This window comes from Pseudomonas siliginis (genome assembly GCF_024072275.1).
In the GTDB taxonomy this organism is placed as follows: domain Bacteria; phylum Pseudomonadota; class Gammaproteobacteria; order Pseudomonadales; family Pseudomonadaceae; genus Aquipseudomonas; species Aquipseudomonas siliginis.
In genome coordinates this window covers 1605981-1721323 of record NZ_CP099598.1, presented here as the reverse complement: position 1 = coordinate 1721323, position 115343 = coordinate 1605981, and the positions used below count along the sequence as shown (strand labels likewise).

At 60.5% G+C, this 115343-nt stretch carries 101 protein-coding genes (2 of these 101 cut by a window edge); 30 read left to right on the top strand and 71 right to left on the bottom strand.

The features are described from left to right. Positions 1 to 1029, bottom strand: the beginning of a protein-coding gene (flhA, locus tag NF676_RS08150) for a flagellar biosynthesis protein FlhA (protein WP_016771062.1). The gene continues 1101 nt to the left of window position 1, outside the view; 1029 of the gene's 2130 nt are visible here — the first part of the coding sequence; its start codon is at positions 1027 to 1029; the stop codon falls past the left edge of the window. A 620-nt stretch (positions 1030 to 1649) separates the two neighbouring features. On the opposite strand from flhA, the gene NF676_RS08145 reads away from it, so the two are divergent. Together NF676_RS08145 and NF676_RS08140 are read left to right on the top strand one after the other, a co-directional pair. Beyond that, positions 1650 to 2009, top strand: coding sequence for a DUF6124 family protein (locus tag NF676_RS08145; RefSeq protein WP_095180723.1), 360 nt, complete (start codon positions 1650 to 1652; stop codon positions 2007 to 2009). Positions 2010 to 2298: 289 nt separating this feature from the next. Next, positions 2299 to 4608 (top strand): immunoglobulin-like domain-containing protein, encoded by a 2310-nt coding sequence (locus NF676_RS08140; protein WP_252887509.1) that lies wholly within the window; start codon positions 2299 to 2301, stop codon positions 4606 to 4608. A 294-nt stretch (positions 4609 to 4902) separates the two neighbouring features. Here NF676_RS08140 and NF676_RS08135 read toward each other — a convergent pair whose 3' ends face one another. The 52 genes from NF676_RS08135 to NF676_RS07880 form a co-directional block, all read right to left on the bottom strand. After that, positions 4903 to 5139 carry a hypothetical protein gene (locus NF676_RS08135; protein ID WP_252887508.1) on the bottom strand — a complete coding sequence of 79 codons (237 nt, stop codon included), beginning with the start codon at positions 5137 to 5139 and terminating at the stop codon, positions 4903 to 4905. Positions 5140 to 5282: 143 nt separating this feature from the next. Then, the gene (gene flhB / locus NF676_RS08130; protein ID WP_016771065.1) at positions 5283 to 6422 is read right to left on the bottom strand and encodes a flagellar biosynthesis protein FlhB; all 1140 of its coding nucleotides are present in this window, start codon (positions 6420 to 6422) and stop codon (positions 5283 to 5285) included. 3 nt (positions 6423 to 6425) lie between these two features. Further along, a complete protein-coding gene (gene fliR / locus NF676_RS08125; protein ID WP_073472764.1) occupies positions 6426 to 7211 on the bottom strand; it encodes a flagellar biosynthetic protein FliR in 786 nt (261 codons plus the stop codon). Positions 7212 to 7214: 3 nt separating this feature from the next. Then, entirely contained in the window at positions 7215 to 7484 is a 270-nt protein-coding gene (fliQ, locus tag NF676_RS08120; RefSeq protein WP_016771067.1) for a flagellar biosynthesis protein FliQ, read from the bottom strand. Further along, positions 7481 to 8239: a flagellar type III secretion system pore protein FliP gene (gene fliP / locus NF676_RS08115; protein WP_016771068.1), complete on the bottom strand. Its 759-nt coding sequence runs from the start codon at positions 8237 to 8239 to the stop codon at positions 7481 to 7483. The genes fliQ and fliP overlap by 4 nt, the downstream gene beginning before the upstream one ends. Beyond that, positions 8239 to 8691 carry a flagellar biosynthetic protein FliO gene (fliO, locus tag NF676_RS08110; RefSeq protein WP_016771069.1) on the bottom strand — a complete coding sequence of 151 codons (453 nt, stop codon included), beginning with the start codon at positions 8689 to 8691 and terminating at the stop codon, positions 8239 to 8241. Before fliO ends, fliP begins: the two co-directional genes overlap by 1 nt. Further along, positions 8692 to 9150, bottom strand: a complete 459-nt coding sequence (fliN, locus tag NF676_RS08105) for a flagellar motor switch protein FliN (RefSeq protein WP_016771070.1) — start codon at positions 9148 to 9150, stop codon at positions 8692 to 8694. A 55-nt stretch (positions 9151 to 9205) separates the two neighbouring features. Further along, a complete protein-coding gene (fliM, locus tag NF676_RS08100) occupies positions 9206 to 10174 on the bottom strand; it encodes a flagellar motor switch protein FliM (protein ID WP_003222890.1) in 969 nt (322 codons plus the stop codon). A gap of 9 nt (positions 10175 to 10183) precedes the next feature. Continuing rightward, positions 10184 to 10687 (bottom strand): flagellar basal body-associated protein FliL, encoded by a 504-nt coding sequence (gene fliL / locus NF676_RS08095; protein WP_016771071.1) that lies wholly within the window; start codon positions 10685 to 10687, stop codon positions 10184 to 10186. A 338-nt stretch (positions 10688 to 11025) separates the two neighbouring features. After that, a complete protein-coding gene (locus tag NF676_RS08090) occupies positions 11026 to 12393 on the bottom strand; it encodes a flagellar hook-length control protein FliK (protein ID WP_252887507.1) in 1368 nt (455 codons plus the stop codon). Positions 12394 to 12498: 105 nt separating this feature from the next. Then, positions 12499 to 12846: an Hpt domain-containing protein gene (locus NF676_RS08085; RefSeq protein ID WP_056783810.1), complete on the bottom strand. Its 348-nt coding sequence runs from the start codon at positions 12844 to 12846 to the stop codon at positions 12499 to 12501. Positions 12847 to 12876: 30 nt separating this feature from the next. Then, positions 12877 to 14580, bottom strand: a complete 1704-nt coding sequence (locus NF676_RS08080) for an ATP-binding SpoIIE family protein phosphatase (RefSeq protein ID WP_252887506.1) — start codon at positions 14578 to 14580, stop codon at positions 12877 to 12879. Between the two features lie 5 nt (positions 14581 to 14585). After that, positions 14586 to 14891 carry an STAS domain-containing protein gene (locus NF676_RS08075; RefSeq protein WP_056783805.1) on the bottom strand — a complete coding sequence of 102 codons (306 nt, stop codon included), beginning with the start codon at positions 14889 to 14891 and terminating at the stop codon, positions 14586 to 14588. A gap of 190 nt (positions 14892 to 15081) precedes the next feature. Further along, positions 15082 to 15531, bottom strand: a complete 450-nt coding sequence (gene fliJ, locus NF676_RS08070; RefSeq protein ID WP_016771076.1) for a flagellar export protein FliJ — start codon at positions 15529 to 15531, stop codon at positions 15082 to 15084. 6 nt (positions 15532 to 15537) lie between these two features. Further along, positions 15538 to 16896 (bottom strand): flagellar protein export ATPase FliI, encoded by a 1359-nt coding sequence (gene fliI, locus NF676_RS08065; RefSeq protein ID WP_016771077.1) that lies wholly within the window; start codon positions 16894 to 16896, stop codon positions 15538 to 15540. Continuing rightward, positions 16886 to 17692 (bottom strand): flagellar assembly protein FliH, encoded by an 807-nt coding sequence (gene fliH, locus NF676_RS08060; RefSeq protein ID WP_041479018.1) that lies wholly within the window; start codon positions 17690 to 17692, stop codon positions 16886 to 16888. The genes fliI and fliH overlap by 11 nt, the downstream gene beginning before the upstream one ends. Positions 17693 to 17696: 4 nt before the next feature. Next, a complete protein-coding gene (fliG, locus tag NF676_RS08055) occupies positions 17697 to 18716 on the bottom strand; it encodes a flagellar motor switch protein FliG (protein WP_016771079.1) in 1020 nt (339 codons plus the stop codon). Further along, on the bottom strand, positions 18709 to 20496 hold the full coding sequence (fliF, locus tag NF676_RS08050; protein WP_041479017.1) for a flagellar basal-body MS-ring/collar protein FliF: 1788 nt from the start codon (positions 20494 to 20496) through the stop codon (positions 18709 to 18711). Before fliF ends, fliG begins: the two co-directional genes overlap by 8 nt. A 14-nt stretch (positions 20497 to 20510) precedes the next feature. Beyond that, a complete protein-coding gene (gene fliE / locus NF676_RS08045; RefSeq protein WP_016771081.1) occupies positions 20511 to 20840 on the bottom strand; it encodes a flagellar hook-basal body complex protein FliE in 330 nt (109 codons plus the stop codon). A 128-nt stretch (positions 20841 to 20968) separates the two neighbouring features. Continuing rightward, positions 20969 to 22351 (bottom strand): sigma-54-dependent transcriptional regulator, encoded by a 1383-nt coding sequence (locus tag NF676_RS08040; RefSeq protein ID WP_252887505.1) that lies wholly within the window; start codon positions 22349 to 22351, stop codon positions 20969 to 20971. Between the two features lie 5 nt (positions 22352 to 22356). Further along, the gene (locus NF676_RS08035) at positions 22357 to 23568 is read right to left on the bottom strand and encodes a sensor histidine kinase (protein WP_252887504.1); all 1212 of its coding nucleotides are present in this window, start codon (positions 23566 to 23568) and stop codon (positions 22357 to 22359) included. A 110-nt stretch (positions 23569 to 23678) separates the two neighbouring features. Beyond that, on the bottom strand, positions 23679 to 25154 hold the full coding sequence (locus NF676_RS08030; RefSeq protein ID WP_041479014.1) for a sigma-54 dependent transcriptional regulator: 1476 nt from the start codon (positions 25152 to 25154) through the stop codon (positions 23679 to 23681). 172 nt (positions 25155 to 25326) lie between these two features. Next, positions 25327 to 25623, bottom strand: coding sequence for a flagellar protein FliT (fliT, locus tag NF676_RS08025; protein ID WP_016771085.1), 297 nt, complete (start codon positions 25621 to 25623; stop codon positions 25327 to 25329). Between the two features lie 11 nt (positions 25624 to 25634). Further along, complete coding sequence (fliS, locus tag NF676_RS08020) at positions 25635 to 26033, bottom strand: flagellar export chaperone FliS (RefSeq protein WP_041479013.1); 399 nt, start codon at positions 26031 to 26033, stop codon at positions 25635 to 25637. Positions 26034 to 26162: 129 nt separating this feature from the next. Beyond that, on the bottom strand, positions 26163 to 27611 hold the full coding sequence (gene fliD, locus NF676_RS08015) for a flagellar filament capping protein FliD (protein ID WP_095180716.1): 1449 nt from the start codon (positions 27609 to 27611) through the stop codon (positions 26163 to 26165). An 82-nt stretch (positions 27612 to 27693) separates the two neighbouring features. After that, a complete protein-coding gene (locus NF676_RS08010; RefSeq protein WP_041479011.1) occupies positions 27694 to 28050 on the bottom strand; it encodes a flagellar protein FlaG in 357 nt (118 codons plus the stop codon). Positions 28051 to 28122: 72 nt separating this feature from the next. Further along, positions 28123 to 28983 carry a flagellin domain-containing protein gene (locus NF676_RS08005; RefSeq protein ID WP_016771090.1) on the bottom strand — a complete coding sequence of 287 codons (861 nt, stop codon included), beginning with the start codon at positions 28981 to 28983 and terminating at the stop codon, positions 28123 to 28125. A gap of 242 nt (positions 28984 to 29225) precedes the next feature. After that, on the bottom strand, positions 29226 to 29492 hold the full coding sequence (locus tag NF676_RS08000) for a hypothetical protein (RefSeq protein WP_056783793.1): 267 nt from the start codon (positions 29490 to 29492) through the stop codon (positions 29226 to 29228). Next, complete coding sequence (locus tag NF676_RS07995; protein ID WP_252887503.1) at positions 29489 to 30778, bottom strand: motility associated factor glycosyltransferase family protein; 1290 nt, start codon at positions 30776 to 30778, stop codon at positions 29489 to 29491. The genes NF676_RS08000 and NF676_RS07995 overlap by 4 nt, the downstream gene beginning before the upstream one ends. Positions 30779 to 30865: 87 nt before the next feature. Beyond that, a complete protein-coding gene (locus NF676_RS07990; RefSeq protein WP_016771093.1) occupies positions 30866 to 31792 on the bottom strand; it encodes a ketoacyl-ACP synthase III in 927 nt (308 codons plus the stop codon). Positions 31793 to 32019: 227 nt separating this feature from the next. Then, a complete protein-coding gene (pseI, locus tag NF676_RS07985; protein ID WP_252887502.1) occupies positions 32020 to 33072 on the bottom strand; it encodes a pseudaminic acid synthase in 1053 nt (350 codons plus the stop codon). Beyond that, positions 33065 to 34570, bottom strand: a complete 1506-nt coding sequence (gene pseG, locus NF676_RS07980; RefSeq protein ID WP_252887501.1) for a UDP-2,4-diacetamido-2,4,6-trideoxy-beta-L-altropyranose hydrolase — start codon at positions 34568 to 34570, stop codon at positions 33065 to 33067. The genes pseI and pseG overlap by 8 nt, the downstream gene beginning before the upstream one ends. Next, the gene (gene pseF, locus NF676_RS07975) at positions 34567 to 35262 is read right to left on the bottom strand and encodes a pseudaminic acid cytidylyltransferase (RefSeq protein ID WP_095180711.1); all 696 of its coding nucleotides are present in this window, start codon (positions 35260 to 35262) and stop codon (positions 34567 to 34569) included. The genes pseG and pseF overlap by 4 nt, the downstream gene beginning before the upstream one ends. 6 nt (positions 35263 to 35268) lie before the next feature. Continuing rightward, positions 35269 to 36432, bottom strand: coding sequence for a UDP-4-amino-4,6-dideoxy-N-acetyl-beta-L-altrosamine transaminase (gene pseC / locus NF676_RS07970; protein WP_252887500.1), 1164 nt, complete (start codon positions 36430 to 36432; stop codon positions 35269 to 35271). After that, entirely contained in the window at positions 36429 to 37430 is a 1002-nt protein-coding gene (gene pseB, locus NF676_RS07965; RefSeq protein ID WP_041479004.1) for a UDP-N-acetylglucosamine 4,6-dehydratase (inverting), read from the bottom strand. The genes pseC and pseB overlap by 4 nt, the downstream gene beginning before the upstream one ends. Positions 37431 to 37458: 28 nt before the next feature. Beyond that, positions 37459 to 40371 carry a glycosyltransferase family 2 protein gene (locus NF676_RS07960; protein WP_252887499.1) on the bottom strand — a complete coding sequence of 971 codons (2913 nt, stop codon included), beginning with the start codon at positions 40369 to 40371 and terminating at the stop codon, positions 37459 to 37461. 55 nt (positions 40372 to 40426) lie between these two features. After that, positions 40427 to 41164 (bottom strand): cephalosporin hydroxylase family protein, encoded by a 738-nt coding sequence (locus NF676_RS07955; protein WP_038860482.1) that lies wholly within the window; start codon positions 41162 to 41164, stop codon positions 40427 to 40429. Positions 41165 to 41181: 17 nt separating this feature from the next. Next, positions 41182 to 42252 (bottom strand): class I SAM-dependent methyltransferase, encoded by a 1071-nt coding sequence (locus NF676_RS07950; protein ID WP_252887498.1) that lies wholly within the window; start codon positions 42250 to 42252, stop codon positions 41182 to 41184. Beyond that, positions 42249 to 43100, bottom strand: a complete 852-nt coding sequence (locus NF676_RS07945; protein ID WP_252887497.1) for an NAD-dependent epimerase/dehydratase family protein — start codon at positions 43098 to 43100, stop codon at positions 42249 to 42251. Before NF676_RS07945 ends, NF676_RS07950 begins: the two co-directional genes overlap by 4 nt. After that, positions 43097 to 44323, bottom strand: a complete 1227-nt coding sequence (locus NF676_RS07940) for a class I SAM-dependent methyltransferase (protein WP_252887496.1) — start codon at positions 44321 to 44323, stop codon at positions 43097 to 43099. The genes NF676_RS07945 and NF676_RS07940 overlap by 4 nt, the downstream gene beginning before the upstream one ends. Then, positions 44320 to 44880, bottom strand: coding sequence for a dTDP-4-dehydrorhamnose 3,5-epimerase family protein (locus NF676_RS07935; protein ID WP_252887495.1), 561 nt, complete (start codon positions 44878 to 44880; stop codon positions 44320 to 44322). Before NF676_RS07935 ends, NF676_RS07940 begins: the two co-directional genes overlap by 4 nt. After that, positions 44877 to 45959: a CDP-glucose 4,6-dehydratase gene (gene rfbG / locus NF676_RS07930; RefSeq protein WP_150742453.1), complete on the bottom strand. Its 1083-nt coding sequence runs from the start codon at positions 45957 to 45959 to the stop codon at positions 44877 to 44879. The genes NF676_RS07935 and rfbG overlap by 4 nt, the downstream gene beginning before the upstream one ends. Continuing rightward, a complete protein-coding gene (gene rfbF / locus NF676_RS07925) occupies positions 45941 to 46714 on the bottom strand; it encodes a glucose-1-phosphate cytidylyltransferase (protein ID WP_041478997.1) in 774 nt (257 codons plus the stop codon). Before rfbF ends, rfbG begins: the two co-directional genes overlap by 19 nt. Before the next feature lie 888 nt (positions 46715 to 47602). Beyond that, a complete protein-coding gene (locus NF676_RS07920; protein WP_252887494.1) occupies positions 47603 to 51196 on the bottom strand; it encodes a glycosyltransferase in 3594 nt (1197 codons plus the stop codon). 109 nt (positions 51197 to 51305) lie between these two features. Continuing rightward, positions 51306 to 52874, bottom strand: a complete 1569-nt coding sequence (locus NF676_RS07915; RefSeq protein ID WP_056783756.1) for a flagellar hook-associated protein 3 — start codon at positions 52872 to 52874, stop codon at positions 51306 to 51308. Positions 52875 to 52887: 13 nt separating this feature from the next. Further along, entirely contained in the window at positions 52888 to 54933 is a 2046-nt protein-coding gene (gene flgK, locus NF676_RS07910) for a flagellar hook-associated protein FlgK (RefSeq protein WP_041478993.1), read from the bottom strand. 25 nt (positions 54934 to 54958) lie between these two features. Beyond that, positions 54959 to 56275, bottom strand: coding sequence for a flagellar assembly peptidoglycan hydrolase FlgJ (gene flgJ / locus NF676_RS07905; RefSeq protein WP_024012084.1), 1317 nt, complete (start codon positions 56273 to 56275; stop codon positions 54959 to 54961). Between the two features lie 11 nt (positions 56276 to 56286). Beyond that, positions 56287 to 57375 (bottom strand): flagellar basal body P-ring protein FlgI, encoded by a 1089-nt coding sequence (locus NF676_RS07900; RefSeq protein WP_024012083.1) that lies wholly within the window; start codon positions 57373 to 57375, stop codon positions 56287 to 56289. Positions 57376 to 57402: 27 nt separating this feature from the next. Continuing rightward, positions 57403 to 58098 (bottom strand): flagellar basal body L-ring protein FlgH, encoded by a 696-nt coding sequence (gene flgH / locus NF676_RS07895; RefSeq protein WP_016771110.1) that lies wholly within the window; start codon positions 58096 to 58098, stop codon positions 57403 to 57405. Positions 58099 to 58149: 51 nt separating this feature from the next. After that, positions 58150 to 58935, bottom strand: coding sequence for a flagellar basal-body rod protein FlgG (gene flgG / locus NF676_RS07890; protein WP_016771111.1), 786 nt, complete (start codon positions 58933 to 58935; stop codon positions 58150 to 58152). Positions 58936 to 58980: 45 nt separating this feature from the next. Then, positions 58981 to 59721, bottom strand: a complete 741-nt coding sequence (locus tag NF676_RS07885; protein WP_016771112.1) for a flagellar basal body rod protein FlgF — start codon at positions 59719 to 59721, stop codon at positions 58981 to 58983. A 344-nt stretch (positions 59722 to 60065) separates the two neighbouring features. Then, complete coding sequence (locus tag NF676_RS07880) at positions 60066 to 61628, bottom strand: sigma-54-dependent phenylalanine hydroxylase transcriptional regulator PhhR (protein ID WP_016771113.1); 1563 nt, start codon at positions 61626 to 61628, stop codon at positions 60066 to 60068. A gap of 393 nt (positions 61629 to 62021) precedes the next feature. Here NF676_RS07880 and phhA point away from each other — a divergent pair, with 393 nt between their 5' ends. The 6 genes from phhA to NF676_RS07855 all read left to right on the top strand — a co-directional run bounded on the left by phhA (position 62022) and on the right by NF676_RS07855 (position 66496). Further along, positions 62022 to 62813 (top strand): phenylalanine 4-monooxygenase, encoded by a 792-nt coding sequence (phhA, locus tag NF676_RS07875; protein ID WP_252887493.1) that lies wholly within the window; start codon positions 62022 to 62024, stop codon positions 62811 to 62813. Between the two features lie 115 nt (positions 62814 to 62928). Next, entirely contained in the window at positions 62929 to 63285 is a 357-nt protein-coding gene (locus NF676_RS07870) for a 4a-hydroxytetrahydrobiopterin dehydratase (protein WP_016771115.1), read from the top strand. Beyond that, on the top strand, positions 63285 to 64478 hold the full coding sequence (locus NF676_RS07865; protein WP_252887492.1) for an amino acid aminotransferase: 1194 nt from the start codon (positions 63285 to 63287) through the stop codon (positions 64476 to 64478). The genes NF676_RS07870 and NF676_RS07865 overlap by 1 nt, the downstream gene beginning before the upstream one ends. Positions 64479 to 64811: 333 nt before the next feature. Then, positions 64812 to 64943, top strand: a complete 132-nt coding sequence (locus tag NF676_RS27575; protein ID WP_016771117.1) for a hypothetical protein — start codon at positions 64812 to 64814, stop codon at positions 64941 to 64943. 70 nt (positions 64944 to 65013) lie between these two features. Further along, entirely contained in the window at positions 65014 to 65196 is a 183-nt protein-coding gene (locus tag NF676_RS07860) for a hypothetical protein (protein WP_039761215.1), read from the top strand. 112 nt (positions 65197 to 65308) lie between these two features. Further along, positions 65309 to 66496 (top strand): MFS transporter, encoded by a 1188-nt coding sequence (locus NF676_RS07855; RefSeq protein ID WP_252887951.1) that lies wholly within the window; start codon positions 65309 to 65311, stop codon positions 66494 to 66496. On the opposite strand, the gene arfB is transcribed toward NF676_RS07855, so the two are convergent. Beyond that, complete coding sequence (gene arfB / locus NF676_RS07850; protein WP_016771119.1) at positions 66493 to 66906, bottom strand: alternative ribosome rescue aminoacyl-tRNA hydrolase ArfB; 414 nt, start codon at positions 66904 to 66906, stop codon at positions 66493 to 66495. The two genes, NF676_RS07855 and arfB, sit on opposite strands and share 4 nt — an antisense overlap. A 222-nt stretch (positions 66907 to 67128) precedes the next feature. After that, positions 67129 to 68541 (bottom strand): amino acid permease, encoded by a 1413-nt coding sequence (locus NF676_RS07845; RefSeq protein WP_122505909.1) that lies wholly within the window; start codon positions 68539 to 68541, stop codon positions 67129 to 67131. A 364-nt stretch (positions 68542 to 68905) separates the two neighbouring features. On the opposite strand from NF676_RS07845, the gene NF676_RS07840 reads away from it, so the two are divergent. From NF676_RS07840 to NF676_RS07830, 3 genes are all read left to right on the top strand, one after another. Continuing rightward, entirely contained in the window at positions 68906 to 69178 is a 273-nt protein-coding gene (locus tag NF676_RS07840) for a hypothetical protein (protein WP_252887491.1), read from the top strand. 254 nt (positions 69179 to 69432) lie between these two features. Beyond that, complete coding sequence (locus NF676_RS07835; protein ID WP_003222780.1) at positions 69433 to 69570, top strand: hypothetical protein; 138 nt, start codon at positions 69433 to 69435, stop codon at positions 69568 to 69570. Positions 69571 to 69641: 71 nt separating this feature from the next. Beyond that, positions 69642 to 70607: a M29 family metallopeptidase gene (locus tag NF676_RS07830; protein ID WP_252868991.1), complete on the top strand. Its 966-nt coding sequence runs from the start codon at positions 69642 to 69644 to the stop codon at positions 70605 to 70607. 196 nt (positions 70608 to 70803) lie between these two features. Here NF676_RS07830 and rluB read toward each other — a convergent pair whose 3' ends face one another. From rluB to NF676_RS07800, 6 genes are all read right to left on the bottom strand, one after another. Continuing rightward, positions 70804 to 72024 (bottom strand): 23S rRNA pseudouridine(2605) synthase RluB, encoded by a 1221-nt coding sequence (gene rluB, locus NF676_RS07825; protein ID WP_252887490.1) that lies wholly within the window; start codon positions 72022 to 72024, stop codon positions 70804 to 70806. Between the two features lie 142 nt (positions 72025 to 72166). Beyond that, a complete protein-coding gene (locus tag NF676_RS07820) occupies positions 72167 to 72358 on the bottom strand; it encodes a DUF1289 domain-containing protein (protein ID WP_016771121.1) in 192 nt (63 codons plus the stop codon). A 126-nt stretch (positions 72359 to 72484) separates the two neighbouring features. Continuing rightward, positions 72485 to 73450, bottom strand: a complete 966-nt coding sequence (scpB, locus tag NF676_RS07815; protein ID WP_252887489.1) for an SMC-Scp complex subunit ScpB — start codon at positions 73448 to 73450, stop codon at positions 72485 to 72487. Between the two features lie 11 nt (positions 73451 to 73461). Next, complete coding sequence (locus NF676_RS07810; RefSeq protein WP_024012074.1) at positions 73462 to 74283, bottom strand: segregation and condensation protein A; 822 nt, start codon at positions 74281 to 74283, stop codon at positions 73462 to 73464. Beyond that, the gene (locus NF676_RS07805; protein WP_041478985.1) at positions 74284 to 74913 is read right to left on the bottom strand and encodes an L-threonylcarbamoyladenylate synthase; all 630 of its coding nucleotides are present in this window, start codon (positions 74911 to 74913) and stop codon (positions 74284 to 74286) included. A gap of 13 nt (positions 74914 to 74926) precedes the next feature. After that, positions 74927 to 75790: a PHP domain-containing protein gene (locus NF676_RS07800; protein WP_039761090.1), complete on the bottom strand. Its 864-nt coding sequence runs from the start codon at positions 75788 to 75790 to the stop codon at positions 74927 to 74929. Between the two features lie 87 nt (positions 75791 to 75877). On the opposite strand from NF676_RS07800, the gene NF676_RS07795 reads away from it, so the two are divergent. The 6 genes from NF676_RS07795 to NF676_RS07770 all read left to right on the top strand — a co-directional run bounded on the left by NF676_RS07795 (position 75878) and on the right by NF676_RS07770 (position 80208). Next, entirely contained in the window at positions 75878 to 76474 is a 597-nt protein-coding gene (locus NF676_RS07795; RefSeq protein ID WP_024012071.1) for a septation protein A, read from the top strand. Position 76475: 1 nt separating this feature from the next. Beyond that, a complete protein-coding gene (locus tag NF676_RS07790; RefSeq protein ID WP_016771127.1) occupies positions 76476 to 76775 on the top strand; it encodes a YciI family protein in 300 nt (99 codons plus the stop codon). A gap of 108 nt (positions 76776 to 76883) precedes the next feature. Then, positions 76884 to 77294 carry an SH3 domain-containing protein gene (locus tag NF676_RS07785; RefSeq protein WP_016771128.1) on the top strand — a complete coding sequence of 137 codons (411 nt, stop codon included), beginning with the start codon at positions 76884 to 76886 and terminating at the stop codon, positions 77292 to 77294. 7 nt (positions 77295 to 77301) lie between these two features. After that, positions 77302 to 77979, top strand: coding sequence for a response regulator transcription factor (locus tag NF676_RS07780; RefSeq protein ID WP_016771129.1), 678 nt, complete (start codon positions 77302 to 77304; stop codon positions 77977 to 77979). Positions 77980 to 78238: 259 nt separating this feature from the next. Beyond that, the gene (locus NF676_RS07775; RefSeq protein WP_042607494.1) at positions 78239 to 78691 is read left to right on the top strand and encodes a Spy/CpxP family protein refolding chaperone; all 453 of its coding nucleotides are present in this window, start codon (positions 78239 to 78241) and stop codon (positions 78689 to 78691) included. 176 nt (positions 78692 to 78867) lie between these two features. Beyond that, a complete protein-coding gene (locus NF676_RS07770) occupies positions 78868 to 80208 on the top strand; it encodes a sensor histidine kinase (protein ID WP_252887488.1) in 1341 nt (446 codons plus the stop codon). A gap of 214 nt (positions 80209 to 80422) precedes the next feature. On the opposite strand, the gene NF676_RS07765 is transcribed toward NF676_RS07770, so the two are convergent. Next, complete coding sequence (locus NF676_RS07765) at positions 80423 to 80989, bottom strand: nitroreductase family protein (RefSeq protein ID WP_056783730.1); 567 nt, start codon at positions 80987 to 80989, stop codon at positions 80423 to 80425. Positions 80990 to 81110: 121 nt separating this feature from the next. Between NF676_RS07765 and NF676_RS07760 the strand changes: the two genes are divergently transcribed. After that, positions 81111 to 82565, top strand: coding sequence for a TrkH family potassium uptake protein (locus NF676_RS07760; RefSeq protein WP_024012066.1), 1455 nt, complete (start codon positions 81111 to 81113; stop codon positions 82563 to 82565). On the opposite strand, the gene NF676_RS07755 is transcribed toward NF676_RS07760, so the two are convergent. Beyond that, positions 82522 to 83583: an AraC family transcriptional regulator gene (locus NF676_RS07755; RefSeq protein ID WP_202947690.1), complete on the bottom strand. Its 1062-nt coding sequence runs from the start codon at positions 83581 to 83583 to the stop codon at positions 82522 to 82524. The two genes, NF676_RS07760 and NF676_RS07755, sit on opposite strands and share 44 nt — an antisense overlap. Positions 83584 to 83748: 165 nt before the next feature. Between NF676_RS07755 and NF676_RS07750 the strand changes: the two genes are divergently transcribed. Both NF676_RS07750 and NF676_RS07745 read left to right on the top strand, forming a co-directional pair. Continuing rightward, entirely contained in the window at positions 83749 to 84060 is a 312-nt protein-coding gene (locus NF676_RS07750) for an Mpo1-like protein (protein ID WP_042607489.1), read from the top strand. 14 nt (positions 84061 to 84074) lie between these two features. After that, positions 84075 to 84665 (top strand): HD domain-containing protein, encoded by a 591-nt coding sequence (locus NF676_RS07745; RefSeq protein ID WP_252887487.1) that lies wholly within the window; start codon positions 84075 to 84077, stop codon positions 84663 to 84665. Between the two features lie 110 nt (positions 84666 to 84775). Here NF676_RS07745 and NF676_RS07740 read toward each other — a convergent pair whose 3' ends face one another. Beyond that, positions 84776 to 85591 (bottom strand): UDP-2,3-diacylglucosamine diphosphatase, encoded by an 816-nt coding sequence (locus tag NF676_RS07740; protein ID WP_252887486.1) that lies wholly within the window; start codon positions 85589 to 85591, stop codon positions 84776 to 84778. Between the two features lie 135 nt (positions 85592 to 85726). Between NF676_RS07740 and NF676_RS07735 the strand changes: the two genes are divergently transcribed. Further along, positions 85727 to 86491, top strand: coding sequence for an AraC family transcriptional regulator (locus NF676_RS07735; protein WP_095180690.1), 765 nt, complete (start codon positions 85727 to 85729; stop codon positions 86489 to 86491). 72 nt (positions 86492 to 86563) lie between these two features. Further along, entirely contained in the window at positions 86564 to 87457 is an 894-nt protein-coding gene (locus tag NF676_RS07730) for a DMT family transporter (RefSeq protein ID WP_252887485.1), read from the top strand. Here NF676_RS07730 and NF676_RS07725 read toward each other — a convergent pair. Continuing rightward, positions 87451 to 87738: an Rdx family protein gene (locus tag NF676_RS07725; RefSeq protein ID WP_076566525.1), complete on the bottom strand. Its 288-nt coding sequence runs from the start codon at positions 87736 to 87738 to the stop codon at positions 87451 to 87453. The two genes, NF676_RS07730 and NF676_RS07725, sit on opposite strands and share 7 nt — an antisense overlap. A 71-nt stretch (positions 87739 to 87809) precedes the next feature. On the opposite strand from NF676_RS07725, the gene NF676_RS07720 reads away from it, so the two are divergent. After that, positions 87810 to 89999: a patatin-like phospholipase family protein gene (locus tag NF676_RS07720; RefSeq protein ID WP_041478976.1), complete on the top strand. Its 2190-nt coding sequence runs from the start codon at positions 87810 to 87812 to the stop codon at positions 89997 to 89999. 128 nt (positions 90000 to 90127) lie between these two features. On the opposite strand, the gene NF676_RS07715 is transcribed toward NF676_RS07720, so the two are convergent. The 3 genes from NF676_RS07715 to recQ all read right to left on the bottom strand — a co-directional run bounded on the left by NF676_RS07715 (position 90128) and on the right by recQ (position 94929). Next, positions 90128 to 91930 carry a motility hub landmark protein FimV gene (locus NF676_RS07715; protein ID WP_252887484.1) on the bottom strand — a complete coding sequence of 601 codons (1803 nt, stop codon included), beginning with the start codon at positions 91928 to 91930 and terminating at the stop codon, positions 90128 to 90130. 127 nt (positions 91931 to 92057) lie between these two features. Next, complete coding sequence (locus tag NF676_RS07710) at positions 92058 to 92492, bottom strand: MarR family transcriptional regulator (RefSeq protein WP_016771142.1); 435 nt, start codon at positions 92490 to 92492, stop codon at positions 92058 to 92060. A gap of 307 nt (positions 92493 to 92799) precedes the next feature. Then, complete coding sequence (recQ, locus tag NF676_RS07705) at positions 92800 to 94929, bottom strand: DNA helicase RecQ (protein ID WP_252887483.1); 2130 nt, start codon at positions 94927 to 94929, stop codon at positions 92800 to 92802. Positions 94930 to 95334: 405 nt separating this feature from the next. On the opposite strand from recQ, the gene NF676_RS07700 reads away from it, so the two are divergent. From NF676_RS07700 to NF676_RS07690, 3 genes are all read left to right on the top strand, one after another. Beyond that, positions 95335 to 95922, top strand: coding sequence for a UPF0149 family protein (locus NF676_RS07700; protein WP_101158594.1), 588 nt, complete (start codon positions 95335 to 95337; stop codon positions 95920 to 95922). 10 nt (positions 95923 to 95932) lie between these two features. Beyond that, entirely contained in the window at positions 95933 to 96328 is a 396-nt protein-coding gene (locus NF676_RS07695; protein ID WP_056783699.1) for a YbaN family protein, read from the top strand. Between the two features lie 149 nt (positions 96329 to 96477). Further along, positions 96478 to 99498, top strand: a complete 3021-nt coding sequence (locus NF676_RS07690) for an Ig-like domain-containing protein (RefSeq protein ID WP_252887482.1) — start codon at positions 96478 to 96480, stop codon at positions 99496 to 99498. Between the two features lie 167 nt (positions 99499 to 99665). On the opposite strand, the gene NF676_RS07685 is transcribed toward NF676_RS07690, so the two are convergent. After that, a complete protein-coding gene (locus NF676_RS07685; protein WP_252887481.1) occupies positions 99666 to 107513 on the bottom strand; it encodes a retention module-containing protein in 7848 nt (2615 codons plus the stop codon). A 532-nt stretch (positions 107514 to 108045) separates the two neighbouring features. On the opposite strand from NF676_RS07685, the gene NF676_RS07680 reads away from it, so the two are divergent. From NF676_RS07680 to NF676_RS07670, 3 genes are all read left to right on the top strand, one after another. Then, positions 108046 to 109404 carry a TolC family outer membrane protein gene (locus NF676_RS07680; protein ID WP_016771146.1) on the top strand — a complete coding sequence of 453 codons (1359 nt, stop codon included), beginning with the start codon at positions 108046 to 108048 and terminating at the stop codon, positions 109402 to 109404. A gap of 169 nt (positions 109405 to 109573) precedes the next feature. After that, positions 109574 to 111733 carry a type I secretion system permease/ATPase gene (locus NF676_RS07675; protein WP_252868979.1) on the top strand — a complete coding sequence of 720 codons (2160 nt, stop codon included), beginning with the start codon at positions 109574 to 109576 and terminating at the stop codon, positions 111731 to 111733. Positions 111734 to 111743: 10 nt separating this feature from the next. After that, positions 111744 to 113105 (top strand): HlyD family type I secretion periplasmic adaptor subunit, encoded by a 1362-nt coding sequence (locus tag NF676_RS07670; protein ID WP_039761043.1) that lies wholly within the window; start codon positions 111744 to 111746, stop codon positions 113103 to 113105. Positions 113106 to 113223: 118 nt separating this feature from the next. Here NF676_RS07670 and NF676_RS07665 read toward each other — a convergent pair whose 3' ends face one another. Both NF676_RS07665 and NF676_RS07660 read right to left on the bottom strand, forming a co-directional pair. After that, on the bottom strand, positions 113224 to 113820 hold the full coding sequence (locus NF676_RS07665) for a tRNA-uridine aminocarboxypropyltransferase (RefSeq protein ID WP_252887480.1): 597 nt from the start codon (positions 113818 to 113820) through the stop codon (positions 113224 to 113226). A gap of 6 nt (positions 113821 to 113826) precedes the next feature. Further along, positions 113827 to 114720 carry a LysR family transcriptional regulator gene (locus tag NF676_RS07660; protein WP_095180681.1) on the bottom strand — a complete coding sequence of 298 codons (894 nt, stop codon included), beginning with the start codon at positions 114718 to 114720 and terminating at the stop codon, positions 113827 to 113829. Between the two features lie 396 nt (positions 114721 to 115116). Here NF676_RS07660 and speB point away from each other — a divergent pair, with 396 nt between their 5' ends. Beyond that, positions 115117 to 115343: the beginning of an agmatinase gene (speB, locus tag NF676_RS07655; RefSeq protein WP_003222717.1), read on the top strand. The gene runs 724 nt beyond the window's last position; the window shows 227 of its 951 coding nt (coding positions 1–227); the start codon lies at positions 115117 to 115119; the stop codon falls past the right edge of the window.

Here is a 115343-nt window from a genome sequence, read left to right as displayed (position 1 = left end):
CTTGACCTCTTCCAGCGCCACGACCTTGGCAACGTTCTGCTTCTTCCAGAACAGGTAAGCGCCGCCCGCAGCCAGCGCCGCCATACTCAGGAAGGAGAAGTGCGGCATGCCCGGCACAAGGCCCATCACCGCCATCAAACCAGCGGCCACGGCCAGTGCTTTCGGCGAGGCGAACATCTGGCGATTGATCTGCTTGCCCATGTCTTCCGAGCCGGAAGCGCGGGTCACCATGATCGCCGCTGCTGTAGATAACAACAGTGATGGCAATTGCGCCACTAAACCGTCACCGATGGTCAGCAAGGCGTAAACCTTGCCCGCATCGCCGAAGCTCATGCCGTGCTGGAAGATACCCACGGCCATGCCGCCGATGAGGTTGATGAACAGAATCAGCAGGCCGGCGATGGCGTCACCACGGACAAACTTGCTGGCACCGTCCATCGAACCGTAGAACTCCGCCTCCTGGGCGACTTCCTGACGGCGCGATTTGGCCTGGTTCTGGTCAATCAAACCGGCGTTGAGGTCGGCGTCGATCGCCATTTGTTTGCCGGGCATCGCATCGAGGGTGAAGCGCGCGCTCACCTCGGAAATCCGCCCGGCACCCTTGGTCACCACGACGAAGTTGATGATCATGAGGATCGCGAAGACCACGATACCGACCACGTAGTTACCGCCGATCACCACCTCACCGAACGCCTGAATCACCTTACCAGCCGCGGCATGGCCGTCCTGACCGTGGAGCATTACCACCCGCGTCGAGGCCACGTTCAGCGCCAGTCGCAGCAACGTCGCCACCAGCAGAATCGTCGGGAACACGGCGAAATCCAGCGGCCGCAGCGCATACACGCAGACCAGCAGGACGACGATGGACAGGGCAATGTTGAAGGTAAAGAAGACGTCGAGCAGGAACGGCGGTACTGGCAACATCATCATCGCCAGCATGACCAGCAGCAACAACGGCACGCCCAGATTGCCTCGACTGAGGTCGGCAACGTTGGTGCGTGCTGTATTGAATAACTGAGTGCGATCCACCGGTTTTCCCCGTTCCTTTAAAGCAAACTTTTGACGCCCCGAACGGGCGCAGGGCGGCTATTGCAAGAAGCTTTCCAACTTTTGCCGGGGAATGAAATAGAGCGGTTTTACTTGGGATTTATCGGCTGATTGGGCTGGCCCCTTCGCGAGCAGGCTCGCTCCCACAGTTTGACATGCATTCCCAATCGGACATTTGGAATACGGCCCCTGTGGGAGCGAGCCTGCTCGCGAAGAGGCCTTCGAATGCGGCGCATTTTTTTCGATTTAAACGAAGCTGTTTACAAGACACCAGCAGACACGGTCTCAAGGCTACAAATCCTTGCGCCATTGCCTACAGCCAAGCCAGAATCCGCCGGCTTGTGCACCTGGGGGTCGGATTCTATTGTGGTCCGGTCGCTGACGAATCAGCGATCGGGTTTAGCGACCCGGATCTTGAATAGGTGCATCAGCGTTCCATGCTTTGTCGCGGGTTCAGTATCTGCGACTGCGCCATGGTGGCTGTATGTGGGAGACCTTCGGGTCTGCCGGGTGCCTATAACCGGTTCGCTAACCTGCGTACAGCCGCCACCTTACTGTTTAGCGACAGTGCCTGACGGCTCCACTTATATAGGAGCTTCACCATGATCAAACCCACACCCAACCCGCCCGAATCCGCCCCCACCTCCCCCTACGAATCCCTCGATTCAAAAAAACTCCACCAAGCCGCCGACCGCGCCCTCGACCACTACCTCTGCCCACCCGGCTCGACCCCACCACCGTTCAGCCCCCGCGCCATGTACGCCGTCACCGCCGACACCAAAAACGAAGACCTCCTGGCCAACGCCTGCGAAACCCTCGCCTCGGCCAAAACCATCGCCCAGGAATTCGCCGGGCTGGTCAAACCATCGCAGCGCCGAACGCTGATGGGGATTGCGCAGCTGATCATGCTCGGGGAACTGGCGGTAAATCGGGTGCTGGATAATCTGGAGTTGCCTGGATGATGCGGTTCGGCTGAGTGATTCGAGTGAGAGAGCCGGCCTTTTGGCGAGCAAGCTCGCTCCCACATTTTGATCTTCTTGGATGCAAATCTTGCAGCGGCTGAAGATCCTGTCGAGTGCAGCTTGCGCGAGCTAGGCCTCTCGGCGGCGCATGAGCGCCCACCCCTTCAGCGATACCATTGGTCGGAAAACCGTCCCCACCTGTCAGATCTGACAGGTGACGGACGCCTCGTTCTGCGTTGTGATGAACCTTGCCTGCCATTGTTCATCACCAGTGTTCGAGGAGAACGGAATGAGCGTTCAAGTCTATTCAACCGAAGCCAACGCAGCCCTGGCCTTGTATCCCGTGTACCCCCCGCAATGGATAACACCGGTGCTGCCTCCAGGTACTGCTGATGGTGGCCTTCCTCTCTCGGCATTCACTCCATCTGGGGTAGAACTTGTCATCGACCCCTTAACCGGCTTGCGGAATTGGGTCATGGCGGCTTATGACGTCGTGACTATTTTTGTCAACGGAGTCAACACCGGCATCAGCAAAACCATCTATCCCGGTGAAGAGCAGGAACGCATTCTTTTGCGCGTGCCGGCGAGTTGGTTCACAAACGGTGTCAACGATGTCCACTACAGAGTGACCCGATCCAGCGGTAACGACGCCGACTCACCCACACTCAAGCTGCTCTACAACAACCCGGCGCCTACCGTCACCGTCAGCCATCCACCCAGCGTCGTACCGGGGCAGACGGCGGTCATCACGATCACCGTCGGTTACCCACGGCCTCACGACACGGTGACGCTCACCATAGGCACTTGGAGCATCACATTTGCCAACCCCACAAGCCCGATCAACCACACCCTGACGGCTGCAGAATTGCAGTTGATAGGCGACGGCACCCATTCGGTCTTCGCCAGGGTGCGCGATCAATTGACCAACAACAATGAGTCGGCGACGACCCCGATCACTATCACCGCCAATCAGAAGGTGTACAACTCGCCGATAATCGCTGAGGCCGTGGACGGCATGCTCGACGTGGCCGCACTGAGGGGCCAGGACGCTACGCTACGAGCACGCAACTGGACGGGAATCCAGGTCGGTCAGCAGGTGTGGCTGAAGGTCACTGGCCAGAAACCCGACGGCTCGGCGCACGTCCTGCAATTCTGGAATGGTGACACCCACAAGGTGAATGCGACCTGGGTCAGTCAGGGGTTCTGGGATAAACCGCTGCTCATAGCTTTTCTGAAAGAATTGAAAGAAGGATCGCTGTTGAAACTGGAATTCTGGGTATCGGAGGACAAGAGCAATGACTTCGCCAGCGCCACGCGGTTTCCGGATCAGGTGTATACCGTCATTGGCCTGCAACTTGACCTGCCACCCCCGACCTTGAACCCGCCCACAGTGCCGATTGACGTTTTGGCTAATCCGGATGGAGTGAAGCTTCAGATAACAGCTTTCGCAGCAGAGAAAGACGATAAGGCTCAATTCGTCCAGGTGAACGCGCCGGCCGGTGCGCCGCCGTTTCCGGTGGTGGATTTTGTTGGTGGGATTGCAGAGATTTCATTGAGCGCTGCGTTTCTGGCGGCTTGGCATGGCAAGGCGATTGAGTTCCGGTGGGATTTGATTCGTACCGGAGTTCCGGCTGGAGAATCACCAACAGTCAGGTTTGATGTCATGACAATCGCTGATGGAGACCCGCGTTTGCCGACACCCGTAATTCTCCAAGCAATTGGGCCGGACGGAGGAAAAGTACTTGATTTATCGACTTTTGATGGCGATGCGACTGTGACAGTCGATACCTGGACAGCCATGGCAAAGGGACAAAAGTTCTGGCTGCTTTGCGTAGGAAAAAAAGATGATGGATCGGACTACGAAATTTCGTTGGCTAATGGAATTGAAATTGAAATACCAGGTAAATTGAGCAGAACGCTTTTGCGTTCAGAACTAGACCGCCTTGTTGATGGATCTCTTCGCGTGGACATTAGTGTTGGATTCAGCACCAACGGGGACAAAAACGACGCTACTCTGTTCCCTAGTCTAAATGTAGGCCTCAAGGTACGTGCAAAACTCATCATAGATGATTCACCTTTAGAGTTGTCAGGCAGGACAGTGTCAATCGTGAATACCAGTGGTCAGTACATCGATAGATGGCGCCTTACGGGTGCTCATCCGTCTGGAGCCTCAGCAAATCGTCAAGCGTCAGGAGGAGTGGGCCAAATTACTTATCAATCGGATAATCCAAAAATCGCAAACGTCAATGACGTCGGGTTAATCTGGAGTGAAGGTAATGGCAGCACCACCATCAATGTAAGAGATAGCTCAGGCCAACATGCCTCAATTTCTGTTTCTGTAAGCAACGTCGAACAATGCATTGTCTCACCATCACTTATAGCTGATTCAAAGATTGATCAGTGGGTCAATGCGAATGGCCGTGCTGTAAAAACGTCAGACCTGGTTTTGTTCCGGACTAAATTTTTTGTGACTCAGTTCGCTGGCTATGGAATTCGCTCAGACGTTAGTTTGTATTGGGGGTTGTACAACGAAGGACAAGGGTGGAGAGAGCATGCTTATCATTCTAGCCCTGGACACACTGTCTTGTGTTTGCGGTAGTGAGTCGACGCTTCGCCTCATCAGAATTGAGAGAAAAGGGGACAGGAGTAAAGGGAACGGATTTATTTAACCAGTGATCTAGAACAGCGGGGCTTGAACTTGGTTGTTTTCCTGACCGGGATGACCCCTTAGCAAGCAGGCTCACTTTCGACGGTTGATCGCATTACAAGTGGAATCAAGTTTGCTCGCGAAGGCTGACTGGCAGGCAATAATCGCCCAAAAAAACCGCCGCTGCGCATCAATCGGGACGGCGGTTTTCTTTTCAGGTGTTTGGCGATGAGGGCAAACTGCCGGTCAATACCGAAGGATTTTCACTTTCCCATTTTTGGTCCTGGGCAATTCGAACTCGACTTCGCCGCCCACTTTGATCTTCGCCTGCAAGGCCTCAGCCAATGGAACGCTGAATCGGTACTCTTTGGCAGTCAGAAAAAAACCCGTGGCTTCGGCAAAGGACAGGCATCGTCCCGAGGGCTTCGGCGTGATGGTGCCTTTGCCGGTTTTTTCATCGTAGCTGCTGAAAATACCTTTCATTGCCTTGCTCCCTTGCACTCGCCCGCCCGCCCGGCCGCGCGAGCGCGCGGCAGCATCTTGCATCAAACTGCAAAATCACGGCGACTGCACCTGTCAGAGTTGACAGTAAAGGGGAATCTCAGACAAAAGGCTGCGCAGCAACGTCAGGAATCCCGACGCAAGTCCGGCGGAATCGGCAGATCATCCTTGAGCGGGTCCGGCCGCTTGCCCTTGCCCGCCTGGTGTTGGCGAATCTGATAGACGTAGGCCAACACCTGCGCCACTGCCAAATACAGCCCGCCAGGAATCTCCTGCTCAAGCTCAGTTGAGTAATAGATCGAGCGCGCCAGCGCAGGCGACTCGAGCAGCATGACGTTGTTGGCCACTGCGATTTCGCGGATTTTCAGGGCGATGAAGTCGCTGCCCTTGGCCAGCAGCACCGGTGCGCCGCCCTTCTCCGAGTCGTACTTGAGCGCGACCGCGTAGTGGGTCGGGTTGGTGATGACCACGTCGGCTTCGGGAATCGCCGCCATCATCCGTCGCTGGGACATTTCGCGCTGGGTCTGGCGAATGCGTTGCTTGACCTCGGGGCGGCCTTCCTGGTCCTTGTGTTCGTCGCGCACTTCCTGCTTGGTCATCTTGAGCTTCTTCATGCTCTCCCAGATCTGCACCGGCACGTCGACGGCGGCGATGATGATCAGACCGCAGGCCAGCCACAGCGTGCTCCAGCCCACCAGCAAGACGCTGTGAATGATCGCCATATCCAGTGGTTCGTGGGCGATGCGCAGCAAGTCGTCGACGTCGGCGGACAACACCAACAGCGCCACCCCCAAGGTAATCAGAAACTTGGCCAGGGCCTTGAGCAGTTCAACCACAGCCTTGAACGAGAACATCCGTTTGAGGCCGGCGGCCGGGTTCATCCGGCTGAATTTGGGTGCCAGCGAACTTGCCGCGAACAGCCAGCCACCCAGGGAGATTGGCCCGATGATGGCGGCGAGCAACAGGGTTATCATCACCGGCTGAATCGCCAGCAAGGCGATCAACCCTGACTCCAACAGAAAACGGCCCATGGCGCCCTGATCCATGACCACTTCGCGGGACAGGGTGAAGTTCAGGCGCATCACGTCCATCATTTCTTGCGCGAGCATGCCGCCGAAAATCAGCAGCGCAGAGGCGCCGGCCATCATCACGGCCAGGGTGTTGAGCTCTTTGGAACGGGCGATTTCACCCTTCTCACGGGAGTCCTTTTTGCGTTTCTCCGTGGGGTCTTCCGTTTTGTCCTGACCGCTCTCGCTCTCTGCCATGACTCAGCGCGCCCGTGCCAGTTCGCGTAGCAACTGCAAGGCCTCGCTGGCCAGCGGTTGATACTGGTTGAGAATGTCCGCAAGCCCCACCCAGACGATGAACAGGCCGAGCACCAGGGTCAGCGGAAAACCGATCGAGAAGATGTTCAGTTGCGGCGCGGCGCGGGTCATCACGCCGAAGGCGATGTTGACCACCAACAGTGCGGTGACGGCCGGCAACACCAGCAGCAATGCGGCGCCGAGGACCCAGCCGAGTTTGCCGGCCAGTTCCCAGTAATGCGCGACCATCAAACCGCCGCCGACCGGCAGCGTGGTGAAGCTTTCAGTGAGGACTTCGAATACCACCAGATGGCCGTTCATTGACAGGAACAGCAGCGTCACCAGCATGGTGAAAAACTGCCCGATCACCGCCACCGAAACGCCGTTGGTAGGGTCGATCATCGAGGCGAAGCCCATGCCCATCTGCACCGCGACAATCTGCCCGGCGACGGCGAAGGCTTGGAAGAACAATTGCAGGGAAAAGCCGAGCACGGCGCCGACCAGAATCTGCTCGCCGATCAGCAGCAGGCCGCTGAGATCCAGCGGGCTGACGGCGGGCATCGGCGGCAGCGCCGGGGTGATGACCACGGTGATCGCCACGGCGAAATACAGGCGCACGCGGCGCGGAATCAGGGTGGTGCCGAACACCGGCATGACCATCAGCATCGACGCCACGCGAAACAGCGGCAACATGAACGACGCCACCCAGGTGCTGATCTGGGTGTCGGTCAGCTGAAGCAGCGATTGCATGGCTTAGCCGATGACCATCGGAATGTTTTTGTACAGCTGGATGATGTATTCCATGAACGTCTGCACGATCCACGGACCGCCGATGATCAGGGTCACCAGCATCACCAGCAGACGCGGCAGGAAGCTCAGGGTCTGTTCGTTGATCTGCGTGGCGGCCTGGAACATGGACACCAGCAGGCCGACCAAAAGGCTCGGCACCACCAGGATGGCGACCATCATGGTGGTCAGCCACAGGGCTTCACGAAAGATATCGACCGCGACTTCCGGCGTCATGGCGAAACACCTCCAAAACTGCTGGCCAGAGTACCGATGATCAGCGCCCAGCCATCGACCAGCACGAACAGCATGATCTTGAACGGCAGCGAGATGATCAGCGGCGAGAGCATCATCATACCCATGGCCATCAGCACGCTCGCCACGACGAGGTCGATGATCAGGAACGGAATGAAGATCATGAAGCCGATCTGGAAGGCGGTTTTAAGCTCGGAAGTCACGAACGCCGGCACCAGAATGGTCAACGGCGCCTGATCCGGGCTGGCAATGTCGGTGCGCTTGGACAGGCGCATGAACAGCTCCAGATCGCTGGTGCGGGTCTGCGCGAGCATGAAGTCCTTGATCGGCACCTGAGCCTTTTCCACCGCTTGCTGGGCGGTGAGGGTTTCCGCCAGATACGGTTGCAGCGCGTCGTTGTTCACCCGGTCGAACACCGGCGCCATGATGAACAGCGTCAGGAACAGCGCCATGCCGGTGAGGATCTGGTTCGACGGCGTCTGTTGCAGGCCGAGGGCCTGACGCAGGATCGAGAAGACGATGATGATCCGCGTGAAGCTGGTCATCAGGATGACCGCCGCTGGAATAAAGCTCAGCGCGGTCATGATCAGCAGGATCTGCAGACTGACCGAATATTCCTGCGCGCCGTCGGCATTAGTGCCCAGCGTGATCGCCGGGATAGACAACGGATCGGCGGCGAACGCCAGCGGCGCGGCCAGCAACAAGACCAGCGTCAAGACGATGCGGAGCGCACCCATTACTTCGTATCCTTTTGATCCTTGCCAAGAATCTTCAGCAGATGCTGAGCAAATTCCGGCGTCGCTTTTTCACTGGCGGTGGGGACTTCGACCGGCTCTTTGAGCACGTGCAGCGCGGTGATGGTGCCGGGGCTGAGGCCGAGCAGAATCTGCTCGTTGCCGACCTGCACCAGCATCAAGCGGTCACGCGGACCGAGCGCGCGTGAGCCGATCAGCTCGATCACCTGGCCCTTGCCGGCCGGCCCCGCCTGCTGCACGCGGCGCAGCAGCCAGGCGAGGAAGAAAATCAAACCCAGCACCAGCAGCAAACCGAACACCAGTTGTGTCAACTGACCGGCCACGCCGCTATTGACCATTGGCGCGGTGGCGGCAGGCGCGGCAGTGGTTGCGCCCGGCTCGGCAGCCAGCACGCTCAACGGCCATGCCAGCAGCACCCAGAGAAACCTTTTCACTCAGCGCAGCTTCTTGATGCGTTCGCTTGGGCTGATCACGTCGGTCAGGCGGATGCCGAACTTCTCGTTGACCACCACTACTTCGCCGTGGGCGATCAAGGTGCCGTTGACCAGCACGTCGAGCGGCTCACCGGCCAGACGATCAAGCTCGATCACCGAACCCTGGTTGAGTTGCAGCAGGTTGCGGATGTTGATGTCGGTACTGCCGACTTCCATCGAGATCGACACCGGGATGTCGAGGATCACGTCCAGGTTCGGACCGTCGAGGGTCACCGGATCATTGTTCTTCGGCACGCTGCCGAACTCTTCCATCGGCAGACGGTTGGAGCTGGAAGTGCCGGCGTCGGCGGCCAGCAGTGCATCGATGTCAGCCTGGCCGGCGTCACCGGTTTCTTCCAGGGCCGCAGCCCATTCATCGGCCAGTGCCTGGTCGTCCTGCGCGTTCATATCGTCGTTCATCATGTGTCCTCGGCGGGCAACAATTCGGTTAAATACGGGGGTGAAAAGCGCCGCCTCAGCGACGCTCGATCGGCTCGATCACCTGCAACGCGAGGTTGCCTTTGTGCGAGCCCATCTTGACCTTGAAGGCCGGCACGCCGTTGGCGCGCATGATCATGTCTTCCGGCATCTCGACCGGGATCACATCCCCCGGTTGCATGTGCAGGATGTCGCGCAGCTTCAACTGGCGGCGGGCCACGGTGGCGCCGATCGGCACGTCGACATCGAGCACGTCCTGGCGCAGGGCGTTGACCCAGCGCTCGTCCTGATCGTCGAGGTCGGACTGGAAACCGGCGTCGAGCATCTCGCGCACTGGCTCGATCATCGAGTACGGCATGGTCACGTGCAGATCGCCGCCACCGCCATCGAGTTCGATGTGGAAGGTGGAGACCACAATTGCTTCGCTCGGGCCGACGATGTTGGCCATGGCCGGGTTCACTTCCGAGTTGATGTACTCGAAATTGACTTCCATGATCGCCTGCCAGGCTTCTTTCAGATCGACGAAAGCCTGCTCGAGCACCATGCGCACTACGCGCAACTCGGTCGGGGTGAACTCACGCCCTTCGATCTTGGCGTGACGGCCGTCACCACCGAAGAAGTTGTCCACCAGCTTGAACACCAGTTTGGCGTCGAGGATGAACAGCGCGGTGCCGCGCAGCGGTTTGATCTTGACCAGGTTGAGGCTGGTCGGCACGTACAGCGAGTGCACGTATTCGCCGAACTTCATCACCTGCACGCCACCGACAGCCACGTCCGCCGAGCGGCGCAGCATGTTGAACATGCTGATGCGGGTGTAGCGGGCAAAGCGCTCGTTGATCATTTCCAGCGTCGGCATGCGTCCACGGACGATGCGATCCTGGCTGGTCAGGTCGTAGCTTTTGACACTGCCGGGTTCGGCAGCATTATCGGTCTGTACCAGACCATCATCGACGCCATGCAGCAGCGCATCGATTTCATCCTGGGACAGCAGATCCTGCACGGCCATGTCGTGTTCCTACTGCAGTACGAAATTAGTGAAAAGCAACTGTTCGATGACCACTTTGCCCAGTTCTTTCTGCGCCACTTCCTGGACGCTGGCGGTGGCCTTCTGGCGCAACATCTCCTGGCCGACCGGGGTCGCCAGTGTGGCGAAATCCTGACCGGAGAAGAGCATTACCAGGTTGTTGCGGATAACCGGCATGTGCACTTTGAGCGCGTCCAGATCGGCCTGATTCCGCGCCAGCATGGTGATGCTCACCTGCATGTAGCGCTGACGGCCGTTCTGGTTGTAGTTGGCCACGAAGGCCGGCGCCATCGGCTCGAAAATCGCCGCCTGCTTGCCGACCGGCGCTGCTTCAGCGGCCTCGGCAGGCTTGCTTTGCGCGCCGTGCATGAAGAACCAGGTCGCCCCGACGGATGCACCAATGGCCACCAGCAACGCCAGCACGATCACGATGATCAGCTTGAGTTTGCCTTTGGTTGCGGGGTCTTTTACTGCTGCAGCTTCGCTCTTCGCCATGCCAATAATCCGTCACTAATCGGGGGTTTCACAGTCGCACGGCAAGGCAAGAGCAAGTGTTATGCCAGAAGTGTCGGAGGTCGAGAACGACGCTAAAGTCAAAAGCACCCTCACCCCAGCCCTCTCCCGGAGGGAGAGGGGGCCGACCGAGATGTAATGGGGCTGGACATCGACCTGCACAACCGAGGTGATTGCAAGTTCAGGGCGGGAATCAACAGGTCGCCGAATGTCGAACGGATTCAGCGATGCTCGTTCAGGTCGGCGTAGTTCTTCAAGATTCCCCAATCGGTCCCCTCTCCCTCTGGGAGAGGGCTAGGGTGAGGGGGCTCTTGATTTGCTCAGGCGTAATAGTCGACCGCGCTGCTGCCAATTACGCTGGTAGTCTGCGCCGCCACTTCAGCGACAGTAGCCGGTGCCAATTCCTCATCCGCCGAATCCAAGCGGCCACCCGCAGCGCTGGTCCGGCCACTCTGCCCCTGCGGCGCCTGTTCCTGACCTTGCTGACCCTGCCAGCCACGGTTCTGGTCGGCGACATTGACATCCACCTGGCCCATGCCCTGCTGGTTGAACATGTCGCGCAGGCGGTGCATCTGGCTGTCGAGCGCTTCACGCACGCTCGGGTGCGCGCTCATGAAGGTGACCTGGGTCTGCTGATCGGGAACCATGTTCACGCGGATATCCAGACGCCCCAGCTCCGCCGGTTGCAACTGAATGTCGGCGGCCTTCAGGTTGACGCTGGACAGGTACATGACGCGGTTGACCACTTCTTCGGTCCAGCCGCTCTGGTGCATGGCGATCGGCTGATTCACCGGCAGCGCATTGGCGGTTTTCGGCGTAGCGGCCTGGGTCAGTGCCGCCAGACGGTTGGCGAAGTCATCGACGCGGGTGTCGCTGGTAGCCGATTTCAGATCCTTCAGACCATCGTCGATCAGCCCGCTGAAAGCTTGTTCGCCGCCCTGACTGGTGCTGTCCTTGTCGGCCTGCACGTCGAGCATGCTGGCCATGCCGGCGGCAAAGTTCTGCGCGGCGGTCAATTCACCGTCAGCCTGAGCTTGAGCAGGCGTGGCTTTCGGTTGCGCCTGACTGGCGGCGGAAATATGCCCGCCCTGCTCCATCGCCATGCGCACGGCCGGCATCGAGTCGAGCGGGTCGGCCGATGGATCGAAATCGCTGTCGGTTGCCGCCGGATCTTTGACCATGCCCGACACGACCGCCAATGCAGGCGTCTCGGTTTCCGGCTGGGCTGGCGTGGCGACTGTTGGCGTTTGCACCACAGGCGCTGCCACCAACGGCTGAACGACTTGCGCCAAGGCCGGATCAAGGGCCGGGTCTACAGGCGCGGCATCGGCCACAGGGGTTTGTATGGTTTCAGCGGTGTCATCGGCAGTGGCAGTCGCGTCGTCGCTCGCCGCCGCTTTGTCGGCAGGCAACGCTTTGCCGCTATCGGCAACTGCTGGCTGGGGCGCGGCAGACTGCTCTTTGCCGATATCCTTTTTGCCGCTGCTGTCCGCGACCTTATCGCGTGCCGGCTTGACTGAATTGTCAGCGCTCACGGCGGGCTTGACCGGCGCCTGATCGGCGAACACTTTGGCGAAGCTGGAGGCCTTGTCCCCGGCGTCTGCGGCCATTGCCGACGATTTGGCAGAGGCGGCTTGGGCCTTGGCCTGAGCGGCGGTCTGAAGAAGAATGTTGGGGGTCGCAGGCATGACACGGTCTCCGCTGCACTGGGATCGTAGGTACAGTTGAGCAAGTTGACTGCAAGTGCCGGGCCAGTTTGGCCAGACACTTGCGAAAAGCGCCGGACGGCAGCTTCAGTGGATGTGGGCGTGGTGCTTTTCGCTTTCGTACACCGGACGTACTTCGGCGAATTCAGAATGGATATCGGCGACTAGCTGAGCGAGCGCTTCCGGGCTTTTGTCCTTCGCATTCGACTCCAGGTCCTGGCACAACTCGGCCAGTCGAACCGCGCCCATGTTGCTGGCGCTGCCCTTGAAGCTATGCGCTACATCGGAAAGCGCTTTGGCGCTGGTGCTGTCCTGCAACTCGTGCAGGCGGCTTTGCGAATCTGCCAGAAAAGTCTCCAGCAATTCCGTATAGCCGTCCTCCATCACCTCGCGCAAAGTATCGAGGACTTCGCGATTTACATGTGCGTCTGTCACTTGCTCACTCCTTGATCAAGAATGGGCGGATTATGCCTCAATCTCCCAGAAAAACTCCACGCTGGCACTACGACCTTGGTCCGACCAACTGGCGTTGCGCCCCAGTTGCCGGACCAGACCGATGCCGCGTCCCGACAAGCGGACGTTATCCACGGGCCTTTCCATGACCCGCGCCACATCAAACCCCTTGCCACTGTCATCGACACGAATGACCAGCCGCCCACCCTCGCCTTGCGGTTGCACCTGCAGATGCACGCGCACGAAACCGTCTTGCAGCGCCTCCAACCGCGCCGCGCGCATTTCATAGTAGCGGGCGAAACCTGCCGCATCGCGTTTGAGGCTCGAGTCCAGCCCGAGCACGCCATGCTCCAGCCCATTGGAATACAACTCGGCGAGCACGCTGTACAGCGCCCCGCTTTGCGCGCGCAGGCCATGCACCTCAAGCAGCAACTGCAAGAGGAACGGCAATGGATTGAAGCGCCTGAGTGTGGCGCCGCGAAACTCGAAACTGGCCGACCAGTCCAGCGGGCACGACTGGCCGCTGTCGGAATACACCGGCGCTGCGCCGTGGGCCTGCGCCGACTCGAGCAGACTGACTTCGACCATGCTCACATCATCACGGGCCTGCCCACGAAAATCGCGCAACGCTTGCTCGATATCCTCGAATAACCGATCCGGCTCACGGTTCGCCGCAAACACCTGCTGCAAGCGTTCGACGCCGAACAACTGGTCATTGGCATCGCAGGTATCGATCACGCCGTCCGATAACAGAAACACTCGATCATCGACGGCCATCGGATACACATCCGTACGGTCATCGAAGGCTTGCGCGCTGAGAATCCCAAGGGGCAAATGCCGCGCCGGCAAGGGCACACGCTCGCCGCTGGCCATGCGGTGCAGGTAACCGTCGGGCATGCCACCATTCCACACCTCCACCGAACGGCTCTGGAAACTCAGACTGAGCAAGGTGGCACAGCAGAACATGTCCACCGGCAGGATGCGCTTGAGCTTGGCGTTCATCTCGCGCAGGGTTTCGGCCAGGCCATAGCCCTTGGCGGTCATCCCATAAAACACTTCGGCCAGCGGCATCGCCCCCACCGCTGCCGGCAAGCCATGCCCGGTGAAATCGCCGAGCATGACGTGCATGTCACCGGCAGGCGTGTACGCCGCCAGCAACAAGTCACCGTTGAACAGCGCATACGGCGATTGCAGGTAACGGATGTTCGGCGCACTCAGGCAACCGGAATGTGCGACCTTGTCGAACACCGCTTTGGCCACGCGTTGTTCGTTGAGTAGATAGTCATGATGTTTTGCGATCAGATCACGCTGCTGCAGGACCGTTGCCTGAAGGCGCCGCAAGCGATCCATCGCCTTGATTTTGGCGGCAAGGATCACCTGGTTGTACGGCTTCGCCAGAAAATCGTCGCCGCCAGCCTCCAGACACCGAGCCAGCGCTTCACTCTCGGTCAGCGACGTGAGGAAAATGATCGGCACCAACGCTTCACCCGCCAGCGCCTTGATCTGCCGCGCCGCTTCGAAGCCGTCCATCACCGGCATCAGCGCGTCCATCAACACCAGATCGGGTTGTTGCTGCTGGAAGCATTCGACCGCCTCCGCACCATTGACCGCTGTCAGCACCTGATGACCTTGACGGCGGACAATGGTCGACAGCAGCAGCCGGTCGGCGGCGCTGTCTTCGGCGATAAGAATGGTCAGCGGCTCTTGCGCCTGCATGGGCGTCAACTGATGTCGAAGAGTTTGTCGAAGTTGGAAATCGCGAGGATTTTCTTCACATCGGAGCTGCTGTTGACGACGCGGATATCCGAATTGTCGCCACCGGCGTGATCACGCAGCAGAAGCAGCATGCCCAGCGCAGAGCTGTCGAGGTAAGTGGCCTCTTTGAGATCGACCACGATGGATTCGGGTTTGTGTGGGAGCCGTTCATACGACTCGCGAAATTCCTGATGGCGACCGAAATCGAACCGGCCTTTGACGGCGATCGTGAGCTTTTTCTGGTCTGGAGAGACTTCTGTAACGACTGACATTGACTGGCTTCCTTGTCATTGACGAACCTGTACAAGGTTTAGCACCTGGATAGGCTTGGGGCAAGGCGCAACAGTGGAACAAGTGTGGGAGCGAGCCTGCTCGCGAAGGCATTCTGTCAGTTGACTACAGGATTGACTGACACGGCGCTTTCGCGAGCAGGCTCGCTCCCACAGGGTTTGGCGGTGAGGTTTAGAAGGCATCACGCCTTGGCAACCGCTGCGACAGTTCATCGAGCAGCTTCTGCTCCCGCTTGTCTTCCAAGCGTTGCGCTTCATCACGATAGCGCTGCACCAGTTTGCGCAAGCCCTCGACGCGGGCGAATGCCTGTTGCCACTCTTCACGCGCCTTGTCGAGCTTGTTCTGGTGCCAGACCAGGCTCTGCCGTTGCTGGTCGACGGCGGTGTCGAGTTGCGCCAGGAAACCCTGAAAACCCAGCAGCCATTGCCCGGTCACGCCGGTGCTGCCGCGCACGATCCATTGCTGCGAGTAATCCAGACGAAAGGCATTGAGGTCGGCCAGTTTGCTTTCGGCAACTTTGACCTGGCCCTGAAAGTAGGCGAGGCGCTGCACGGCGGCTTTCTCGGCCTTCTCGGCCATGTCCACCACCGGTGCCAGGCGCGCAGCGCGGCTGACGGCCATGGCCGGTTACCCGCCCGCCGCAGGGGCGAACAGGGTTTCCAGATAGGCCTGGCTTTCACCCAGATTGATTTTGTCGTTGAGGCCCTGGCGCTGATACCTGACCAACTGCGGTTGCAGGGAAATCGCCAGATCGGTCTCGCGATCGCCACCGGCCACATAGGCACCGACGCTGATCAGATCGCGGCTCTGCTGATAGCGTGACCAGAGCTGTTTGAAATACTGCGCGCGCTGCATGTGATCCGGCGAAACCACCGCCGGCATCACCCGGCTGATCGACGCTTCGATGTCGATCGCCGGATAGTGGCCTTCCTCGGCGAGGCGCCGCGACAGGACGATGTGGCCGTCGAGCACGCCCCGCGCCGAGTCGGCAATCGGGTCCTGCTGGTCATCGCCTTCGGACAGTACGGTGTAGAACGCCGTGATCGAGCCACCGCCCTTCTCCGCGTTACCGGCGCGCTCCACCAGTTTCGGCAGCTTGGCGAACACCGAAGGCGGATAGCCCTTGGTTGCTGGCGGTTCGCCGATGGCCAGAGCGATTTCGCGCTGGGCCTGGGCGAAACGGGTCAGCGAGTCCATCAGCAGCAGAACGTTCTTGCCCTTGTCGCGGAAATACTCGGCGATGCGCGTGCAATACATCGCGGCACGCATACGCATCAGCGGTGCATCGTCCGCTGGCGAGGCAACCACCACAGAACGCTTGAGGCCTTCTTCACCGAGAATGTGTTCGATGAATTCCTTAACTTCGCGACCACGCTCACCGATCAGGCCGACGACGATGATGTCGGCCTCGGTGAAGCGGGTCATCATGCCCAACAGCACCGATTTACCGACACCGGTACCGGCGAACAGACCCAGACGCTGGCCACGGCCGACCGTCAGCAAACCGTTGATGCAACGGATGCCGACGTCCAGCGGTACGCTGATCGGGTCACGGTTGAGCGGGTTGATGGTCGGGCCGTCCATCGGCACCCAATCTTCGGCCTTCATCCCACCCTTGCCGTCCAGCGCGCGGCCGGCACCGTCAAGAACACGGCCGAGCATGCTCATGCCCATCGGCAAACGACCGGTGTCGGCCAGCGGCACCACGCGCGCGCCCGGGGCAATCCCGGCGACGCTGCCGACCGGCATCAGAAAGACTTTGCTGCCGGAAAAACCCATGACTTCCGCTTCCACCTGAGACGGATGGTAGCTGTCGTCATTGATCACCATGCAGCGGGTGCCCATGGCGGCGCGCAGGCCTTCGGCTTCGAGGGTCAGGCCAACCATGCGCAGCAGCCGACCTTCAAGGATCGGCGCGCCGGCAATCTCGGTGGCCTCGGCGTAGGTGCTCAGGCGCTTGGCGAAACTGGTGCGTTCAAGGCGCATCGCTGGCGTCCGCGCGCGGCTCGTCAGAGTCGACAGCCGCTGGGGTGTCTTCGGGAATGTCCAGACTCAAGTCAGGCGCTGCCGGATGCAGAGCCTGCTCGTGCAACTGGTCGAACAGCTTGGCCATGACCTGGGTCACCCGCGATTCGACGCTGGCGTCGATGCGGCTGTGCTCGGTTTCAACCCGGCAGCCGCCCGGCAACAGCGACTCGTCTTCGACGATGCGCCAGGTTTCTTCGTGGCGTTCGCGCAGGGCTTTGACCTGGGCGAAATCCTGCGGATTAACGTACAGGCGCACGTTTTCCACGCCCAGCGGCAACAGCTTGAGGGCATCGCGCATGACGTGTTCGATCTGTGTCGAGTCGATGGCCAGTTCGCGCTTGATCACCTGCTTGGTGATGTGTTGCACGAGGTCAACCAGCGACTTTTCAATCTGGGTGTCTTGCTCGGCGATCGGTTCGAACAGGTTGGCCATCAGCAGCTCAAGGCTGGCGATTTTCGCCGCCAGCGCCGTTTCTGCTTCCTGACGCACCTTCAGCGTGGTGCTGTGAAAACCTTCCTTTTCACCAATGGCGAAGCCCTCGTTGTAAGCCTCCTGACGGATGCTTTCGAGTTCTTCCAGGGTCAGTGGCTGGACTTCTTCCAGCGGCACTTCTTCCATTTCCGGCGGTTCGGGTTCCGGCTCCGGCTCGGGTTCCGGTTTCGGCGGGTCGAAGCTGGGCAGCGCCCAGGATTCGAAACCACGAACATCACGGGCGCGGATCAGATCCGTCACAGACTCGTCAGGCTTATCCATGGGCTTAGATCATTTCCTCGCCGCCCTTGCCACCGAGCACGATCTCGCCGGCTTCGGCCATACGACGGGCAATAGTGAGGATCTCCTTCTGCGCGGTTTCGACGTCGCTGACGCGCACCGGGCCTTTCGCCTCGAGGTCGTCGCGCAACAGTTCGGCGGCACGCTTGGACATGTTCTTGAAGATCTTTTCCTTGACGCCCTCGTCCGAGCCTTTGAGGGCCAGCACCAGCACATCGGAAGAGACTTCGCGCAACAGCGCCTGAATGCCACGGTCGTCGACGTCGGCAAGGTTGTTGAACACGAACATGAGGTCTTCGATCTGACCGGACAGGTCTTCGTCGACTTCGCGGATCGAGTCCATGAGCTGGCCTTCGATCGAGCTGTCGAGGAAGTTCATGATGTCGGCCGCACGCTTGATGCCACCCAGGGTGGTGCGCGAGGCGTTCGAGTTGCCGGAGAACTGTTTCTCGAGAATCTGGTTGAGTTCTTTCAAGGCGGCCGGTTGCACGGTGTTCAACGACGAGACGCGCAGGATGATGTCCAGACGCACTTTGTGGTCGAAGTTGCCGAGCACTTCACCGGCCTGATCCGGGTCGAGGTACGCGACCACGATCGCCTGAATCTGCGGGTGTTCGTAACGGATGACGTCGGCGACTGCGCGCGGCTCCATCCATTTCAGGCTGTCGAGGCCACTGGTGTTGCCACCGAGCAGGATGCGGTCGATCAGGCCGTTGGCCTTGTCTTCGCCCAGGGCCTGGGTAAGCATCTTGCGTACGTAGTCGTCGGATCCGACGCCGAGACTGGTCTGATCGCCGACGATGTCGACGAACTCGCTCATCACCTGCTCGACCTGTTCGCGATGGACGTTGCCCATCTGCGCCATGGCCACGCCGACGCGCTGAACCTCTTTGGGCCCCATGTGGCGCAGCACTTGCGCAGCATCGGTCGAACCCAGGGACAGCAGCAGAATCGCGGCTTTGTCGACCTTGGTCAGTTTGACGGTGGCGGCTCGGTTATCACTCATCTGCGTTAATCCACTCTTTCACGACCTGGGCCACGCGACCCGGGTCTTCAGCTACCAGACTCTTGATTGCATTCAGCTGCGCGTCATAACCCTCGCTCGGGCTCGGCAACAGAATGCTCTGCGGACCACCGAGGCTCACGCGGTCGTTGGCCAGTTCGCCGTCCAGGCCGCCCATGCCACCGAGTTCCACGTCGCTGCCCAGACCGGCCAGCTCCTTGCCTTTGCCACCGCCGGTGATGTTGTTGAGCACCGGACGCAGCACACCAAACACCAGTACGAGGATGAACAGCACACCCAGCACTTGTTTGACGATGTCCCAGAACCATGGCTGGGAGTAGAACGGAATATCGGCAATCACTTCGCCGCGCTCGGCGGAGAACGGCATGTTGATCACGCTGACGCTGTCGCCACGGCTGGCGTCGAAACCGACCGCGTCCTGCACCAGACGGGTGAAGCGCGCCAATTCGTCGGCGCTCCACGGCGCACGGCTGGTTTCGCCGTTGGCCGGGTTGATCTTGACCTGATCGTCGACCACCACCGACACCGACAGGCGATTGAGACGGCCCTGCTGCTGCTTGGTGTGGCTGATCGAACGGTCGAGTTCGAAGTTCTTGGTCGATTGTTGACGCTTGTCGGCCGGGTACGGCGCGAGCATCGGCTGGCCGGTGGCCGGGTCCATGATCTGCTGGCCGTTGGCATCAACCAAAGGCTGACCTGGCTGAATCATTCCGGCCGGTGCGGCGGTGCCACCGGTGGTCTGCGGCGCCGAGGCAGGCGACGGCGGCTGGTTGCTCAGGGCACCCGGCACACCTTGCGGGCCATTGCTGGCGGTGCGTTGTTCGTTGACCGACTGCTCGCTGCGCAACGCCGGTTGGTCCGGGTTGAACTGCTCGGCGGTCGATTCGACGGCACTGAAATCGACGTCGGCGGAGACTTCAGCCTTGTAACGATCGTTGCCCAGTACCGGTTGCAGAATGTTGTGCACGCGCTGGGTGAGCATGCTTTCCATGCGGCGGCTGTAATCGAACTGCTTGCCGGCCATGGTCATTTCCGAGTTCTCCGCCTGATCGGAGAGCAGGTTGCCCTTTTGATCGACGACGGTGATCTGCGATTTGCTCAACTCGGGCACGGAAGTCGCGACCAGGTTGATGATCGCCACCACCTGACCCGGCTCCAGCGAACGCCCGCTGTACAGCTCGACCAGTACCGAAGCGCTCGGCTTGCGCTCGTCACGGACGAACACCGAACTCTTCGGAATGGCCAGATGCACGCGGGCACCCTTGACGTTGTTCAGGCTGGAGATGGTCCGCGCCAGTTCGCCTTCGAGGCCGCGACGATAACGGGTCGCTTCCATGAACTGGCTGGTGCCCAGACCCTGTTCCTTGTCGAGGATTTCGAAACCGATGTTGCCGTCGCTGGGAGTGACACCAGCGGCAGCGAGTTTCATCCGCGCACGGGACAGGTCGTCGGCCTTGACCAGCAAGGCGCCGGAATTGGGTTCTACGTTATAGGGAATGTCAGCGGCGGCCAGGGTTTCCATGACCTGCTTGGCGTCCATGCCGGCAAGGCTGCCGTACAGTGGACGGTAATCCGGCTGCTGCGACCACAGCACCACGGCAAAGCCAATCGCCACGCTCGCCGCCAGACCGACCAACAGGCCGACCTGACGCAGCACGGTCATCTGGGAAAGGTTTTCCAGAAAGGACAGGCCGAACAGCGGCGGTTTGCCGTCGATCGGGGTGGCCTTGGCCGGAACGTTATCAGCGACTGCTTCTGCCATGACTTATTTCGCCCTTAAACCGGCATCTGCATGATGTCTTGGTAAGCCTGGACCAGCTTGTTGCGCACCTGGGTCAGAGCCTGGAACGACACGCTGGCTTTTTGCGACGCAATCATGACGTCAGTCAGGTCGACACCGCTCTTGCCGATCTCGAACGCGTTGGCCAGTTGAGTCGACGCCTGCTGGGTATCGCTGACTTTATTGATCGCCTGACCGAGCATGTCGGAAAAGCTGCTGCCCGCGATTTCAGGGACAGCGGCAGTCGATTTACGCGCAGACATGGCATCCACTTTCATGGCCTGCATGTCCATCATCAACCGATTAAATTCAATACCTTGGCTCATGGTCTACTCTCTTGGGCGGCCCGCAATTTTTTGACACTCACTCGGCGGGTACACAGGTATTAGCAACAAGGGTGCCAGCTAGTGGGCACCCTTCTGAGAAAAGCATCTGGAATGTTTTGCAGCATCGATCAGGTGGCGAACAGATAACCTTCGACATCCATCCCGGCATCGCGCATTTGCGCCAGTTTGTAGCGCAGGGTGCGCGGGCTGATGCCGAGCTTTTCGGCAGCTTCCTTGCGTCGGCCACGCTCGGCGCGCAGGGTGTCGATGATCATCTGAAACTCCCGGCGGCGCAGGTCATCGCCCAGCGCGCCGGAAGAATCCGCCTCGATTTCCACCTCGCGGATCACCGGTGCCGTGATCGGCAACGGCGCAAATGTCACCGCACCGCTCAGGCAGAAATCCTGCGGCTGAATCAAACCGCCCTGCTGCAGAATCAACGCGCGCTGAATGGCGTTGTCCAGTTCACGTACATTGCCTGGCCACGGATACGCGGTCAGGCAAGCTTGAGCTTCGGCGGACAGCTTCGCTGCTGCGTGCTTCATTTTATTGACGTGTTTGGCCAGCAACTTTTCCGCCAGCGGCAGGATATCGGCAGTGCGTTCGCGAAGTGGACGCCAAGCCAGAGGGAAAACCGACAAGCGGTAAAACAGGTCTTCGCGAAAACGCCCCGCCGCCACTTCACCGGCCAGATCGCGGTTGGTCGTGGCGACCACGCGAATATCCAGACTGATCGGCTTGCGCGCGCCCACTCGCTCCACTTCACGCTCTTGCAGAACGCGCAGCAACTTGGCTTGCAGGGCCAGGGGCATTTCGGAAATTTCGTCGAGCAGAATGGTGCCGCCGTCCGCCTGCTCGAACTTGCCGGCCTGCGAAGCGATGGCGCCGGTGAACGAGCCCTTCTCATGGCCGAACAGTGTTGCTTCGAGCATGTTGTCGGGAATCGCCGCGCAGTTGATCGCAATAAACGGCTGGCTCGCCCGTCGCGATTGCTGGTGAATGTAGCGCGCCAGCACTTCTTTACCGGTGCCGGACTCGCCGGAGATCAACACAGTCGAGTCACTGCGCGCGACCCGTGCCGCCAGCTCAAGCAACTGCGCACTGGCCGGTTCAACGGCGACGGGGCCTTCCGCTTCGCCAGCATCAATGCAGCCCAGCGCATGCCGCGCCACCAGATCGAGCAATGCCTTGGGCTCAAACGGCTTGACCAGATAATCCGCCGCGCCTTGGCGCATCGCATCGACCGCACGCTCGACGGCGCCGTGGGCGGTCATCAATAGCACCGGCAATTGCGGCTGGCGTGCGCGCAGCAACGCAAGCAATTGATGACCGTCCATGCCCGGCATGTTGACGTCGCTGACCACCAGGCTGAAAGCTTGCTGCGCGACGGCCGTCAGCGCTTCTTCGGCGCTGCCGACGGCGTGATAGTCGTGGCCGGCGAGCAGCAGCGTATCGGCCAGCGCCTCGCGCAACGAACGGTCATCCTCGACCAGCAACACCTTGATGCCCATGACGTTTATTCAACTCCTTGTGCAGCGGAAAACAGCGGCAGACTGACCTGCGCGCAAGTGCCGCGCCCGACTCGCGAACGCAGGGTCAATTCTCCCTGATGCGCACGGGCCACCGCTTTGACCACGGTCAGGCCGAGGCCGGTGCCGGTGACCTTGGTAGTAAAAAAAGGCTCGCCGAGGCGCGCCAAAACTGTCGGCTCAATGCCGCTGCCGCTGTCGCTGACACACAGACGCAGGGTGTTGCCTCTGGTGTAGCAATGCACTTTCAGGCGCGCTTCGCCAGCGCTGGCCTGAATGGCGTTTTCAATCAGATTCAGTAATGCGCCGACCAGTGTGTCGCGGTTGCACAGCAACTCACCGGCATGGCTGTCGCACTGCCAGCGGATCGGCAGGTCCTGCACATGGGTCAGCGCCGCAGCCTGCAGCGACTGCATCAAGGCACCGGGCGTGAGGCGGTCGGTCAGCGGCAATTCACCGCGAGCGAACACCAGCATGTCGCGCACTTGATGTTCGAGCTCGTGCAGACGCTCTTTCAGGCGGCCGGCAAAGCGTTGTTGGGTTTCCACTGGCAGTTGCTGTTCAGTCAAATGACTGGCGTAGAGCAAAGCGGCGGACAGCGGTGTGCGAATCTGGTGGGCCAAGGACGCGACCATCCGACCCAGCGAGGACAAACGCTCGTGCCGTGCCAGTTGATCCTGCAAGTGCCGGGTTTCTGTCAAGTCGTTGAGCAGCACCAACTGCCCCGGCTCGGCATCCAGCGAGCGGGTGGAAATCGACAGGCGTCGACCGTTTTTCAAGGAGATTTCATGACCGTCGTCTTCACGGGGAGCGAAGCAGCGCGCGATCACATGGCGCCAGAGTTCGCCCTCGAGTGGCGAGCCGAGCAGATCGATCGCGGCCGGATTGGCTTCGCGCACCAGACCGTGGCCGTCGATGACGATGACGCCGCCGGGCAACAGGTCGAGGAGGTTTTGCAGGCGATTGGCCAGGCGTTCTTTTTCCGCCAGTTCCTGCATGCGCTGGGCGCTGACCACGGCCAGCTCACCCTTGAGTTCGGTGACCCGCGCTTCGAGCAGGCTGTAGGAGTCGGTCAGCTGGCTCGACATCTGGTTGAACAGCTGGAAGGCCTGCTCAAGTCCCTGACGACTTGCCTGCTCTACGGACGAGGGTTGCCCCACGATATTGGAGGCAGAAGAGATCTGGGAGGCTTGGGGCATTGGGCTCTCTCGCTTGGCTGACCGTCAGTGAAACGGAACGTTGCGAGGGCTGTAGCAATACCCGTGCCTAAAAAAAACCGCTTATAAATGAAGCGCTTGAAAAACAGGCGTCAATCATCCGCCTGTTCATCTCCTCCGGCCCGGCTCATGCCGTACTTGCGCATCTTCTCGACCAAGGTTGTGCGACGGATGCGCAGACGCTCAGCGGCGCGTGCAACAATGCCATTGGCGTCGTCCAGCGCTTGCTGAATCAGGCCCTGCTCCAGGCCCCCGAGGTAATCCTTGAGGTCCAGACCTTCAGGCGGCAGCAGTGCATTGGCGCTGAAGTCCGGCGTATGGCCGTTGATGGCCACGCGTTCTTCCAGATCGCTGCGCAGGCTGTCGACCATCTGCTCGTCTTCGTCGTCGACGTAGCGGAATTTCTTCGGCAACTCGACCACGCCAATCACCCCGTACGGGTGCATGATCGCCATGCGCTCGACCAGGTTGGCCAGCTCGCGGACGTTGCCCGGCCAGCCGTGACGGCACAGCGACATGATCGCCGCCGAGTTGAAACGGATCGAACCGCGCTTCTCGTGCTCCATGCGCGAGATCAGTTCGTTCATCAGCAGCGGGATGTCTTCGACGCGCTCACGCAGTGGCGCCATCTCGATCGGGAACACGTTCAGGCGATAGTAGAGGTCTTCACGGAACGAGCCGATCTCGATCATGCTTTCGAGATTCTTGTGCGTTGCGGCAATGATGCGCACGTCGACGCTCTGGGTCTTGTTGCTGCCCACGCGTTCGAAGGTGCGCTCTTGCAATACGCGCAGCAGCTTGACCTGCATCGGCAGCGGCATGTCGCCGATTTCGTCGAGAAACAGCGTGCCGCCGTTGGCCAGCTCAAAGCGCCCGGCACGGCTGGTGATCGCGCCAGTGAAGGCGCCCTTCTCGTGGCCGAACAGTTCGCTTTCCAGCAGCTCTGCCGGGATCGCCCCGCAGTTGACCGGCACGAATGGCGCGTCGCGGCGTTTGGAGTGGTAGTGCAGGTTGCGCGCGACCACTTCCTTGCCGGTGCCGGACTCGCCGAGGATCAGCACGCTGGCGTCGGTGTCGGCCACTTGCTGCATCATCTGCCGGACGTGCTGAATCGCACGGCTGGTGCCGACAAGACTGCGGAAAAGATTGGGTTCGCGATGACGGCCGCGTTCGCGGGCCTGGTCGTACATTTCGCGATAGACCTGGGCGCGATGCAGCGAATCGAGCAATTTGCTGTAGCTGGGCGGCATTTCCAGGGTCGACAGCACGCGGCGACGCTGGTCTTCAGGCAGGTCAACGGAAGAATTATCGCCCATTAACAAAACCGGAAGGAACTCATCCCAGGTTGCGAGTGTCTTTAGCAAGCCCAAAAGCGCGCCAGGAGCATTAACGGTCCCGATCAGTACGCAAATGACTTCACGACTAGACGACAAAGAGCCGACTGCCTGCTGCCAGTCATGGCTGCCGCAGGGTAAATTTTCTTCGCCAAGAAAATTTAGAATCACCGCCAGGTCGCGGCGGCGGACGCTATCGTCATCGATCAGCAGAATTTTGGTTTCACGCCACATGCAATAGCAACTTCCCTAGTCAACTCAATGCCCGAAAAATGGGGCAAGCGAGACGCTTGCAGGACACCTTGTGCCTGTAGACGCCCTAAACCTGATAATAGCCACTAGTTAAGTCAAAAAACCGTGCACAGTCAAATTTATGGCGCACATCTCTGGTTCAACTGACGGTTAATCAACCAAACAGATGGTAAACCTTTGCAGCCTTTTGCGCTTGGGTGATCTGCGACATCTCGTTGGCTATCGCCTGCCGCTCGCCCATTGCCACCTCGAGAAGCTCTTTGTAGACGAATAGCAGCTCTTCAAGGTTATCGCGTAACGCAACTTCGTCCAGCGAAGCTTCCGCCATGACGTCTTCCATGCAGGAACGGCAAGCCAGATCCAGCTCGCCAATGGCTTCCCAGTTTCGCTCGGCCAATGCTCCGACCAACGCTTCACGGGTATCGGCAATTCGCTGCAATACAAGACTCATGGTGATCTCCTTCAGAACTGCGGAGCCGGCACGGGCGCGATGGCGTCCCAACCTTCTTTGACCGTGGTCAGCAGGCCGGCGACTTCGTCGAGTACACGGGGATCGCTGCTGATGTTCGCCTCGGCGAGGCGCTTCATCATGTAGATGTACAGGCCATCCAGATCGGCCAGTGCCTCTGCATTGTTTTCAAGGTCGAGACCTTCACGCAGGCCACTGACAATGCCAATGGCCTTGCTGATCGCCGTGCACTTGCCGGGAATATCCTTGCGCTCAATGGCGCCCTTGGCCTGCGCAATCCGGGCCAGGCCACCTTCCATCAACATTTGCACCAGGCGGTGCGGGCTCGCTTCGGACGTCTGCGCATGGGCGCCGACTTTCTGGTACTGCCGAAGGGCTAACATCGGGTTCATGTTCTACCTCATTGCCACGTTGACTCGTATAACCAGTGTATCGCCAACCGGCCCGAAAACTTTAGATCTAAAGACAAAAACCCGGCGCACGCCGATAAAGCGTAGCCGGGTTTTTGTCGTTACTGACTGTTACTTCGCCGACTGCTGAGCGTTCAGCGAGCTGAAGAACGACGTGATGTTGCTCGCCGTTGCCTTCATCTGCCCTACCAGCAAGTCCATGGCGTTGTACTTGGCGGTCAATGTCGACGTCAGGTTGGCAACCCGCAGATCCAGCGCCGCCTGCTGCTTCTGCAAGCCGCTCGTCAGACTCGCCAAGTTGGAGCTGCGCTGATCCAGCAGCCCACCGGTCTTGACGTACGGATCAACCGCCGCAGTCATACGCGCCAACAGACCATTCTTGGCGTCGGTGCCGCTGAAGAGCTGCTGAACCTGGCCAGCCATGCCTGGGATTTCCATACGCTTGTTGAACACTGCAGTATCGAGCGTCAGCAAACCGGTTTTACTGTCAGTCAACACACCCATCTGTGAAAGCACGGACAATTGGCCTGCTCCGCCCGCCCCTGGATCTGTCAACTGAGCGCGCACGTCCGCCATCAACGAACGCGGCAGAGCGTCACCAGTGAACGCCGCCGAAACGGTCAGATTGCCATCGGCATCCGGCGTTGCCTTGGACAAGGTGTCGATGGTTTTCTTCAGGGTGTTATAGGAATCGATGAACGATTGCAGCGATGTCTGGATGCCGGCGGTATTGGTCGCAACCGATACAGTAGCCGGCGTTGGCACGCCGCCCACGACGGGACTCGCAGTGACCAGATTCAGCGTCATGCCGCTGATCGCACCGGTGACGGTGTTGGTCTTGCTGGTAACGGCCAGTCCGTCGATGGTCAGGCTCGCGTCCTTGGCCACATCACCGACCGCACCGGATGCCCCTGCCGCAGGACTGTCACCCATCTTCTGGGTGCCATCGATCTCGAGACCGGCGATACCGCTGACCTGCAGGTCCATGCCGGCGCCCGTCTTGTTGGAGCTCAGTACCAGACGCGAGGCGCCGGTACTGTCAGTCACGATGTTCGCGGAAATGCCATTGCTGGACTGCGCGGTGTTGATCGCATCGCGCGTGGACTGCAAGGTGGCATTGGCCGGAATCGCGACATTGTAATCAATGCCATTCTGACTGATTTTCAGAGTACCACTCGGAATGGCACTGGCGGCCCCGCCGGCAAAGGCGGCACTGGCAACTTTGGAGCCGGTGGCCAGGTTTTTCACGACTACGCTGTAAGTACCCGGCACGGCGGTTTTATCCGAAGTGGCACCGACGACAGTTGGCGTATCCGAGGTTGCAGTAAAACCGGCAAACGCCGGGCTTGTTGCCTTGTTCAGATCACCCATCGCTTTCTGATAGGCCGCCAGTGCACTTTTCAGCGAACCAACGCCGGAAATCTTCAGGCTGTTGCTTTTGGTCGCGGTATCGATCTGCGTCTGCTTGGCAGACTTGTCGGCGTTGACCAGCGCGGTCACGATCGCGCCGATGTCCAGGCCGGAACCCAGTCCGGAACCCGGTAAAATTGGACTTGCCATGTGCATCTCCCTTCAGATTGCTGCCATTCTTTTGACCGTTACACGCGTCCTGAGAACGAACAAACACTATTCATGCCATTTATCAGACCTTGGCGTCGAACAATACATGACTTGCATTGGCGAGGCTGTCGGCCAGTTTGAGGGCTTCGGCGGAAGGAATCTGTCGAACGACTTCACCCGTCTCGCTCGCGATCACCTTGACGATGACCTTGCCGGAATGCTCGTCAATCGAGAACTCCAGATTACGCTTGATCGACTGGACGAACTTTTCGATCTCTTGCACCGCCAGCTTCAACTTGGCGCCGTCCGAATCCTGATCCTTGGCAGCGACCGGTGCTTCAGTCTTTTGGACTTTAGGCAGCTCTGACGGTTTGTCAGCAACCGGTGTCACTGGCTTGGGAGCCGGATAAGACACGTTAAGCTTTACGCTCATGTCCATGCCCATCACCTCTTAACGTAAAAAAGCGAGAGAGCACGACAAGCGCACTCCCCCGCCTAAACTTGTTCCGGATTACTGAAGCAGCTTCAGTACAGCGGAAGGCAGTTGGTTGGCTTGAGCCAGTACGGAGGTCGAAGCTTGCTGCAGAGTCTGCTGCTTGGTCAGGTTAGCAGTTTCTGCGGCGAAGTCGGTGTCCTGTACACGACCCTGAGCAGCGGTGGTGTTTTCAGTGATGTTCTGCAGGTTGGAGATGGTGCTGGTCAGACGGTTTTGCGAAGCACCCAGGCTGGCACGGGTTGCACCGATTGCAGCGATAGCGGCGTCGATTGCAGTGATCGCGTTGTCGATGTTCTGCGAAGCAGAACCAGCACCAGTACCCGAAGTACCGGTCAGAACTACAGTACCGCTACCTACCGACAGGCTGACGGCGTCGAACTTGGAGCTCAGTACCAGGTCGATGTGGTTAGCCGAACCGGTGTTTGCGCCAACTTGCAGGGTCACAGTACCAGCCGAACCGTCCAGCAGGTTTTTGCCGTTCAGGTTGGTAGCAGCCGAGATACGGGTGATTTCGTCAGACATCTGAGCGAATTCAGCGTTGGTAGCGGTCTGGTCAGCGGTGCCGTTGGTACCGTTACGAGCTTTAACAGCCAGTTCACGCATACGCTGCAGGATGTCGGTCGAAGCTTGCAGAGCGCCTTCAGCGGTCTGGGCAACGGAGATACCGTCGTTGGCGTTCTGGATGGCCTGGGTGTTACCGCGGATCTGCGAGGACATACGGTTGGAGATCTGCAGGCCAGCGGCGTCGTCTTTGGCGCTGTTGATTTTCAGGCCGGAAGACAGGCGCTGCATCGAGGTGGACAGAGCGTCGGAAGCGCGGTTCAGGTTTTTCTGAACGTTCAACGATGTGGTGTTGGTGTTTACTGTTAAAGCCATGACGAATTCCTCGTTGGTTGGGTACTGCGGCTTCCGGCCCTGGCAACCGCCGGGTATGGCCTAGAGAACCTTCGTAATAGTTATCGTCGGGTTTGCAGGTTGCTTGAGGGCTTTTTGAAAAAATTTTGCCATCACCACGCCACCCCCGATAAAACAATGACTTAGCTGTACTTCAACCGCATAAAAATGACGCCATAAAACTGCCTGTCACGCAAAGCCGCGGGCCAGTGCTGCGCAGCAGTTCAGCGCCTGGCACTTTCCAGCAATTCAACCAGTTCGTATTCCATATAGTCGGCCAGTCCCAACCAGTCCTGGCGCTCCTGGCAATCGAGCATTTGCATGAGCACCTGTGCCCACGCCTGCTGGATATCCACTGAGGCAGACGACAGAGATTGATGGGCCTGTTCGAACACATCGACCATGGTCAACGCCGCCTCGACATCACGCCCCAAGCGAAACAAAGCCGCGCACTGGCGGCACTGATGCTGACTCTGGTTCAGCGCACTCATTGCACGAACTCCGGATTGAAAGCGGTCCCGGCAATCGATGCACCGGCGCGGCTGCTGTTGAGAAACTCGACCTGCGGATGCGCAGCGATATAACGCTCAAGCACACATAGATAGCCGCGAAAATTCAGCTGAGTGCTGACGCGCTGACCATGACCATCGCGCACCCAGTGCCGCGCCTGGGCCAGCGGCGGGCCTAAATCGCCGTCGTCCCAACCGGCGTGGGTCTTGTTCATCGGGAAGGCGAAGTCGGCGCCGAACAGAGTGATTCGACTCGCGCCCATTTTTACCGCGAGATCCACCGCCGGATGGATCACGCTACCGCCGACGTGCAGCTCACCGCGTGGATACTGTTCTCGCAGGTCGCTGTAGATCGGGCTGGCCGAATAGCCGCCATAACGCTTGCCCTTCCATGCCTTCAATACCTGCGGATCGCTCATCGGCAAGTACACCAGCGCAATGTTCTCGGACGCCTCGCACGGCAGATGCCGAAAGCCGATGCGCTGATCGATGCTCACCACCAGATCAGGCTCGATGCCGTGCTCACGCAATGGCCGATAGGCCGTATCAACGCAGATGAACAACGGCCGCTCAGCAAGCTGACGGATCGCCGCCAGACGTTCGAAATGCTGCTCCAGTGTCGGCCCGGTGGCGATCACGTAGATTTCACGTCCAGCGCAACTGCCGAACAGCTGCGCGACATCGTTATCGCCAAGCAGCACCGGCAGACATTCCTGCAAGCGTTGCTGGATTTCTGGCGACTGCGGATCGAAATCGCGATTGTTGAATGTCAGGTGTACTTCATTGATCAGCCGGTCGCGGATCTTCGCGTTGAAGTCATCGGCCAATAACATCTCGGCCGGCAGGGCAAAGAACGGGGTGAAAAAGTCCGGGTGATCACCCGCGTAAAACAGTTCGACCCGGGGATCCTGCAGCCACTGGCGCTGATCGAGCAGTTGCAGTACCAGCGCGAACAGCGCGCCGTTGAGAATGTGCACGTACAGACGCTCCAGCCCTGCGCGCTCAAGCAGCACACCGGGCAAATCGCCGAGGCCAGTGCCATAGACGTGAACATGCGGTTTTTCCGGCAGGCTCGCCGCCTGGATTTGCGCCTCATGCAGACGATCATGGCGACTGGTGAGCTGAATGCCATCGACGCTCAGCGTCGAGCCCAGCCCTTGCACGAGTTCGGCCTGTACGGACGCGCTGTCTTCGGCCATCAATCGCTCGAACAGCGCCGGCCAGCGCCGTTGCAACACCTCGGCATTGGCTTGGAAAAACTCGCTCATGGCGCCTCGCGCTCCTTCTCGGGCAAAAAAATAGCGTTCAAGGTTAACCTTGAACGCTATTTTTGTATCAGAGGTTTTTGCTGCGGCTTACGGACGATAGATGATCGCCGAGCCCCACGACAGACCGACACCAAAACCGCTCAGCGCAACGCGCTGCCAGTCGGAATCGAGCACGTGTTTTTCCAGCAGTAGCGGAATGCTCGACGACACGGTGTTGCCGGTTTCGACCATGTCCTTGATGAACTTCTCCGGTTCGCCTTCAAAGCGTCGCGCCACGGCGTCGACAATCGCCGCGCTGCCCTGGTGAATGCAGAATGCGTCGATGTCATCGGCCTTGAGATTGGAATCGTCGAGCAACTCGTGCAAGTGCGCCGGCACTTTCAGCAGAGCGAAGTTGAACACCTGACGACCATTCATGAAGAACACGCCGTTGCTGACTTTCAAATGCGGTGCGCCGGAACCGTCGGTGCCGAACTTGGCCTTGCCCAGCGCCCAGGTCGGGTTTTCGCCCATCCAGGTGGCGGTGGCGGCATCGCCAAACAGCATGGTGGTGTTGCGGTCTTCCGGGTCAACGATTTTCGAATACGGGTCAGCGGTGATCAGCAGGCCGTTCTTCAGACCGGCGGCTTCCATGAAGCCCTTGATCGCGTAGATGCCGTATACATAACCGGAGCAGCCCAACGAGATATCGAACGCTGCGACATTGGTCGGCAGGCCGAGCTTGTCCTGGACGATTGCTGCTGTGTGCGGCAGGCCTTCTTCATCACCGTTCTGGGTGACGACAATCAACGCGTCGATCGATTCACGCTTCAGTTCAGGATTGCTGGCAAACAGCGCATTGGCCGCTTCCACGCACAGGTCAGAAGTTTCCTGCTCAGCGTCTTTGCGCGGCAGGAACGCCGAACCGATCTTGCCCAGGATGAATTCTTCATCCTTCTCGAATTTTGCACCTTGTGCGTAATTGTCCACGCCGGCTACAGGAACGTAGCTCGCAATGCTTTTTATGCCAATCATTACGGCTTCCCAATAAAAAACAGCCCAAAACCACCGCTCGCAAGCATTCGAGGGGCGCCGACAAACAGAAAACGGCCGCCACAATGGGCAGCCACGGGAAGCGCAAAGGGCTATCACTGGAACCGCAAAACGGGCCAGGCGCCATCTCCCCGGTCAATACAATACAGTGAAGATGCGCGTTATGACTCGCAGGTCACGCTATTTTGCCGAATCGATGGCAGATTGGCCTATTCGACCAGCGACCAGTCCAGCGGCGTACCGCGCTTGATCGCGGTGCGCGCGCGGCGTCCGAGGACGGCATCGGTGTGCTTGGGCGGCAGGCCGAGGCCGGGACGAATGGCGCGCAGATTGTCCCCGGTAAAGGCTTCACCGGCAGCCATGTCAGCGGTGACATACAGCGAGCGGCGATAGACCAGCGACTTGCGCTCGGCCTCGGTCACGCCGTAATGCACCTGGCCCATGGCTTGCCAGGCGCGCTCTGTTTCAACGACCAGACTGGCCAGCTCCGCAGGCTCAAGGGAAAAACTTGCGTCGACACCACCGGCCGAACGATCCAGGGTGAAGTGTTTCTCCACCACCGTCGCGCCCAGCGCCACCGCCGCCACCGATACGCCAACGCCCATCGAGTGGTCCGACAGCCCCACCTCGCAACCAAACAGCTCGCGCAGATGCGGGATCGTGCGCACATTGCTGTTGAGTGGCGTGGCCGGATAGGTGCTGGTGCACTTGAGCAACACCAGATCCTTGCAGCCGGCCTCGCGCGCGGCACGCACGGTTTCATCCAGTTCGGCGATGCTGGCCATGCCGGTGGAGATGATCAGCGGTTTGCCGGTCGCTGCCACTCGACGGATCAACGGCAGATCGGTGTTTTCAAAACTGGCAATCTTGTACGCCGGCACCTCGAGGCCTTCGAGAAAATCCACCGCGCTGTCATCGAACGGCGTCGAGAACGCGAGCATTCCCAACTCTTTGGCCCGAGCAAAAATCGGCGCGTGCCACTCCCACGGTGTATGGGCTTTTTCGTAGAGATCGTAGAGCGACGTGCCGGCCCACAGACTGCCCGGATCCTTGATGAAGAATTCGCCTTCAGCCAAATCCAGGGTCATGGTTTCGGCGGTGTAGGTTTGCAGCTTCAAGGCATGCGCCCCGGCCTTGGCTGCCGCCTCGACGATTTGCAAAGCGACGTCGAGAGACTGGTTATGGTTGCCGCTCATCTCGGCAATGATGAACGGCGGCGCATCGGCACCGATGGTGTGGTGGCCAATCTTGAAACTAGACATGCGGGTGATCCTTCAAAACACGGCTGAACGCGCAGGTTTCCTGGATGAACCCGGCGTCGCGAAAAACTTTCAATGAGGACTGATTGGCGGGCATGACCCGGGCAGTGATGCGTGTCAGTTGCGGCCAGTGCGCAGCGACAAACGCTTCGCCACGGCTGAGCACTGCCCTGCCCCAACCGAGGCCGAAGCGCCCCTCCAGCAGATAAATCGAGACTTCGGCTTCAAACCCGCGCAAGTCGTAACGCAGCACCCCGACCGGGCCGTCGTCCGCCTCGGCAATCAGTAGCAGTCGCTGCGGATTGCGCAGACTCGCCGTCAGCCAGTGCAGATGCTGCACCCAATCGATAACGCCGGTTTCCAGCGACCAGCGCCGCACTGCTTCGGCATTGCGTCCATCGAACAGCAACTGCGCATCGTCCTGGGTTGCCGGGCGCAGTTTCAGCACCGCACCGGCCAGCGCCGCCGCCACGCGTTCGGCACCGCGTCCGTCGACCAGTTGCCGCGAGCGCTCGGCGAGGCTGCGGCGTAGAAAATGATTGTTTACGACGAAGCCGACCGCATCACGCAACTGCTCGACGCTGACCTGTTCCCGAGCACCCATGAACACATGCGCACCGGCAGCGGCCATGACTTCGCCGTTGGCCTGCTGATTGTTCGCCACGGCGATGCAGATCGTCGGCAAACCCAACGCCGCGCGCTCCCAACTGGTGCCACCGCCGGCGCCGATAAACAGATCGGCCTCAGTCATGCGCTGATGGAAATCGCTGACGAAACTGTGCAGGCGCCAGTTCGGTCGCGTCTCGGCCAACGCTTGCATCTGCGTCCACGCCGGGTTGTCGGCGCCAGCGACGAAGTCCACCTGCAACTCAGTGAAATCAGCCAGCGCCAGCATCGCATGATGAGTCTGCCTCGCCGCGTCGAAACCGCCGAAATTCACCAGCACGCGCCGGGCCTTCGGTTTGATCTCGATGGCATCGCAGTTGAATTCTTCGCGCAGCATGGCGTAGCGCGGGCCGAGCAAGGTGCGACAGCCTGGCGGCAGCAGCGCCGCGTAGTTTTCACTCAAGCCCGAGAGGTTCTGATTGAGCAGCAGATCGACGCTGTAACGCCGCGTGGCCAGATCATCCACGGCGGCGATTCGATGCGCCCAGCGCCGGGCAGCGGTTTGCCAGTGATGATCGAGGCCGTAATGGTCGACGATGATCCAGTCGAACGGTGCCTGTCCATCCAGCAGCAGGCCCAGTGCATCAATATCGAACTGCCACGGCAACATCGATTCGATGGCCTGCAGCGGGTCTTCGTCGCGATAGCGCTCGGGCAGTGCAAAGGTCTCGAAGCCTTCGGCATTCAAGGCTTCGAGTCGATGCCCCGGCAAACGCCGACAGGCAAACGCAACATGACTGCCCTGCCCGCGCAGCATCCGCGCCAGGGTCAGGCAGCGGGCAATGTGGCCGCTGCCGATGGTTGGCGAGGCGTCGGCGCGGATCAGCACTCTCATTGCAGTTCTCCGCCGGCTCTGAGTGCGGCGTACAGATATTCGGCGCGTTGCCAGTCTTCGGGCGTGTCGATGTCCTGGACCAAATGACGCGGCAGGATCACCGGCAGGCTCGCTGGCGAGAACAGCGTCTCGCCACGCAGCCACGCTTCGCTGCGCCCCCAGTAAAATTGCCCGGCATCCTGAAACGCTTCGGGCAGATCCTGCGAACGGGTGGTACGAAATTCGGGGTACATGGACATCAAAGCGCCCTCCTCGTCGAGGGTCAGTGCGCGCTGCACCGGGAAACCGAAACCGCACACCGAAAAGGCAAACGACTTGTGCGGATGCTGCTTGAGCAAATCCAGACCCTGACGCAGATAACGCGCCTGCAACAACGGCGCGGTCGCGTACACGCAGCAGGCGTAATCGAACGTCGGCAATTGCTGCAAGGCATGCACGATCACCGCAGCGGTACCGGTGAAATCATCGGCCAGATCGGCCGGTCGCATGAACGGCACTTCAGCGTCATGTGCTCGTGCGACGTCGGCGATTTCGTCATCGTCGGTGCTGACCACAACGCTCTCGAACAGCCCTGACTCCAGCGCCGTGCGAATCGAGCGGACGATCATCGGTACGCCGTCGAACGGTTTGAGATTCTTGCGCGGAATGCGCTTGCTGCCACCACGGGCGGGGATGATCGCGACGCAGCTCACGGTGCCTTACTCCTCAAGCAGCAGCCGACGCAGTTGCTCGACCACCTGATCTTGTTGTGTCTCACTGAGCAAAGGGAACAGCGGCAAACTGATCGCTTCGGCGTAATAGCGCTCGGCCTCGGGGAAATCGCCCTCGGCAAAGCCCAGCTCGCGATAGTAAGGCTGCAAGTGCACGGGAATGTAGTGCAGATTGACGCCGATGCCAGCGCTGCGCAAACCTTCGAACACCTGACGATGACTGAGGTTGCAGCGCTCGGTCTGCACGCGCACCACATACAGGTGCCACGCCGAATCGGCTTCCGGCTGCGCGCTCGGCAAGGTCAGCGGCAGGTAAGCAAGCAACTGATCGTACCGTGCGGCCAGTTCGCGCCGACGTGCGACAAACTCATCCAGCTTGCGCAGCTGCGACAGACCCAGCGCCGCCTGCAGATCGGTGATCCGATAATTGAAACCCAGCTCGACTTGCTGGTAATACCACGGCCCGTGGCTCGGCTCGGTCATGTGCTCGGGATCGCGGGTCATGCCGTGGCTGCGCAGGCGTCGCAGACGTTCGGCCAGCGCCGGGCGATTGGTCAGGACCATGCCGCCCTCGGCGCTGGTAATGATTTTCACCGGGTGAAAACTGAACACCGTCATCGCCGCGAAGTCGCCACAACCGACTGGACGCCCGGCGTAGCTGGCGCCCACCGCGTGCGAGGCGTCTTCGATCACGGTGAAGTTGTAGCGCACCGCCAGGTCGGCAATCTTGCGCATATCGCAGCTCTGCCCGGAGAACGCGACGGCGACCAGGACTTTGGGCAGCGTGCCGTCGCGTTCGGCCTGTTCGAGCTTTGCTTCAAGGGCGAAGGCATCGAGGTTCCAGGTCAGCGGATCGATGTCGACGAAATCAACGTCAGCGCCGCAATAACGCCCGCAATTGGCCGAGGCAAGAAAGGTGTTTGGCGAAGTCCACAAGCGATCGCCCGGCCCCAGGTCGGCGGCCAGACAGGCGATGTGCAGCGCCGCCGTGGCGTTGCACACCGCCACGGCGAAATCGGCCTGACAGCGCTCAGCCATGGCCTGCTCGAAGCGTTCGATGGTCGGACCCTGGGTCAGCCAGTCCGATTGCAGCACCTCGACTACCGCGTCGATGTCCGCCTGATCAAGGCTCTGCCGACCGTAAGGAATCATACCGACAGCTTCGCGTGCAGATCGGCGATCTGCCCCACTGAAAGGAAATGCGGGTTGGTGTCCGAGCGATACTCGAAATCCTCGCCCACCGCACGCCCACGTTCGCCAAGTTTATCGACGGCAAAATCGACGTCGACGCTGGTAAAACGAATCGACGGCTGAATCGTGTAGTGATCCTCGAACTCCAGGGTCATGCGCGCATCGTCCAGCGGCACCATCAACTCATGCAGCTTCTCGCCGGGACGGATGCCGACGTTCTTGTGCGGCAGATGTTCAGCCATGCCGCGCGCCAGATCGACGATGCGGATCGACGGAATCTTCGGCACGAACACTTCGCCGCCGTGCATCCGCGCAAAGCTGTCGAGCACGAACTGTACGCCGTGGTCGAGGGTGATCCAGAACCGCGTCATGCGCTCGTCGGTGATCGGCAATTCTTGCGCGCCGTCAGCGATCAGCTTGCTGAAGAACGGCACTACCGAGCCGCGCGAACCGGCGACGTTGCCGTAGCGCACCACGGCGAAACGGGTCTGCTGCTCGCCGGCAATGTTGTTGGCGGCGACGAACAATTTGTCCGAGAGCAACTTGGTCGCGCCGTACAGATTGATCGGGCTGGCCGCCTTGTCGGTGGACAGCGCGACGACTTTCTTTACGCCGTTATCGATCGCAGCGGCGATGATGTTTTCCGCGCCGTTGACGTTGGTGCGGATGCATTCGGTCGGGTTGTATTCCGCCGCCGGCACCTGCTTTAGCGCGGCGGCATGCACCACGTAATCGATGCCGCGCATGGCCTGACGCAAGCGGTCGGCGTCACGCACGTCACCGATGAAATAACGCATGCACGGCGCATTGAAGGTCTGCTGCATCTCGTACTGTTTCAGCTCGTCGCGGGAGAACACCACCACACGCTTGGGCTGGTATTGCTCCAGCAAGCGACGGATGAAGTTGCGCCCGAACGAGCCGGTGCCGCCGGAGATGAAGATCGATTTACCGTTGAACATTTTTTCAATTCCGTCCCTGTCGCCAGGCTTAAGCGAGCAACTGTGCCCAGTCCAGTGAAGCATTGTCATCGAGCACGAAGCCTTTGCCCTTCAGGCTCAGGTTCGCGTTGTAGGCCTGATCCTGAACGAATGCCGCCGGCCATTTTTCGCGCAGGGCCAGCAGCGCTTGCGGGGCGTCAGGCATACCGCCCTGATGGATGACTTGCACCGCCGGAGTCCATACCGTCAGATAACCGGCTTGCCCGGCGCTCAGGCACAGATCGACATCGCTGAAGCCTTCGGCAAATGTGCTTTCGTCCAGACCGCCGAGCGCCTCGTACAACTCTTTGCGGACCATCAGGCACACGCTCGATACCGCCGAGTAGTTCTGTTCCACCGCCAAGCGGTGCAGGTAACCGTCGGCATCGTGATCTTCACCGACGAAGGGCGAATCGACCCCGCCATTCATGCCCAGGATCAATCCCGCCTGGCTGATCTTGCGATCACGGTCGATCAGTTTTGGCCCGACCACGCCGACCTCCGGACGCAGAGCATGGTTGAGCAAAGAGTCGAGCCAGTTCGGATTGACCACTTCCGCATCGGCGGCGAGCAGCACCAGGTACTCGCCACGCGCCTGACGACTGCCCGCGTTGAATAATCCTGCTGCGCTCAACGTCCGATCAGTACGCAGCACCTGCACTCTGGAGTGCTTGTAAGTCCCGAGCCAGTCATTGATCTCAGCCGTCTGATCCGCAGTGGCGGCGATCAGCACTTCATAGTGATGGTAACGGGTACGCAGCAACACACCTTCAAGGCAACGTTGCAGCACCGCCAGATCGCTGCCCGCCGGAATAATGATCGACACCAGCGGACGATCACTGTGGTGGTAGTCGATCTGGTAAACCCCCGGAACCGCTGACGTCACTTTGCCCTTGTAACCGCGATTGCCCAAATGGCGCAGCAGCGCCAGGCGCTCGTCAGCATTCTCGACCAGCTCTGGTGCCTGGCTGATCAATAGCGGCTCGTCGAGGTGAGCCAGGCTGTTGAGGCCGTGTTCTTCGATAAGACGCAGCAGCACATCGAGCTCCAGTGCCTGACTGAAATCAGCGCGATAGCCGCCGATTTCGACCAGCGCATCGCGCCGTACCAGCCAGTGCCGCGCCATCAGCGTTGGCAGGCTCAGCAGCAGATCAAGGTTGAAGCCCGGCCGGAACACGTCGGTCAGGGCACCGTTTTCCTGACGATGGATTTCGTCGGTGGATACCGCGCGGCAATCGCCGGCGTTCATCAACTCCAGGCTGGCGCGCAACAATCCGCTGGCAGTGAACTCATCACCGGCTTCAGCCAACAGCAGCCAGTCACACGGCGATTGACGAGCGCTTTGATTGAGCTTGTCGATCAGATTGCCCGCGGTCACTCGGACAAAATGCAGGGTGTTCTGCGCCGTGGTCGCGGCGGGCGCTTCGCCGGTGGTGAACACGACAATGCGGAAGGCCTTGCACTGCCCTTCCAGCAAGCTGTCGAGAGACACCTGAAGCTTGTCGATGTCGTCGTCCAGATCCAGCAGAAAAATGCCGAACTGCGGCCCGCCGCCATTCACCGCCAGATGTTGGCCGATTGCCTCGAGGTGAGCGCCGGGCGCACGTGCGGCCAGCCAGTTGAGCAGGCGACCGGACTGCATCTTGTCCATGACCGCATGATGGTCATCGACGGTCAACGCTTCGAGACGCTCGATCCAGGCCTGCATCGCTTGCGCCTCTTCGGCTTGGCCCATCGATGTCAGTTGAGCCGCCAGCCGCTTGACCACGGTGCGATTGAACGCATTGAGATCGTGAGCCTGCCACAAACGGTCGAGAACGCTTTCCGGCGTGTCGTTGTTGCGTGCTTGCAGCAAGTGCGCCTGACGGGTCCAGACGCCCTCCAGGCCTTCAAGTTGGATGCGCCCCGCCGGCATGGCGTGCAGCATGAATTCGAACTGCGCCAGGCGGTCGAAAAATGCCTCGTTGTAGAACGGCATTTCCACGTACTGCAAAGGCCCGAAACGACGATCCGGGTACTTGAGCTCCTGATTCCAGGTGGACTGGATGATCAGTTCCGCGGTCAGCGCTCGATTCGATTGCAGGCTGTCGACCATTGCCTCGAAGCTTTGCAGGGCAAGCGCTTTGCCCTGCTCGGCGTCCAGCCCTTTGATCTGGGTTGGCAGCGCGGCAAGGAACTCGGCAAAGGCTTCACGCTCGGCCACCGATTTGGCATCGACGTAGGTCAGCGAGTGATACACCTCGGTGCTGTGCTCGGAGGCACCGTAGTTGATCTCCCGAACCACATAAGGGATCGGCAGAATCCGTGCTTTGGCACTGGCCAGCAGGAAATAGACATGGCCGATTTCCTGCCACTGGAAGCTGGTGCCAGGTGGCAATGCCGAGTGCCAGGTCTTCATCAGATCAGTACGGGTCACCGCATAGAACGGCGGGATGTACTGGCTCATGTAATCGATGACCCGCTCCTGAGCCTGTTCGGAGCAGTAGTCTTCCTGGACTTTTTTGTCGCGGCGGTAGTAGCTGACGCCACCGGCCAGCGTCAGGTACATCAGGCAGTAGCCGTGGCACATGCCGTAATCCGGATTGGCCTGCAGGAAACCCACGGATTCGGCCAATGAATCATGCAGGATGAAGTCGTCATCGGCCGCCAGCACCATGTACGGCGTGGTCAGTTGCTCGACACCATAGGCCAGTTTGGCCTGCATCCCCCAGTACGCGAATTGCGGCACATGATGGTAATCGACGGCGGAAAAATCGCCTTCCGGACGCTCCGGCGAGGAGTCCAGCACCATGATCTTGCAGGGCAAGTCGCTGTAATACTTCACAGCCCGACGCAGGAACGCCGGTCGGTTGTGGGTAATCAGCACCACCGTCAACAGCTCATCTAGCGGTAGCGTCAGTTCAGAACTGTACTTGCCTTGCATAACTTCTCTCCACAACCGGCGACTCGCCGAAACAACTCTGGGTAAATGTTGCGAATTAACGAACGCGACGCAGGTAGCCGTCCGGCGCCACGGTGATCAGCAGTTTGTTCTGCAATTGCTGGTCGATTTCGAAGTCCTGGTTTTCTTCCAGGTACTTCCACACGGCGGTTTTCGGGTTGTCGCCCGGGCCCCATGGACGATCCGGGAAGAAATCGGCTGGCATGTCTTCAACCACGGTGTCCATGACCACGCAATAGCTGTCGACCGATACCAGCGGCGCGTAGAGACGCAGTTCTTCGAGCACGTGATCGTGAGTGTGATTGGAGTCGAGGACCAGAATGACTTTCTTGCCTTTGGCGGCGGCCTGCACCTGAGCGGCAATGGCCGGGTCGATGCTCGAACCTTCGATCATTTTGATGCGCTTGGCCATCGGATGGCTTTCGATGGCTTCACGGTTGTGCGGACGAATGTCGAGGTCGATGCCGAGCACTTCGCCGTGGCCTTGCAGCTCAAGCAGCGAGGCGTAGTAGATGATCGAACCGCCGTGGGCAATGCCGCACTCGATAACCAGGTCCGGCTTGACCTGCCAGATGATCTCCTGCATGGCCATCATGTCTTGCGGCAGCTGGATGATCGGGCGGCCCATCCACGAGAAGTGGTAGCTGTATTTGTGCTTGGCCGATTCGTTGAAGAAATCCCGGGCCAGGCCGGTCAGTTTCGGGTCGTCACCTTGCTGGGCGATCTGCTCGCGGCACTCGGCTTCGAAGGCTTGGTTGATGCTGTTGTCGGTCATGTTGGTCATCTCAAGGGTCACTGAAACGAAGCGCTGTCGACGGCGTGATAGACGTAGCGTCCACCGGTCATCCGCTTGATCTCTTCGAGGTAATTGGAATTCATCACAAACAGGTGCGCGCCTTCCGGCAGCGCATCCATGGCCTCTTGCGGCGAGGACACGCGCGCGCCGCTCAGCGGCAGATAACGCCCCTGCTTGGCCGGGTTGATATCGACTACGCGATCGACCGCAACGCCGGCGCGTTGCAGGTACAGCGAATAGATCACGCCTTTGGACGAAGCGCCCCAGATCGCTGAACCCTGCGCAGGCGCCGAGCGGATGATCTGCACGGCACGGTCGAGACTGGCGCTGAAATCTTCCGGCAGAGTCAGGCGCGGCACCGGTTGTTCGGGTATCAGGCGCAACGTCGACAGATCAGCGACGATGTACAGATATTGACCGCCGAACAGATGCCCGGCCTCGTGCACCGTGCCGAACATCCGGCGCAGGTCATCGAGGCGGAAATAATTGACGTGTTCGTAGAACAGGTCGAACCAGGCCTTGTGCTCGAGGATCCAGTCCAGGCACGGCACTTCGATATAGATCTGCCCGCCCTGATTGGCCTCGGCGATCACGGCCAGAAAGCTCACCGGGTCTTCGATGTGCTCCAGCACATGACGTAGCACAATGGCATCTGCCGCCAGGCCGAGGCCGCGCGTAAACGGCGCCTTGATCACCTCGGGGTTTTCGCCTTCATAAGCCGGGTCGATGCCGGTAATCGAATAGCCAAGGCTTTTGAGCAGCTCGAGAAAGTAGCCCTTGCCGCAGCCGACCTCGATCAGCTCCTGGCCCTTGAAGTGCTTGCCGATGATGCCTTCGACATCGCGCAGGTGTTGCTGGAACTGGCCGGAGTGCGCCTGCTCGTTCTGATAGTCGGCGTCATAACTGAGCTTGTCGGCATCGAACGCGGCGTTGAAAACCAGACCGCTGCGCTCGTCCTGAACCAGCAGCATGTCGGCGCTGGCCGAGGCACGCGCCGATTCGGCATCGGCGAAAGTGCGGTTCTGCAATACCGGCAGGCCGGTGGCCCGGTACAACTCGTGCCTCATGGCGACTCTCCCAATAACTGTTGCAAGCGCTCGGTGACGGCCCAGAACGCCAGCGGTTCGTGGGTCGGATACGGGTAATGGCCGAGGTTCAGATCCAGGGTTGCGCCACGCTCACGCAAGCGCTGTTCGACCAGCGCACGCACCGACACCGGATGGCCGCTGGCGCAGTTGATCACGCCACCAAAGTCGCGCTGATGGAGGATCGCGGCGAGATGACTCGCGGCGGTTTCAATCGCGAGGAAATCGCGCAACTGCTCACCGGCCGACATGTTGAACGACGCCTCGCCGCTATCGATGGCCCGGTCCAGCGCGGCCAACAGGCTGTTGGGGTTCTGCCCTTCGCCGTGCAAATAGAACAACCGCGCCCACTGCAATGTGAACGGTTGCTCCTGCTGCAGATTCTGCAGAAACAGGTGCAGCGTATGTTTGGCCAGACCGTAGGGATTGCTCGGCCGTGGCTCGGTTGACTCGCTGAGCGGACCGCTCTGCATGCCGTATTCGAAGCAAGTGCCGGTCACCAGCACCTGCGACACGCCCGCCTCTATCGCGCTTTTGATAAAGCGGTAATCGGCCATCAGGTTGTGCTCGAAATGGAACAGCGCCCGATAGTTCGGCAGCCCCGGCCAGGCCAGATGCACGAGTGCGTCGATGCCTTCGGTCAGCGCGACGACATTCAGGTCGGCAGCGTGAATGTCTGCCGCGACGAATTCGACGTGGTTGATCCATGGCATGCCCTGCGCGGTTTCTGCGTTGCGCGCCACCGCGCGGACTTCACAGCCGCGCTCAAGCAATGCAGCAACCAGATGCCGACCGACAAAGCCCGTGGCGCCAGTGACCAGAACTTTCACAGCACTTTCAACTCAGGCACGGCGATGACGAAGCGCCCGTCCCACTGACGCACCTGCGCCAGTTGCTGACTGACTTCGTGCAGCAGGTTCCAGGGCAGCACCAGCACGTAGTCCGGTTGCTCAATGTCGATCTGCGCTGGCGCAACAATCGGGATGCGACTGCCCGGCAAGACCTTGCCCTGTTTGTGCGGGTTGGCATCGGCCACCCAGGACAGCAGATCCGCTTTGACTCCGGCGTAGTTGAGCAAGGTATTGCCCTTGGCCGCCGCGCCGTAACCGACCACACGTTTGCCGTCGGCTTTGGCCTGCAACAAGAAGCGCAGCAGGTCATGTTTGATGCGTTCGGCAGCAGGCGCGAGGGTCGCGTAGTAATCAGGGGTTTTTATCCCGGCAGCGAGTTCGGCCTGCAGTTGTTGCTGAACTGCCGGGAGAACAGCGCGGCGCTGGCCGTCCTTGCGCTGCACGAATACGCGCAGCGAGCCGCCGTGAGTGCTCAACTGGCTGACGTCGAACACTTCCAGGCCATTGCGCTCGCACAGGGTCTGCACGGCGGTCAGCGACAGGTAGGAATAATGTTCGTGATACAGCGTGTCGAACTGCGCGCCAGCCATCAGCGTCAGCAGTTGCGGAAACTCGAAAGTGGCGACGCCGGTCGGCTTGAGCAGCGTCGCGAAGCCGGCGAGGAAATCGTTGATGTCCGGCACATGGGCGAGCACGTTGTTGGCCGCCATCAGGTCGGCGCTCCAGCCTTCGTTGCGCAATTGCGTGGCGGTGTCGCGGCCGAAGAACAGCTCGCGAATTTCCAGGCCTTTCTCGCGTGCAGCCTGTGCGGTGCTGCGAGTCGGCTCGACGCCCAGGCACGGGATCCCGCGCGCGGCGACGTATTGCAGCAGGTAACCATCGTTGGCGGCGACTTCGACCACACGACTGTCGGCGTTAAGTCCGAAGCGCTCGCTCATCTCGGCGACATAGCGCTCGGCGTGATTGAGCCAAGTGCTGGAGAACGAACTGAAGTAGGCGTACTCGGCATCGAACAGGCTATCGGCACTGGTGTAGTCCTCGGTCTGCACCAGCCAGCATTGCTGGCACACCGCGACTTTGAGCGGGACCCATTGCTCGGCCTGCTCCAGGCGATCGGCGTGCACGTAGGCGTTGGACGGCGGCGAAGTGCCGAGGTCGATCAGCGGCAGATTCAGCGGTGCGGCGCACCCACGGCAATTCATAGACGCACTCCAGCAAAGTGTTGATCGAGCGCAGGATGGCTGGAATCGCGCGCTGACAAATTATTGACAGGCAACGGCCAGGCAATCGCCAGCCGAGGATCGTTCACCGACAAGCCGCCCTCGTGCTCCGGCGCGTAATCGGCGCTGTGCAGATAGAGCAATTCGGCGTCTGCGGTAAGCGTCTGAAAGCCATGAGCGAAACCGGCCGGAATCAACAGGCTGCGGCCATCGCCCGTCTTCAAGTGCTCGGCGTGCCAGTGCAAAAACGTCTCCGAGTCCGGCCGCAGATCCACCGCCACATCCCAGACCTCACCGCGCAGGCACGTGATCAGTTTGGCTTCCGGGGCGTTGGCATTCTGATAATGCAGGCCACGCACACTCCCCTTCTCGCGGGTGCAGGAGTGGTTGATCTGGCGGATATGAAATTCATTGCCGAACGCAATCAGGCTGCCCTCGCAGAACAACCGGGCGAAGTGCCCGCGCTGATCTTCGAAACGTTTGTGCTGAATGCTGAACAGACCGGCCAATGGCAACGCTTTCAGGGAAAACTCGCTCACAGCGCGCCTCGGTACAGATTCAACTGGCCCAGAGTTACAGCGCGCATGTCATCGCCGTTCTGCCAGGCCAGATGCCAGTCGAGGGTCTGGGCCAGGCATTGCTGCAAGGTCCAGCGCGCTTGCCAACCCAGCAATTGCCGCGCACGGCTGCTGTCCAGGCGCAGCAGGCCGGCTTCATGCAGTTCGCTTTTTTCGATACGCAAACCAGGTGCCTGCGGCCAGCGGCTGGCGAGCAATTCGACGACTTCGCCGACGCTGCACATGTCCGCCTCACCGGGGCCGAAGTTCCACGCGCCGGCATACTCCGGACCTCGCTCATAAAGGCCTGCGGCCAATTGCAGGTAACCCGCCAGCGGTTCAAGGGCGTGCTGCCATGGGCGCACGGCTTGCGGGTAACGCAGGGTCACCGGCTCGTCGGCACTCCAGGCTTTGAGCACGTCGGGAATCAGTCGCTCCGGGGCAAAGTCACCGCCGCCCAGCACATTGCCGGCGCGTGCGGTCGCCAGGGCCAAACCATGCTCGGCATGTTTGTCCGCCGGGAAGAACGACGCGGCGTAGGACTGCGCGAGCAACTCGCAGCAGGCCTTGCTGCTGCTGTAAGGATCGTGTCCACCAAGGGCTTCGTCTTCGCGGTACGGCCACAGCCATTCCTTGTTGGCGTAGACCTTGTCGGTAGTCACCAGCACGCAGGCGCGCACGCCGCCGACCTGACGAATCGCTTCGAGCAGGTTCAGCGTGCCCATGACATTGCTTGAATAGGTGCCGAGCGGATCGCGATAGCCCTCGCGCACCAAGGGCTGGGCGGCCAGATGCAGGACGATCTCCGGTTCGGTCTCGGCGATGATTTCCAGCAAGGCGCCGAGGTCACGCAAATCGCCGCGCTGGTCGTTGATGCCTTCGTGTACGCGCGCCAGTTCGAACAGGCTCGGTTCAGTCGACGGATCCAGGGAAAAACCGCTGACCTGCGCGCCGAGGCTTTGCAGCCAAAGGGTCAGCCAACTGCCTTTGAAACCGGTGTGTCCGGTGACGAGAACACGCTTGCCACGCCAGAACTCCGCACTCAGGCCCATTGCTTCCATGGGGCCTCCCCGCTCTGCCACAGCGCTTCGAGATGGTTCTTGTCGCGCAGGGTGTCCATCGGATGCCAGAAACCTTCGTGCTCGAAGGCTTTCAGTTGTTCGTCCTGAGCCAGACGGGCCAACGGCTCGGCTTCCCAGGTGGTGCTGTCATCGCTGATGTAGGGCAGCACTTTTGGCGACAGCACGAAGAAACCGCCATTGATCCAGCCACCGTCCCCACGGGGTTTTTCAGTGAAACCCAGCACCTGGTCACCTTGCCGTTCAAGCGCGCCGTAACGACCTGGCGGCTGCACCGCAGTGACGGTCGCCAGGCGGCCGTGAGCCTTGTGATAGTCGACCAGCTCAGCAATATTGATGTCGGAAACGCCATCGCCATAGGTGAAGCAGAACGCCTCTTCATCCTTGAGATAACGCGCGGCACGCAACAGGCGGCCACCGGTCATGGTTTCCTCGCCGGTATCGATGAGGGTCACACTCCACGGCTCGCTGTAGTTCTGATGGACGTCCATGCGGTTGTTGCGCATGTCGAAAGTGACGTCGGATGTATGCAGGAAGTAGTTGGCGAAGAAGTCCTTGATCGCGTAGCCCTTGTAGCCCAGGCAAATGACGAAGTCGTGGATCCCGTGGGCGGAATACTGCTTCATGATGTGCCAGAGAATTGGCTTGCCGCCAATCTCGATCATCGGCTTGGGCTTGAGGTGCGACTCTTCACTGATGCGCGTGCCGAGGCCACCCGCCAAAATTACTGCCTTCATCGTCTCCCCTCTCGTACGTCACCGGGCTGCGCACTGCTTTTTTGAGCGTCGCAGGCCTTCTGGCCAAACCTTCTGCCGCTACGGGCGCAGGAGGAAACACCGCGAGCGCTCGTTTTATGGCGATTTGCGGGGCACTTGCAGGAAACGCGCCAGCTCAGACTCGGGTTTTCGGAGATGGCTGATAGAGGCGTCGGTGGAAGTGGCAACAGAATGACGGACGGGCTGAGGGCGTGGAGGGGCAAGAGATCAAAAGCCAAAGCAAAAGATCGTCCGATCGCAGCCCGAGCCTTCGGCAGCTCCAGTTGGATCGCGTGCATCCAGCAAGATATGGGCCGGCGGTCAGGCCGCCTTCGCGAGCAGGCTCGCTCCCACAAAAGCAAGTGCAAAAGCAAGTGCAAAAGCAAGTGCAAAAGCAAAGCAAAGCAAAGCAAAGCAAAGCAAATCAAATCAAAGCAGCGCAGCTGCCCGCGGCAAAGCCGCCCCACTCAACAATGAGCGCAAGCTCGAGTGCTCTTGATCTTGATCCACCGGCGACGTCGGAAGGCTGAGTGGAGGGATTGATCCGGGCGTGGGAGCGCAGCGACCGTTCGACGAAGTCGAACACAGCGGAAGGAGGTGCAGCGAAGCAAACCGGAGCCGCTGCGCCCGGATCAGTCCCGCAGCGAAGGAACCCGAGCCTGCGAGGGCCGAACGTAGGAGCAAGCCTTTTGGGTTACCTTTTTGGCGTTTGAAAAAGGTGACCCGCCGTAAGGGCGGAACCGTAATCAGCAACACCCGCAGAAACGGATCTACACCCAAAACCCCCAACAGCCTGGTCGGCCCAAAGGCCGCCAAGGCCGCCAAGGCCCCAAAAAAAAGGCAACCCCAAAAAGCCGCCTATATAAACGATCAATCCGCCAGCCAGCCATTCTCCCAATACCGCAGATTGTCACCACGCAACACATAATCGCGCATGACCACCTCGTGCAGCTCGTCACCCATGCGATAACTGGCGTCAGGGTCGGCCAGATGCATGCGAATCGCCTGCAGCCACTCATCAGTGCTGTTGGTCTTCACCCGCGTGCACGGCAGATAGCCCTGATAGGCTTCGGTATCAGTGCAGATGACCGGGTAACCGCAGGCGCCGTATTCCAGCAAACGCAGATTGCTCTTGCAGTCATTGAAAATGTGAAACTCCAGCGGTGCCAGGGCCAGGTCGAGGTTCAGACTGGCCAGCTTGGCCGGATAGACGTCCAGAGGAATCACACCGTGGAACTCGTGCATGTACGGACGCAGGTCATCCGGGCACATGCCAAAGAATACCCAGTCGACTTCGTTGGCCAGCTCACGCACGACATCGGCAATCACCGCCAGATCGCCATGGTGGCTGGTGCCTCCGCCCCAACCCACGCGAGGTTTTTTCGAGGTGCGGCGCTGACCCCGCAAACCGGTCCAGAGGTTTTGCGCGAGCATGTTGGGGACTACGCGAATGTCGTGGTGCATGTCCGACAGCGCATTGGCCAGTGGTTGAGTCGACACCACCACGCGGTCGCACAGGCTGATCGCCTGGCGCACCATCCGTTCCATTTCCTGCTTGCTGGGCATGTTGCGGATATGCGCATTGCGATGCGGAACATCAATCACATAGTCATCCAGCTCGAAGATGCGCCGGGCATGGCAGAATTTTTTCAGCGGCGGGATTTCATCGATCGCGCCCTGGGAATAGCGCCCTTGCAGGACGATGACATCCGGCGACTGACGCTCGATTTCAATGATCGACGGCAAGCCGTAACGAATACACCCTTCGGCCCGGTTCGCCGCTTCCAGCTCTATCAGCGGCTGACTCATGCGGTAATGGCCAATCGCTGAGGCATTGATCGGCACGGCGAGTACGTTGGGCAATTGCGGCCTGGAAAAAGCAGTCCACCCCGTACGCAGGCCCGGCTCAAGGCTGAAACTCGTCGCGCCGACGCCCTGCAAGGACAGGTTGACATTGAAGGCCGGATCGCGGGCAATGCGCGGCAGCCAGCGCTTGTAGAAGATTTCCTGCTCGTGCAAATGTTGCTCGCCTTGCTCAGCTGTCGACTCGACAGTCGGGCGCACGCCCTGAGCCAGCAAGGCATAAGGCGTCCACACTACCAGGTAGCCTTCCTGGCCGATGCGCAGGCACAGATCCACCACGTTCAGCGCCTGCTTCAAATCCTCTTCATCAAGCCCTGCCACCGCCTCGAAAACCGCCTTGCGCACCATCAGGCAATCACCGCCGACTGCACTCAGATCGTGGGCGGCCTGCAGCCGGAACATATAACCGTCCGACTGCAGCGACTGTCCATAAAATGGCAGCCCGACCGCGCCCTGCATCCCCAGAATCATGCCGGCATGCAGCACATAACCATCCGGGTTGAACAACTTGGCGCCAACCACGCCGACTTCCGGGCGCTGCGCATGATTGAGCAGTTCGTCCAGCCAGTCGGCGTGGGTAATCACCGCGAAGGTATTGAGCAGCAGCACATATTCGCCACGAGCCTTGGTCACGGCAAAATTGTGCAGGGCAGCCATGTTGTCCGGCTGCGGGTACGTCAGCACGCGGATTCGGTCACCACCCAATTGCGCGATGCCGTCCAGCCATGCTCTGGCCTCAGCAGTTTCGCTGCCGTTGTCGACCAGCAGCAGTTCGTATTCGGCGTAGGCGGTTTTTTCCAGCACGGTCTCGACACACCGCTGCAAGGCAGCGGTCTGATCCCGGGTCACGATGATGATCGACACAAGCGGACGGCGCGCGTGCCGATAGTCGACACGATTGAGCAAGTGGCAACTGCCACGGCGGATTTCATGGGCAACGCCAATGCGTTGCAGATGCGCTTCGAGCACACGAGGGTTCTGTTCGATGACGCCTGGCTCGGCCAACCACCGCGACAGATCGAATGGCGACTCCAGCAGAACTTCGGCGACATGCCCGATCACTTGGGTGCCGTCGCTTTCGACCATGCGCCACAGCATGTCGTGAGGAGCCAGTTCGGTGAACGTCGTGTCAAAACCACCCAGCGCCAGAAAGCGTTCGCGCTTGAACGCCAAGGCGCGCCCGACATACGGGTAGCTGCGCATCAGATCAAGGTTGAAATCGGGTTTGAAGGCGGGTTCCACGGACTCACCATCGCGCAGACCGCCTTCATCGCTGTACACGCAACCGAGCGACGGCGAGTGCGCAATCCGGTCAGCCATGACCAGCAAGGCTGGCACCATCAGCCGGTCACCGGCCTGCAACAGGTAAAACCAGTCGGCGCCCTCCAGTTGGGGCAACAACGCGTTGATCTGACCCAGCCCGTCACCTTCCAGTGGCATGTGGAACACGCGGCCATCCAGCGTCGCCTCGTTACAGGAAGAGGACAGCACCAGAATCAGTTCAGGGGCATAGTCCTGCCGAGCAAGCGCCTCAAGCGTGCGCTCGACTCCATCGCGACTGCTCTGGGCATCAATGACGATCGGCACTATTCGCGGCTGTTGTGGCCAGGCGGCCAGAGTTTCCGGCAGTAACTTGCGCTGCCCTTCAGTGAGACTGCGGCACTGCAGCCAGTGCGCGTAGAGTTCGGCGAAGCTCCAGCTATCGATGCCGACGCACCACTCCTGGCGACTCTGCTTGGTACCCAGCGTACGGCTCAGGGGCAGCTCTTCCCAGACGCGCGGCATTACGTCAGCCTTGGTCAGCGGGACATAGCGCACCCAACCCGGCGCTGGCGCCGACTCGCCGCTGCGCGCCTTGAGCATTTGCAGAATCCACTCGCGCTCGACCTCGACCGCGTCTTTCATCGGCTGCTGAGCACTCAAGCGCTCCGGATACAGCCGCTCGGCACTGAGCACGGTGTTCGACATCGCCAGATTGCCGCGCCGCAGCAGGCATACGTACAAGGCGAAATCCAGGGTGGCGACAAAGCAGTGGCCGTCCTGAGTCAGCGCCGGCAACAAGTCGACGAGGTCCGAACGACGAAACAAGGCGCTGGAGAAACCGCCCAGCACATTGACCGGAAATTTTTCGAAGATGCCCAGCAGGTCGTCACCCTTGAACAGACCGCTGGCCGGTGACAACGAAGTGTTTTCCAGGCGCGCCGGCAGAATGATGTCGTCGGCGTCCCAGAATAGCCGCTGAGCCAGCACCAGGCTGACTTCCTCACGCAACATCTCGTGCGCCTGCTGCTCGATGCAGGCGGCATAGAGATGGTCGTCGTCACACATGAACTTGACGAATTCACCCTGCGCCTGATCAAGGCACGCCTTGAGATTGCCGACCATGCCCAATGTGCGCGGGTTGCGCACATAGCGCACGGCAACACCCGAGCGCTCGGCCACAGCGCTGACAATCCCTTCGATCTCATGACCACGACTGTCGTCGCAGACAATGATCTCAAGAGGCGCATATGTCTGGCTGACGGCGCTGTTCAATGCCCGCTCGAAAAAGCGCGGATTGAACGCAGGGATGGCAATGCTGACGAGAGGAAGTGAATTCACGGCGGGCTCACAGGCGGTACGAGCCCGCTCGCAAAAACGAGCCCTTGATACCGCAAAAAATCATTAACAGAGGGACAACGTCAGCGGGCGCGCACGCGCCCGCCAACCATCAGATCTTGTTGAACAGACCCAACTGACTGATCTTGCTGAACGCCAGTTGCGCGGCTTGCAGCATGGTCTGTTGCAGGGTCAGACGGGTCATGACTTCAGCCGGATCGGAATCACGAATCGAACCCTGGGTCGTGCTGTTCGCCGTGGTCAGGCTGTCGTTGGTAATGGTCTGCATGTCCAGCGCCTGGCCGCGGGCACCAATGGTGGTCACCGCCGTGCCGATCTGGTTGGAAGCGGCATCGATATTGCCGAGGCCCGCCTCCATCGCGCCCTGCAATTTCTGCTTGGCAACCGGGTCACCGTCGACTGGCGTATTCAGCGCGGTGATCATCTGGCCCAGGGTGTCGAGCACGTTCTGGGTCTGATGATTGTTCGGCTGGATCGAGAACTGATCACCAGCGGCCGGCGCGCTGCCCAGGGCGAAAGTCACACCGGCAGCGGTGGCGTTACCGCCGGCAACCGTGCCCGAGGAAACCGGCTTGCTGTCGGCCGTCACCGGCGCGGCATACAGATCGAAATCGGTGGCGCTGGTGAACTTGAGCACCGCGCCGCCCTGCGGGAACGCTGCGGTGTAGGCTGCCTGATCGGTGATGGTCGAACCGGTGATCACGCTGGTCGACGGGTTACCCGGATTACGCGTGGTGGTGAACGAGTCCGGCGAGGCCGACAGCTGAAAACTGTGCCCTGCGATAACGGCGTCCGGATTGGTATCGCCTGCCTTCAGGTTGACGTTCAGTTTAAGGTCGACACCACGGAAGCTGACGGTCTGGTTGGCGCCGCTGCTGTTGCTGATCAAGCCGTTCTGGCTGGCCTCGGCGGTCACATCGTTGCCCAAGGCATCGGTGATTTTCAGCTGGGTGCTGCTGACGAAATCGATGGTATACGGCTGCCCGGCGGTGAACTTGGCGTCGTAAGTGGCGGCGGTGCCGACGGTGCCGTTGGACAGCACGACACGGCCGTCATCGACGGCTGGCGCAGTCATTTTGGTGTTGGTGCGGCCGGTGTTGATGGTCTGCTGGAACGCGTCCCAACCGGTGGTGTTGGTACCCACGGTCATGCCGTCGCCGATGCCCAGATCGATGGTGGTCTGGTCGCCGTTGTAGCTGAACGTGCCGTCAGAATTCTTCGAATACGGCGCGGTATCGGTTTTCGAACCGGAGAACAGGTAGTTGCCGTTGGCATCCTTGGCGTTCATCAGGCCCAGCACTTGCTGTTGGATCTCACCCAGTTCCGAGGCGTATGCCTGGCGGTCCTTGTCGGTGATGGTGCCGTTGTTCGCGGCCAGGGCCAGCTCTTTGGCTCGCGCAAGCGCCGTGGTAATCGAATCCAGAGTGGACTCCTGCACGGTCAAGGCGCTTTTGGTGGTGTTGACGTTGGTCTTGTACTGATCGAGCATCGCCGCCTGCTGGCCCAGCTGCAGCAAGCGCCCGGCACCGATCGGATCATCGGCGGCGGTGTTGATACGCTGCAGGCTGCTCGCCTCGCTCGCGGTAGCGACAGCCTTGTTGAAGTTACGCTGATAATCCGAAGCTTGCGTTCCGTAATACTGGGCGGTGGAAATGCGCATGAATTACGACTCCTTAAAGGCTGTTGATCAGCGTGGCGAAAGTTTCCTGCGCAGCTTTGATGATCTGCGAAGACGCTGTGTAGTACTGCTGGTACTTGACCAGGTTGCCGGTTTCTTCGTCCAGGTTGACCCCGGACAACGAATCGCGGGCACCCTTGGCGTTCTCCAGAATCGCCGTGGTCGCGGCGCTGTCGGACTTGCCTTGGGCGGTCTTGGTACCGACGTTGGTCACCAGGGTGTTGTAGGCGTCGGTCAGGCTGATGCCCTTGCTCGCCGAACCGGTGTCCACGGTCTGTTTGGTTTGCAACGCGACCAGTGCCTGGGCGTTGCGGTTGTCCGAAGACGCCGCACCGGTCAGGTTCATGGTGAAGGTCTCGCCGGTTTTCGGCGTGCCGCCCACGGTGGTCTGCACGGTGAAGGTCTTCTGCACGTTCGGCGTGACGGTAGTGTCCATCACCGGGTTGCCGCTGGCATCGACGATGCCGACTTTCAAATTCAGCGTGTTCGACTGGCCAGGCACGATGGTGCCGGTGCCGATGGTCGCGCCCTTGGCGTCGACCAGGTTGTACGACTGGCTGCCACCGCTGGCTGCGCCGAATACCAGTTTGACCGGCGTTGAATTCTTCAGCGCCGCCTGCATGTCAGCCTGGGCGGTCGGGTTGTAGATGTCGATCTTATTGCTGAGCGTCGGCTGGGTGTACGTGCCCAGACCGTTGGCGCTGGCGACGCCGGTCAGCGGACCTGCCGCAGCGATTTTCTTCGGATCACTGAGCACGGTCTGAATGCTCGCCGCCGCGTTGCGGGTCGGCGTGATCTTGAACGAGTCACCCGCGCTCAGCGCGCCGCCGTTCAAGGCCAGGGTGAAACCGTCGATCACTGGCGGCGGATTGGTCGTGGTGCTGAATGCGCCCAGATCGGTGCCGTCGGAACGTTTGACGGTGTAATCGGTAGCGCTGGTGAAGGTCACCTGATAATCGCTGGTGGTCAGCTTGCCGGTGTCCTTGATGGTCACATCGAGGTTGCCCGAACCGGCGCTGTTGCCATCCTTCGCAATGCTGCGCTGACTGATCAGGGCGGCACTGTTGATGTTGTTGAAAATCGCCGCGCCGAAGTCACCGTTCTTGTCGATGCCCTGGGCTTGCTGGCTGTTGATCTGATCGGCAATCACCAGGGCCACGCGACCGAGCTCGTTGAGCGATGGGTCGAGGACTTCCTTGCGATAGGTCAGCAGACCGCCGATTTCGCCACCGCTGATCACCGAAGTGATGTCGATGGTGCTCGAACCGCGATCCATCTGGATCGACATGCGCGACGGGTCGGTCTTGCTCGCGACCATGCTCAGGCTGTTGGTGGTGTTGCCGATGACCAGCGGCTGGCCGCTGCCGACATAAATGTCGAAGCTGGTGCCGCGCTCGACGACTTGCGCACCGGTAAGCTCGGAGAGTTGACGCACGGCTTCGTTACGGCTGTCGAGCAGGTCGTTCGGCGCCCCGCCGCTGGTGGAGATTTCGCCGATCTTCTGATTGAGATTGGCAATCGCCGTGGCGAGCTTGTTCACCTGGGCAGTCATGTCGCCGAGGCTGCCGTTGATCGTGGTGTTCTGATCGTTGAGCTGCTTGGCCAGGGTATTGAAACGGCTGGTCAGCGCCTGTGCACCGGTCAGCACCGACTGACGCGAAGTGTCATCGGTGGCCGACGTCGATACGCCCTGCATCGAGGTGAAGAATTTCTGCAGTACACCGGTCAGGCCAGTGTTGGTGTCCGACAGCATCGCGTCCAGCGGCGTCGCCTGCTTGAGGAAGGCAGCCGATTCGCTGTCCAGCGACGTCGCGGTGTGCAGCTGCGATTCCAGATACGAGTTGTACACCCGGCGCACGTCGGCCAGGGTCGTGCCCGTGCCGATGAAAACGCTGCCGTACTGCTGCGAGGACTTGGTGCCCTGCACGGTTTGCTGACGTGAATAACCGGCGGTGTCGACGTTGGCAATGTTGTTGCCTGTCGTAGCCAGAGAGGACTGGCTGGCCGACAGTCCCGACATCCCGATATTGAGCAAACTCATGGTTCAGACCTTATTACCTGGTGCCTTATAAAGGCGTGGTGGAGACACCCGCCGCAGCGTAGTTTTCAAAACTGTTCATCTGCTTGGCAATTTGCGAAATCTTCGTCGCGTAGTTCGGGTCGGTGGCGTAACCGGCCTTCTGCAACTCGCGTACAAACTGTTCTGGGTTATCGGCCGACTTCAGCACTTCTTGATAGCGATTGTTGCTCTGCAGCAACGTCACCAGATCGTGGAAGCTGTCCTTGTACGAGGCGTAGGAACGGAACTCGGCCGTCTCCTTGACCATCGCGCCATTGCGGAACTCGCTGGTGATCGCGCGGGCCGAATCGCCCTTCCAGTTGCTGCTCGCCTTGATGCCGAACAGGTTGTGGCTGCTGCTGCCATCCTGAGCGCGCATGACCGATTTGCCCCAGCCGGTTTCCAGTGCCGCTTGCGCCACCAGATAACGCGGATCGACGCCGATGCGGTCAGCGGCTTCCTTGGCCATCGGCAACATGGTGTTGACGAATTCGTCGGCGGAACTGAAGGCCTTCTTCGCCGGTGCCAGCGGAATCTGCGCCATGGCGCGGCCGTAGACCTGCATCTGCCCGCCAGCGGCTTTCTGCTCTTCAGCACGGGCCAGCCAGTCACCGTTGTACAACGCGCCGGAGCCTGTGACGGCGGTAGTCGTGGCCCGTTGCGGCAAGGCGTTGGTCGCTGCCGCCGCAGTGCTGGCAGTGGCCGCGCTCGGTGCCGACGGCACCAGACCGGCGAGCAAGCGATCGGCCAGTTTCGGCGGCAGCGCCAGACGCCGCTGGTTGATCAGCGCCATGTCGTTGCGATGGGAAATATCGGTGTTGTTCGGCGCATGCACCGAGCGCGATGCCCACAACGGACGCTCGCCGTTGACGCGGGACAGCGGACCGGTGGCGACGGTGCCGGCGGCAATCGGCGTCGGTACGGCGGCGGCCTTGGCCAGCGCTTCCTGCTGCTTGGCGGCGGACGCGGCTGCAGCCTCGCCCGGCGCCATCGGTTTGTTCTTCGACATCTGCCGGATCAGCACATCGGCCAGACCGATACCACCGCCCTCGCGGGACATGGAAACCGCCAGTTGCTGGTCGTACATTTCCTGATACTGCTTGGCCGCCGGCGTGTTCAGCGGGTTGTCCTGACCAAGCGCTTCGGTGGCCGAGCGCATCGACTTGAGCATTTCGCCGAGGAACAGCGACTCGAATTCCTGCGCCACCTTGCGCATGTTTTCGTCGCTGTTCTTGTCGCCGACCTTGAGCTGGTTCAGACGATTGAGGTCGGAGTAGGAACCCGAATCGCTGCTGCTGACCAGACCGCTTTTGCGCATATCCATGGTGGCCGGCCTCAGATCACGATCAGGTCGGCTTGCAATGCGCCGGCCTGCTTCAGAGCTTCGAGAATCGCCATCAGGTCACCCGGTGCTGCGCCGACCTGGTTCACCGCACGGACGATCTCGTCGAGGGTGGTGCCCGGGCCGAACTTGAACATCGGTTTGGCTTCCTGTTCGGCATTCACCCGCGAGCGCGGCACCACGGCAGTCTGGCCGTTGGACAGCGGGCCAGGCTGGCTGACGATCGGGTCTTCGGTGATGGTCACGGTCAGGCTGCCGTGGGTCACGGCGGCTGGCGACACTTTCACGTTCTGGCCGATGACGATGGTGCCGGTACGCGAGTTGATGATGACTTTTGCCACCGCTTGCCCCGGATCGATTTCGAGGTTCTCCAGGATCGACAGGTAGTCGACGCGCTGGCTCGGATCCAGTGGCGCAGTGACCCGCACCGAACCGCCGTCGATGGCTTGGGCGACGCCAGGGCCGAGCATGTCGTTGACCTTGTCGACGATGCGCTTGGCGGTGGTGAAGTCGGAGCGGTTGAGGTTCAGCGTCAGGCTGTTGCCCTGGTTGAAACCGCTCGGCACCGCACGTTCCACCGACGCACCGCCAGGGATGCGACCGGCCGACGGAACGTTGACGGTGATCTTCGAACCATCGCGGCCTTCAGCGTCGAAACCGCCAACCACGAGGTTGCCCTGAGCGATCGCATAGACGTTGCCGTCGATACCCTTGAGCGGCGTCAGCAGCAAGGTGCCGCCACGCAGGCTCTTGGAGTTACCGATCGAAGACACGGTGATGTCGACCTGCTGACCTGGCTTGGCAAACGCTGGCAGATCGGCACTCACCGACACCGCCGCGACGTTCTTCAACTGCACGTTGCCCGATCCCGGCGGCACCTTGATGCCGAACTGCGAGAGCATGTTGTTGAAGGTCTGCAGGGTGAACGGGGTCTGCGTCGTCTGGTCACCGGTGCCGTTAAGCCCGACCACCAGGCCGTAACCGATCAACTGGTTGGAGCGCACGCCGGAAATGCTGGCGATGTCTTTCAGCCGCTCGGCGTGTGCGGTGAACGCCGCAGACATCAACAACGCGGCCACCATAAGACTTTTCAGATTCAACGTAGCCACCTAGAAAGGGAACAGCGGGCTGAGGAAGAAACGGTCGAACCAGCCTGGCTGACTCGTATCGGCAAACGCGCCGGTACCCGAGTAGGTGATGCGTGCATCGGCGACACGGGTCGACGACACGGTGTTGTCGGTCGCGATGTCATCGGCGCGGACCATGCCGGCGATGCGCACCAGTTCATCACCGGTATTGAGCGTCAGCCACTTCTCGCCACGCACGGCGATGATGCCGTTGGGCAGCACGTCGGCCACGGTCACGGTGATCGAACCGGTCAGGCTGTTGCTCTGCCCGGACTTGGCGTCGCCCTTGGTCGAACGGTCGGCGCTGTAGCCAGCGTTCAGGCTCAGGTCACCGCCACCAATCGGGTTGTTGGTGGTCAGGCTGGAGCCGAACAACGAGGTCAGACCGATCGAGTTATCGCTGTTCTTGTCCATCTGCGAGTTGGCGTTCTTGCTCGCCTGGGTGCGCTCGTTCAGGGTGATGGTGATGATGTCACCGACCCGGAACGCCTTGCGGTCGCTGTACAGGTTCTGCTCGAAGCCGGCCTGATAGATCGAGCCGTTATTGGCAGCCGCCGGCAACGGTGTGCGCGGCAACACCGGGGCGTAGTAAGGGTCATTGGGCTTGGGCGTCGGGGCGACGCAGCCCGCGAGCGAGACGACCCCACTCAATGCCAGAACAGATACAAAGCGCTTCATGACCCTACCTCACGGTGTTGCTGGCGACCTCAGGCCACCCCAAAGACTGGATTACAGATTCTGCGTTACGAACGAGAGCATCTGGTCGGCGGTGGAGATCACCTTGGAGTTCATCTCGTAGGCGCGTTGAGTGGTGATCATGTTGACCATCTCTTCAACGGTGCTGACGTTCGAGGTTTCCAGGGTGTTCTGCAGCGTGGTACCGAAACCGTTCAGGCCCGGGGTGCCGATCTGTGGCGCGCCGGAAGCAGCGGTTTCCAGGAACAGGTTGTTGCCCACTGCTTGCAGACCGGCCGGGTTGATGAAGTCGGCGGTCTGCAGGTTGCCGATCACTTGCGAGGCCGGGTTGCCGGCGATGGTGATCGACACGGTGCCGTCACGGCCAACAGTGAAGGTCTGCGCATCGTTCGGGATGATGATCGCCGGTTCCAGGGCGAAACCGCTGGCGTTGACGATCTGGCCATTGGAGTCGAGGTGGAAAGTACCGTCACGGGTGTAGGACGTGGTGCCGTCCGGCTGCAGGATCTGGAAGAAACCGCGACCGTCGATGGCCATGTCCAGCGGCTGCTCGGTGGTTTGCAGGCTGCCGGCGGTGAAGTTTTTCTGGGTGCCCACAATGCGCACACCGGTACCCACTTGCAGACCCGACGGCAGTTCGCTGTCCTGGGTCGACTGAGCGCCTGGCTGACGCTTGATCTGATAGAGCAAGTCCTGGAACTCGGCACGGTCACGTTTGAAACCCGTGGTCGAAACGTTCGCCAGGTTGTTGGAAATGGTGGTCAGGTTGGTGTCCTGGGCGGACAGACCGGTTTTGGCAACCCATAGAGCCGGAAGCATTCGATTCTCCTCGTGCGCCTGTTTTACGGCGCGACGTTCTGATAATTAGCTGATCTGCAAGACCCGAGCCATGGCCTGGTCGTCGTCTTTGGCGGTGTTCATCATCTTGACGTGCAACTCGAATTGCTTGGCCAGGGCCAGCACCGAAGTCATTTCTTCCACGGCATTGACGTTGCTCGACTCAAGGAAACCCGAGACCAGTTTGACGTTGGCGTCGGCTTGCGCCGGCTGGCCGTCCTTGGTGTAAATCGAACCGTCGAGGCCTTTGTTCATGTTCTTGATGTCCGGGTTGACCAGCTTGATCCGGTCGACTTCGGCCATGACGCGCGGACCTTCGCCCATTGCGCGAATGCTGATGGTGCCGTCTTCACCGACTTCGACCTGCTGCTCGGGCGGCACGGCGATCGGGCCGCCGTTACCGATCACCGGCATGCCGTTGCCGGCGCGCAGTACGCCGAGGGCGTCGATGTTGAGGCTGCCGGTACGCACGTAGCTTTCACCACCGCTGGGGTTTTGCACGGCGATGAAACCGTTGCCGGATACCGCGACGTCGAGTTCACGACCGGTCTGCACCAGCGATCCCGGCGTGAAGTCGGTGGCAGGACGTTCGCTCATGGCAAACGCGCGCGCCGGAAAGCTGTCGCCGAATACCGGCATCGAACGCGCCTGCTCGAGGTCGCGCTGGAAGCCGTTGGTGGAAATGTTCGCCAGGTTGTTGGCATGCGCCCGCTGCGCCAGTGCGTTCTGGCTGGCGCCGGTCATTGCCACATAAAGGTACTTGTCCACAGTGTTTCCTCTGCATGCCGGACGTTTGCCGCCCACCGCTGTACTGCTCAGCCATAAGCAATTTGCAGACCAACTTTTTATTGGCGGGCGAAGGCCCGGTAAACAGGGGACTTGAGGGGATCGGAGGGCGAATCTGAAATGGGTCGAAGACGAAAAACCGGCGGTGTCATGCCGGTTAGTGGCAATCCTGAGTTCGGCGGGGGATGGAGATCCTGTGGCGAGGGGATTTATCCCCGTTCGGCTGCGCAGCAGTCGCCAAGCCTGCAAATGAGGTCGCTGGGAAGAAAAAGCGGGGCGGCTTCGCCGCCCATCGGGGATAAATCCCCTCGCCACAAAGGCTCTATTTAGCTTTCGGAGGTTTTGCCAACCTCATACTCACGCAACTTGTTGGCAATGGTGGTGTGCGAAACACCGAGTCGCTTGCCCAACTGCCGACTGCTTGGATGCTCGGAATACAGCCGTTCCAGCACCGCTTTCTCGAAGCGCCCGACGATCTCGTCCAGACTGCCGTCGAGGGAAAAATCGCCAAGCGGCTGACGCACGCCATAATCCGGCAGGCGAATATGTTCGGCCTTGACCGTGCCGCCGTCGCACAGGGAAACCGCCTGGAACAGCACGTTCTCCAGTTGCCGCACATTGCCCGGCCAGTGGTAATGGCTGAGGCGATCCATCGCCGCCGGGGCCAGTTTCGGCAGCGGACAGCCGATCTGCCGACTGGCCTGGTCGAGAAAGTGTTCAACCAGCGGCGTCAGACCGTCGAGGCACTCGCGCAGCGGCGGGATGTGCAGCGACAGCACGTTCAAGCGGTGATAGAGATCCTGGCGAAACTCGCCGCGCGCGCACAATTCGGACAAGTCCACCTGCGTCGCGCAGATCACCCGCACGTCCAGATACACCTCTTCATCACTGCCGACGCGACGGAAGCAACCGTCCTGAAGAAAGCGCAGCAATTTGACCTGCAAACGCGGACTCATCTCGCCGACGCCATCGAGAAACAGTGTGCCGCCAGCGGTCAATTCGAGCAGGCCAAGCTTGCCTTCGGCCCGCGCACCTTCGAAGGCGCCGGGGCCGTAGCCGAACAACTCGGTCTCGGCCATCGACTCCGGCAGTCCGGCGCAGTTGAGCGCCATCAACGGTGACTGTCCGCGCGGGCTGGCGAGGTGGCAGGCGCGCGCCAGCAATTCCTTGCCGGTACCGGTTTCGCCTTCTATTAATAGCGGCGCATCCAGCGGCGCCATGCGCCGCGCTTCGCGGACCACGGCGGCCATGACTTTCGAACTTTGAAAGATGCTGTCGAACCCGCGCAGCTCTTGCTTGCGCACATTGTAGATTCGCTCGCCGACCCGATCGGCGCGGTGCAGGGTCAGTACGGCGCCGGCCATGGCCTCGCTGTCGTCGTGTTCCGATTGCAGCGGCGCGATGTCGGCGAGAAAGATGTCGCCCTTGACCTTGACCCGCATGCCGTTGATCCGCGATTTGTTGGCGCGCACCAATTCCGGCAAATCGAAATCCTCGGCGTAGCGCGACAGCGGAATCCCCGGCACCTCATCGACGCGCACCCCGAGCAACTGCGCCGCCGCGCGATTGGCCGCAACGATCGAACCGCCCATGTCGATCGACAGCACCGGAAATTCCAGCGCGCCGAGCAACGCATTCAGTTCCATGTGCCGGCGCTCGCTGGGCATCAGCCCGACGCGTTTGACCCCGAACACCCCGCCGATCGCCTCGAACTTCGGCCGCAACGCCTGGAACTGGATGTTGATCAGATTCGGGCAGTGCAGGTAGATCGCATTGCCATGCTCACCACCCACCTCGCCGCGTGCGACGTTGATCCCGTACGCCACCAGCAGATTGAGGATGTCACGCAGGATGCCGATGCGATTCTGGCAGTGGACTTTGATGCGCATAGAAAAAGGTCCGACAGGTTTGAAAGATAAACACATGTCCTTGTGGGAGCGAGCCTGCTCGCGAAGGCGCCAGCACATCCAGTATCGATGTGTCAGACAGACCGCTTTCGCGAGCAGGCTCGCTCCCACAGGGTTCTGTGGCGCGCCCGGGGCAGATGTTTCTGTCGGGGCACGCAGATAGTTGTCAAGATTATGTGACAGCCCCGACCCTTTTCAAACCCGCCAATCACCGTAAATGCGCATTACCCGACAAAGCGTAACGATAACTTTACGAAATACGCAGAATTTTCCTACGCACACACCGGTCAACATGCTGCACGCCCTGTCACTCTCGGGTATTCCTTTAGCCATCGCTGGACATAACAAAAACGAATTTCCTAGCAGGAGAGCAGCATGAAGCAGACGCAATACGTGGCTCGCGAGCCCGATGCGCAAGGTTTTATCGACTACCCCGCCGAAGAACATGCGGTGTGGAACACGCTGATCACTCGCCAGTTGAAGGTGATTGAAGGTCGTGCGTGCCAGGAATATCTGGACGGTATCGAAAAACTCGGTCTGCCCCACGACCGCATCCCGCAACTGGCCGAGATCAACAAAGTCCTCGGCGAGACCACCGGCTGGCAGGTTGCCCGGGTGCCGGCGCTGATTCCTTTCCAGACGTTTTTCGAGTTGCTTGCCAGCAAGCAATTCCCCGTCGCCACCTTCATACGTACCCGCGAAGAACTCGACTATCTGCAAGAGCCCGACATCTTTCACGAGATCTTCGGCCACTGCCCGCTACTGACCAACCCCTACTTCGCTGAGTTCACCCACACCTACGGCAAGCTCGGCCTGCAGGCGACCAAGGAAGAGCGCGTGTATCTGGCCCGGTTGTACTGGATGACCATCGAATTCGGTCTGGTCGACACCCCGCACGGCAAGCGCATCTACGGCGGCGGGATTCTGTCCTCGCCGAAAGAAACCGTTTATTGCCTGTCGGACGAGCCCGAGCATCAGATTTTCGATCCGCTGGAAGCCATGCGCACGCCGTATCGCATCGACATCCTGCAACCACTGTACTTCGTCCTGCCCAATCTCAAGCGCCTGTTCGATGTGGCCCATGAAGACATCATGGCCATGGTCCGTCAGGGCATGCAGCTGGGCTTGCACGCGCCGAAATTTCCGCCGAAACCCAAAGCCGCCTGAACCGCGACTTTTGCTGACAATTGCGTCTGTCCGTCGCCGCCACTTTGCTTTAGCGTGACGGCATTGACGGCCCACGCGCTTTAATAAAAAACACACTCGTTTTCAGGAATCCACCATGTCGACTTTGAACCAAGCCCACTGCGAAGCCTGCCGCGCCGATGCGCCACAAGTCAGCGACGAAGAACTGCCGATCCTGATCAAGCAGATCCCTGACTGGAACATCGAAGTACGCGACGGCATCATGCAGCTGGAAAAAGTTTTCCTGTTCAAGAACTTCAAACACGCACTGGCGTTCACCAACGCCGTCGGCGAAATCTCCGAGGCCGAAGGTCACCACCCGGGCCTGCTGACCGAGTGGGGCAAAGTCACCGTGACCTGGTGGAGCCATTCGATCAAAGGCCTGCACCGCAACGACTTCATCATGGCTGCGCGCACTGACGAAGTCGCGAAGACCGCAGAAGGACGCAAGTGATGCACTTCGACGCCATCGGCCGGGTTCCCGGCGACCCGATTCTCGGTTTGATGGAGGCCTATGCGCAGGATGCCAATCCGCGCAAGTTCGACCTCGGCGTTGGCGTCTACAAGGATGCCCAGGGCCTGACGCCGATTCCCGAAGCGGTGAAAATCGCCGAAGCGCGACTGGTCGAAAGCCAGGACACCAAAACTTACATCGGTGGCCACGGCAACCCGCTGTTCGGCAAGGTCATCAATGAGCTGGTGCTCGGTGCCGACTCACAACTGATCACCGAACAACGCGCCGGCGCCACCCAGACCCCGGGCGGCACCGGCGCCCTGCGTCTGGCTGCCGACTTCATCGCCCAATGCCTGCCGGGCAAAGGCGTGTGGTTGAGCAACCCGACCTGGCCGATTCACGAAACCATTTTCGCCGCCGCCAAGGTCAAGGTTAGCCACTACCCCTATGTGGGCAGTGACAATCGCCTCGACGTCGAAGCGATGCTCGCCGTGCTCAAGGAAGTGCCGAAGGGCGACGTGGTGCTGCTGCATGCGTGCTGCCACAACCCGACCGGTTTCGACCTGAGCCATGACGACTGGCAGCGCGTGCTTGAAGTGGTGCGCAGCCGCGATCTGCTGCCGCTTATCGACTTCGCTTATCAGGGTTTTGGCGATGGCCTGGAGCAGGACGCGTGGTCGACCCGGTTGTTCGCGGCGCAAGTGCCGGAGCTGCTGATCACCAGTTCCTGCTCGAAGAACTTCGGCCTGTATCGCGACCGCACCGGGGCACTGATCGTCTGCGCGACCAGCGCCGACAAGCTCATCGACATCCGCAGCCAACTGGCCAACATCGCCCGCAATCTGTGGTCGACGCCGCCGGATCACGGCGCGGCGGTGGTCGCGACCATCCTCGCCGATCCAGAGCTGAAAGCGCGCTGGGCCGATGAAGTGGAAGCGATGCGTCTGCGGATCGCCCAGCTGCGCAGCGGTCTGGTCGAAGCGCTGGAACCCCACGGTTTGCGCGAGCGCTTCGCGCACATCGGTGTGCAACGCGGGATGTTCTCCTACACCGGCCTGTCGCCGGAACAGGTGAAAACCCTGCGCGAGCGGCACAGCGTGTACATGGTCAGCTCCGGCCGCGCGAACGTCGCCGGCATCGACGCCACCCGCCTCGCATCGCTCGCCGACGCCATCGCCGACGCCTGCAAATAGTTTTTGCAGTACACAACCCGGTCGGAGCGGGCCCTTGTGGCGAGGGGATTTATCCCCGCCCGGCTGCGCAGCAGTCGTACACTGTTGCTCGCGGAGTGTCAGACATTCCGCGTATGCAGGGTCTGGGGCCGCTTCGCAGCCCAGCGGGGATAAATCCCCTCACCACAGGGCCCGTTCCCACATTTAGTTTTCGGTTGATCTCGCGCCCTGCGGCCATCTGTCGCATTAATTTGAATTAAAAGTCTGATTGTCATTTTTCCTGCTGTATCCTGCGCAGGCTTTGTAAAGCGCGGAGCACCTGATCTATCAACAGACTTAGCGAGGAGCGCACCCATGCACGAGATTCCCAATCTCCCCTTCCCAAGCCTGCACGTACCTGAGCAGACGACCCCGCAACACGCCGGTGCTGAAAAGCCCGAGCCGCAAGAAGCCGCTGACAGCCGCAAAGCCGACAGCGAAGAGTAAGACCCGCCGTACAGACCGTGTGGAAAGCGCTAACATGCGCTTTCCACACTGCCTGAAACCCGAGCCCGCCATGACCGACGAATTCTCCGAAAGCCAAGCTGCCGTGCTGATCGGCGCCACCGAGAAGATGATCGAGATCTGGAATCGCCTCTCGCCCGAGAAGCAAGCTGCCCTGCTCGAACGTTTCGGCAGCGAAGAAAACGCCCTCGCCGCCCTCGTCACCACGCAACTGGTCGCCCCGGCGAAATCCTGAAAGCGCCACCCGGCAAATAGTTTTACTTTTCCCCGCCCTTGAGCGGTTCACGCCGGTATCATGAGCAGCCTATCTAATCTGCTGCTCCCGTGGATCGTTACCCATGTCGTCTATACCCGAGCCCCAGCGTCCGCTGACGGTTACGCTGCAAGTAGTCTCCATCGTCCTTTTCACCTTCATCGGTTACCTGAACATCGGCATCCCGCTCGCCGTGTTGCCGGGCTACGTCCACAGTGACCTTGGTTTCGGCGCCGTGATCGCCGGGCTGGTGATCAGCGTGCAATACCTCGCCACCCTGCTCAGCCGCCCGTACGCTGGCAAGATCATCGACAACCAGGGCAGCAAACGCGCAGTGATGATTGGCCTCGCTGGCTGTGGCTTGAGCGGTGTGTTCATGCTGATTTCCGCGTGGACACCGAACCTGCCACTGCTGAGCCTGATCAGCCTGTTGATCGGCCGTCTGGTGCTGGGCAGTGCGGAAAGCCTGGTCGGCTCGGGCTCGATTGGCTGGGGCATCGGCCGGGTCGGCGCGGCGAATACGGCGAAAGTGATTTCCTGGAACGGCATCGCCAGTTACGGCGCCCTGGCGATCGGCGCGCCGTTCGGTGTATGGCTGGTAAGCAGTTTGGGGCTGTGGAGCATGGGCGTGAGCATCATCCTCCTCGCCCTGCTCGGCCTGGCGCTGGCATGGCCGAAGACCGCCGCGCCGATCGTCGCCGGTGAGCGCTTGCCGTTCATGCATGTGCTGGGCAAAGTCTTCCCTCACGGCTGCGGACTGGCGCTGGGCTCGATCGGTTTTGGCACCATCGCCACTTTCATCACCCTGTACTACGCGACCCAGCACTGGGACAACGCGGTGCTGTGCCTGAGCCTGTTCGGCGCCAGCTTCATCGGCGCGCGGCTGCTGTTCGGCAACCTGATCAACCGCCTCGGCGGATTTCGCGTGGCGATTGCCTGCCTGTCGGTGGAAACGTTGGGCTTGTTGTTGCTGTGGATTGCGCCGGATGCGCATTGGGCATTGGCCGGTGCGGCGCTGAGCGGTTTCGGCTTCTCGCTGGTATTCCCGGCGCTGGGCGTGGAGGCGGTGAATCTGGTGCCGGCCTCGAGCCGTGGCGCGGCGGTCGGTGCCTATTCACTGTTCATTGATTTGTCGCTGGGGATCACCGGGCCGCTGGCCGGGGCGATCGCAGCAGGATTCGGTTTTGCTTCGATCTTCCTGTTCGCAGCCTTCGCTGCGTTGAGCGGACTTGGCTTGAGTGTCTATCTGTATAGGCACACGGCAAAATACCGCGAGGCTTAAAAATCCACTTTGCCGCGCCCGGCCTTGATACTGCCGCGCTTGGTTTTCGACTCCAGCCGACGCTTCTTCGAGCCGAGGGTCGGCTTGGTCGGGCGGCGTTTCTTTTCCACTTTGGTGGCGCTGAGAATCAGCTCGACCAGCCGCTCCAGCGCATCGGCTCGATTGGCTTCCTGGGTTCGGTATTGCTGCGCCTTGATGATCAGCACGCCATCGCTGGTGATACGGCTGTCACGCAGTGCCAGCAGGCGTTCCTTGTAGAACTCCGGCAACGACGAGTTGGGAATGTCGAAGCGCAAGTGCATGGCGCTGGAGACCTTGTTGACATTCTGCCCACCGGCGCCTTGCGCGCGGATGGCGGTCAATTCGATCTCGGCATCCGGCAGATGCACGTTGTTGGAAATCACCAGCATGGAAAAGCGTCCGTAATCAGAGCGTGCAGGATAACCCGATTCACTCAACCTCTGTGGGAGCGAGCCTGCTCGCGAAGGCGGTGTGTCAGTCGATGCAGATGTTTCTGATGGACCGCTTTCGCGAGCAGGCTCGCTCCCACAGGGTTCGGTGTGATGCCAGATTTTCCATTTCAAAACAACAAACCCGGCACTTGGCCGGGTTTGCTGTTTCTGCTTGAGCGGTTACTTGGCGATCACTGGCAGCGCCTGCTGGGCACTGCGCTTGTTCTTGATCAGGTAGCAGACCCACATGAACACCACCCACACCGGAATCGCGTACACCGAGATCTGAATCCCCGGGATCAGCAGCATCACGCCGAGGATGAACACCACGAATGCCAGGCAGACGAAGTTGCCGTACGGGTACCACAGCGCCTTGAACAGCGGCGTCTGTTTGGTCTGGTTCATGTGCTGGCGGAACTTGAAGTGCGAGTAGCTGATCATCGCCCAGTTGATCACCAGCGTCGCAACCACCAGCGACATCAGCAGTTCCAGCGCGTGCTGCGGGATCAGGTAGTTGAGCAGCACGGCAACCAGCGTCACTGCTGCCGACGCCAGAATCGAACGCACCGGCACGCCGCGCTTGTCGATCTTCGCCAGAGCTTTCGGCGCGTCACCCTGCTCGGCCATGCCCAGCAGCATACGGCTGTTGCAGTAGGTGCCGCTGTTGTACACCGACAGCGCGGCGGTCAGCACGACGAAATTGAGGATGTGCGCGGCGGTGTTGCTGCCGAGCATCGAGAACACTTGCACGAACGGGCTGCCGCTGTACGAATCGCCCGACGCATTGAGAGTTTCCAGCAGGCTGTCCCACGGGGTCAGCGACAGCAGGATCACCAGTGCGCCAATGTAGAAAATCAGGATGCGGTAGATCACCTGGTTGATCGCTTTCGGGATCACGGTTTTCGGCTTGTCGGCTTCAGCGGCGGTGAAACCGAGCATTTCCAGACCGCCGAAAGAGAACATGATGATCGCCATGGCCATCACCAGACCGCTTACCCCATTGGGGAAGAAACCGCCGTGGGACCACAGGTTGGAGACCGAGGCTTGCGGGCCGCCATGGCCGCTGACCAGCAGGTAGCTGCCCAGCGCGATCATGCCGACAATCGCCACAACCTTGATGATCGCAAACCAGAATTCGGCTTCACCGAAGACTTTGACGTTGGCCAGGTTGATCGCGTTGATCAGCACAAAGAATGCGGCAGCGGAGACCCAGGTCGGGATGTCCGGCGCCCAGTAATGGATGTACTTGCCTACCGCCGTCAGCTCGGACATGCCCACCAGAATGTACAGAATCCAGCAGTTCCAGCCCGAGAGGAAACCGGCGAAACCGCCCCAGTATTTGTGCGCGAAATGGCTGAAGGAGCCGGCCACCGGCTCTTCGACGATCATTTCGCCGAGCTGGCGCATGATCATGAAGGCGATGAAGCCGCAAATGGCGTAGCCGAGGATCATCGACGGGCCGGCGGATTTCAGTACCCCGGCAGAACCGAGGAACAATCCGGTACCGATCGCGCCACCGAGGGCGATCAGTTGAATATGGCGATTTTTCAGGCCGCGCTTAAGCTCGCCTGATTGCGAGGGTTGTCCACTCATGAAAAGGTCTCACGCAAGGTTTGATGATGTTCAGTAGACGTTGCTGCAAGGTTGCGATTTCAGGCAGCCCCGATCAAACCCCAGCGCAGGCACCAGGAGTTCAGCTCATTTACAACGGTCATGCGTCACCTGTTTGTTTTTATCTGTGACGAAATCGAACCCGGCACGCTTGTGGCGCGGCGGAGTGAACAAGGCGGATAGCCTCGAGATTTTTGCGATTACGCAGAGGGTCACAGTTAAAACGCGGCGCATTGTACACCGCTAACCCCCTGCTGCCAGACCCGCCTGATCAGCGTGTCGGTTGCCGGGATTGCGCGTGTCCGCCTCGACAGTGCCGAGCGGCTGCAAAATATGAGTCAGGCCTATGCAGGCCATCGACGGGGACGAGGAAAAAACCGTCCCACGGGGAGAAGTGGAAATCAGTCGCGGCGTTCATTGCGCCTCCTTCTTGTTATTCGCCTGCACGACAGGCATGGGGCGCATCACACCCTGCCTGAAGGCTGGAAACAAGCGCGCCAGAGCCCTGCGCGGCAGCTGTTCTCCCGGCTTACGGAAGCTTTTCCTTACAACCGATGCGGAGGCGGGAAATCACCGCTCCGGCGGGGTCTATTCGTCACGTTTTGTTTACAACGCGTAACGAATATTTTCCGAATCAGAAATTTCCGAAGGATGTCTGCATATTGACGGTAGCTAGCTTGCTATCAATTTCGCCTGCCTAGTTTTTTGTTTTCAAAAAAGAAAATCGATCCTGAAAAACAGAACAAAAAGTCTATTTAAAAATTAAATGGATAAAATTTTGCATTCGCAAAAAGCCTCAACTAGGTTTTTCACGTCTCACCGGCCACCTCGACCGGTCAGTCATAAACCGTGAAATTCTCTAGGAGATCGACCATGCAAGCACTGGAAAAAGACTTGGATACCGAACTGCAACTGGACGAATGGTTTGAAGCGCCAACCCATGAGGCCGCTGTGGAAATGATGCAAGCCGACGCGGTGGTTCCGTTCGGCACGGCGATGTGGCCTCTGTAAGACATCCCGGGCAGGCACGGTCCGGCCGGTCGTGCCTGCCGCTTCATTCCCCGGTCAGTCAGGGAGGATTCATGGACAAGCCCCGCGCCATCTCGCATTTCCTTTACTACCTCGAACATCACCCTGCCCTCGCCGGCCTCGACTCGGCGAAGGTCATGCTGGGCCACACCGCCGATTACGAAGCCCTGACCGGCGCCATTGCCGAACAGGCCGGCGAGCATCCGCGCTTTGAGTTCAGCGCCCGGCGCCTGGACCTGGAAAGCACCGCAGCGCTGTCCGAGGCAATTGCCGACAGCGATCTGTACATTTTCTTCTACGACTCTTCCACCCTGCCCAACCCGCGCCCCGACGGCCCGGAGTTCGTCCGCGCACTGCAAGCGGTGATGGCGGAAAACTGGAAGAAGTCGCTGCTGTTCAAGGATTACGGCGACTATTTCTACGACACCTTCAGCATCACCCCGCAACGCATCGCCGGACTCAACAGTCACTTGATCCAGCGCATGTCCCAGGCGACCACGCTGAGTTTCAAGGATGACCACGGCTCATGGTTCGAAACGCCGATGAGCAGCATCAAGAAGTGGACCGACATCAACGGCGTCGGCAACTTTGACCTCGCCCCCGGCGAAATCGCCACCCATAGCGAAGCCATCAATGGCCACGTGAAGTTCAAGGGCACCTTCCTCAGCACCATCCCCTTCGCGCGCAAGTACGGCGTGCTGGAATCGCCGCTGGAGCTGTGGATCGAGAACTCGACCATCAGCCGCATCGCCACCGACGTGCCGGGGCTGGAGCAGGATTTCAACAAGTACCTGGATGCCAACCCGTCGAACCGGCGGATTGAGGAGTTGGGGATTGGCACCAACGAAGGCGTGAAGGATCTGTATGCGCGCAATGCCGGGTTTGAGGAGCGGCATTGTGGGTTGCATCTTGGATTAGGCGGTGGCGCCAAGGGCAGTCATCACCTGGACCTGATCTTTTCTGGCGGGGTGTTGGCGCTGGATGACAAGCCGGTTTTCGATGGCCGATTTGTGTTTTAGGCGACTGACGCCTTCGCGAGCAGGCTCGCTCCCACAGGGATTTATGTTCGACGCAACTCCAATGTGGGAGCGAGCCTGCTCGCGAAGAGGCCCAATCAGACGCTACATGAGTTTCGCCAGACGAAAAAAAACGCCAACCCTAAGGTTGGCGTTTTTGCTTCAACTTGCAGCTTGCAGCTAGTAACTCACAGCTGCCTTATTCCGGCTTTTTGCGACCGAAACCCGGGCGCTGACCGGAACCAGCCGGTGCGCCGCGACGCTTGCCCGAGGGCTTGTCGCCGTCGACCAGTTTGATCCCCGGACGCTTCGGCGCCGGTTTGGCCGGGCGCTTGTTGGTGGTGTCGGCTGGACGATCCGCCACTGGCGTACCGCGACCGGCCGGTGCACGACCTTCGCCACGCTCAGTGCGACCGCTGGCCGGACGCGGTGCGCGCTCGCCGTCACGGGCGACTGGCTTGCGACCTGGACGCTCGCCTTCGATCTGCGGCTCACGGCTCGGGCGCGGCGCGGTCGGTGCGCCGGCGGCTGGACGCAGGGTGCGTACGCGCTCGGTCTTGGCCATCGGCCGCGACGATTTGCGCTGCATGCGTTCGAGCTTGTCCTTGCTCTTGGCGTTCAGCTGCGGCATTGCCACCGGCGTCAGGCCGACTTCGGCGCTGAGGACGTCGACTTCGTACTGGCTCATTTCGCGCCAGCGGCCCATCGGCAGGTCGGAGTTGAGGAACACCGGACCGAAACGCACGCGCTTCAGACGGCTGACCACCAGACCCTGCGATTCCCACAGACGACGCACTTCACGGTTGCGCCCTTCCATGACCACGCAGTGGTACCAATGGTTGAAGCCTTCACCGCCCGGCGCCTGTTGAATGTCGGTGAAACGCGCCGGGCCGTCTTCCAGCACCACGCCGGCCTTCAGGCGTTCGATCATCTCGTCGTCGACTTCACCGCGTACACGCACGGCGTACTCGCGGTCCATCTCGTAGGACGGGTGCATCAGACGGTTGGCCAGCTCACCGTCAGTGGTGAACATCAGCAGACCGGTGGTGTTGATGTCGAGACGGCCGATGTTGATCCAGCGGCCTTCTTTGGGGCGCGGCAGCTTGTCGAACACGGTCGGACGGCCTTCCGGGTCATCACGGGTGCAGATTTCGCCGTCGGGCTTGTTGTACATGATCACGCGGCGCACCGATTCGGCGGCCTCTTCGCGTTTGATCACTTTGCCATCGATGGTGATGGCGTCGTGCATGTCGACGCGCAGGCCGAGGGTGGCGTCTTTGCCATTGACCTTGATCCGGCCCTGGCTGATCCAGGATTCCACGTCACGGCGCGAGCCGACGCCGATACGGGCGAGGACCTTCTGCAGCTTTTCGCCTGCTGGGCCGATTTCCTGGTCGTCTTTCTGACTGATGTCACTCATCTGGGCACCTCCCGGTGTGGTCTGTTCAGGCGGCGCCTGAAGTATTGAAAACTGGGTCCAGGCCGAAGGGATCGGCGAAGGGTCGCGAATCATACGCGGATGTGCGCCATCGCGCATCAGAGACTAGCTGATCGATTGCCGGTTATTTCTTTTTCCGCCGACCGGCACCGCCGAGTTTGATCAGGCGCAGCGCGGCTTCGGCCAGCACCGTGCGTTTGTCGTCCTTGTCGAGCTTCTTCCAGGCCTTGATCTCGCGCTTGCTGCGACCGCAACCCAGGCAGATGTCGTCGGAGAATTTGCAGAGGCTGATGCAGGGGTCTTTGGTTGAGCTCATCATCCTCTCCAGAAACACATCAAACCCTGTGGGAGCGGGCTTGCCCGCGATAGCGGAGTGTCAGTCAACATCATTGGATCTGACCCACGGCAATCGCGGGCAAGCCCGCTCCCACAAGGATCCGGATCAATCGTCGAACTCGCGCCGTTCGGCTTCGATCGCCTCGGCCAGTGCGCGGGCTTCGGCTTCCTCTTCGCTGAGTTCCGGTTCAGGCTGTTCGAGGGCGGCAACGGCGGCCAGGAGCTTCTCGCGGGCCTCGGCGACACCGAGAATGTCTTCTTCCGGTTCGGCGTCAGGCGCCGCTTCAAGTTCAACTTCAGCTTCAACAACCGGCTCGATGATCTCAGGCTCAGCCACCGGCGCTTCGCCATCCACCGCATCGCGCAGCAAATCGTCGAAATCGGTTTTGATGCCCTCTTCCATGCTGTCCAGCTCCAGCAGCAGGGAATGGAAACTGGTTTCTTCCTTCTCCTCCTCCGGTTCGGCGCTGGCGTCGGCCAGTTCCTGCAGGCTCTGCGGCACCGGCGCGTCGTCGAAATCGAGCACCGGCTCGGCTTCCATCTCGCGCAGCTCGGCCAGCGGCGGCAGATCTTCAAGGTTTTTCAGGTTGAAGTGATCGAGAAACGCCTTGGTCGTGGCGAACATCGCCGGTTTGCCCGGCACGTCCCGATAGCCGACGACGCGGATCCACTCACGCTCGAGCAAGGTCTTGACGATGTTGCTGTTGACCGCCACGCCACGCACGTCTTCGATCTCGCCACGGGTGATCGGCTGGCGATAGGCGATCAGCGCGATGGTCTCCAGCAACGCACGGGAATAGCGCTGCGGGCGCTCTTCCCAGAGACGGCCGACCCACGGTGAAAACTTCTCGCGGATCTGCAAGCGATAGCCCGACGAGACTTCCTTGAGTTCAAAGGCGCGGCCCTCGCAGGACTTGCCGAGCAGGGTCAGGGCTTTCTTGAAGACCGCCGGCTCCGGCCGCTCGCCTTCTTCGAACAGTTCATACAGGCGCTCAAGGGACTGCGGCTTTCCCGAGGCCAACAGAAAGGCTTCAAGCAGGGACGCCAGCTCGCGGGGTTCAGTCAGGTTCATACAGGGACTCGTTATTCGGCTCGGGCTCGCACGTGGATCGCGGCGAACGGCTCATTCTGCACCAGCTCGACCAAGGATTCCTTGACCAGTTCAAGGATCGCCATGAAGGTCACCACCACACCCAGGCGGCCTTCTTCAGCGGTGAACAGCTCGACAAACGGCACGAAGCCGCCGCCCTTGAGCCGTTCCAGCACATCGCTCATGCGTTCGCGGGTGGACAGCGCTTCGCGACTGACCTGGTGGCTTTCGAACATGTCGCCACGGCGCAGCACCTCGGCCATGCACATCAGAATCTCTTCCAGCGCGACGTCGGGCAACAGCTTGCGCGCCCGCGCTTCCGGGGCGTCGAGCTTGGGCACGATCACATCGCGACCGACCCGGCTCAGACCATCAATACCTTCGGCAGCGGCCTTGAAGCGCTCGTATTCCTGCAAGCGGCGGATCAGTTCGGCGCGTGGATCGTCTTCTTCATCTTCGACGGTTTCGGCGCGCGGCAGAAGCATGCGCGATTTGATCTCGGCGAGCATCGCCGCCATCACCAGGTATTCGGCGGCCAGCTCCAGACGCACCGATTGCATCAACTCGACGTAGCCCATGTACTGGCGGGTGATTTCCGCCACCGGAATGTCGAGGATGTTGATGTTCTGTTTGCGGATCAGGTACAGCAGCAGGTCGAGCGGGCCTTCGAAGGCTTCAAGAAAAACTTCCAGCGCATCCGGCGGGATGTACAGGTCCAGCGGCATTTCCATGACCGCCTGACCATAGACCATCGCGAACGGCAGTTCCTGCTGGGCGCCGGCCTGGGGGTCGACCACGGTTTCCACTGCGGACATTCAGGCCTCGACCATGAACGGCGTCGGATCGCCGCAACCGACGCGGACCACTTCCGGGTCGTCGCCAGTCAGGTCAATCACCGTCGAGGCTTTGATGCCGCCGAAGCCGCCGTCGATGATCAGATCGACCTGGTGCTCGAGCAACTGGCGCATTTCGTAGGGATCGGTAAGTGGGTCTTCATCGCCGGGCATGATCAGCGTCACGCTCATCAGCGGCTCGCCGAGTTCGGCCAGCAGCGCCAGCGCAATCGGATGGCTCGGCACGCGCAGGCCGATCGTGCGTTTCTTCGGATGCAGCAACAGGCGCGGCACTTCGCGGGTGGCGTTGAGAATGAAAGTGTAAGGGCCGGGTAGATGCGCCTTGAGAATGCGGAAGGTGCCGGTGTCGATCTTGGCGTAATTGCCCAGTTGCGACAGGTCGCTGCAGATCAGCGCGAAGTTGTGCTTTTCATCGAGCTGACGCAGACGTCGCACACGCTCGATGGCGGTCTTGTCGCCGATCTGGCAACCAATGGCGTAGGACGAGTCCGTGGGATAAATCACCACCCCGCCTTTGCGGATGATCTCGACCGCCTGTTTGATCAGGCGCGCTTGCGGGTTTTCCGGATGTATCTGGAAAAATTGACTCACATTCTCTACCTGTTCAGACGGCGGCAATATCTGTGTCATGTTTGAACCGACACCACAGGGGTGGAAGGTCCTCGGGAACCGGCCGGTACTGGCCGATTTCGGACCAGCCGCCAGGGCCATGGAAGTCACTGCCGGCGCTGACCAGCAGACCGAACTCACGGGCAAGGATCGCCAGGCTGCCCACCTGTTCTGCGGGCTGATGGCCATTGACCACCTCGATAGCATGCCCGCCTGCTTGAATATAGTCGGCAATCAGCTTTCGGCGCTTGCTACGGGTGAAATCGTAGTGCCATGGATGCGCCAGGCTGACCCAGGCACCGGCGGCGCGCAGGGTGCCGACAGTGTCTTCCAGCGTCGGCCAGTGCAGTTTGACGTCGCCGAGTTTGCCGGCGCCGAGCCATTTGCGGAACGCCTCGGCGCGATCCTTTACATAACCTTCACGCACCATCCAGTCAGCGAAATGCGGCCGGGCCGGCGCGTTGCCGCTGTCGCCCAGTTCCTGCTGGATCTGCCGGGCGCCGTCGAGGGCACCGGGCATCCCCTTGAGTGCGAGCTTGCGGCTTATTTCTTCCGACCGCAGCCAGCGGCCATCGTGCAATTTGGCGATCGCTTCCACTAACGGCGCAGCGTTGACGTCGAAGCCGTAACCCAGCACGTGAATAGTCGCCCCGCCCCAAGTGCAGGACAATTCGACGCCGTTGACCAGTTGCATGCCCAACTCGGTGGCCGCCGTACGCGCCTCGGCGAGCCCCTCAAGAGTGTCGTGGTCGGTCAACGCCAGGACTCGCACGCCGTTTTCGAACGCACGCGCAACCAGAACCGCAGGCGCCAGGGCGCCATCGGAGGCCGTGCTGTGGCAGTGCAAATCAACATTCACGGGGAGTTGTAACCTCAAATCAGCTGGCGCTATCGCGCGCCCATATGTTTGTTATTATGCCGCCACATCCAGCTTCTGGCTCTCACTGTGAAACAATTCATCGATTTCATCCCGCTTCTGCTGTTCTTCATCGTTTACAAACTTGATCCACGGGTCGTCGACATTGCCGGCCAGCAAGTGACCGTAGGCGGTATCTACAGCGCCACGGCGATGCTGATCATCAGTTCCCTGGTGGTGTACGGCGCGCTGTTCATCAAGCAGCGCAAGCTGGAAAAGAGCCAGTGGCTGACGCTGATCGCCTGTCTGGTATTCGGCAGCCTGACGCTGGCCTTCCACAGCGAAACCTTCCTGAAATGGAAAGCGCCGGTGGTCAACTGGCTGTTCGCTGCGGCGTTCATCGGTAGTCACTTCATCGGCGATCGCTTGCTGATCAAACGCATCATGGGTCACGCGCTGACCCTGCCCGACCCGGTCTGGACCCGCCTGAACATCGCCTGGATCGCGTTCTTCCTGTTCTGCGGCGCCGCCAACCTGTTCGTCGCTTTCACCTTTCAGAGCATCTGGGTCGACTTCAAGGTGTTCGGCAGCCTGGGCATGACCGTGCTGTTCCTGGTCGCACAGGGCGTTTACCTGTCGCGCCATCTGCATGACACCGATACCACAACGCCAAAAACCGAGGACTGACATGCTCTACGCCATCATTGCCACCGACGTTGCCAACTCGCTCGAAGCTCGCCTGTCCGCGCGCCCGGCGCATCTGGAACGCCTGCAAGCGCTCAAGGGCGAAGGCCGCATCGTGCTGGCCGGCCCGCACCCGGCGGTCGACAGCAATGATCCGGGCGCAGCGGGGTTCACCGGCAGCCTGATCGTCGCCGAGTTCGACTCCCTCAGCGCCGCACAGGCCTGGGCCGATGCCGATCCGTACATCGCCGCTGGCGTTTACGCCAATGTGATCGTCAAGCCGTTCAAGCAAGTCCTGCCTTAAGTCCTTCCACGCGATGAACCTTCTCGGTTCATCGCGCTCTCAATCGCTCATTATTCTCGTTTGCCTGCCGACAACCTGCCCAATATCCATTTGGAAACAGGTGTCGCGATGCGCAAGGGTCCGTTGTGTCTGATGTTGCTCACGTTGTCGATCATGGCCCCCGCCCATGGTGAGGAAACCACCGAAAGCGGCAGCTCAACGCCATTGTCATTGAGCGCCGGCAGCCAGATCACCGAGCTGCAACAGCGGCTCAAGGCCAGTGAACAGCAGCGCGAAGAACTGAACAAACAACTGCAAAATGCCGACAACACTCGCGAAAGCGCCCAGCTCGCCCGGCTGCGCCAGGAGAACCAGCGTCTGAAGCTGCAACTCAAGGAAGCCCAGGCCAGCCCGCTGCCGCGTTTGCTGACCGATCAACAGCAGTGGTTCGTCACTGGCGCCGGAGTAGCGCTATTGGCGCTGCTCTGCGGTATCTTTGCCAGCGGTGCAAGCCGAAAACGTCGGCAATGGCTAAATTGAGTGAGTCATGAGCGAGCTGTTATTGATTGATGATGACCAGGAGTTGTGCGAACTCCTGAGTAGCTGGTTGAGCCAGGAAGGCTTCCAGGTGCGCGCCTGCCACGACGGCCAGAGCGCCCGCAAGGCGTTGGCCGAAACCGCCCCGGCGGCGGTGGTGCTGGACGTGATGCTGCCCGACGGCAGCGGTCTGGAACTGCTCAAGCAATTGCGCAACGACCACGCCGACCTGCCGGTGCTGATGCTGTCAGCGCGTGGCGAACCGCTGGACCGCATCCTCGGCCTCGAACTGGGTGCCGACGATTATCTGGCCAAACCCTGCGACCCCCGCGAACTGACCGCGCGCCTGCGTGCCGTGTTGCGCCGCAGCCACCCGGCAGCCGTTTCGACGCAGCTCGAGCTGGGCGACCTGAGTTTCAGCCCGGTGCGCGGCGTGGTCAGCATCGACGAAAAAGAACTGACCCTGACCGTCTCCGAAAGCCGCCTGCTCGAAGCCCTGCTCAAACAGCCGGGCGAGCCGCTGGACAAACAGGAACTGGCGCAACTGGCCCTCGGCCGCAAGCTGACCCTGTACGACCGCAGCCTCGACATGCACGTCAGCAACCTGCGCAAAAAAATCGGCCCCCACCCCGACGGCCGCCCGCGCATCGTCGCGCTGCGTAGCCGTGGTTACTACTACAGCCTGTAAAACCATCTTGTTCCGTGTACGAGCTGCCCAAGGCGGCGATCTTCAGGCTGCAGGACGCAGAGCGTCCTCGGCTGCATTCCTACGCAGAGCGTGGGAACGATCAGATCGCAGCCTTCAGCACCTCCTGCACTGGATATGTGTAAGGCCGGGCACGAAACGTCTTTACCGAAGCTTTACGCTGCGCTGACCGCCGCTGACCTTGATCTGCGTAATCTGCACTCATCCGGAACGTACCGGGAACGAGACAAGGAGATACACCATGCGCAAGACTCTTATCGCTCTGATGTTCGCTGCCGCTCTGCCAACCGTGGCCATGGCCATGCCGCAGGATGGCGGTCCGCTGGGTGGTCCGCTGGATGGCCCGCGCCACGGCGGTCAGATGCACGGTGGCATGCACGGCAAAGGCCCGTATAGCCAGCTCGACCTGACCCGCGAACAGCGCGAGCAGATTCGCAAGATCATGGGCGAGCAGATGCATGAGCGTAAGCAGGTGGTCGACAAGTACCTGGAAAAACTCTCGCCGGCCGACCAGAAAGCCATGAAGGACGAGATCGCGGCCAACCACAAGAAAGCCGAGTCCGATGTCCGCGCACTGCTTAAGCCCGAGCAACAGAAGCAGTTCGACGAAATCCAGAAGAAACGCGCCGAACGCCGCGCCGAGTGGGCCGAGTTCAAGGCCTGGAAAGCGCAGCAGGCACAAAAGGCGCAATAATGGCTTGACCCTGGGCCCGACGACTCACCTCGTCGGGCCTGTTCCATTCAAATCGAATGTGGGAGCGAGCCTGCTCGCGAAGGCGGTGTATCAGCCAGCGATGGATTGACTGACACTACGCCTTCGCGAGCAGGCTCGCTCCCACATTTGAACGGTGTGATTTTCGAGGAGTTTCTGTGCGTTCACTGTTCTGGCGGATTCTTGCGAGCTTCTGGCTGGCCATCGCTCTGGTAGCCGGGCTGTCGATTCTGCTCGGGCACATGCTCAATCAGGACGCGTGGATTCTCAGCCGCCATCCCGGCCTCAACACGCTGGCCGCAGAATGGACGCAGACCTACGAAGCCCAGGGCGAAGAAGCCGCGCAGGATATCCTCGAACAACGTAAACGCCAGTATCACATCGACGTTCAGGTGCTCAACGAAACCGGCGATCCGGTGGTGCGTGGCACCTTTCCGCGCCGCGCCGCAGCATTCGAGGCGCGGCAGAACAACGACGATCGCCGTCTGCCGTGGCGGCGCCTGACCGACGAAATCACCAGCGAAAAAACCGGTGACACCTACCTGTTCATCTACCGCATCCCGCACCCGGAACTCGACGCCTGGCACCGCGAAAGTCTGCTCTGGCCACTGAGTGCGCTGGGTATTGCGCTGGTGGTGCTGACCCTGTTCAGTTTGCTCGTGACTTTCTCCATCACCCGCCCGCTCAGTCGCTTGCGCGGCGCGGTGCATGATCTGGGGCAGACGACTTATCAGCAGAACAGTCTGGCGAAACTCGCCAACCGCCGCGACGAATTCGGCGTGCTGGCCACCGATTTCAACCGCATGGGCGCGCGCCTGCAAAGCCTCATCGGCAGTCAGCGCCAGTTGCTGCGCGATGTCTCCCACGAACTGCGCTCACCACTGGCGCGCCTGCGCATCGCGTTGGCTTTGGCCGAGCGTGCCAACCCTGAAGAGCGCGAGAAACTGTGGCCACGCCTGACCCGCGAATGCGATCGGCTGGAGGCGTTGATCAGTGAAATTCTGGTGCTGGCGCGAGTCGATGCCGACAACGCCAGCGCTGAAGAAGTGGACCTGAATGCGTTGCTCGCCACGCTGCAAAAGGATGCGCAGCTCGGCTCCCCCGAGCAGACCGTACGCCTGCAAGCTGAGTCACAACTGAATCTCAAAGGCTGGCCGACGATGATCGAGCGCGCCGTGGATAATCTGCTGCGCAACGCCCAGCGCTTCAACCCGAGCGATCAGCCGATCGACTTGCAGGCAGCGCGGCAGGGTGAGCGGATTGTCATCAGCGTGCGCGACCATGGGCCGGGGGTACAGGCGGAACATCTGAGCCAGTTGGCTGAACCGTTTTATCGCGCGCCGGGGCAGACCGCTGCCGGGCATGGCCTGGGGCTGGCGATCGCCAAACGCGCGGCAGAACGGCATGGCGGCACGCTGACGCTGGCCAATCATCCGCAGGGCGGCTTTGTGGCGAGTCTGGAATTGCCGCAGATACCGGGAGTCGTGGTCCAGCCCTGAAAAAGCCCCTCACCCCAACCCTCTCCCGGAGGGAGAGGGGGCCGAGCGAGTTGTCTGCCGTTGTGCATCGACCTTATGGATTCGCAGAAACCAGACGTCCGGTATCCCGACGCTGGATTCAGCGAAGGACGCTCAGGTCGGTGTAATTCCAAAGCATCCCCCAATCAGTCCCCTCTTCCTCTGGGAGAGGGTTAGGGTGAGGGGCTTTTGATCTTCAGACCTTACCTGGCCAGGCGCTGACGAACTCAGCCAGATCAACCTTCTCCGCCACGCGCGGCTCTTTCTGCGGCGTGCCGAGATAGAGGAACGCGATCACCTCCTCGCCTTCCACCAGCCCCAAACCTTCGGCCACATGCTTGGAGTACGCCAGATCCCCGGTGCGCCACACCGCGCCAATCCCCTGCGCATACGCCGCGAGCAAAATCCCGTGGGCCGCACAGCCGGCCGTGAGCAGTTGCTCGGCCTTCGGGTATTTCACGTGTTCCTGCAATTTCGCGATCACCACGACCACCAGCGGTGCCCGCAACGGGCCGTTGCGCGCCTTGTCGATCATCGCGTCGGTGACTTCACCGCCCTGCTGTCGGGCCGCCTCGGCCAGCAACTCGCCCATTTGCTCACGCGCCGCGCCTTCGACGGTCAAAAAGCGGTAAGGCTGCAAATGCCCGTGATCCGGGGCACGCAAGGCCGCGCCGAACAGGGCTTCGCGCTGCTCGGCAGTAGGGGCCGGTTCGACCAGGCGGGGAACGGAAACACGGTTGAGCAACGCGTCGAGAGCCTGCATCGGCCACCTCCTTTGAAAAATGTGCAGCTATTCTAGCTGCAACTGCGCAGCGCCTGCCGGTTTACATGCCTTGCCCCGCAGGTAGAATGGCGCCCTTGTTCAATCAGCCCGAGCGGATTTCATGGCGTTGCCGACCTTACGGATCATTGGTTTTATCATCGGCATCTTCCTGATAACCCTGGCTGTGGCCATGGTCGTGCCGATGGCCACGCTGGTGATTTTCGAGCGCACCAGCGATCTGCCGTCGTTCCTCTGGGCGAGCATGATCACCTTTGTCGCCGGCCTCGCTCTGGTGATACCCGGCAGACCGGAACACATTCACCTGCGCCCGCGCGACATGTACCTGCTGACGGTCAGCAGCTGGCTGGTAGTGTGCATTTTCGCCGCGCTGCCGTTTCTGCTGACCCAGCACATCAGCTACACCGACTCGTTCTTCGAAAGCATGTCCGGCATCACCGCCACCGGTTCCACGGTGCTCAACGGCCTGGACAACATGTCGCCGGGGATTCTGATGTGGCGGTCGCTGCTGCACTGGATCGGCGGCATCGGCTTTATAGGCATGGCGGTGGCGATTCTGCCGCTGCTGCGCATCGGTGGCATGCGCCTGTTCCAGACCGAATCCTCCGACCGCTCGGAGAAGGTCATGCCGCGTTCGCACATGGTGGCGCGGTTGATTGTGGCGGCCTACGTCGGTATCACCATTCTCGGCAGTCTGGCGTTCTGGTGGGCCGGAATGAGCCCGTTCGATGCGATCAACCACGCGATGTCGGCGATTTCCACCGGTGGTTTCTCGACCTCTGACCAGTCGCTGGCGAAGTGGACACAACCGGCAGTGCACTGGGTGGCGATCGTCATCATGATCCTCGGCAGCCTGCCGTTCACCCTGTACGTGGCGACGCTGCGCGGCAACCGCCGTGCGTTGATCAGGGATCAACAGGTGCAGGGTTTGCTGGCGATGTTGCTGGTGACCTGGCTGGTGCTCGGCACCTGGTATTGGTGGACCACCAAGCTGCATTGGCTGGAAGCGCTGCGGCATGTGGCGCTGAACGTGACCTCGGTGGTCACCACCACAGGTTTTGCCCTCGGTGATTACAGCCTGTGGGGCAACTTCTCGCTGATGCTGTTTTTCTATCTTGGCTTTGTCGGCGGCTGCTCAGGTTCGACGGCGGGCGGGATCAAGATTTTCCGTTTTCAGGTCGCCTACATCCTGCTCAAGGCCAACCTTAATCAGCTGATCCACCCGCGCGCGGTGATCAAACAGAAGTACAACGGTCACCGCCTCGACGAAGAGATCGTCCGTTCGATCCTGACTTTCTCGTTCTTCTTCGCCATCACCATCTGCGTGATCGCGCTGCTGCTGTCGCTGCTCGGAGTCGACTGGATGACCGCGCTGACCGGCGCCGCCAGCACCGTGTCCGGCGTCGGCCCGGGTCTGGGCGAAACCATCGGCCCGGCCGGCAACTTCGCGACCCTGCCGGATGCGGCGAAGTGGATTCTGTCGTTCGGCATGCTGCTCGGCCGACTGGAGATCATTACGGTGTTTGTGCTGTGTATTCCGGCGTTCTGGCGTCATTGACCGCGTCCGGCACCTGCGTCAGGCGCAAGCGGTACTCGCCGGGCGTGGTGTCGAACCAGCGGCGGAACGCGCGGAAGAAGTTGCTCGGGTCGGCAAAGCCCAACAGGTAGGCGATTTCCAGCAAGGTCATGCTCGGTTGCGCCAGATATTGTTCGGCCAATTCACGCCGGGTGTCGTCGAGCAATTGCTGGAAACTGGTGCCCTCCTCCTGCAAGCGCCGCTGCAAAGTGCGCTGCGACAGGTGCAGCGTCTGCGCCACGGTGTCACGCTTGGGCTCGCCCTGCGGCAACAAACGACACAGCACCTGGCGTGCCCGGTGTGTCACGCGACTTTCGGAAAACCGCGCCAGATATTCCCCGGCAAAGCGATCATGCAACAGCGCCATGGCTTCGTTGGCGGTCGGCAGCGGCGCCTCCATATCGGCCCGTTCGAAGATCAACGCGTCGTATGGCGCGTTGAACACCAGCGGTGCGTGAAAGGCTTCTTTATAAGGTTGCAGGTTTGTCGGCTGATCGCCCTGAACCAACACTTTGACCGGGTGCAGCGGGCGCCCGGTCAGCCAGCCGCACAGCGCCAACGCGCAGGCCAGTGACGCTTCGGCACTCTGCCGGGTCGGCGGCAAATGATCGCCGTGCACGGTGAGAATAAGCGCGTAACCTTCGTCGAGCAGGCGAAAACTCAGGTCAGCGCTTTCGGCAATGATGCGTTGATAGCGCACCAGACGCTGGAAGCCTTCAGCCAGGGTATTGCTCGACATCAGCGCGTAGCCGGCGACATGAAACGAGGCCGGGCGCACCACTTTGCCCATGTTCAGGCCGATCGCCGGGTTGCCGGACACCTCGACCGCGCGCTGCCAGAGCCGGGTCATGGAGTCTTGCGGGAAGCGTGCATCCGGATCTTCAAGGGCGCTGAAATCCAGCCCCAGTTGCCTGAACAGAACCCGGCAATCCAGGCCGTCCATCTCCAGTGCTTTGACAATCCCCATCGCCCAGCTTGCAGAAGTCGTTCGTTCGCTCATGGTTGTTATTCTTTTACATGACGGGCTGCAGATAACCGCCCTATTTGCGAAGGATACTAAAGTGGCGCCGATTGTCACTGGCCCACGCCAATGATCACTCTAGACTCAAATAAGCTCCCCGCCGAACAACTTGTCGCCAGAACAATCACCACAGAGAGCGCGGTCGTGGAAAACATCAAGCGGTTCAACAGCTTCGCCGAGTTCTACCCCTATTACCTCGCCGAGCACAGCAACAGCACCTGCCGTCGTCTGCATTTCATCGGCACCTCTCTGGTCATCTTCATTCTCGCCCTGAGCATCGCCAAAGGCGCCTGGCTGCTGTTGCTCGCGCTACCTCTGGCCGGTTACAGCTTTGCTTGGATCGGCCACTTCTTTTTTGAAAAAAACCGCCCGGCGACGTTTCAGCATCCGTTGTACAGCCTGCTCGGCGATTTCGTCATGTACCGCGACATGATTCTCGGTCGCGTGGCGTTCTGAATGAGGGTCCACCCATGAATGCCCATGCTCGCTTCACCCATATGAAGGATGGCACCGAGGAAGACTGGGCGATCATCGCCGCCGACTTCAGTGCCTATGCCAGACAACTGCCGTCGCGGATCCTCGCGCATCTGAAGCTGCTTGAGGGCGACTTCGGCGGTTTCCCGGTGGATCGCCTGACCCACTCGTTGCAAACTGCGACCCGCGCCTTTCGCGACGGGCGTGACGAGGAATACGTGGTCTGCGCGCTGTTGCACGACATCGGCGACACCCTCGGTTCGTACAACCATCCGGACATCGCCGCAGCGATTCTCAAGCCGTTCGTGAATGCGGAAAACCTGTGGATGGTGGAAAAGCACGGCATTTTTCAGGGCTATTACTTCTTTCATCACCTGGGCATGGATCGGCACTTGCGCGAGCAGTTCAAGGACCATCCGCAGTTCCAGGCCACGGCCGAATTCTGCGCCAAATACGACGCCGCGGCTTTTGACCCGGCGTATGACACGCTGCCGCTGAGTTTCTTCGAGCCGATGATGGAAAGGCTGTTTGCGCAGCCGAAGAACTCGATCTACCAGGCTGCGATGCAAGAACACAGCCCGGCCTGAGAACACATGTGGGAGCGAGCCTGCTCGCGAAAGCGCTGTATCAGGCACATAAGCTTTGTCTGACACTACGCCTTCGCGAGCAGGCTCGCTCCCACAGGGTGATCTTTCGCTCAGGCGAGCTCGGCAACTTTGGCAGCTTTCAATTGCGCCTCCCGCGCCTGGGCATCCGCCAGCCGATACAACTCGATCGTGCCGTCCCAATGCTCGATCAGCGCCGTGCACGACTCGACCCAATCGCCGCAGTTGAGATAGTCCACCCCGCCGACCTTACGAATCTCGGCATGGTGTATATGCCCGCAAACCACGCCATGCAGTTCGCGCTTCACGCACTCGTGGGCGATGGCTTCTTCAAAGTCGCTGATGAAACTGACGGCGGTCTTGACCTTGTGTTTCAGGTACGCCGACAGCGACCAGTAACCGTAGCCATAGCGGGCGCGCCAGTGATTGAGCCAGCGGTTGAGGGTCAGGGTGAATTCGTAGGCGGAGTCGCCGAGAAACGCCAGCCAGCGGTGATAGCGGGTGATCACGTCGAACTGATCGCCGTGAATCACCAGCAAATGCCGGCCATCGGCGGTGACATGCACCACTTCGTCGACCAACTGGATATTGCCCAGAATCAGTTTCGAATAGCGCCGCAGGAATTCGTCATGGTTGCCGGTGACATAGATCACCTCGGTGCCGCGCTTGCTCATGGTCAGCAGGCGGCGGATGACGTTGGTGTGGGCTTGCGGCCAGTACATGCCGCTGCGCAGTTTCCAGCCGTCGATGATGTCACCGACCAGATAGACCTTGTCGGCGTGGTAGCCCTTGAGAAATTGCGACAAGTGCTCGGCCTGGCAATCCCGGGTGCCCAGGTGCACATCGGAGATCCACAGGGTTCGCACCCGTTGTTTGCGACTGGGTCGGGCGAGCTCGGCGCTGGTCATGGGCAACCCTCTGCGATGTTTTCGCCAGCTTGCGCGCGCCGGGTTAATCGACCGTGACAAGCGTGAGTCAGTCGTGTGACAACGCATCCGGCGTACGGCGGTGTAGACTGAGGGCCACTTCGGAGACAACCTGCCATGCGACCGATCCTCACCTTGCGTCAGTACACCCACGACTTGATTGTGCACAGCCACGAGCACCCGCAGTTGGTGTTCGGGCTGTCCGGTGCGCTGGATTTCGAGGTCGAGGGCTGTGGCAGCCAAGTGCGTCAGCAGAGTGTCGTGGTGGTTCCGTCCGGCGCTCATCATGCCTGCGACAGTCCCCAAGGCAGCAGCTGCCTGGTGCTCGACATCCCTGAAGGGCAATGGGTGCAGGATTCGCTGGGCGCGCATGCCGAGGCCAGTCGCCGCTTGCTCGATCATCCGGGGCGGCTGTCGCTGGACTCGGGGCAGAGCCAATTGGTCAGCTGGCTGGCGAACAGTCCGGTCAGCGATCCGTTGATCGCGCAGCAAGGCGCGGTGTTGCTGTTGGCCAGTCTCAATCACGCGCAACCTGCCGAACTCCGCGCGCGTCGCTTGCCCTACGCCGCGCTGGATGCGCACATCGAGCAATACGCCGCCTATCCGCTGCAAGTGGCCGACCTGGCGCGCGTGGCCGGGTTGTCCAGCGCGCGCCTGCACGCTCGGTTCATGGCCGAATGCGGACAGACGCCGATGGATTACATCCGCAGTCGACGCCTGCATCTCGCGGTGCAACTGCTGCGCGACACTGCATTGCCGATTGGTGAAGTAGCCAGTCGCGTCGGTTACAGCTCGCAAAGTGCGTTCTCGGCCGCAGTCCTACGTGAGTTCGGCTCGTCGCCCGGACATCTCCGGCGCGATTCCTACGACAAAAGACGATAGCCTGCCGACAGACTTGCAGGCCGAGACGCGGTTCAATGGCCCCATGAAGTTGAACCTGAAAAAAGGAATGCAATGACTCCGCGTACCGCCCTCGGCGCTCTGCATATCGGCGCTTTGATGTTTGGCCTGACCGGTGTGTTCGGCAAACTCGCTGCCGCATCCCCTGCTGTGATCGTATTTGGACGTGCAGCTTTCGCCGTGCTCGCCCTGGCATTTTTTGCCCGTTTCGCCAGCCAGCATGGTTGGCAGAAACTTCAGGCCGTGGACTGGCGGCGCCTCGCCCTCAGCGGCGTGTTGCTGGCCGGGCACTGGGTGAGTTTTTTCGTATCGGTGAAGATCGCCGGGGTGGCCATCGCCACGTTGGGCTTTGCCAGTTTCCCGGCGTTCACGGTGATTCTCGAAGGACTGATCTTCCGCGAACGCATCCGTGCCAATGAAATCGTCCTGGTGGTATTGGTCAGCATCGGTCTGGTGCTGGTGACGCCCGCATTTGATCTGGGCAGCGGCGCCACCGTCGGCTTGCTTTGGGCAGTGTTGTCCGGCCTGCTGTTTTCCCTGCTGTCGCTGACCAACCGCGCCAGTTCCGGGCGCATCCCGGCGGTGCAGGCAGCGTTGTGCCAGAACGTCGTCGTGGCGTTGTGTCTGTTGCCGGTCGCGGCGCCGCAGTTGAGTCAGGTCCGAGCGCTGGACTGGTTGTGGATCGCGCTGCTCGGAGTGTTCTGCACGGGCGTGGCGCACAGCCTGTTCGTCGCCAGTCTGGCGGTGATCAAGGCACGCACGGCGGCAGTGGTGTTCGCCATGGAGCCGGTCTACGGCATCACCCTCGCCTGGCTGCTGTTCAGTGAAACCCCGACCCTGCGGATGCTCATCGGTGGCGCGTTGATCATCGTCGCGATTGTGGTGTCGGCGCGGATGTCAGGCGGCAGCGACAAGACAACCGTCGCCGCCGAGGCCGCCTCTCACTGAGTGCGGTCGTTGTGGCCGAGGTCGCGGTCAGGATCGATCTGATCGCGCACTCGCTGCTTCAATACCTTGGCCTCAGGGAAACCACCGTCGGTCTTGCGCTCCCAGATCTGCACACCCGCACAAGTGATATGAAACACCCCACCGGTGCCCGGCACCAACGACACTTTGCCCAAGTCGTCAGCGAAGGTGCTGAGCAGTTCCTGAGCCAGCCACGCCGCGCGCAGCAGCCACTGGCATTGAGTGCAATAAGTGATGACAACTTCGGCTTTGGCGACGGTCATGATCGCTGAAACTCCTGAGACAGAGGGCGCCGCTATAATAGCCGGCTTTACCGCTTGCCCCGAGACTCACAATGCGCCGTTTGCTGTTTTGCCTGCTGCTTGGTTTCCTTCCCCTGCTGGTTCACGCCAGTGAAGCGCCACGACCGAAAGTCGGCCTGGTGCTGTCCGGCGGCGCTGCGCGCGGGCTGGCGCACATCGGCGTGCTCAAGGCGCTGGAAGAACAAGGCATCAGGATCGACGCGATTGCTGGCACCAGCATGGGCGCGGTAGTCGGCGGCCTGTACGCCTCGGGCTATAAGATCGACGAGCTGGAAAAACTCGCCCTGAGCATCGACTGGCAAGCGGCGCTGTCCGACGCGCCGCCGCGTGAGGACGTGCCATTTCGACGCAAGCAGGACGACCGCGATTTTCTGGTGAAGCAGAAACTCAGCTTCCGCGACGACGGCAGTCTCGGCCTGCCATTGGGGGTGATTCAGGGCCAGAACCTCGCGCTGCTGCTGGAAAGCCTGTTGGCGCACACCAGCGACACCCGCGACTTCGACAAACTGCCGATCCCGTTTCGCGCCGTGACCACCGACATCGCCAATGGCGAAAAAGTGGTGTTTCGCAAAGGCCACCTGCCGCAAGTGATCCGCGCGAGCATGTCGATCCCGGCGGTGTTCGCCCCGGTTGAGCTCGATGGGCGCCTGCTGGTGGACGGTGGCATGACCGACAACATCCCGCTGGATGTCGCGCGGGAAATGGGCGTCGACATCGCCATCGTCGTCGACATCGGCACGCCGCTGCGCAATCGCAAGCAACTGACCACGGTGGTCGATGTGCTCAATCAGTCGATCACCTTGATGACCCGGCGCAACTCCGAAGAACAACTGGCGACTCTGCATGCCAATGACGTGTTGATCCAGCCTGCGCTGGCCGCATTCGGCGTGACCGATTTCGGCAAGGCTCAGGAGATGATCGATGCTGGTTACCGCGCCACGCGGATCCTCGATGCGCGGCTGGCGCAGCTGAAGCCGACTGAAACCCAGGACGCGGAATTGAACGCCGCCCGTCAGCCGGGCCAGCGCACGCCGATCATCACCGCGATCCGCGTCGAAAATGACTCGAAGGTCGACGATGACGTGATTCGCTATTACATCCGCCAACCGATCGGCGCGCCGCTGGACCTGGGCCGCCTGCATTCGGACATGGGCACGCTGTACGGCCTCGATTACTTCGATCAAGTGCGTTACCGCGTGGTGCACAAAGGCCAGGATCACACCTTGGTCATCAGTGCCAGCGGCAAGCGCAGCGGCACCGATTACTTGCGGGTCGGCCTGAATCTGTCGGACGACATGCGCGGCGACAGTGCTTTCAACCTTGGTGCCAGTTATCGCGTCAACGGCATCAACCGCCTCGGTGCGGAATGGCTGACCCGGGCGCAGATCGGCGACAAGCAGGAGCTGTACAGCGAGTTCTATCAGCCGCTGGACGTCGGCTCGCGTTACTTCGTCGCGCCCTACGGGTCGTTCGAGGCGCAGAACGTTGACTCGGTGCTGGATAACGATCCGATCGCGCAGTATCGGGTCGAGCGTTACGGCTTCGGCCTCAACCTCGGCCGGCAGATCGGCAACAACGGTGAAGTGCGACTCGGCGTCGGCCAGGCCTGGGGCAAGGCTGACGTACGCATCGGCGATCAGGATCTGCCGAGTGAAAGCTTCAACGAAGGCTTCTATACCGTGAAGTATTCCTACGACTCGCTGGACAACGTCTACTTTCCGCACGAGGGCAAGGACGTCAGCCTGACGTTTGCCCAGTTCGAACCGGGCCTGGGTTCAGACAATCGCTATCGCCAGTGGGAATTGAATTTCGACAAGGCCATGAGCCACGGGCCGGATACGCTGATACTCGGCGGGCGCTACGGCCGGACGCTGGACGATGCCAATGTGGTGACCTCAAGCTTCCTGCTCGGCGGCGCGCGGCAGTTGTCAGGATTCCGTGAGGATGCGCTGTCCGGGCAGAATGTCAGCCTGATGCGCGCCGTGTACTACCGCCGCCTGACGCCGCGCTCGTACCTGCCGCTGGACTTCCCGCTGTACGCCGGCGCCTCGCTGGAGCGCGGTCGGGCGTGGAACAATGACAATGAGTTCGACAGCGGCTACATCAACGCCGCGAGTGTGTTTATCGGCTTCGACACGCCGCTGGGGCCGTTGAACTTCACGTATGGGTTGAATGATGCGGATGAGCAGGCGGTTTATCTGAATCTGGGGCAGACGTTCTGACCTGAGACGGTGTTGGCCGATCTGACGCCTTCGCGAGCAGGCTCGCTCCCACAGGGAGAGCGCATTCCATTGTGGGAGCGAGCCTGCTCGCGAAAGCGGTCTCGGATGAACGCGAAATCCGTTGGCGCTCAGCGAATCCCCGCCAGCAACGTCCTTGCCGTCTGCTTCAACGGCTCATCTCCTTCCCTGAGCAATTCATTGAGCAGCGCGATCGCGCTGTCGATGTCGCCATCGTCGATGCAGGTTTGTGCCTGTTCGAGCTTGCCGGAGGACTCGATGTCGGTGGACTCGGGTGGTTGCAGATCCAAAGGTTCCAGCACCAGCGACGGCTCGGGATCGCCGAACTCATTGAGAAAGTCATCGTCGAGCGGCTGGGCGTCGGGTTCGGGTATCCATTCAAGTTCGGCTTCTTCAGCAGATGCAGCCTGTGGCAGGTCAAAATCGACAGGCAGCACTGACAAGCTAGTGCCCAGCTCTGGATCATCGATTGGCGGTGCGGCGGAATCGGTGCGGCTGTCGTTCAGATCCCAATTTGAATCCATCGACAGCTCGCCCAGATTCAATTCGAAATCATCCTCGAGAGCGCCGGGCGACGATGCAAGCGGCGCAGCTGCGGTCGCTGCCGTGGCCACGGGCAGCTCAGGCGCGATTGGCGTTGCTGCAAATGCCGCCGGTGCGGCGCCTGCCAGTTTGGGATGGCGAGCGCGGGTTTCAATCAGTTCGCGCTCATCGACGCCAAGCGCACGCAGGCGGTTTTCCTGCTGTTCGTAAGCGGCGCTGTCACCCTGGCGCCCAAGAACCTCCAGCAACTGCAAACCGAGATCGGTGCGTTCAGGCTCCTTGTGCAAGGCATCGCGCAGCAGCCCGGCGGCTTCGCTGAGCCGGCCGTAGGCCAGATAGATGCCCACAGCCTCCAGCACGTCGCCGGCACCGGGTTCGTCGCGATGATCGGCGGCCGCGTGCGCACCGACAGATTGTTGAAGTTCAGGCTCATCAACGTTGTCTTCGGCGCTCACAGGCAATAGCGGCATCGGCGTGCCATCTGCGGTCGAACCTTGCTGACGGCGACGTATGAGCAACGCAGCCAGCACGCCCAGCAGCAATAGAAGTCCGCCGAGCAGCGGCCAGTTCACGCCATCGTCTGCCGCCTCGACCGGGGCTGAAACAGCGGCCGGAACCGGAGCGACCACGGGCGGTGGCGGTGCTTTCTGCACTTCGGCCAAGCGGGTTTGCAAATCTTCAATCTGCTTCTTGCCGTCGGCTATTTGCACTTGCTGCTCTTGCAGCCTGAGGTTCTGTTCGTCGAGGGTCTTTTGCAGTTGCTGGGTGAGCAGCACGCTGGCGGCCAGTTGCTCGGCCTGCGCATCATTGGCAGGCGGCGCCGGCGTTGGCGGCACAGGCGTCGCAGGGCGTTTGCCTTGGGCAGCCTGGGGCGGTGCGGTAACCGGTTCGACGGTTGGAAACTCAGAAGATTGCGGGCGCGGATCCGGCTCGTCGGTGGCGGGCACGATGCCCGGCGAACCCGGCGGATCGATCAACACCGTGTACTCGCGCAACAGACGTCCGTTGGGTTGATCCAGCTGCACGAGAAAATTCAGGAAAGGTTCGTTGACCGGTTTACCCGAGGTCACCCGGATCATCTGGCGGCTGCCGCGCAGGATCGGAGTGAACTTGAGGTCATTGAGAAAGAACACCCGCTCGACGCCCGCCCGGCCGAATTCATCCGCCGAAGCCAGGCTGGCCGAGAGATCGTTTTGCGTCAACGTACCGACATCAACCAGCGCGATGTCGGCCTTGAACGGCTGATTGAGGGCTGAGTGAACAGTGATTTCGCCCAACCCCAACGCCATCGACCAGGTCGAATAGCTGAATACGCCCGCGAGCAGCAGCCATTTGGCGCCCCCGCGCAGCATGTGCCGACTTGCGAGCATGAGCATCCCTTAAATAAGCAAAACCGGTTTCTATGCGTTCGCACATCCGGTACGAACACGATATTGCCCAGTAGTTCTTATAGTCGGCTCAGCGCGATCTCTCAAAAAATCACTGGCGGGATGTGCCTCAAGATTTTTCCAGGTTGGCCAGAATGTGCCCGTGTACGCGCATGCACACCTTCAAATCCGCCTCATCGACGCCCTCGAACAATTCGTGGCGCAGCTGCGTGGCAATGGTCTCGATCTGTTCGATCAGGGGCAGCGCAGGTGCGCAGAGCACGATTTTTTTCGCCCGACGGTCTTCCATCACTGACTGGCGTTGCACCAGTCCCTGGTTCTCCAGACTATCGAGCAAGCGCGCCAGGGTCGGGCCTTCGACGCCGACACTCTGCGCCAGTTCGCGTTGGGTCGGCGCCTCTTCAAAACGCGCCAGATGCAGCAGCACCAGCCAGCGCGCCTGCGACAGGCCCAGCCCGGCGAGGCGACGATCCAGTTCGGCACGCCAGCCACGGGACATCTGGGCCAGTTGCATACCAAAGCGATGTTGATCGGTTAACGGCATAAAACACTCACGGTTAGACTGAAAATACGGAAAATCTAATTATTAGTCAGCTAAGCATGGGCGGCAGTTATAGGCAAGAGTGGCTCTGTATTGAATCGTTACAACTGCGCGAAGATCAAAAGCCCCTCACCCTAGCCCTCTCCCAGAGGGAGAGGGAACTGAGCGGGGGATGCTTTGAAAATTCGCCGACCCGACAGCGCTCGCTGAATCCATAATCGACTCGGTTTTGCAGGTCGAGTCTGCCGCCAGACACCGCGGTCGGCTCCCTCTCCCTGTGGGAGAGAGTTGGGGTTAGGGAACGGCCAGATTACATCTCGAATTCAGACTGCAACGCCGCCCGCACACAATAAAGCACGCCTTCAGGAACACGTCCGGCGAACAACTCGGCGACTTCGGCGACGGACGGCAACTCGCCCTCGCCATCGAGAAACGCGTCCTGCACTTCGCCCATCAATTCCTCAGGCAAATCCAGCGCCTGCTCCAGCGACAACTGCTGCTTGCCGATAGCTTCGGCGAGCATGGCGTAGACGTTCTTCTCCGAGCACTGCAACTGCCCGGCGATCTGCAGCGGGGTCATGCCGGCGCGGGCCAGGGTGATCAGCTCGTGACGGACATCGGCGACCACCTTCGGCGCCTCCGCCTCGTCGCCGAGCACTTCGAGGAAGGCTTCGCCATAGCGCTCCAGCTTGCGTGCGCCGACGCCGCTGACCCGGGCCATTTCCGCCAGAGACGTCGGCTGGCTGCGGAGCATTTCCAACAACGTCGAGTCGGGGAAGATGACGTACGGCGGCACGCCGTGTTCTTCGGCCAATTTGCGCCGTAGTGCGCGCAAGGCTTCCCACTGTTCGCGTTCTTCGCCGCGCACCAGTTGGCTGGCCTGGCTCTTGCTACCCGTTTTGGCAGTGACTTGCGGTTTCAGGTCACGGCGCAGTTCCAGTTTCACTTCGCCTTTGAGCAGCGGCCGGCAACTGTCATTAAGACGCAGACCGCCATAACCCTCGTGATCGACATCGGCCAACCCACGCGCCACCAACTGGCGGAACAGCGAGCGCCACTCGCTCTCGCTTAATGCCTTGCCAACACCGAACACCGACAAATGCTGATGGCCGAAGCTGCGCACCTTTTCGTTGTCCTTGCCCAGCAACACGTCGACCAGATGACCGACGCCATAGCGCTGGCCGGTGCGGAAAATCGCCGACAAGGCCTGACGAGCAGGTTCGGTGGCGTCCCAGGTCTGCACGCCGTCGACACAGTTGTCGCAGTGCCCGCACGGCTCAGGCATGTCTTCATCGAAATAGGCCAGCAACGCCTGCCGGCGGCAGCGGGTTTCTTCGCACAGCGAGAGCATCGCGTCGAGCTTGTGCTGCTCCAGACGCTTGTGCCGCTCGTCGCCTTCGGAGTTCTGCAGCATCTGCTTGAGCATCACCACGTCTTGCAGACCGTAGGCCATCCACGCATCCGCCGGCAGCCCGTCACGGCCGCCGCGTCCGGTTTCCTGGTAATACGCCTCAAGGGATTTCGGCAGATCGAGGTGCGCGACAAAACGTACGTTGGGCTTGTCGATGCCCATGCCGAACGCCACGGTGGCGACCATGATCAGGCCTTCCTCGTTGAGGAAGCGCTTCTGGTGATAGGCGCGCAGATCGTTGGGCAGACCGGCGTGATACGGCAGCGCCGGGAAGCCCTGCTCGCTGAGGAACGCCGCAACTTCTTCGACCTTCTTGCGCGACAGGCAGTAAACGATGCCGGCGTCGCTGCGCCGTTCGGCGAGGAACGCCAGCAACTGTTTGCGCGGCTGCTCCTTGGGCACGATGCGATAGAAGATGTTCGGGCGGTCGAAACTCGACAGAAAGCGCTCGGCGTTCTGCAGGTGCAGGCGATCGACAATTTCTTCGCGGGTGCGCTTGTCGGCGGTCGCGGTGAGGGCAATGCGCGGAACGTTGGGGAACAGCTCGGCCAATTGACCCAGTTGCAGGTATTCGCGGCGGAAATCGTGACCCCATTGCGACACGCAATGCGCTTCGTCGATGGCGAACAGGGCGATTTCCAGGCTTTGCAGGAACGCCAGCATGCGTGGCTGCACCAGACGCTCGGGCGCGAGATAGAGCATTTTCACTTCGCCGCGCTTGATCCGCAGGGCGAGATCACGCTGCTGCTCGGCACTCAGCGTGGAGTTCAGCGCAGCGGCGGCGACGCCCAGTTCTTCAAGGGTGGCGACCTGATCGTCCATCAGCGCGATCAACGGCGAAACGACCACCGCCAGGCCCTCGCGCAACAGTGCCGGCACCTGGAAGCACAACGACTTGCCGCCACCGGTAGGCATCAGCACCAGCGCATCACCGCCGCTGGCCACGCGCTCAATGATCGCACCCTGACGGCCACGGAAACTGTCGTAGCCGAAGATGTCCTTGAGGACGCGTTGAGCCTGTTCGAGCATAAAAACTCCAAAAATCTACCGATACATCCCTGCTCAGGCTGGTTCAGAGCAGCCTCGGCTGCTTAAACAAAACGTAAGAACACATTGCATGACCAGCGCAGCGCCGGCAGGGATCGCAAAACGCGGCAGTATACCCGAGGCCTTCGCCGCACAGGGTGCCGCTGAGAAGACACCGCCCGACCGACACACAAAAAGCCCTTGTGGGAGCGAGCCTGTTCGCGAAAGCAATCGGTCAGTCAATGCAACAGTGCCTGACATGCCGCCTTCGCGAGCAGGCTCGCTCCCACAGCGTTATTGAACTTTCCAGTAAGCCCGGTAATTCGGGCAAATCTGCCAAGCGGCTGGCTAGAGCGCGCAAGAAAGCCTAGAATTCCCGCATTGTTTATTCCCCAAGGTAGCCCCGTAATGTCCTTCGCTGAGCAACTGACCCGCCTGCAAGTCTTCCTCGATGCCGACGAGCTGCACGACGAGGCGCTGGATTACGTCGCCGCCCACGGTTACCTGACCGCGCTGTCTATCTGCTCCGAAGACGTTCCGGAGCGCGAGTGGATCGACGCGCTGTTCGCCGAAGAGCCACATTACGCCGACGAAGCCCAGCGTGCCGAAATCGAAGCCACACTGATCGGCCTCAAAGCACACATCGCTCGCCAACTGGCCTCGGATGAAGAATTCGAATTGCCGTGCGAACTGGATCTGGGCGAAGAGCCGGACGATTCCGAACTGCGCGGCTGGTGCATCGGTTTCATGGAAGGCGTGTTCCTGCGTGAAGCGGCCTGGTTCGAAACCGCCGAAGAAGAAGTCAGCGAAATGCTCCTGCCGATCATGGTCGGTTCCGGCCTGTTCGACGAGCAGCCTGAGTTCGAAGACATCGCCAAGGACGCCAACCTGATGGACGACATGATCGTTCAGATCCCGGAAGCCCTGACCGCGCTGTATCTGCTGTGCCAGGCCCCCGACGAAAAACCGGCGATCCTCAAGCCTCGTCATCACTAAGAACCGGCCTATGGACAACCCCATAGGCAACCGCCCCCTGATGTTGCGCTACGTCCTGCTGGCCATCGGCTGGCTCAGCGTCGCATTGGGGGTGATCGGCATCTTCCTGCCGGTCCTGCCCACCACCCCCTTCCTCCTGCTCGCCGCGGCCTGCTTCGCGCGCAGCTCTCCGCGCTTCTATCGCTGGCTGGTCGAACATCCACGGCTGGGGCCATGGATTCGCGACTACCTCGAAGGCAACGGCATCCCGCTCAAAGGCAAGGTCTACGCGATCGGCCTGATGTGGGTGAGCATTCTGTTCTCGTGTTATCTGGTGCCGTTGGTTTGGGCGCGTGGGTTCATGCTGACCAGTGCGGTGTTGGTGACGGTTTATATTGTGCGGCAGAAGACCTTGAAAAAACGCTGATTGCTCCACCGTCGGCGGCACAACCGTTCATCCGATATCAGTCCGCACCTGTCAGAGTTGACAGGTGCGCGCTTTAACGTCGCATGCTTAATTCTTCCGTATCGGCGCTGACAGCCCAGGTAAGCGCCCCGTATGGAAGGCGAAAATTCATGACCAGCTCACAATACCTGATATTCCCTCCTGCGCCGCGTTCCGGTATCGGTGTGCTGGCCCTCTATCCGCCGCAACCACTCCTGTACAAGCTGCAAACTGACCAGAGCTACGGTATCAACATCGCCATGATTGCTCAGAACATTAACGGATTGGGCTTCAGTCTCCCGGCATATCTGTCTCAAGCCCTCGGTGACCGTATCGAAGTCTTCCTCGATAGACCCGATGTCACCACCCCTTCGTCCGTGATTGATTTCGCCCTTACAGAGGACGATTTTGAGGCCGATGGAAAGACCCCTAAAACCGTACTTTTTGACATTACAGCTGAAACCCTCGAGGAGAAATTCCTGCCGTTTACCGACGTCAGGCTGGATTGCTGGATTAAAGTCACGAGACTGAGCGGCAACCCGGGGGAATCGCCACACTCACAACTCTGGTTCAAACATCCCGCTCCGGGCGAAGCGGACATTGACGGCGGCAAGCCTTCCAATCAGGGCCTCAAGCTGCCAATCGCATCGGAAAGTATCGTCGATCAGAACGTCATCAAAGAGGGCATGGAAGTCACGGTCAAGCATTACTTCAATCAGCAGATCGGCGATACGGTCGTGCTGACATTTGGTTCGCTGCGGCTGGACTTCGTCGTGACCGACGACTCGGCCGACATCGTTTTCAAGCTGACGCCTGACTTGCTCGGCAAATTGCAACAAACCAGCAATCTGGTGGTGCGCTGGAGCGTTTATGACATTGTCGAGAACTCCAGTGGTTTTTCGGAACCGCTCATTCTGCCGTTCAAGCCCGTAATAACTCTGCTGACCGCGCCGATTTTCGAGCAGTCCGATGCCAACGACGTAATACACCATGACTGGCTTGCAGGCGGCCCGACGAACATTCTCCTGACGGGCAGTTTTGCGATCAACGATGTGATCGCCCTGACACTGGAAGGATTCACCCGAAACAACGTGCCAGTCACTCATACCTATTCTTTAACGGTGACCGTAGACAGCAAGACACTGAACTTTCCCGTGGAAAATTTCCGCATTCAAAATGTGATAGGTGGAAGTTTACGGGCAACTTATATTCTGACCAGAGCAGGTCAGTCCAAACTTTCCAAACCTGCTGACGTCACCGTTGCGGGTAAATCCTTGCCACTGGGAGCACCGGAGGTCACCCCACTGGTGGAAGGTGAGCTGGCAGTCGACACTGCCAAAGCCTTTATAAATGTCGCCAGTTTCTGGCCCTTGAAACAAGGGGCAGAGGTCAAGCTGCATTGGCAGACCACAGACATCAACGGCAAGTTGGTACGGTTTACTTGGGGACAGCTTGTAACGGATCCTTCAAAGCCCATCGTTTTCGAGGCTGAGAACGAGTACATCAAGCCCTACGCCAGCGCGAGACTGGCCGTGCAGGCCACCATCACCAATCCCGGCGAAAGTGAAGTCTTTTCCGATATCGCGCAGTTGAAGATCGGCGATCCCAAGGAGCTTGTCCTCACGCCGCCCTCACTGGTATCGCCTTTCACTAATCCGCTTGATCCCTTGGCAGCGCTGCCGAGCATGCTCGTGGAGTATCTCGATGCCACGACCGAAAAAGTCCGTCTGGTATGCACACCACTGCCTCTGGGATTTGATCGCTTCCCGCTGGTAGAGCTTGATTCGGCCAAACAAGCCCGCTTTCCGTTCGACAGGCGCCTGATCGTGGCGCTTCACGGTGAAACCGTGCGATTCAAATTCAACCTGAATCAGGACGGCAAGAAAATCGGATCTTCTCCGGAAACTGAGATTTCTTTCAAACTGATCGCTGATCAGGATCCCAGGTTTCCGAGACCGCGAATCATTGGCATTGATAACGCAATCCTGGACGTAAAAAAACTGACCAGCGCAGACAAATTGGCGGTCAACCTCTGGCACGGACAACGGCCGGGCCAGAGCATGACGCTGGTGCTGATCGGCATCGACAGCAAAGACAACCCTGTTCGCCACGTCATCATGAACGCGGAGGCGAGCGTCACCAGCGCCGGGCTGATACGGGAACTGTCAACGCCGACGCTGGAAGTGTTGAAAAATCTCAAAAGCGGCAGTACGGCGACATTGATATTTTCCGTGCGCCTGGGGTTGCGCGGCAATCCAGTGGAATTTCCCCACCAGACCTATCAGATCGAATCTCTGGTTGAGTTGCAGCCGGTCATCACACTGATTAAGGACTCGCAGAACAGGGAGATTCCGCATAGCGACCTGACGGTTGATCCGAATGTCACGATCGAGGGAACTGCGAGCGTAGAACAGCAGGTTGAAGTTCTGGTGAATGGCGAGTCGATAGAGACATTGACCACAGACAAGGACGGGAAATTTTCGACGCTATTGAAGGGGCTCGTTGTCGATGTACTGACAGTCGTGCAGATTCGAGCACTCTATGGCGACGGTCTTCTCTCTCCTTTACGCTCGTTCACGCTGCGCAAAGCGCTGCAAGTCAACAACAGCGCCATGGCCCTGTCAGGACTGAGAGTTTATGCATGGCGCCACACTCACAGTGCAGATTTTCCAAACAATACCCAAATCCGCGCCGCCGTCCCGTCTACAGGCGTCCACCCGATCACCTACAGAAGCAGTAATCCTAACGTGGCTTATGTCGACGGCAACGGGAAAGTCACGGGCATACGTAACGGCAATACGTACATTACCGTACAGGACCGATTCAGCTCATTTTCCTATTACGTCAGTGTGACGAATGTTTATCAGTTGGCTATCGGCGGCTACGGCATGACACACCAAGAGGCGCTCAACTGGCGATACAGCATTCCGGGCGCAGAAGCCATGGGTGGTGCACTGCACACAATGCAAGTGGTATATGGACCCGATCCTTATTGGCCAATAGCCGCTGGGGGCATATACCGGATGTGCGATGAAGGAGGTTGCCCGAGCAACTCGCGGTCGATATATGCGCATGCCAATGGCGGAATTGTTTGCCATCCGGACCTGAATGCCCGATGGGCTCCATGGTGTATCTATCCCATTTACGGATAAACCGGCCTCTTCGCGAGCAGGCTCGCTCCCACAGTTTCACCGCTCTCCCCTGTGGGAGCGAGCCTGCTCGCGAAGGCTGACTTAAAGACAACACGTCTCTACAGACAGACAAAACCCACCGTCCCGAATCAACCGGGGCGGCGGGTTTTGTTATTTCAGACCTCAGCTCAAACCGTATCCACCTTCAACGAATGATCATTGAGCATGCCGCTGATGATCGTCGCTGTGTCGTGACCGCTGGCAATCATGCCGCCCGCCCCCGGTGTCACGCCGTAATGGCTGGCGAGGTTGACTCCGGCGAGGTCGATGGTCTGATTCGGCGTGCCTCCGGCCATCGCGCTGACGTCGATGCTGGTCATCACCGAGGCGCCGCTGCCGCTGACGGTGAAGTGCAGATAGTCGTCCAGCGACGCGGTGCTGGCGTTTTCGCCTTGCAGCAGTTGCGACAGATCGAGCCTGTCGGTACCGGGGGTGAAATCGGTAATCAGGTCATGGCCGCTGTTGCCCTTGAGCCACTGGAAGGTGTCGGCCCCTGCCCCGCCCGTCAGCGTATTGTTGCCCATGCCACCGATCAGCAAGTCATCGCCAGCGCCGCCATTGAGGAAGTCGTTGCCGAGGCCACCGTTGATCACGTTGTTGTTGCCGTCGCCGGTGAGGCTGTCGTTGAAGTTCGAGCCGAGCAGGTTTTCGATGCCGGTCAACGTGTCAGTACCGGCGCCGAGGGTGTTCTGCGCACCGAGCAGGCCGAGATTGACGGTGACGGCGGCTGTGGCGTGGGCGTAGCTGGCGGTGTCGCTGCCAGTGCCGCCGTCGAGCAGATCGTTGCCCGCGCCGCTGTAGAGCAAGTCGTTGCCAGCGTCGCCGTGCATTTCGTTATTGCCGGAGCCTGCCGTGAGTACGTCGTTGCCGTCGCCGGCATTGATCACGTTGTTGCCGCTGCCCGCCACCAACACATCGTCGCCAGCAGTGCCGGTCAGGGTGTGGCCGTCCTGATAGCTGATGCTGACGTTGGCCGTGTCGCTGCCGCCGTGGTTGTCGTTGGCGGCGTAAGTGCCGTGGTAGTCCGGCGTGATGTCGTGGGCCGCGGCGTAGTTGAGGGTCATGGTCAGCTGGTAGTTCTCCGCCGCATTCGGGTTGCCGCCACCATTACCAATGTTGGTGATGTGAATCTGGTAGACGCCGTCCGCCGAGGCGCTGAGGGTCTGGCCATCCGCCAGCGCCATCCAGGCACCGCCATTGAGCGAATACTCCATGCTGATCTTACCGGCACCCAGATTGTGATCCAGATTGAGGGTTTCGCCCTGACGCAGATTGACGGTAATGCGGTCTTCATCGTTGGCATTGCTGTTGCTCACCATGCCCAGATAACCGCTGACCACCAGCACGGCGGTCATGGTCGCGGCATTGGCGCTGAAGGCGCTGCGCACATTGGCCAGATTCTGGTTGGCTGCGTTATTGGTCTGCCCAGTGAAGCCGATCAGGCCGCTGCCGGTGAAGTCCGCCGCTTTCGACACCCAACCGGTATTGAAACTGGTGGGTGTGGCGTTGAGGGTGTCGCCGTTCGGATCGGTGTCATTGGCCAGCAACAGCTCGCCCGGCACCACGATATTGCCCGACAGCACGTTGGTGATGACGTGATCGTCCATCGCCACCGGTGGCGCGTTGGGGATCACTTTCACCGTCAGGGTGGAGCTGGCCAGATCGCCGTCGTTGTCGCTGACGGTGAAGCCGATGTTTTCGGTGATCACCACTGCGGTGGTTTTCTGCGAGGTGTAGCTGTATTCGCCGGTATCAAGATTGACCACCAGCGTGCCGCTGTTGTTGGTGGCAATGCTGACGCTGTTGTTGGCGGTATTGAAGGTGCCGTGATTGGCGCCGCCGCTCGCGGTCAACGAACCCTGGCCACTGAGGGCTTTCGGATCGTAGGTGTAGGTGGTGCCGTCGACCACGATCGACTTGATGAAACCGCCATCGGCGCCGAACGAACCGCCCTCGCCCAGCAGCGAACCGGTGACCGGCGCGCCCTGCACGGTGCCGGACAATACCGAGTTGAGCTGATTGAGATCGGTGACCACCACCGCATTGGTATTGGTGTGGTTGATGCCATCGTAGGCCAGCGGATCGAGGTTGGCGTTGCTCACGCCACTGCCCAGACCAATGGCGTAGTTCTTGATGTTGTTGGCGTCGAGGAAGTTTTTCAGCGCGGCTTCGTCAGCCGTGCCGATGTCGCCCTCGTTGGGCTTGCCGTCAGAGAAGAAGTAGCCGACGTTCTGTGCCCCGGTGAGTTTGCCGGAGGTGTTGAACGCGGTCTGCATCACTGCTACGGCAGCATCGTAGTTGGTGCCGCCGCCAGCGTTGAGACCGGCGAGGAGTGTCTTGGCGGTGGCGACATCCACCCACACGGTGGTGCGGTCGGCGGCATTGCTGCTGAACGTCACCAGCTGCACTTTCACATCGCCCAGATCATCGTACTTGTCGAGCAAGGCACCAATGGCCTGCTTGGCCAGTGCCAGCCGCGACAGGCCCGGCACGCCAGAGGCATCAGCCATACTGCCGGAGATGTCGAGGACGATGAGAATGTTCGAATCGATCTCCACTGCGGTTACCGAGCGATCCGAGGCAACGGCTTTCGGTATGTCGTCGACGATGTTGACCACGAGGGTGCTGGTGGTGCTGTTGCCCAGTGCATCGGTGGCTTTGTAGGTGAACGTTTCGCTGAGAGTGTTCGGCCCGTCGTTGGCGTTCGGCGCGGTTTTCGGCGCCGAGGTCAGCGTGTAGGTGTAGGTGCCGTCAGCGTTGAGCAGCAGTTGCCCGTAGCTACCGGTGGCGTTGCCGACCAGGGTGTAAGTGATCGCGCCGCTGCCGCCACTGACCGAACCGACCAGCGTGCCGCTGGCGGTTTCACCGGTGTTGCCCGGTTCGCTGCCGGTGACTGTGCCGGGGGCGAGATCCTGGCCATCCTTGTTCAGGTCGAGGGCTTTTTCATAGACCGTGACATCCTGATCCACCGCGGCGACCAGTTTGCTGTCGGCGACGTTGATGGTTAGCGTCGTGGTGCTTTCATCGCCGTCGCTGTCACGGATGGTGTAAGTGAACGTGTCGGTCGCGCCCGGCGGGCTCACCGAGTTCGGGTTGCTGTGGTAAACCGCATTGCCCGCCGCGTCGAGGGTCAGGTAGCCGTAGTTGCCGTTGATGTTGCTGTTGAGCCCGCCGCTGGCTGATGTCGCGGTGTTGCTGCCGGCGCGCACGCCGACCACCGTGGCGGCACCATCGGCGCCGCTGCTGTCATTGCCGAGCACACTGACATTGACCGTGCCGCCCTCCGCCACCGAGCCGGTATCGGCGTTGGCAGTCGGCAAATCGTCGACGATATTGACGTTGATCTGACCGCTAGCCGAACTGCCATCGGTATCAGTGGCGACCACGTCAAAGCTCTCGCTGAGGCTGTTGGCGCCATTGGCGTTCGGATGAGCTTCGTTGTCGACCAGGGTGTAGCTGTAACTGACCACGCCGGTGGCCGGATCATAACCGGTGACGGTGAAGGTGCTGCCCAGTGGCGAGACCACCGATTGCGGCAAACCGGCGGCGACGCCATTGCTGATCACCGCAATGCCGCCGACCGTGAGGGTTTGCAGGCCATCAAGGGCGGTCACGGTGAAGCTGCCGCTCCGGGTCAGCGCCGAGGTGTCGGGGTTGCTGCCGTCGCTGAGATTTTTCTCGTAAACAGTGATTTCGCCGCCCTTCACGTTGAGGCCGTCGAGGCACACCGGATCGTCATTGTTGTGGATGTTCAGCACCAGGTTGGCGGTGCTGGTGTCGCCGTCGGCATCGGTGATGGTGTAGGCGAAGTTTTCCGTGCCGTTGCCGCCGCCATGGAGGTTTTTGAAGTCGGCGTCGTTGGCGTCAAGCGTGTAGGTATAAGTGCCGTTGGCATTGAGCACCAGGGTGCCGTAAGTGCCGGTGAAAGTACCGGCGGTTACCGGGCCGCTGGCGACGCGGTCGGCGCCCTGCACGTCGTTGTCGAGGACGTTGCCGGTCAGGGTCAACTGGGCTTCGGTCGCGTTGTCGGCATTGCTGTCATTCAGCGCCTTCGGCACGTCATCGACGATGCTCACAACGATCGTGCTGGTGACGACATTGCCCAGCGAATCGGTGGCCTGATAGGTGAATGTTTCGCTCAGGCTGTTGGCGCCATCGTCGGCGTGCGGCGTGGTGGTCGCAGGCGAAGTCAGGGTGTAGGTGTAAGTGCCATTGGCATTGAGGACGATCTGCCCGTAATTACCGGTGGCGCTGCCGACCAGTGCATAGCTGATCGCTCCGACCGCACCAGTGACCGAGCCGACCAGGGTGCCGGAAGCGGTTTCGCCAGTGCTGTTCGGATCGCTGCCGACCACACTGCCCGCCGCCAGATCCTGGCCATCCTTGTTCAGGTCGAGGGCTTTTTCGTAGACGGTGACGTCAGTGTCGCTGACCGCTTTCAGGCAGCTGTTATAGACGTCGATCGTGATCGTCGTGGTGCTTTCATCACCATCGGAATCGCGCACGGTGTAGGTGAACACATCCACGGCACCCGGACCGTTCACCGCGTTGGGATTGCTGTGATAAACGGCGTTACCGTTGGCATCAAGCGTGAGGTAGCCGTAGGTGCCGTTGATCTGCGAATTGAGCCCGCCGATGGCCGAAGTCGAGGTGTCGGCACCGACACGCACGCCGACCACTGCGCCGGTAATCGCCGGGCCATCCGCGCCGCCGATATCGTTATCCAGCACATTGCCGCTGACGGTGCCGCCCTCCGCCACCGAAGCCGCGTCCGCATGCGCGGTCGGCAAATCATCAACGATGTTGACGTTGATCTGGCCGCTGGCGGTGCTGCCATCGGTGTCCGTCGCGACGACGTCGAAGTTCTCGGTGAGGCTGTTGGCGCCGTTGGCGGTTGGATGGGCTTCGTTGTCGGCCAGGGTGTAGCTGTAACTGACTACGCCGGTCGCCGGGTCATAACCGGTGATGGTCAAGGTGCTGCCCAGGGGTGTGATCACCGATTGCGGGAAACCTGCGGCCACGCCGTTGGTGATCACCGCGATGCCGCCAACCGTGAGGGTCTGCAGACCATCGAGAGCGCTGACGGTAAAAGTGCCGTTCTGGGTCAGCGCTGGGGTGTTGGGGCTGGTGCCGTCGCTGAGATTTTTTTCGTAGACGGTGAGTTCGCCACCGTTGACGTCGAGGCCGTTGAGCAGCACCGGATCGTCATTGTTGTGGATATTCAGTACGAGATTGGCAGTGCTGCTATCGCCGTCGGCATCAGTGATGGTGTAGGCGAAGGTCTCTGTACCGTTACCGCCGCCGGTCAAGGCTTTGAAATCGGCATCGCTGGTGTTCAGGGTGTAGGTGTAAGTGCCGTCGGCGTTCAGAACCAAGGTGCCGTAAGTACCGGTGAACGTGCCGGGCGTAACCGGGCCTGTCGGTACGCGGTCGGCACCTTGCACGTCGTTGGTCAGGACGTTGCCGGTCAGGGTCAGTTGGCTTTCCGAGGCGGTACCATTGCTGTCATCGTTGGCTTTCGGCAGGTCGTCGACGATGTTCACATCCAGCGTGCCGTTGGCTGTCGTGCCGTTGTCATCGACTACCGTAACCGCGAACTGCTCAGGCAAATTATTCGCGCCGTTGGCGTTCGGATGCGCTTCATTGTCGGCCAGGGAATAGCTGTAACTGACCACGCCGGTTGCAGCGTTGAAACCGGTGATGGTCAGCGTGCTGCCCAATGGCGTGGTGATCGATTGCGGGAAGCCTGCGGCGACGCCGCTGGTCACCACGGCGATGCCGCCGACAGTCAGCGTGGTGACGCCGTCCAGTGCAGTGATGGTGAACGTGCCGTTCTGCGTCAGCGCACCAGCATCCGGGGCGCTGCCGTCGCCAAGGTTCTTCTCGTAAACCGTCAGCTCGCCGCCGGCGACGTTCAGGCCATCGATGGTGACTGGGTCGTCGTTGTTGTGGATCTGCAGAACCAGATTGGCAGTGCTGGAATCGCCGTCGGCATCAGTGATGGTGTAGGCGAAGGTCTCTGTGCCGTTGCCGCCACCGGTCAAGGCTTTGAAATCGGCATCGCTGGTGTTCAGAGTGTAGGTGTAAGTGCCGTCGGCGTTCAGAACCAATGTACCGAAAGTACCATTGAAAGTGCCCGGCGTGACTGGACCGGTGGGTACGCGGTCGGCACCTTGCACGTCGTTGGTCAGGACGTTGCCGGTCAGGGTCAGTTGGCTTTCCGAGGCGGTACCGTTGCTGTCGTCGTTGGCTTTCGGCAGGTCGTCGACGATGTTGACGTCGAGGGTGCCGGTGGCGGTAGTGCCGTTGTCATCAACGACCGTGACCGCGAACTGCTCAGGCAGATTATTCGCGCCGTTGGCGTTCGGATGCGCTTCGTTGTCGGCCAGGGTGTAGCTGTAACTGACTACGCCGGTTGCAGCGTTGAAACCGGTGATGGTCAGCGTGCTGCCCAGTGGTGTGGTGATCGATTGCGGGAAGCCTGCGGCGACGCCATTGGTGACCACGGCGATGCCGCCGACGGTCAGCGTGGTGACGCCGTCCAGTGCAGTGATGGTGAACGTGCCGTTTTGCGTCAGTGCGCCAGCGTCAGGGGCGCTGCCGTCGCTGAGGTTTTTTTCGTAGATCGTCAGCTCGCCACCGGCGACGTTCAGGCCGTCGATGGTGACTGGATCGTCGTTGTTGTGGATCTGCAGAACCAGATTGGCAGTGCTGGAATCGCCGTCGGCATCAGTGATGGTGTAGGCGAAGGTCTCTGTGCCGTTACCGCCGCCGGTCAAGGCTTTGAAATCGGCATCGCTGGTATTGAGCGTGTAGGTGTAGGTGCCGTCGGCGTTCAGAACCAAGGTGCCGTAGGTACCGGTGAATGTACCGGGCGTGACTGGACCGGTGGGTACGCGGTCGGCGCCTTGTATGTCATTGGTGAGGACATTGCCGGTCAGGGTCAGCAAGGTTTCCGAGGCAATGCCGTTGGCGTCGTCAAACGCTTTGGGCACGTCGTCGGTGATGTTCACGTCGAGGGTGCCGGTGGCGCTGTCGCCATTGCTGTCGGTGGCGATTACGGTGAACTGTTCGCTGAGATTGTTCACGCCGTCGCCGGCCGCGTGGGTTTCGTTGCCGTTGAGGGTGTAGCTGTAGCTGACCGTGCCAGTGGCCGCGTTATAACCGGTGATGGTCAGGGTATTGCCCAGTTGCGTGGTGATCGACTGGGGAAAGCCGATCGGCACGCCGCCAACGATCACGTTGATGCCGCCGATGCTCAGGCTGTTCAAACCATCCGCTGCCGAGACCGTGAAGCTGCCACTTTGCGTCAGCGCGCCTGGATTGGCCGCTGTACCGTCAGGCAGATTGGCTTCATTGAGGTTCAGCTCGCCGCCCGCCGCGTCGAGGCCGTTGAGGATGACCGGGTTGTTCACCGGTGGCGGTGGCACCACGACCGGCGCTGGCGTGTCGTCGCCATTGTCGATGTCCGCGTCGCGACGATACTCGGGAAATTCGGGAATGCCGTTGAAGCCGGCGGTGGGGAAACCGATGATCGGATCGACCCGGCCACCGACTTCGGTCAGCAGAACGAAGCTATGCCCGCCGCCCAGTTCACCGGTATTGCCGGTGGGCGCGTTGGGGCCGGCCGCAGTGGCTTCGGCAGTTTTGCTTGGGTCTTCACCGGCGGCGATGGCTTGCTGGATTTGCTCGACATCGGTCAGTTGCGCCTGGCTTGGGGTCTGCGCTTCGTCGACGTTCACCGGCACAGCCTGGTCGGCCAGCAATTGCCCGGTCATGGTGATGCTGCTGCCCCGACCGAGGGTCAATTCCTCGCCGTTTTGCAGTTTCACTGCCACCGCGCCTTCCGCGCCGGTGATCAGTTGATCGCCGGCGTACAAACGATCGCCTTCGAACAACGGACGCTTGATGCCGTCGCTCGCTTGAGCGAACACCTGACCAATGACTTTTGTGACCGTACCGATGAGCGCTGCCATGTGAAATCCTCCGCTGCCGACCACCGTCGGCACAGGTTCGCGAAGCAGCCCATGGCTCAATCGGGTTGCCGGGGGCGACGCTCGCACCCTCGACAGTTCGTTTCGCAGGCCCGGTTTGAGGTGAATTGTCAGCGCTATCAAGCACTTGCCAACCCTGTTCAATCCGCCGACCCACTAGCGCTACGTAACGGTGGTGAATCACCCGAGTGACAAAAATCTGTCGCTCATTCGCCGTTACGCGTCCCTCCCCTTCAGCAGTACTTCGCAGTGTCTCGCAAAGTGAATGGAACTTTCCTCAAGCCTTTTCGAGCTCCCTAAAGCGCATAAAACAAAGGCTTTCGAGCTGAACAATGTGCTGCTTTTGAAAAACCGCATAAGTTTTTTTTGGAATAAACCTTATGAAAATTTTTTCTTAGCTACGCTCTAGGATGTTCTTAGCTCTGTTGTTACAAGAGTGAAACGCTTATACCCAAAATTTACGTCAAATATTTGGCGACGGTAACACAACATTGAGATCCAGGGAGATGCACCCATGCGCGTTTTAACCCCCCTCTGCAGCGCGGTTTTGCTGGCCATGGCTTGCACTTCCCAAGCCCAGGCGATGAACCTCACCGAGGCGATTCAAAGCACCATCGCCACTCACCCGGAACTGGCGTCGCGCGTGGACGCCCGCTTGTCAGCGGATGAACAGGTGAAAGTGGCCAAGGGCGGGTTTTATCCGTCGGTCGATCTGAACGCTGCCTACGGTCGCGGTTACAGCGACAACACCAATACCCGCGCTTTCGGTAACCACAACACCGAAATCCTCAATTACACCCAGTCCGAGCTGCGCTTGCGGCAGATGATCTTTGACGGTTTCAACACCGCCAACGAGGTCGAGCGCACCAAGGGCGTGTCCAACTCGCGCGCCTACTACGCGCAAGGCACCGCGCAGGATCTGGCCCTGCGCACGATCGAGGTCTACCTCGAAGTGCTCAAGCGTCGGGAACTGGTGACGCTGGCGAAGAACAATTTGCAGGCGCACTTGCGCGTCAACGATCAGATCGGCCTGCGCACCGAGCGCGGCATCGGCAGCACTGCAGACTCGGATCAATCGGTTGCCCGTCGTGCACTGGCGCAGAACAACCTCGACACCGCCGAAGTCGATCTGGCTGACGCCGAATCGAATTTCTACAGCGTGGTCGGACGCATGCCCGATGAGCTGGAAACCCCGGCCTCGACTCGCGGTGAGATGCCACCGGACCTGCGTGAAGCGCAGCAAAGCATGGTCGACAACAACCCGTACCTGAAATCGGCCCAGGCTGACGTGCAGTCCGCCGAGAGCCAGTACGAAGTGGCCAAGTCGCCGTTCTACCCGCGCTTCGACGCGGAAGCGGCAGTGGGCGCGAACAACAACGTGCAGGGCGACGAAGGCCACGACAACGAATGGCGTGTCGGTGTGGTGATGAACTACAACCTGTTCCGTGGCGGCAGCGACAAGGCACGTCTGGCCGCGAATGCCCACGACATCAATCAGGCGATGGACATCCGCAACAACGCCCTGCGTCAGCTCAACGAGAACATTCGCCTGGCCTGGAACGCCATGGAGAACGCCAAGAAGCAGACGCCGACGGCCCGCGAATACGCCGAAACCACCAAACGCGTGCGCGCCGCTTATCAGGACCAGTTCGGCCTCGGCCAACGCACCCTGCTCGACCTGCTCGACAGCGAAAACGAGCTGTACAACGCCAACCGTCGCTACACCGAAATCCGCTACACCGAGGAATACTCGATGTACCGCGTGCTGGCGAACATGGGCCAGTTGCTGAGCAAGCAACGCGTGGTGCTGCCGGCTGATGCGATTGCCACGACCGAAGTGAAAAACCAGGCGCGCCTGCCCGAGTTGAAATAGCCCCTCCGGGACGCGCCGACGGCTGCGATCTCTGATCGTTCCCACGCTCTGCGTGGGAATGCAGCCCGTGACGCTCCGCGTCACTGGACGCAGAGCGTCCCTAGAGGCATTCCCACGCAGAGCGTGGGAACGATCCGATAACCGAGCCCGTTCAACAGAGGCAATCACTATGACCAGCATGGAACCCGGCGCCACCGGGGTCGATCCGCGCCTGAGCTTCGACGACCCGTTACTCGACGGCCTGCTGATCCTCTGCAAACTGCATGGCGCCACGGTCAGTCGTGCCAGCCTGAGCGCCGGGCTGCCCCTGAACAAACAACGCCTGAGCCTCGATCTGCTGCCCCGTGCAGCAGCGCGGGCCGGATTACAGGCGCGCTTGTTGCGCCGTGAATTGAAAGACATTTCACCGCTGAACCTGCCGATCCTGCTGCTGCTCAACGACGGCCGCACCGCTGTGCTGCGGCGGTTTGGCGAGGATGGCAAAGCCCTGCTGCTGCCCAGCGAAGCCGACGGCGGCGAGCAATGGGTGAGTCGCGAAGAGCTTGGCGAACACTACAGCGGCCAGGCCTTGTTCGCCCGCCCGCGCCACGAACTCGAAGACCTGCGCGCGCCGCTGGTGCCACGGGTAAATGCGTGGTTTCGCGACACTCTTAAACTGTCGAAATGGCTGTACAGCGATGCGATTCTCGCCAGTTTTCTGATCAATTTGCTCGGCCTGATGGTGCCGCTGTTCGTCATGCAGACCTACGATCGCGTGGTGCCCAATCAGGCGACCTCGACGCTGTGGGTGCTGTCGATCGGTTTGCTGATCGGCACCGGTTTTGAACTGGTGCTGCGCGTGGTCCGTGCGCACCTGCTCGACACCGCCGGCAAGAAAACCGACGTGATCCTCTCGGCGACGTTGTTCGAGCGCATCACCGGCATGTCGATGAAAGCGCGGCCGGCGACCATTGGCGGCTTTGCCCAGAGCATTCACGACTTCCAGGGCCTGCGTGAATTTCTCACTGCCGTGACCCTGACCAGCCTGATCGACTTGCCCTTTGTGGTGTTGATGCTGGTGGTGATCGGCCTGCTCGGCGGCTGGCTGGTGGTGATTCCACTGTTGGCGTTTCCGATCACGATCATTTTCGCCATGGTGATTCAGGTGCGCCTGCGTGACACCGTGCAAAAAAGCCTGAGCCTCGGCGCGGAGCGTCAGGCGGTGCTGATCGAAACCCTCGGAGGCCTGGAAACCCTCAAGGCCTGCGGCGCCGAAAGCGAGCGTCAGCACAAATGGGAAAGCACCCACGGCGCCCTCACCCGCCTCGACAGTCATGCGCGCAACCTGTCGGCGCTGGCCACCAACGGCACGCTGTTCATCCAGCAGTTTTCCGGGATGGCGACGATTGTTGCCGGGGTCTACAGCATCATTGCCGGCAACCTCAGCGTCGGCGCGCTGGTTGCCACTTACATGCTCGGCAGCCGCGTGCTCGCCCCGCTCGGCCAGATCGCCGGGCTGATCACCCGCTACCAGCAAGCGCAACTGACGATGAAAAGCACCGATGCGCTGATGGCCCTGCCGCAGGAACGCGACGGCAAACAACGGCCACTGGAACGCACGCAGCTGCAAGGCGCACTGGACGTCAGCGGCGTGACGTTTCACTACAACGGCCAGAATGCGCCGGCGCTGAGCGAAGTCAGCTTCAGCCTGAAAGCCGGCGAGCGGGTCGGCATCATCGGCCGCAGCGGTTCGGGCAAAAGCACGTTGGCGCGGCTGGTCATGGGCTTTTATGAAGCGGAGGAAGGCCAACTGCTGCTCGACGGCCTCGACCTGCGCCAACTGGACGTGGCTGACCTGCGCCAGCAGATAGGTTATGTCGCCCACGACCTGCCGCTGCTGGCTGGCAGCCTGCGCGACAACCTGACCCTGGGCGCGCGTTACATCAGCGACTCACGCATGCTCGAAGTCGCCGAACTCACCGGCGTCACTGAACTGGCCCGGCAACACCCGCAAGGTTTCGACCGACCGGTGGGCGAACGCGGGCAATTGCTTTCCGGCGGCCAGCGCCAGGCGGTGTTGCTGGCGCGCGCGTTACTGCTCGATCCACCGATCATGCTGCTCGACGAACCCACCAGCGCCATGGACAACAGCAGCGAAGATGCGCTGCGGCAGAAACTGCATGGCTGGGTGCAAGGCAAAACCCTGCTGCTGGTCACCCACCGCACCTCAATGCTGAGCCTGGTGGACCGGTTGCTGGTGCTGGACAACGGCCGGGTCGTCGCTGACGGCCCGAAAGAAGCAGTCATCGAAGCGCTGCGCAAGGGCCGTGTCGGCTCGGCGGCGGTCTAGGAGTTACGCCATGCCTGCTTCTTCCGATAGCAACAAGCGCGGCTACTTCGACAGCTTCGGCAAAAGTGCCGAAGCCGAGTTCATGCCGGAAACCGCCGGCGCGGCGTTGCAGGATTCGCCGCGCAAATCGCGGATCACCGTATGGCTGGCGGCAGCGCTGCTGATCGCCGCCCTGGTCTGGGCCAAATTCGCCGTGCTCGAAGAAGTGACCATGGGCGAAGGCAAAGCGATTCCGTCGAGCAAAGTCCAGGTGATCCAGAATCTCGAGGGCGGCATCGTCACCGAGATTTTCGTTCGCGAAGGCCAGATGGTCGGCAAGGGCGACACCCTGCTGCGTCTGGATGACACGCGCTTTCGCTCGAACAAGGGCGAGAGCGAGGCCGACCGTTACGCGCTGACCGCACAGGTTGAACGGCTGTCAGCCGAGGCCGAGGGACGCCCCTTCAAACTCTCCGCTGAAGTCATCGCCAAGGCGCCGCAAGTCGCCGAGGACGAGCGCTCGCTGTACGAGCAACGCCAACGCCGCTTGGCCAGCGAACAGCGCACCCTCAGCGAACAATTGCGGCAGAAAACCCAGGAACTGGCCGAGTTTCGTTCCAAGCAAGGCCAGTTCAGCTCGAGCCTGGCGCTGCTGCAACAAGAGATGAACATGTCCGAACCGCTGGTAAAAACCGGCGCCGTCTCACCAGTGGAAATCCTCCGGCTCAGGCGCAGCGCTGTGGAGATCCGTGGTTCGCTGAACGCCACCACGCTGGCGATTCCCCGGGCCGAATCGGCGATCGCCGAGATCCGCAGCAAGATCGACGAATCCGAGCAAACCTTCCGTTCCGAGGCTGCCAAAGAGCTGAATGAGAAACGCACCGACCTGTCGAAAATCACCGCCTCGAGCATCGCCATCGACGATCGCGTCAGCCGTACCACGGTGACGTCGCCGGTGCGTGGCGTGATCAAGCAGATGAAGGTCAACACCATCGGCGGCGTAGTTCAGCCGGGCAGCGACATGGTCGAAATCGTGCCGCTGGAAGACAACCTGCTGATCGAAGCCAAGGTCCGCCCGCAAGACGTCGCGTTCCTGCATCCGGGCCAGAAAGCCATGGTCAAGTTCAGCGCTTACGACTACACGATTTACGGCGGGCTGAGCGCCAAACTCGAGCTGATCGGCGCCGATACGATCACCGATGACAAGGGCAACAGCTTCTATCTAATTCAGGTGCGCACCGACAAGAATCACCTGGGCGGCGATGTCAAACCGCTGCTGATCATCCCGGGGATGGTGGCGACGGTGGACATCATTACCGGCGAGAAAAGCGTTTTGGATTACCTGCTCAAACCCGTGCTGAAAGCGCGGACCGAGGCGATGCGTGAGCGCTAGTGATCTTTGAATTGCGGTGATTGATCTGGCGCTTTCGCGAGCAGGCTCGCTCCCACAATTGGTATGCATTCCCCTGTGGGAGCGAGCCTGCTCGCGAAGAGGCCCGCACAGACAATGATCATTTGTCGCCATGGTTACGCTGAAAGGTCTCCTCCCCCATCGCCGCAATCTGCCCTTCGATCAGCGCTTCAAACGGTTTCAGTAACGGCGCAAACGTCGTCGGTGCTTCGAGGGTTTCCAGCGCCTGGACGATCGCCTCGATAGTCGATAACGCCCCCGGCCCCGGTGCCTTGCGCAGGCGATAGCGCGACACGCCGCCCTCGGCCAGGGTCACCCGTGGCAGTGCTGCCAGCAGCGGATTGAGGTGAAGCATCTTGCGCGCTTTGCGCCAGGTGCCGTCCGGGACGACCAGCAACATTGGCTGATCATTTGGCGCGTAAACCTGCAACGACTGCGCATCGTCAGCCGGGAACAGCAAACGCGCCTGATAACCCGGCTGGTTCAACAGTTTCGGCAAATCTTCGAATACCTCGCCGACAATCAGCTCGGCATTGCTCAGCCCCAGCGCCGCGAGCCGCGCGGTATTGAGCGCGTGGCTGACCTCGCTCGGATGCTGCAGCACTAACACGCGCGTGCGGCTGTCGAGGTGCGGAATCAACGGGCACAGGCAGTGGGTCTGGGGGCGCATGCAGCGCGGGCATTGGGCTCGGGACATGATGGGTTACGCCTGATTCAATTGCGCTTTGAGCAAATCGCGGAAAGTCTGGATCAGCGGCTCGCGGCTGCGGCCCCTGCGCATGATCATCGAAAACGGCGCCTGATAACCGAAGGTCGCCGGCAGTAATACACGCAGATCGCCCTTGTCGGCCCAGGCCTGCGCGTAGTGCTCCGGCAGGTAACCGATGTAGGCGCCGGAGAGCACCAGAATCAGCTGCGCTTCCATGCTTTCCACAGTCGCGGCACTGTGTTTGAAACCGTGGCGGGCCAGTTCCGCCTGACTCCAGTAACCGCGCCCGACCATTCGTTGCTGAGTGATGACCTGCTCGGGGATGCGCCGCTCGTTGAACAACGGGTGACGACTGCTGCAATACAGCCAGTGCTGCTCGCGGTACAGCGGCATGTAGACCAGACCGCTCATGCGCGTGGAAAACGCACCGATGGCCAGATCGAGGCGATTGTCCTGCACGCCGAGCTGCAACTCATAAGGACTCATCACCGACAGGTGCAAATGCACCGCCGGGTGTTCCTGGCTGTAGGCGCCGATGGCTTCGGCGAACGGTAAGGCCTTGTCGCTGACCGTGGAATCGATCACCCCAAGGTTGAGCGTGCCGCGCAGTTCGCCCTTCAGCGCGGCGGCGTATTGCTCGAAGCCTTCGAGCTCGGCGAGCAGGCGCAGGGTTTCCTGATGGAACAGCTCGCCCTTGCTGGTCAGGCTGAAGCCACCGCGCCCGCGATGGCACAGCACCAGACCGAGCGCGGTTTCGAGCTGGCTCATGTAGGTGCTGATCGCCGAGGTCGACAGGTTGAGTTCCTGCTGCGCATTGGCAAAACCCTGATGACGCACGACGCTGACGAAGATGCGCAGGAGTTTCAGGTCGGGTAAAGCGTTGGCCATGTCTACTCCGGGCTTTGCAACTGTGTGTATGTGGGAAAAGCCCCTCACCCCAGCCCTCTCCCCGAGGGAGAGGGAGCCGATCTCCATGGCTTTCAAATCCTGAGTTCGACTCGATTTTTCAGGTCGATGCAGATTCCGCCAACAACTCGGTCGGCCCCCTCTCCCTCTGGGAGAGGGATGGGGTGAGGGCAACAATCTTCAGCCCTACACTTCATTCGAACCCACCAAAGTCTAATCCCACCTCTCCCATTAGTTTAGAAAAATCTGAACTAAGTTTTTGCCCGTAGCGATTCTTCCCCATCACTACATTTCGCATGATCGGCCCCACAGCGGCGTCCGAACCTGTGCTCAACGGCGCGCCGGCATAAATAAAACAAAGACGATGAGGCCCTACCCGTGGACAAGATTCTTCACCAACCACTGGGCGGCAATGAAATGCCGCGCTTCGGCGGCATCGCCACCATGCTCCGACTTCCCCATGTACCGACCGCAGCAGGCCTCGACGCTGCCTTCGTTGGCGTGCCGCTGGACATCGGCACTTCGCTGCGCCCCGGCACGCGCTTCGGGCCGCGCGACATCCGCACCGAATCGGTGATGATCCGACCGTACAACATGGCCACCGG

Coding starts and splice junctions, on each gene's coding strand:
- NF676_RS08145 (WP_095180723.1), top strand. CDS start 1,650: ATGATCAAACCCACACCCAACCCGCCCGAATCCGCCCCCACCTCCCCC.
- NF676_RS08140 (WP_252887509.1), top strand. CDS start 2,299: ATGAGCGTTCAAGTCTATTCAACCGAAGCCAACGCAGCCCTGGCCTTG.
- NF676_RS08135 (WP_252887508.1), bottom strand. CDS start 5,139: ATGAAAGGTATTTTCAGCAGCTACGATGAAAAAACCGGCAAAGGCACC.
- flhB (WP_016771065.1), bottom strand. CDS start 6,422: ATGGCAGAGAGCGAGAGCGGTCAGGACAAAACGGAAGACCCCACGGAG.
- fliR (WP_073472764.1), bottom strand. CDS start 7,211: ATGCAATCGCTGCTTCAGCTGACCGACACCCAGATCAGCACCTGGGTG.
- fliQ (WP_016771067.1), bottom strand. CDS start 7,484: ATGACGCCGGAAGTCGCGGTCGATATCTTTCGTGAAGCCCTGTGGCTG.
- fliP (WP_016771068.1), bottom strand. CDS start 8,239: ATGGGTGCGCTCCGCATCGTCTTGACGCTGGTCTTGTTGCTGGCCGCG.
- fliN (WP_016771070.1), bottom strand. CDS start 9,150: ATGAACGACGATATGAACGCGCAGGACGACCAGGCACTGGCCGATGAA.
- fliM (WP_003222890.1), bottom strand. CDS start 10,174: ATGGCCGTGCAGGATCTGCTGTCCCAGGATGAAATCGATGCGCTGCTG.
- fliL (WP_016771071.1), bottom strand. CDS start 10,687: ATGGCGAAGAGCGAAGCTGCAGCAGTAAAAGACCCCGCAACCAAAGGC.
- NF676_RS08090 (WP_252887507.1), bottom strand. CDS start 12,393: ATGCCTGCGACCCCCAACATTCTTCTTCAGACCGCCGCTCAGGCCAAG.
- NF676_RS08080 (WP_252887506.1), bottom strand. CDS start 14,580: ATGCAGGCGCAAGAGCCGCTGACCATTCTTATCGCCGAAGACAGCGCC.
- NF676_RS08075 (WP_056783805.1), bottom strand. CDS start 14,891: ATGTCAGTCGTTACAGAAGTCTCTCCAGACCAGAAAAAGCTCACGATC.
- fliJ (WP_016771076.1), bottom strand. CDS start 15,531: ATGGCCGTCAGCCGCGCTGCGCGCCTGGCACCGGTGGTGGACATGGCC.
- fliI (WP_016771077.1), bottom strand. CDS start 16,896: ATGCGCCTTGAACGCACCAGTTTCGCCAAGCGCCTGAGCACCTACGCC.
- fliH (WP_041479018.1), bottom strand. CDS start 17,692: ATGGATAAGCCTGACGAGTCTGTGACGGATCTGATCCGCGCCCGTGAT.
- fliG (WP_016771079.1), bottom strand. CDS start 18,716: ATGAGTGATAACCGAGCCGCCACCGTCAAACTGACCAAGGTCGACAAA.
- fliF (WP_041479017.1), bottom strand. CDS start 20,496: ATGGCAGAAGCAGTCGCTGATAACGTTCCGGCCAAGGCCACCCCGATC.
- fliE (WP_016771081.1), bottom strand. CDS start 20,840: ATGAGCCAAGGTATTGAATTTAATCGGTTGATGATGGACATGCAGGCC.
- NF676_RS08040 (WP_252887505.1), bottom strand. CDS start 22,351: ATGGGCATCAAGGTGTTGCTGGTCGAGGATGACCGTTCGTTGCGCGAG.
- NF676_RS08035 (WP_252887504.1), bottom strand. CDS start 23,568: ATGCCCCAAGCCTCCCAGATCTCTTCTGCCTCCAATATCGTGGGGCAA.
- NF676_RS08030 (WP_041479014.1), bottom strand. CDS start 25,154: ATGTGGCGTGAAACCAAAATTCTGCTGATCGATGACGATAGCGTCCGC.
- fliT (WP_016771085.1), bottom strand. CDS start 25,623: ATGAGTCTTGTATTGCAGCGAATTGCCGATACCCGTGAAGCGTTGGTC.
- fliS (WP_041479013.1), bottom strand. CDS start 26,033: ATGAACCCGATGTTAGCCCTTCGGCAGTACCAGAAAGTCGGCGCCCAT.
- fliD (WP_095180716.1), bottom strand. CDS start 27,611: ATGGCAAGTCCAATTTTACCGGGTTCCGGACTGGGTTCCGGCCTGGAC.
- NF676_RS08010 (WP_041479011.1), bottom strand. CDS start 28,050: ATGGACATGAGCGTAAAGCTTAACGTGTCTTATCCGGCTCCCAAGCCA.
- NF676_RS08005 (WP_016771090.1), bottom strand. CDS start 28,983: ATGGCTTTAACAGTAAACACCAACACCACATCGTTGAACGTTCAGAAA.
- NF676_RS08000 (WP_056783793.1), bottom strand. CDS start 29,492: ATGAGTGCGCTGAACCAGAGTCAGCATCAGTGCCGCCAGTGCGCGGCT.
- NF676_RS07995 (WP_252887503.1), bottom strand. CDS start 30,778: ATGAGCGAGTTTTTCCAAGCCAATGCCGAGGTGTTGCAACGGCGCTGG.
- NF676_RS07990 (WP_016771093.1), bottom strand. CDS start 31,792: ATGATTGGCATAAAAAGCATTGCGAGCTACGTTCCTGTAGCCGGCGTG.
- pseI (WP_252887502.1), bottom strand. CDS start 33,072: ATGTCTAGTTTCAAGATTGGCCACCACACCATCGGTGCCGATGCGCCG.
- pseG (WP_252887501.1), bottom strand. CDS start 34,570: ATGAGAGTGCTGATCCGCGCCGACGCCTCGCCAACCATCGGCAGCGGC.
- pseC (WP_252887500.1), bottom strand. CDS start 36,432: ATGATTCCTTACGGTCGGCAGAGCCTTGATCAGGCGGACATCGACGCG.
- pseB (WP_041479004.1), bottom strand. CDS start 37,430: ATGTTCAACGGTAAATCGATCTTCATCTCCGGCGGCACCGGCTCGTTC.
- NF676_RS07960 (WP_252887499.1), bottom strand. CDS start 40,371: ATGCAAGGCAAGTACAGTTCTGAACTGACGCTACCGCTAGATGAGCTG.
- NF676_RS07955 (WP_038860482.1), bottom strand. CDS start 41,164: ATGACCGACAACAGCATCAACCAAGCCTTCGAAGCCGAGTGCCGCGAG.
- NF676_RS07950 (WP_252887498.1), bottom strand. CDS start 42,252: ATGAGGCACGAGTTGTACCGGGCCACCGGCCTGCCGGTATTGCAGAAC.
- NF676_RS07940 (WP_252887496.1), bottom strand. CDS start 44,323: ATGAATTGCCGTGGGTGCGCCGCACCGCTGAATCTGCCGCTGATCGAC.
- rfbG (WP_150742453.1), bottom strand. CDS start 45,959: ATGGAAGCAATGGGCCTGAGTGCGGAGTTCTGGCGTGGCAAGCGTGTT.
- rfbF (WP_041478997.1), bottom strand. CDS start 46,714: ATGAAGGCAGTAATTTTGGCGGGTGGCCTCGGCACGCGCATCAGTGAA.
- NF676_RS07915 (WP_056783756.1), bottom strand. CDS start 52,874: ATGCGCATTTCCACCGCCCAGTATTACGGAACGCAAGCTTCGGATTAT.
- flgK (WP_041478993.1), bottom strand. CDS start 54,933: ATGAGTTTGCTCAATATCGGGATGTCGGGACTGTCGGCCAGCCAGTCC.
- flgJ (WP_024012084.1), bottom strand. CDS start 56,275: ATGGATATGCGCAAAAGCGGTCTGGTCAGCAGCAGCGATTCGGGTTCC.
- NF676_RS07900 (WP_024012083.1), bottom strand. CDS start 57,375: ATGGTGGCCGCGTTGTTGATGTCTGCGGCGTTCACCGCACACGCCGAG.
- flgH (WP_016771110.1), bottom strand. CDS start 58,098: ATGAAGCGCTTTGTATCTGTTCTGGCATTGAGTGGGGTCGTCTCGCTC.
- flgG (WP_016771111.1), bottom strand. CDS start 58,935: ATGCTTCCGGCTCTATGGGTTGCCAAAACCGGTCTGTCCGCCCAGGAC.
- NF676_RS07880 (WP_016771113.1), bottom strand. CDS start 61,628: ATGCGCATCAAAGTCCACTGCCAGAATCGCATCGGCATCCTGCGTGAC.
- phhA (WP_252887493.1), top strand. CDS start 62,022: ATGAAGCAGACGCAATACGTGGCTCGCGAGCCCGATGCGCAAGGTTTT.
- NF676_RS07870 (WP_016771115.1), top strand. CDS start 62,929: ATGTCGACTTTGAACCAAGCCCACTGCGAAGCCTGCCGCGCCGATGCG.
- NF676_RS07865 (WP_252887492.1), top strand. CDS start 63,285: ATGCACTTCGACGCCATCGGCCGGGTTCCCGGCGACCCGATTCTCGGT.
- NF676_RS27575 (WP_016771117.1), top strand. CDS start 64,812: ATGCACGAGATTCCCAATCTCCCCTTCCCAAGCCTGCACGTACCTGAG.
- NF676_RS07860 (WP_039761215.1), top strand. CDS start 65,014: ATGACCGACGAATTCTCCGAAAGCCAAGCTGCCGTGCTGATCGGCGCC.
- arfB (WP_016771119.1), bottom strand. CDS start 66,906: ATGCTGGTGATTTCCAACAACGTGCATCTGCCGGATGCCGAGATCGAA.
- NF676_RS07845 (WP_122505909.1), bottom strand. CDS start 68,541: ATGAGTGGACAACCCTCGCAATCAGGCGAGCTTAAGCGCGGCCTGAAA.
- NF676_RS07840 (WP_252887491.1), top strand. CDS start 68,906: ATGCAGGCCATCGACGGGGACGAGGAAAAAACCGTCCCACGGGGAGAA.
- NF676_RS07835 (WP_003222780.1), top strand. CDS start 69,433: ATGCAAGCACTGGAAAAAGACTTGGATACCGAACTGCAACTGGACGAA.
- NF676_RS07830 (WP_252868991.1), top strand. CDS start 69,642: ATGGACAAGCCCCGCGCCATCTCGCATTTCCTTTACTACCTCGAACAT.
- rluB (WP_252887490.1), bottom strand. CDS start 72,024: ATGAGTGACATCAGTCAGAAAGACGACCAGGAAATCGGCCCAGCAGGC.
- NF676_RS07820 (WP_016771121.1), bottom strand. CDS start 72,358: ATGAGCTCAACCAAAGACCCCTGCATCAGCCTCTGCAAATTCTCCGAC.
- scpB (WP_252887489.1), bottom strand. CDS start 73,450: ATGAACCTGACTGAACCCCGCGAGCTGGCGTCCCTGCTTGAAGCCTTT.
- NF676_RS07810 (WP_024012074.1), bottom strand. CDS start 74,283: ATGTCCGCAGTGGAAACCGTGGTCGACCCCCAGGCCGGCGCCCAGCAG.
- NF676_RS07790 (WP_016771127.1), top strand. CDS start 76,476: ATGCTCTACGCCATCATTGCCACCGACGTTGCCAACTCGCTCGAAGCT.
- NF676_RS07785 (WP_016771128.1), top strand. CDS start 76,884: ATGCGCAAGGGTCCGTTGTGTCTGATGTTGCTCACGTTGTCGATCATG.
- NF676_RS07780 (WP_016771129.1), top strand. CDS start 77,302: ATGAGCGAGCTGTTATTGATTGATGATGACCAGGAGTTGTGCGAACTC.
- NF676_RS07775 (WP_042607494.1), top strand. CDS start 78,239: ATGCGCAAGACTCTTATCGCTCTGATGTTCGCTGCCGCTCTGCCAACC.
- NF676_RS07765 (WP_056783730.1), bottom strand. CDS start 80,989: ATGCAGGCTCTCGACGCGTTGCTCAACCGTGTTTCCGTTCCCCGCCTG.
- NF676_RS07760 (WP_024012066.1), top strand. CDS start 81,111: ATGGCGTTGCCGACCTTACGGATCATTGGTTTTATCATCGGCATCTTC.
- NF676_RS07755 (WP_202947690.1), bottom strand. CDS start 83,583: ATGAGCGAACGAACGACTTCTGCAAGCTGGGCGATGGGGATTGTCAAA.
- NF676_RS07745 (WP_252887487.1), top strand. CDS start 84,075: ATGAATGCCCATGCTCGCTTCACCCATATGAAGGATGGCACCGAGGAA.
- NF676_RS07740 (WP_252887486.1), bottom strand. CDS start 85,591: ATGACCAGCGCCGAGCTCGCCCGACCCAGTCGCAAACAACGGGTGCGA.
- NF676_RS07735 (WP_095180690.1), top strand. CDS start 85,727: ATGCGACCGATCCTCACCTTGCGTCAGTACACCCACGACTTGATTGTG.
- NF676_RS07730 (WP_252887485.1), top strand. CDS start 86,564: ATGACTCCGCGTACCGCCCTCGGCGCTCTGCATATCGGCGCTTTGATG.
- NF676_RS07725 (WP_076566525.1), bottom strand. CDS start 87,738: ATGACCGTCGCCAAAGCCGAAGTTGTCATCACTTATTGCACTCAATGC.
- NF676_RS07720 (WP_041478976.1), top strand. CDS start 87,810: ATGCGCCGTTTGCTGTTTTGCCTGCTGCTTGGTTTCCTTCCCCTGCTG.
- NF676_RS07715 (WP_252887484.1), bottom strand. CDS start 91,930: ATGCTCGCAAGTCGGCACATGCTGCGCGGGGGCGCCAAATGGCTGCTG.
- NF676_RS07710 (WP_016771142.1), bottom strand. CDS start 92,492: ATGCCGTTAACCGATCAACATCGCTTTGGTATGCAACTGGCCCAGATG.
- recQ (WP_252887483.1), bottom strand. CDS start 94,929: ATGCTCGAACAGGCTCAACGCGTCCTCAAGGACATCTTCGGCTACGAC.
- NF676_RS07700 (WP_101158594.1), top strand. CDS start 95,335: ATGTCCTTCGCTGAGCAACTGACCCGCCTGCAAGTCTTCCTCGATGCC.
- NF676_RS07695 (WP_056783699.1), top strand. CDS start 95,933: ATGGACAACCCCATAGGCAACCGCCCCCTGATGTTGCGCTACGTCCTG.
- NF676_RS07690 (WP_252887482.1), top strand. CDS start 96,478: ATGACCAGCTCACAATACCTGATATTCCCTCCTGCGCCGCGTTCCGGT.
- NF676_RS07685 (WP_252887481.1), bottom strand. CDS start 107,513: ATGGCAGCGCTCATCGGTACGGTCACAAAAGTCATTGGTCAGGTGTTC.
- NF676_RS07680 (WP_016771146.1), top strand. CDS start 108,046: ATGCGCGTTTTAACCCCCCTCTGCAGCGCGGTTTTGCTGGCCATGGCT.
- NF676_RS07675 (WP_252868979.1), top strand. CDS start 109,574: ATGACCAGCATGGAACCCGGCGCCACCGGGGTCGATCCGCGCCTGAGC.
- NF676_RS07670 (WP_039761043.1), top strand. CDS start 111,744: ATGCCTGCTTCTTCCGATAGCAACAAGCGCGGCTACTTCGACAGCTTC.
- NF676_RS07665 (WP_252887480.1), bottom strand. CDS start 113,820: ATGTCCCGAGCCCAATGCCCGCGCTGCATGCGCCCCCAGACCCACTGC.
- NF676_RS07660 (WP_095180681.1), bottom strand. CDS start 114,720: ATGGCCAACGCTTTACCCGACCTGAAACTCCTGCGCATCTTCGTCAGC.